At 64.5% G+C, this 99754-nt stretch carries 97 protein-coding genes, 2 tRNA genes, 1 rRNA gene and 1 riboswitch (1 of these 101 running past the window's edge); of the genes, 44 read left to right on the top strand and 56 right to left on the bottom strand.

From position 1 onward, the window contains the following. Positions 1 to 12 precede the first annotated feature (12 nt). Both IVA75_RS06660 and IVA75_RS06655 read right to left on the bottom strand, forming a co-directional pair. Positions 13 to 89, bottom strand: a tRNA-Ile gene (locus IVA75_RS06660). A gap of 188 nt (positions 90 to 277) precedes the next feature. Beyond that, a 16S ribosomal RNA gene (locus IVA75_RS06655) occupies positions 278 to 1766 on the bottom strand. Between the two features lie 1029 nt (positions 1767 to 2795). On the opposite strand from IVA75_RS06655, the gene IVA75_RS06650 reads away from it, so the two are divergent. Beyond that, positions 2796 to 4859, top strand: coding sequence for a M23 family metallopeptidase (locus tag IVA75_RS06650; protein WP_027565592.1), 2064 nt, complete (start codon positions 2796 to 2798; stop codon positions 4857 to 4859). A 156-nt stretch (positions 4860 to 5015) separates the two neighbouring features. Beyond that, positions 5016 to 6635, top strand: a complete 1620-nt coding sequence (locus IVA75_RS06645) for an SMP-30/gluconolactonase/LRE family protein (protein WP_027565593.1) — start codon at positions 5016 to 5018, stop codon at positions 6633 to 6635. Between the two features lie 185 nt (positions 6636 to 6820). Here the strand turns inward: IVA75_RS06645 and clpB are convergent, their stop codons facing one another. Then, positions 6821 to 9460, bottom strand: a complete 2640-nt coding sequence (gene clpB / locus IVA75_RS06640) for an ATP-dependent chaperone ClpB (protein ID WP_247285844.1) — start codon at positions 9458 to 9460, stop codon at positions 6821 to 6823. 257 nt (positions 9461 to 9717) lie between these two features. Between clpB and IVA75_RS06635 the strand changes: the two genes are divergently transcribed. Continuing rightward, positions 9718 to 10506, top strand: a complete 789-nt coding sequence (locus tag IVA75_RS06635) for an MOSC domain-containing protein (protein WP_247285843.1) — start codon at positions 9718 to 9720, stop codon at positions 10504 to 10506. Positions 10507 to 10620: 114 nt separating this feature from the next. Here IVA75_RS06635 and IVA75_RS06630 read toward each other — a convergent pair whose 3' ends face one another. Next, on the bottom strand, positions 10621 to 11517 hold the full coding sequence (locus IVA75_RS06630) for a TIGR02594 family protein (RefSeq protein WP_247285842.1): 897 nt from the start codon (positions 11515 to 11517) through the stop codon (positions 10621 to 10623). Between the two features lie 200 nt (positions 11518 to 11717). On the opposite strand from IVA75_RS06630, the gene IVA75_RS06625 reads away from it, so the two are divergent. After that, positions 11718 to 12581 carry an alpha/beta hydrolase gene (locus IVA75_RS06625; protein WP_247285841.1) on the top strand — a complete coding sequence of 288 codons (864 nt, stop codon included), beginning with the start codon at positions 11718 to 11720 and terminating at the stop codon, positions 12579 to 12581. A 24-nt stretch (positions 12582 to 12605) separates the two neighbouring features. Here IVA75_RS06625 and metW read toward each other — a convergent pair whose 3' ends face one another. Together metW and IVA75_RS06615 are read right to left on the bottom strand one after the other, a co-directional pair. Beyond that, positions 12606 to 13268 (bottom strand): methionine biosynthesis protein MetW, encoded by a 663-nt coding sequence (gene metW / locus IVA75_RS06620; RefSeq protein WP_007597293.1) that lies wholly within the window; start codon positions 13266 to 13268, stop codon positions 12606 to 12608. A gap of 13 nt (positions 13269 to 13281) precedes the next feature. Beyond that, entirely contained in the window at positions 13282 to 14484 is a 1203-nt protein-coding gene (locus tag IVA75_RS06615) for a homoserine O-acetyltransferase (protein WP_027565598.1), read from the bottom strand. A 90-nt stretch (positions 14485 to 14574) separates the two neighbouring features. Beyond that, a riboswitch (SAM riboswitch) is annotated at positions 14575 to 14654 on the bottom strand. A 204-nt stretch (positions 14655 to 14858) separates the two neighbouring features. Between IVA75_RS06615 and IVA75_RS06610 the strand changes: the two genes are divergently transcribed. From IVA75_RS06610 to IVA75_RS06600, 3 genes are read left to right on the top strand one after another with little or no spacing between them, the layout of a single operon-like run. Then, positions 14859 to 15707 (top strand): chorismate mutase, encoded by an 849-nt coding sequence (locus tag IVA75_RS06610; protein ID WP_247285840.1) that lies wholly within the window; start codon positions 14859 to 14861, stop codon positions 15705 to 15707. Between the two features lie 34 nt (positions 15708 to 15741). Beyond that, positions 15742 to 16836 carry a histidinol-phosphate transaminase gene (gene hisC, locus IVA75_RS06605; protein WP_247285839.1) on the top strand — a complete coding sequence of 365 codons (1095 nt, stop codon included), beginning with the start codon at positions 15742 to 15744 and terminating at the stop codon, positions 16834 to 16836. Further along, positions 16833 to 17771: a prephenate/arogenate dehydrogenase family protein gene (locus IVA75_RS06600; protein ID WP_027565601.1), complete on the top strand. Its 939-nt coding sequence runs from the start codon at positions 16833 to 16835 to the stop codon at positions 17769 to 17771. Before hisC ends, IVA75_RS06600 begins: the two co-directional genes overlap by 4 nt. Positions 17772 to 17885: 114 nt before the next feature. Here IVA75_RS06600 and IVA75_RS06595 read toward each other — a convergent pair whose 3' ends face one another. The 4 genes from IVA75_RS06595 to IVA75_RS06580 form a co-directional block, all read right to left on the bottom strand. Next, positions 17886 to 19454 (bottom strand): hypothetical protein, encoded by a 1569-nt coding sequence (locus tag IVA75_RS06595; RefSeq protein WP_247285838.1) that lies wholly within the window; start codon positions 19452 to 19454, stop codon positions 17886 to 17888. A gap of 279 nt (positions 19455 to 19733) precedes the next feature. Continuing rightward, positions 19734 to 19961 carry a hypothetical protein gene (locus IVA75_RS06590; protein WP_027565603.1) on the bottom strand — a complete coding sequence of 76 codons (228 nt, stop codon included), beginning with the start codon at positions 19959 to 19961 and terminating at the stop codon, positions 19734 to 19736. Between the two features lie 192 nt (positions 19962 to 20153). Beyond that, positions 20154 to 21497, bottom strand: a complete 1344-nt coding sequence (locus tag IVA75_RS06585; protein WP_247285837.1) for a GDSL-type esterase/lipase family protein — start codon at positions 21495 to 21497, stop codon at positions 20154 to 20156. A gap of 240 nt (positions 21498 to 21737) precedes the next feature. Next, positions 21738 to 22922, bottom strand: coding sequence for a DUF2125 domain-containing protein (locus IVA75_RS06580; protein WP_247285835.1), 1185 nt, complete (start codon positions 22920 to 22922; stop codon positions 21738 to 21740). Positions 22923 to 23032: 110 nt separating this feature from the next. Between IVA75_RS06580 and IVA75_RS06575 the strand changes: the two genes are divergently transcribed. Then, on the top strand, positions 23033 to 23644 hold the full coding sequence (locus IVA75_RS06575) for a gamma-glutamylcyclotransferase (protein ID WP_247285833.1): 612 nt from the start codon (positions 23033 to 23035) through the stop codon (positions 23642 to 23644). Here the strand turns inward: IVA75_RS06575 and IVA75_RS06570 are convergent. The 4 genes from IVA75_RS06570 to ftsE all read right to left on the bottom strand — a co-directional run bounded on the left by IVA75_RS06570 (position 23641) and on the right by ftsE (position 26846). Next, positions 23641 to 24414 carry a lysophospholipid acyltransferase family protein gene (locus IVA75_RS06570; RefSeq protein WP_027565607.1) on the bottom strand — a complete coding sequence of 258 codons (774 nt, stop codon included), beginning with the start codon at positions 24412 to 24414 and terminating at the stop codon, positions 23641 to 23643. The two genes, IVA75_RS06575 and IVA75_RS06570, sit on opposite strands and share 4 nt — an antisense overlap. Positions 24415 to 24447: 33 nt before the next feature. Further along, the gene (locus IVA75_RS06565; RefSeq protein ID WP_247285831.1) at positions 24448 to 25152 is read right to left on the bottom strand and encodes a YdcF family protein; all 705 of its coding nucleotides are present in this window, start codon (positions 25150 to 25152) and stop codon (positions 24448 to 24450) included. Between the two features lie 73 nt (positions 25153 to 25225). After that, the gene (locus IVA75_RS06560) at positions 25226 to 26194 is read right to left on the bottom strand and encodes an ABC transporter permease (RefSeq protein ID WP_027514144.1); all 969 of its coding nucleotides are present in this window, start codon (positions 26192 to 26194) and stop codon (positions 25226 to 25228) included. Further along, positions 26187 to 26846: a cell division ATP-binding protein FtsE gene (gene ftsE, locus IVA75_RS06555; protein WP_247285829.1), complete on the bottom strand. Its 660-nt coding sequence runs from the start codon at positions 26844 to 26846 to the stop codon at positions 26187 to 26189. Before ftsE ends, IVA75_RS06560 begins: the two co-directional genes overlap by 8 nt. Positions 26847 to 27037: 191 nt before the next feature. On the opposite strand from ftsE, the gene IVA75_RS06550 reads away from it, so the two are divergent. Together IVA75_RS06550 and IVA75_RS06545 are read left to right on the top strand one after the other, a co-directional pair. Beyond that, positions 27038 to 27919 (top strand): MJ0042-type zinc finger domain-containing protein, encoded by an 882-nt coding sequence (locus tag IVA75_RS06550; protein WP_247285854.1) that lies wholly within the window; start codon positions 27038 to 27040, stop codon positions 27917 to 27919. A 59-nt stretch (positions 27920 to 27978) separates the two neighbouring features. Continuing rightward, complete coding sequence (locus tag IVA75_RS06545; RefSeq protein ID WP_027565610.1) at positions 27979 to 28353, top strand: response regulator; 375 nt, start codon at positions 27979 to 27981, stop codon at positions 28351 to 28353. A 135-nt stretch (positions 28354 to 28488) separates the two neighbouring features. Here IVA75_RS06545 and IVA75_RS06540 read toward each other — a convergent pair whose 3' ends face one another. Both IVA75_RS06540 and IVA75_RS06535 read right to left on the bottom strand, forming a co-directional pair. After that, positions 28489 to 29649 (bottom strand): DUF4175 family protein, encoded by a 1161-nt coding sequence (locus IVA75_RS06540; RefSeq protein ID WP_247285827.1) that lies wholly within the window; start codon positions 29647 to 29649, stop codon positions 28489 to 28491. Next, positions 29637 to 31571 (bottom strand): TIGR02302 family protein, encoded by a 1935-nt coding sequence (locus IVA75_RS06535; RefSeq protein WP_247285825.1) that lies wholly within the window; start codon positions 31569 to 31571, stop codon positions 29637 to 29639. Before IVA75_RS06535 ends, IVA75_RS06540 begins: the two co-directional genes overlap by 13 nt. A 166-nt stretch (positions 31572 to 31737) precedes the next feature. On the opposite strand from IVA75_RS06535, the gene IVA75_RS06530 reads away from it, so the two are divergent. Both IVA75_RS06530 and IVA75_RS06525 read left to right on the top strand, forming a co-directional pair. Continuing rightward, on the top strand, positions 31738 to 32121 hold the full coding sequence (locus IVA75_RS06530; protein WP_027514149.1) for a carboxymuconolactone decarboxylase family protein: 384 nt from the start codon (positions 31738 to 31740) through the stop codon (positions 32119 to 32121). Between the two features lie 224 nt (positions 32122 to 32345). Next, entirely contained in the window at positions 32346 to 33242 is an 897-nt protein-coding gene (locus tag IVA75_RS06525; RefSeq protein ID WP_247285822.1) for an NAD(P)-dependent oxidoreductase, read from the top strand. A gap of 401 nt (positions 33243 to 33643) precedes the next feature. On the opposite strand, the gene IVA75_RS06520 is transcribed toward IVA75_RS06525, so the two are convergent. Beyond that, positions 33644 to 33970: a DUF1330 domain-containing protein gene (locus IVA75_RS06520; protein WP_247285820.1), complete on the bottom strand. Its 327-nt coding sequence runs from the start codon at positions 33968 to 33970 to the stop codon at positions 33644 to 33646. A 134-nt stretch (positions 33971 to 34104) separates the two neighbouring features. Continuing rightward, positions 34105 to 34803, bottom strand: coding sequence for a helix-turn-helix domain-containing protein (locus IVA75_RS06515; RefSeq protein WP_027565615.1), 699 nt, complete (start codon positions 34801 to 34803; stop codon positions 34105 to 34107). A 110-nt stretch (positions 34804 to 34913) separates the two neighbouring features. Here IVA75_RS06515 and IVA75_RS06510 point away from each other — a divergent pair, with 110 nt between their 5' ends. Next, positions 34914 to 35504: an SRPBCC family protein gene (locus IVA75_RS06510; RefSeq protein WP_247285818.1), complete on the top strand. Its 591-nt coding sequence runs from the start codon at positions 34914 to 34916 to the stop codon at positions 35502 to 35504. A gap of 57 nt (positions 35505 to 35561) precedes the next feature. On the opposite strand, the gene lysA is transcribed toward IVA75_RS06510, so the two are convergent. From lysA to argH, 3 genes are all read right to left on the bottom strand, one after another. After that, entirely contained in the window at positions 35562 to 36827 is a 1266-nt protein-coding gene (lysA, locus tag IVA75_RS06505) for a diaminopimelate decarboxylase (protein ID WP_247285816.1), read from the bottom strand. A 23-nt stretch (positions 36828 to 36850) separates the two neighbouring features. Continuing rightward, complete coding sequence (locus IVA75_RS06500) at positions 36851 to 37141, bottom strand: lipoprotein (protein ID WP_247285814.1); 291 nt, start codon at positions 37139 to 37141, stop codon at positions 36851 to 36853. A 93-nt stretch (positions 37142 to 37234) separates the two neighbouring features. Continuing rightward, positions 37235 to 38632, bottom strand: a complete 1398-nt coding sequence (gene argH / locus IVA75_RS06495; RefSeq protein ID WP_247285813.1) for an argininosuccinate lyase — start codon at positions 38630 to 38632, stop codon at positions 37235 to 37237. Positions 38633 to 38738: 106 nt separating this feature from the next. Here argH and IVA75_RS06490 point away from each other — a divergent pair, with 106 nt between their 5' ends. Then, positions 38739 to 39428: a TlpA disulfide reductase family protein gene (locus tag IVA75_RS06490; RefSeq protein ID WP_247285812.1), complete on the top strand. Its 690-nt coding sequence runs from the start codon at positions 38739 to 38741 to the stop codon at positions 39426 to 39428. An 11-nt stretch (positions 39429 to 39439) separates the two neighbouring features. Here the strand turns inward: IVA75_RS06490 and IVA75_RS06485 are convergent, their stop codons facing one another. From IVA75_RS06485 to IVA75_RS06460, 6 genes are all read right to left on the bottom strand, one after another. Further along, positions 39440 to 39634 carry a hypothetical protein gene (locus IVA75_RS06485; protein ID WP_247285811.1) on the bottom strand — a complete coding sequence of 65 codons (195 nt, stop codon included), beginning with the start codon at positions 39632 to 39634 and terminating at the stop codon, positions 39440 to 39442. A 148-nt stretch (positions 39635 to 39782) separates the two neighbouring features. Then, positions 39783 to 40664 (bottom strand): 3-hydroxybutyryl-CoA dehydrogenase, encoded by an 882-nt coding sequence (locus IVA75_RS06480; protein WP_007597339.1) that lies wholly within the window; start codon positions 40662 to 40664, stop codon positions 39783 to 39785. Between the two features lie 193 nt (positions 40665 to 40857). Continuing rightward, positions 40858 to 41802: an FAD-binding protein gene (locus IVA75_RS06475; protein ID WP_027514159.1), complete on the bottom strand. Its 945-nt coding sequence runs from the start codon at positions 41800 to 41802 to the stop codon at positions 40858 to 40860. Beyond that, entirely contained in the window at positions 41802 to 42551 is a 750-nt protein-coding gene (locus IVA75_RS06470) for an electron transfer flavoprotein subunit beta/FixA family protein (protein ID WP_018453239.1), read from the bottom strand. Before IVA75_RS06470 ends, IVA75_RS06475 begins: the two co-directional genes overlap by 1 nt. A 125-nt stretch (positions 42552 to 42676) precedes the next feature. Further along, the gene (locus IVA75_RS06465; protein ID WP_247285810.1) at positions 42677 to 43249 is read right to left on the bottom strand and encodes a cob(I)yrinic acid a,c-diamide adenosyltransferase; all 573 of its coding nucleotides are present in this window, start codon (positions 43247 to 43249) and stop codon (positions 42677 to 42679) included. Between the two features lies 1 nt (position 43250). Then, entirely contained in the window at positions 43251 to 43445 is a 195-nt protein-coding gene (locus IVA75_RS06460; RefSeq protein WP_027514161.1) for a twin transmembrane helix small protein, read from the bottom strand. Between the two features lie 204 nt (positions 43446 to 43649). Here IVA75_RS06460 and IVA75_RS06455 point away from each other — a divergent pair, with 204 nt between their 5' ends. Beyond that, the gene (locus tag IVA75_RS06455) at positions 43650 to 44543 is read left to right on the top strand and encodes a YihY/virulence factor BrkB family protein (protein ID WP_027565623.1); all 894 of its coding nucleotides are present in this window, start codon (positions 43650 to 43652) and stop codon (positions 44541 to 44543) included. On the opposite strand, the gene IVA75_RS06450 is transcribed toward IVA75_RS06455, so the two are convergent. Both IVA75_RS06450 and gluQRS read right to left on the bottom strand, forming a co-directional pair. Further along, the gene (locus IVA75_RS06450; RefSeq protein WP_247285809.1) at positions 44470 to 45783 is read right to left on the bottom strand and encodes an ATP-binding protein; all 1314 of its coding nucleotides are present in this window, start codon (positions 45781 to 45783) and stop codon (positions 44470 to 44472) included. The two genes, IVA75_RS06455 and IVA75_RS06450, sit on opposite strands and share 74 nt — an antisense overlap. Before the next feature lie 104 nt (positions 45784 to 45887). After that, positions 45888 to 46760 (bottom strand): tRNA glutamyl-Q(34) synthetase GluQRS, encoded by an 873-nt coding sequence (gene gluQRS / locus IVA75_RS06445; protein WP_247285808.1) that lies wholly within the window; start codon positions 46758 to 46760, stop codon positions 45888 to 45890. 112 nt (positions 46761 to 46872) lie between these two features. On the opposite strand from gluQRS, the gene IVA75_RS06440 reads away from it, so the two are divergent. Further along, positions 46873 to 47526, top strand: a complete 654-nt coding sequence (locus IVA75_RS06440) for a DNA-3-methyladenine glycosylase 2 family protein (protein ID WP_247285807.1) — start codon at positions 46873 to 46875, stop codon at positions 47524 to 47526. On the opposite strand, the gene IVA75_RS06435 is transcribed toward IVA75_RS06440, so the two are convergent. Then, positions 47523 to 48410, bottom strand: coding sequence for a LysR family transcriptional regulator (locus IVA75_RS06435; RefSeq protein WP_247285805.1), 888 nt, complete (start codon positions 48408 to 48410; stop codon positions 47523 to 47525). The two genes, IVA75_RS06440 and IVA75_RS06435, sit on opposite strands and share 4 nt — an antisense overlap. A 176-nt stretch (positions 48411 to 48586) precedes the next feature. Between IVA75_RS06435 and IVA75_RS06430 the strand changes: the two genes are divergently transcribed. The 8 genes from IVA75_RS06430 (at position 48587) to IVA75_RS06395 (ending at position 57346) form a co-directional block, all read left to right on the top strand. Continuing rightward, positions 48587 to 49561 (top strand): nitronate monooxygenase family protein, encoded by a 975-nt coding sequence (locus tag IVA75_RS06430; RefSeq protein WP_247285803.1) that lies wholly within the window; start codon positions 48587 to 48589, stop codon positions 49559 to 49561. Between the two features lie 33 nt (positions 49562 to 49594). Then, positions 49595 to 50779 carry an ABC transporter substrate-binding protein gene (locus tag IVA75_RS06425; protein WP_247285801.1) on the top strand — a complete coding sequence of 395 codons (1185 nt, stop codon included), beginning with the start codon at positions 49595 to 49597 and terminating at the stop codon, positions 50777 to 50779. Positions 50780 to 50802: 23 nt separating this feature from the next. Then, on the top strand, positions 50803 to 52311 hold the full coding sequence (locus IVA75_RS06420) for an acyl-CoA synthetase (protein ID WP_247285799.1): 1509 nt from the start codon (positions 50803 to 50805) through the stop codon (positions 52309 to 52311). A 176-nt stretch (positions 52312 to 52487) separates the two neighbouring features. Then, positions 52488 to 52808 (top strand): hypothetical protein, encoded by a 321-nt coding sequence (locus tag IVA75_RS06415; protein ID WP_247285796.1) that lies wholly within the window; start codon positions 52488 to 52490, stop codon positions 52806 to 52808. Between the two features lie 12 nt (positions 52809 to 52820). Next, complete coding sequence (locus IVA75_RS06410; protein ID WP_027565632.1) at positions 52821 to 53450, top strand: general stress protein; 630 nt, start codon at positions 52821 to 52823, stop codon at positions 53448 to 53450. A gap of 236 nt (positions 53451 to 53686) precedes the next feature. Beyond that, positions 53687 to 55462 carry an NAD(P)/FAD-dependent oxidoreductase gene (locus IVA75_RS06405; RefSeq protein WP_247285794.1) on the top strand — a complete coding sequence of 592 codons (1776 nt, stop codon included), beginning with the start codon at positions 53687 to 53689 and terminating at the stop codon, positions 55460 to 55462. 135 nt (positions 55463 to 55597) lie between these two features. Further along, positions 55598 to 56575 (top strand): peptidyl-alpha-hydroxyglycine alpha-amidating lyase family protein, encoded by a 978-nt coding sequence (locus IVA75_RS06400; RefSeq protein ID WP_247285792.1) that lies wholly within the window; start codon positions 55598 to 55600, stop codon positions 56573 to 56575. A 213-nt stretch (positions 56576 to 56788) separates the two neighbouring features. Next, positions 56789 to 57346, top strand: a complete 558-nt coding sequence (locus IVA75_RS06395; RefSeq protein WP_007597381.1) for an HNH endonuclease — start codon at positions 56789 to 56791, stop codon at positions 57344 to 57346. Between the two features lie 74 nt (positions 57347 to 57420). Here the strand turns inward: IVA75_RS06395 and IVA75_RS06390 are convergent, their stop codons facing one another. After that, on the bottom strand, positions 57421 to 58422 hold the full coding sequence (locus IVA75_RS06390) for a glycoside hydrolase family 16 protein (RefSeq protein ID WP_247285791.1): 1002 nt from the start codon (positions 58420 to 58422) through the stop codon (positions 57421 to 57423). A 296-nt stretch (positions 58423 to 58718) separates the two neighbouring features. Here IVA75_RS06390 and IVA75_RS06385 point away from each other — a divergent pair, with 296 nt between their 5' ends. The 3 genes from IVA75_RS06385 to IVA75_RS06375 all read left to right on the top strand — a co-directional run bounded on the left by IVA75_RS06385 (position 58719) and on the right by IVA75_RS06375 (position 61728). Beyond that, on the top strand, positions 58719 to 58940 hold the full coding sequence (locus tag IVA75_RS06385; RefSeq protein ID WP_018453224.1) for a dodecin: 222 nt from the start codon (positions 58719 to 58721) through the stop codon (positions 58938 to 58940). 169 nt (positions 58941 to 59109) lie between these two features. After that, the gene (locus IVA75_RS06380; protein ID WP_247285789.1) at positions 59110 to 61014 is read left to right on the top strand and encodes a sensor domain-containing diguanylate cyclase; all 1905 of its coding nucleotides are present in this window, start codon (positions 59110 to 59112) and stop codon (positions 61012 to 61014) included. Positions 61015 to 61080: 66 nt separating this feature from the next. Further along, positions 61081 to 61728, top strand: coding sequence for an HAD family phosphatase (locus IVA75_RS06375; protein ID WP_247285787.1), 648 nt, complete (start codon positions 61081 to 61083; stop codon positions 61726 to 61728). Positions 61729 to 61752: 24 nt separating this feature from the next. Here IVA75_RS06375 and IVA75_RS06370 read toward each other — a convergent pair whose 3' ends face one another. The 6 genes from IVA75_RS06370 to IVA75_RS06345 all read right to left on the bottom strand — a co-directional run bounded on the left by IVA75_RS06370 (position 61753) and on the right by IVA75_RS06345 (position 69053). Further along, positions 61753 to 62721, bottom strand: coding sequence for a dipeptide ABC transporter ATP-binding protein (locus IVA75_RS06370; RefSeq protein ID WP_027565638.1), 969 nt, complete (start codon positions 62719 to 62721; stop codon positions 61753 to 61755). Beyond that, the gene (locus IVA75_RS06365) at positions 62718 to 63713 is read right to left on the bottom strand and encodes an ABC transporter ATP-binding protein (protein WP_247285786.1); all 996 of its coding nucleotides are present in this window, start codon (positions 63711 to 63713) and stop codon (positions 62718 to 62720) included. The genes IVA75_RS06370 and IVA75_RS06365 overlap by 4 nt, the downstream gene beginning before the upstream one ends. Continuing rightward, positions 63713 to 64630 carry an ABC transporter permease gene (locus IVA75_RS06360; protein ID WP_007615333.1) on the bottom strand — a complete coding sequence of 306 codons (918 nt, stop codon included), beginning with the start codon at positions 64628 to 64630 and terminating at the stop codon, positions 63713 to 63715. The genes IVA75_RS06365 and IVA75_RS06360 overlap by 1 nt, the downstream gene beginning before the upstream one ends. Continuing rightward, positions 64596 to 65555, bottom strand: a complete 960-nt coding sequence (locus IVA75_RS06355) for an ABC transporter permease (protein WP_007597394.1) — start codon at positions 65553 to 65555, stop codon at positions 64596 to 64598. The genes IVA75_RS06360 and IVA75_RS06355 overlap by 35 nt, the downstream gene beginning before the upstream one ends. Positions 65556 to 65583: 28 nt before the next feature. After that, a complete protein-coding gene (locus IVA75_RS06350) occupies positions 65584 to 67374 on the bottom strand; it encodes a peptide ABC transporter substrate-binding protein (RefSeq protein WP_247285785.1) in 1791 nt (596 codons plus the stop codon). Positions 67375 to 67634: 260 nt separating this feature from the next. Continuing rightward, positions 67635 to 69053: a M20 family metallopeptidase gene (locus tag IVA75_RS06345; protein WP_247285784.1), complete on the bottom strand. Its 1419-nt coding sequence runs from the start codon at positions 69051 to 69053 to the stop codon at positions 67635 to 67637. A gap of 287 nt (positions 69054 to 69340) precedes the next feature. On the opposite strand from IVA75_RS06345, the gene IVA75_RS06340 reads away from it, so the two are divergent. From IVA75_RS06340 to IVA75_RS06330, 3 genes are all read left to right on the top strand, one after another. Beyond that, complete coding sequence (locus IVA75_RS06340; RefSeq protein WP_247285783.1) at positions 69341 to 70312, top strand: S1C family serine protease; 972 nt, start codon at positions 69341 to 69343, stop codon at positions 70310 to 70312. A 29-nt stretch (positions 70313 to 70341) separates the two neighbouring features. Then, complete coding sequence (locus IVA75_RS06335) at positions 70342 to 71412, top strand: phospholipase (protein WP_247285782.1); 1071 nt, start codon at positions 70342 to 70344, stop codon at positions 71410 to 71412. A gap of 82 nt (positions 71413 to 71494) precedes the next feature. Further along, positions 71495 to 71701, top strand: a complete 207-nt coding sequence (locus tag IVA75_RS06330; protein ID WP_027514183.1) for a hypothetical protein — start codon at positions 71495 to 71497, stop codon at positions 71699 to 71701. An 82-nt stretch (positions 71702 to 71783) separates the two neighbouring features. Here the strand turns inward: IVA75_RS06330 and IVA75_RS06325 are convergent, their stop codons facing one another. The 5 genes from IVA75_RS06325 to IVA75_RS06305 form a co-directional block, all read right to left on the bottom strand. Further along, the gene (locus IVA75_RS06325; protein ID WP_247285781.1) at positions 71784 to 72443 is read right to left on the bottom strand and encodes a DsbA family protein; all 660 of its coding nucleotides are present in this window, start codon (positions 72441 to 72443) and stop codon (positions 71784 to 71786) included. 87 nt (positions 72444 to 72530) lie between these two features. Then, on the bottom strand, positions 72531 to 73253 hold the full coding sequence (locus IVA75_RS06320) for an LrgB family protein (RefSeq protein WP_247285780.1): 723 nt from the start codon (positions 73251 to 73253) through the stop codon (positions 72531 to 72533). Continuing rightward, the gene (locus tag IVA75_RS06315) at positions 73250 to 73633 is read right to left on the bottom strand and encodes a CidA/LrgA family protein (RefSeq protein ID WP_247285779.1); all 384 of its coding nucleotides are present in this window, start codon (positions 73631 to 73633) and stop codon (positions 73250 to 73252) included. Before IVA75_RS06315 ends, IVA75_RS06320 begins: the two co-directional genes overlap by 4 nt. A gap of 44 nt (positions 73634 to 73677) precedes the next feature. After that, a complete protein-coding gene (locus tag IVA75_RS06310) occupies positions 73678 to 74154 on the bottom strand; it encodes a PaaI family thioesterase (RefSeq protein WP_247285778.1) in 477 nt (158 codons plus the stop codon). Positions 74155 to 74157: 3 nt separating this feature from the next. After that, positions 74158 to 74586, bottom strand: a complete 429-nt coding sequence (locus tag IVA75_RS06305; RefSeq protein ID WP_247285776.1) for an acyl-CoA thioesterase — start codon at positions 74584 to 74586, stop codon at positions 74158 to 74160. 109 nt (positions 74587 to 74695) lie between these two features. Between IVA75_RS06305 and IVA75_RS06300 the strand changes: the two genes are divergently transcribed. Further along, complete coding sequence (locus IVA75_RS06300; protein ID WP_247285775.1) at positions 74696 to 75244, top strand: TetR/AcrR family transcriptional regulator; 549 nt, start codon at positions 74696 to 74698, stop codon at positions 75242 to 75244. Between the two features lie 47 nt (positions 75245 to 75291). Here IVA75_RS06300 and IVA75_RS06295 read toward each other — a convergent pair whose 3' ends face one another. Beyond that, on the bottom strand, positions 75292 to 75783 hold the full coding sequence (locus tag IVA75_RS06295; RefSeq protein ID WP_247285773.1) for a hypothetical protein: 492 nt from the start codon (positions 75781 to 75783) through the stop codon (positions 75292 to 75294). Between the two features lie 202 nt (positions 75784 to 75985). On the opposite strand from IVA75_RS06295, the gene IVA75_RS06290 reads away from it, so the two are divergent. After that, positions 75986 to 76270, top strand: a complete 285-nt coding sequence (locus IVA75_RS06290; RefSeq protein ID WP_247285771.1) for a PsiF family protein — start codon at positions 75986 to 75988, stop codon at positions 76268 to 76270. Positions 76271 to 76366: 96 nt separating this feature from the next. After that, complete coding sequence (locus tag IVA75_RS06285; protein WP_247285769.1) at positions 76367 to 77452, top strand: AbrB family transcriptional regulator; 1086 nt, start codon at positions 76367 to 76369, stop codon at positions 77450 to 77452. A gap of 3 nt (positions 77453 to 77455) precedes the next feature. Here IVA75_RS06285 and IVA75_RS06280 read toward each other — a convergent pair whose 3' ends face one another. After that, positions 77456 to 77995: a disulfide bond formation protein B gene (locus IVA75_RS06280; protein ID WP_247285767.1), complete on the bottom strand. Its 540-nt coding sequence runs from the start codon at positions 77993 to 77995 to the stop codon at positions 77456 to 77458. A 155-nt stretch (positions 77996 to 78150) separates the two neighbouring features. Here IVA75_RS06280 and IVA75_RS06275 point away from each other — a divergent pair. The 5 genes from IVA75_RS06275 (at position 78151) to IVA75_RS06255 (ending at position 81973) form a co-directional block, all read left to right on the top strand. Further along, positions 78151 to 78235: transfer RNA gene (locus tag IVA75_RS06275), tRNA-Leu, on the top strand. Between the two features lie 174 nt (positions 78236 to 78409). Further along, a complete protein-coding gene (locus IVA75_RS06270; protein WP_247285765.1) occupies positions 78410 to 78712 on the top strand; it encodes a hypothetical protein in 303 nt (100 codons plus the stop codon). A gap of 158 nt (positions 78713 to 78870) precedes the next feature. Continuing rightward, positions 78871 to 79104, top strand: coding sequence for a hypothetical protein (locus IVA75_RS06265; protein WP_247285764.1), 234 nt, complete (start codon positions 78871 to 78873; stop codon positions 79102 to 79104). 251 nt (positions 79105 to 79355) lie between these two features. After that, on the top strand, positions 79356 to 80039 hold the full coding sequence (locus IVA75_RS06260) for a response regulator transcription factor (RefSeq protein ID WP_247285763.1): 684 nt from the start codon (positions 79356 to 79358) through the stop codon (positions 80037 to 80039). After that, the gene (locus tag IVA75_RS06255) at positions 80036 to 81973 is read left to right on the top strand and encodes an ATP-binding protein (protein WP_247285762.1); all 1938 of its coding nucleotides are present in this window, start codon (positions 80036 to 80038) and stop codon (positions 81971 to 81973) included. Before IVA75_RS06260 ends, IVA75_RS06255 begins: the two co-directional genes overlap by 4 nt. 117 nt (positions 81974 to 82090) lie before the next feature. Here IVA75_RS06255 and IVA75_RS06250 read toward each other — a convergent pair whose 3' ends face one another. Continuing rightward, the gene (locus IVA75_RS06250) at positions 82091 to 82372 is read right to left on the bottom strand and encodes a hypothetical protein (protein ID WP_247285761.1); all 282 of its coding nucleotides are present in this window, start codon (positions 82370 to 82372) and stop codon (positions 82091 to 82093) included. A gap of 235 nt (positions 82373 to 82607) precedes the next feature. On the opposite strand from IVA75_RS06250, the gene IVA75_RS06245 reads away from it, so the two are divergent. Beyond that, entirely contained in the window at positions 82608 to 82832 is a 225-nt protein-coding gene (locus tag IVA75_RS06245; RefSeq protein ID WP_007597470.1) for a cysteine rich repeat-containing protein, read from the top strand. 97 nt (positions 82833 to 82929) lie between these two features. Here IVA75_RS06245 and IVA75_RS06240 read toward each other — a convergent pair whose 3' ends face one another. The 4 genes from IVA75_RS06240 to IVA75_RS06225 all read right to left on the bottom strand — a co-directional run bounded on the left by IVA75_RS06240 (position 82930) and on the right by IVA75_RS06225 (position 85952). Further along, positions 82930 to 83643 (bottom strand): hypothetical protein, encoded by a 714-nt coding sequence (locus IVA75_RS06240; RefSeq protein WP_247285760.1) that lies wholly within the window; start codon positions 83641 to 83643, stop codon positions 82930 to 82932. A gap of 103 nt (positions 83644 to 83746) precedes the next feature. Continuing rightward, positions 83747 to 84457 (bottom strand): hypothetical protein, encoded by a 711-nt coding sequence (locus IVA75_RS06235; RefSeq protein WP_027514200.1) that lies wholly within the window; start codon positions 84455 to 84457, stop codon positions 83747 to 83749. Positions 84458 to 84589: 132 nt separating this feature from the next. Continuing rightward, positions 84590 to 84838: a hypothetical protein gene (locus IVA75_RS06230; protein WP_247285759.1), complete on the bottom strand. Its 249-nt coding sequence runs from the start codon at positions 84836 to 84838 to the stop codon at positions 84590 to 84592. A 139-nt stretch (positions 84839 to 84977) separates the two neighbouring features. Beyond that, positions 84978 to 85952 (bottom strand): nitronate monooxygenase, encoded by a 975-nt coding sequence (locus IVA75_RS06225; RefSeq protein ID WP_247285758.1) that lies wholly within the window; start codon positions 85950 to 85952, stop codon positions 84978 to 84980. Positions 85953 to 86060: 108 nt separating this feature from the next. On the opposite strand from IVA75_RS06225, the gene IVA75_RS06220 reads away from it, so the two are divergent. Then, positions 86061 to 87623, top strand: a complete 1563-nt coding sequence (locus IVA75_RS06220; RefSeq protein WP_247285757.1) for an AMP-binding protein — start codon at positions 86061 to 86063, stop codon at positions 87621 to 87623. 27 nt (positions 87624 to 87650) lie between these two features. Here the strand turns inward: IVA75_RS06220 and IVA75_RS06215 are convergent, their stop codons facing one another. From IVA75_RS06215 to IVA75_RS06185, 7 genes are all read right to left on the bottom strand, one after another. Beyond that, positions 87651 to 88424 (bottom strand): thioesterase family protein, encoded by a 774-nt coding sequence (locus tag IVA75_RS06215; RefSeq protein ID WP_027565663.1) that lies wholly within the window; start codon positions 88422 to 88424, stop codon positions 87651 to 87653. Positions 88425 to 88513: 89 nt separating this feature from the next. Beyond that, on the bottom strand, positions 88514 to 89482 hold the full coding sequence (locus tag IVA75_RS06210; RefSeq protein WP_027565664.1) for a nitronate monooxygenase family protein: 969 nt from the start codon (positions 89480 to 89482) through the stop codon (positions 88514 to 88516). Between the two features lie 148 nt (positions 89483 to 89630). Next, positions 89631 to 91031: an aspartate ammonia-lyase gene (locus IVA75_RS06205; protein WP_027565665.1), complete on the bottom strand. Its 1401-nt coding sequence runs from the start codon at positions 91029 to 91031 to the stop codon at positions 89631 to 89633. Positions 91032 to 91061: 30 nt separating this feature from the next. Next, positions 91062 to 91598 (bottom strand): hypothetical protein, encoded by a 537-nt coding sequence (locus tag IVA75_RS06200; protein ID WP_027565666.1) that lies wholly within the window; start codon positions 91596 to 91598, stop codon positions 91062 to 91064. A gap of 48 nt (positions 91599 to 91646) precedes the next feature. Beyond that, entirely contained in the window at positions 91647 to 92249 is a 603-nt protein-coding gene (locus tag IVA75_RS06195; protein WP_081747784.1) for a YqaA family protein, read from the bottom strand. Between the two features lie 45 nt (positions 92250 to 92294). Then, positions 92295 to 92699, bottom strand: a complete 405-nt coding sequence (gene hisE / locus IVA75_RS06190; RefSeq protein ID WP_027565667.1) for a phosphoribosyl-ATP diphosphatase — start codon at positions 92697 to 92699, stop codon at positions 92295 to 92297. 112 nt (positions 92700 to 92811) lie between these two features. Beyond that, a complete protein-coding gene (locus IVA75_RS06185) occupies positions 92812 to 93183 on the bottom strand; it encodes a hypothetical protein (RefSeq protein ID WP_027565668.1) in 372 nt (123 codons plus the stop codon). A gap of 224 nt (positions 93184 to 93407) precedes the next feature. Here IVA75_RS06185 and IVA75_RS06180 point away from each other — a divergent pair, with 224 nt between their 5' ends. The 4 genes from IVA75_RS06180 to IVA75_RS06165 all read left to right on the top strand — a co-directional run. Then, the gene (locus tag IVA75_RS06180; protein ID WP_247285755.1) at positions 93408 to 94454 is read left to right on the top strand and encodes an ABC transporter substrate-binding protein; all 1047 of its coding nucleotides are present in this window, start codon (positions 93408 to 93410) and stop codon (positions 94452 to 94454) included. A gap of 89 nt (positions 94455 to 94543) precedes the next feature. Further along, positions 94544 to 96340 carry a glucan ABC transporter ATP-binding protein/ permease gene (locus tag IVA75_RS06175; RefSeq protein ID WP_247285754.1) on the top strand — a complete coding sequence of 599 codons (1797 nt, stop codon included), beginning with the start codon at positions 94544 to 94546 and terminating at the stop codon, positions 96338 to 96340. A 202-nt stretch (positions 96341 to 96542) separates the two neighbouring features. Next, positions 96543 to 97991, top strand: a complete 1449-nt coding sequence (locus IVA75_RS06170) for a D-alanyl-D-alanine carboxypeptidase family protein (protein ID WP_027565671.1) — start codon at positions 96543 to 96545, stop codon at positions 97989 to 97991. Positions 97992 to 98180: 189 nt separating this feature from the next. Beyond that, positions 98181 to 99754, top strand: partial view of a long-chain fatty acid--CoA ligase gene (locus IVA75_RS06165; protein ID WP_027514214.1) — the 5' portion only. 112 nt of this gene lie beyond the right edge of the window; the window shows 1574 of its 1686 coding nt (coding positions 1–1574); the start codon lies at positions 98181 to 98183; its stop codon lies beyond the right edge, outside the window.

Genomic DNA, 99754 nt, shown 5'->3' with positions numbered 1-99754 from the left:
ACTCGATGAGTGTGGTGGGCCTGGGAAGACTTGAACTTCCGACCTCACGCTTATCAAGCGCGCGCTCTAACCAACTGAGCTACAAGCCCCTAACGCATATCCAGTCAAGGACCAGGGATTCTGCAAGGTTGCAGCCCCAGCGCGTGTTCGTCCGCGAAGAAAGAGAAACGAAGACGGCGAAATCCCGCCAATGCAGCTCAACGATCCTGACGACCGTTGGCCACTGATGTTTCTAAAACGGTTCGATAGAAGCAAGCTTCTGAAGAACCATCCTTAGAAAGGAGGTGATCCAGCCGCAGGTTCCCCTACGGCTACCTTGTTACGACTTCACCCCAGTCGCTGACCCTACCGTGGCCGGCTGCCTCCATTGCTGGTTAGCGCACCGTCTTCAGGTAAAACCAACTCCCATGGTGTGACGGGCGGTGTGTACAAGGCCCGGGAACGTATTCACCGTGGCGTGCTGATCCACGATTACTAGCGATTCCAACTTCATGGGCTCGAGTTGCAGAGCCCAATCCGAACTGAGACGGCTTTTTGAGATTTGCGAAGGGTTGCCCCTTAGCGTCCCATTGTCACCGCCATTGTAGCACGTGTGTAGCCCAGCCCGTAAGGGCCATGAGGACTTGACGTCATCCCCACCTTCCTCGCGGCTTATCACCGGCAGTCTCCTTAGAGTGCTCAACTAAATGGTAGCAACTAAGGACGGGGGTTGCGCTCGTTGCGGGACTTAACCCAACATCTCACGACACGAGCTGACGACAGCCATGCAGCACCTGTGTTCCAGGCTCCGAAGAGAAGGTCACATCTCTGCGACCGGTCCTGGACATGTCAAGGGCTGGTAAGGTTCTGCGCGTTGCGTCGAATTAAACCACATGCTCCACCGCTTGTGCGGGCCCCCGTCAATTCCTTTGAGTTTTAATCTTGCGACCGTACTCCCCAGGCGGAATGCTTAAAGCGTTAGCTGCGCCACTAGTGAGTAAACCCACTAACGGCTGGCATTCATCGTTTACGGCGTGGACTACCAGGGTATCTAATCCTGTTTGCTCCCCACGCTTTCGTGCCTCAGCGTCAGTATCGGGCCAGTGAGCCGCCTTCGCCACTGGTGTTCTTGCGAATATCTACGAATTTCACCTCTACACTCGCAGTTCCACTCACCTCTCCCGAACTCAAGATCCTCAGTATCAAAGGCAGTTCTGGAGTTGAGCTCCAGGATTTCACCCCTGACTTAAAGACCCGCCTACGCACCCTTTACGCCCAGTGATTCCGAGCAACGCTAGCCCCCTTCGTATTACCGCGGCTGCTGGCACGAAGTTAGCCGGGGCTTATTCTTGCGGTACCGTCATTATCTTCCCGCACAAAAGAGCTTTACAACCCTAGGGCCTTCATCACTCACGCGGCATGGCTGGATCAGGCTTGCGCCCATTGTCCAATATTCCCCACTGCTGCCTCCCGTAGGAGTTTGGGCCGTGTCTCAGTCCCAATGTGGCTGATCATCCTCTCAGACCAGCTACTGATCGTCGCCTTGGTGAGCCATTACCTCACCAACTAGCTAATCAGACGCGGGCCAATCTTTCGGCGATAAATCTTTCCCCGTAAGGGCTTATCCGGTATTAGCACAAGTTTCCCTGTGTTGTTCCGAACCAAAAGGTATGTTCCCACGCGTTACTCACCCGTCTGCCGCTGACGTATTGCTACGCCCGCTCGACTTGCATGTGTTAAGCCTGCCGCCAGCGTTCGCTCTGAGCCAGGATCAAACTCTCAAGTTGGACTTGAACTTTGAACCGGCTGATCACAACGTTTTGACGAGGTCCCACCATTTTTCATCGACCGAAGTCGATGAGCTGCCCGCGATTCACATCGCTGGCAACGATGGTGTAACCTTAAAACGTGTACCGCCGAAGTCTTTCGTCCGGTCCCGATCCAAAAAGCCGAAGCTCTTTAAATGCGAGACCCGCAAGGACTCCGCCGTCCACGTTTCTCTTTCTTCATCTTCACTTGTCAAACAGCCCGGGACCAGGAGGCCCCAACCTTCCAGAGAGGAAGGGTTCCGACACCCTTACCGACGATGGATGAACTCCAATCGACTTACGTCGACTGTTGTGTCACTCAACAAGGTGAGGAGCATCAGTGGCGCGTTCGCTCGCCTTGGTCAGTGACCCGGCGGCGCCGCGCTCAGTGGTCGGGTTATAGGCCCCACCCATCGGGGTTGTCAACGACCATTGTCAGAAAATCGTCGCACGGTGGATTGTAGAAAAAATCTGCGCGATTACAGCGGGTTAGAAGGACGCCGAGCGGCTGGATCGCGCCAGCGCGGAGAAAAAACTCAAAAAAAGTTTGGGCCCGAGGGGGGTCCGGAGGCGGCATGGAGGCGCCTTGAACGCGGCTGGGAGCCCCCGCCCCTGGAAGGCCCCTGGCGCCCAGTCGTTCGGGAAACTTTTCCATATTAGGCGCCGTACTTGAGCCACAATCCCCCGGCGTTCTGATACAGACAAAGCTTGAATCGCAGGGATGCCAGTGGGGGCTGCCGGCGGTTTGTGTGGGGTCAGAGGGAGGCGATCATCCGATGAAGCAGCCTTCTTCAGACATTCGAGACACATCGAGAGATCTTTTTCCGCTTAGCTGTTCGTAATTTCGGCCGGTCCGTCATCTGGGCCTTCTGACCGCGGACGCCTATGCGGCTTGCCTTTTCCGGAGACGCCCCGAAGAGGGCGGCGTAAGGAGGGGCTCGAAACAGGGCTGCTCAGAACGGGGATGCTCGAAATCGGGCTCTCGGGTCGTTGATTGGGGGACTTGGGTTGAACCACAGGACGTCACGCGGCGCTTACGGGCGTGAGACCGGGATCATCGATCTCGGCCACGAGCCGCCGCTGTCCGTCGATGGTTCCGAAGCTGCGGTCATCGATCGCCGCCGCGTCTCGGTGCAATGGTTCAGCGGGACAATTCTAACCGGACTTTGCGGCGCAGCCCTGATCGGCGGCGCCGTTTTCGCTTCGCTCGACGGCGAGATGACCTTCGCCAAGGTGCCGGAGCGCGTCGAAGGCGCGCTGCGCGGCGCATTCGGCGCAGCCGACCGCGCCGCCACGCTGCACAAGAGCGACCGCCTGCCGCCGCCGAACGAATCCACGGCCTCGCGCAACATCGTGCGCGTCTCGACCGTCGCCCGCGTCGGCAACCGCGACGTGATGCGGGTACGTCCCTTCATCCGGATCGCCGGCAATCTGTCGATGACGACGAGCGACCTGTCGGCGAAGATCCCGCCGTTCAACGCCCAGCGCCTTCTCACCGATGTCGGCTCCGATCCGAAGGCGGCATCCGAGGATCCCAACAATCCGGAAGCCGTCGAACCCGACGCCGAGGTCTCCTTCGTCACCAAGGACCTCTCCCAGGTGCTGCCGAAAGCCAAGATTTCCGCAGTGGTGGCGCTCGACGACATCCTGATGCGGGTCCGCGATGCCGCCAATTGGCGCGGCAATGGCGGAGTGCGCTACGCCGCGCTCTCCAATGCTGCGGCCGACGTCTCCGGCGCGACCGGCCCGTCCGACATTAGAAGCGCCTACGCCACCGAAGTGTCGCCGTCCGATCCCTATGCCGGCTTCGAGACGCGCGTGGTGCCGGAAAATGTCACGCTGCTGCCGAAGACCAAGGAACAGATCACCGGCGGCAATCCCAACGGCGAACGCGTCCACGTGGTCAAGAAGGGCGACAGCGTCGCCGGCGTGCTGCGCGATCTCGGCGCCACGGCCGAGGAGATCAAGGCGATCACCGCGACGCTCGGTCCGCGCGGCCGCGACGGCGGCCTGAAGGAAGGCGAGAAGCTGCGCATCCTGATGGCGCCCGCAAGCCCCGGCGCCCGTCTGCAGCCCTACCGCGTCGTCATCGCCAACGAGACCATGGTCGAGGCGATCGCGGCGCTGTCCGATCTCGGCAAATACGTCGCGGTCGACGTTTCCAGCATGAATACCGTCGCCGACGCGGCGGCGAACGCCAACAGCGACGACGATGACGACGATGACGGCACGGGCGTGCGGCTCTACCAGAGCATCTACGAGACCGCGATGCGCAACAAAGTGCCGATGCCCGTCATCGACGACATGATCAAGATCTACTCCTACGACGTCGATTTCCAGCGCAAGGTGGCGCCGGGCGATTCATTCGACGTGTTCTACGCCGGCGAAGACGAAGGCGTGACGGCGAGCGAAAAGAACGACGTGCTGTTCGCTTCGCTCACGCTCGGCGGCGAGACCAAGAAATACTACCGCTACCAGAGCCCCGACGACGGCGTCGTCGACTACTATGACGAGACCGGCAAGAGCGCGAAGAAGTTCCTGGTGCGCAAGCCCGTCAACAACGCCATCATGCGCTCCGGCTTCGGCGGCCGCCGTCACCCCATCCTCGGCTACGTGAAGATGCATACCGGCGTCGACTGGGCGACCTCCTATGGCACGCCGATCTTCGCCTCCGGCAACGGCGTGATCGAGAAGGCCGGCCCCGAAGGCGGCTACGGTAAATACATCCGCATCAAGCATAACAACGGCTACGAGACCGCCTATGGCCATATGTCGGCCTTCGCCAAGGGCATGGAGCCCGGCAAGAAGGTGCGGCAGGGCCAGGTGATTGGCTTCGTCGGTTCGACCGGCGCGTCGACCGGCCCGCACGTCCACTACGAAATCCTAGTCAACGGCCGCTTCGTCGATCCGCTCCGTGTGAAACTGCCGCGCGGCCGCTCGCTGGAAGGCCCGATGCTGGCCGGCTTCGAGAAGGAGCGCGACCGGCTCGACGGCATGATGAGCGGCCGCGCCGGCGCCATCGCCCGGATGTCGGACGCAACCGGCGGTCCGTTGCAGGTCACCAACAGGTAAAAGCCGGCGACCGGCCGAGATCGGCCGATCATCTTCAAACACGATCCGGTTTTGACGTTGTCGCGCGGAGCTCGCCTGGCGGCATCACAACGTCAAGTTTCGTTTGCCAAAGCGGCATGAGGAGCGAATACTTTCCAAAAAACGGGAGGTCTCGCCATGAAGAACAGGCTCGCCTGCGCAGCCTTCGTTGCTGCGATTGTCTCCGCCACCAGTGTTTCGGCCGAAAACTGGGAGGTCACCAAGCTCGTCCCCGGCTCGGCGTTCCACGGCGTGCACGGGCTTGCGATCGACAAGGCCGGCCATCTGTTTGCCGGCAGCGTCGCGGGCGCGGCGCTCTACGAGGTCGACATCGCCGGCGGTACCGCCAAGGTTGCAATCCCCGCTCCGGTCGGAATGGCCGACGACATCGCATTCGCGCCCGACGGCACCATGGCCTGGACCGGCTTCCTGGCCGGCGATCTCTACTCGCGCAAGGGCGACGGCCCGATCAAGAAGCTCGCTTCCGGCCTTCCCGGCATCAATTCGCTCGCCTTCCGCAAGGATGGCAGGCTGTACGCCACCACCGTCTTCCTCGGCGACACGCTCTATGAGATCGACGTCGAGGGCGTCAAACCACCGCGCCAGATCATGGAGAAGATGGGCGGCCTCAACGGCTTCGAGTTCGGTCCCGACGACAAGCTCTACGGTCCGCTCTGGTTCAAGGGGCAGGTCGCAAGGGTCGACGTCGACAAGGCCGAGCTGACCGTCGTCGCCGACGGCTTCAAGGTCCCGGCCGCGGTGAACTTCGATTCCAAGGGCAATCTCTGGGTGGTCGACACCGCCCTCGGCCAGCTCGTCCGCCTCGATCCGAACTCGGGCGCCAAGACCATGATGGCGCAATTGAAGCCGTCGCTGGACAATCTCGCAATCGACGACAAGGACCGGATCTACGTCTCCAACATGGCCGACAACGGCATCCAGGAGGTCGATCCCGCGACCGGCCAGGCGCGGCAGGTCATCATCGGCAAGCTCGCTTTGCCCGGCGGCATCGGCGTCACGTCGGAGAACGGCAAGGATACGATCCACGTCGCCGACGTGTTCGCCTATCGCACGGTGGACGGCGCGACCGGCGAGGTCACCGAGAAGGCCCGCATGCACGCCGCCGGCGTCACGCTCGAATATCCGATGAGCGCGACGGCGAAGGGCAACGATGTGGTCCTGTCGAGCTGGTTCACCGGCACGGTGCAGGTGATCGACGGTAAGACCGGCGCCACGCGCGACATGCTGCACGGCTTCAAGGCGCCGCATGACGCGCTCGTGCTCGCGGACGGCAGCATCCTGGTGGCCGAGCTCGGCACCAAATCGCTGGTCCGCGTCAGCGGCGAGCACGGCAAGGACCGCACCACGCTGATCGGCGGACTCGAGGGTCCGGTCGGGCTGGTCGCCGGATCGCGCGGCGAGGTCTATGCCACCGAAGCCTTTTCCGGCGTCGTCTCGATGATCGAAAGCAACGGCGAGAAGACGGTCATCGCCAAGGACCTGAAAATGCCCGAAGGCATCGCACGCGCCAGCGACGGCAAGCTGATCGTGGCGGAGGTCGGCGCGAAGCGGTTGATCGAGATCGCACCGGAGAGCGGCACGATCACCGAGATCGCGGCCAATCTCCCGATCGGCCTGAGCGGTGCGCCCGGAGGGCTGCCGACGCATATCCCGACGGGCGTTGGCATCGGGGAATCCGGCACGATCTATTTCTCTTCTGACATCGAGAACGCGATCTACAAGGTCACGAAGAAATAAGTCCCCGCGCGTCGAAATTGTAGGTGGATTGCATATGCCGGCAGGGCCGCACCGCAAAGATTGCACGTCCTAGCCAGACCACACTCCGGCTGCAGCAACATCGTCAACAACCCGCAAAACAAACCGCCCCGGAGAGATTGACCTCTCCGGGGCGGCTTTTTGCTTCAGGCTTGGATTGCCGGCGCTCAGTTCAGCTTCCGCTTCGACACCGGCGCCTCGAACTGGGCGATCTCCGCGGTCTGCGGCGCCTTGCCGTTGAAGGTCAGCACGTTGCCTTCGGACGAGATCGCAACGGTATCGCCGTCCTTGACGTCGCCGGCCAGGATCATCTCGGCGAGCGGATCCTGGACGTGACGCTGGATCACGCGCTTGAGCGGCCGTGCGCCGTACGCGGGATCCCAGCCCTTGGCGGCGAGCCAGTCGCGGCCCGCAGCGTCGAGCGTCAGCACGATCTTGCGATCGGTCAAGAGCTTCTGCAGCCGCGCGAACTGGATCTCGACGATCCGGCCCATCTCGCTCCTCTGCAAGCGATGGAACAGGATGATCTCGTCGACGCGGTTCAAGAACTCTGGCCTGAAGTGCGACCGCACCATTCCCATCACCTGCTCGCGCACAGCCGAGGTGTCCTCGCCCTCCGGCTGGTTCACCAGAAACTCCGAACCGAGGTTCGAGGTCATGATGATCAGCGTGTTGCGGAAGTCGACGGTGCGGCCCTGGCCGTCGGTGAGGCGGCCGTCGTCGAGCACCTGCAACAGCACGTTGAACACGTCAGGATGCGCCTTCTCGATCTCGTCGAACAGCACGACCTGGTAGGGCCGGCGCCGCACCGCTTCGGTGAGCGCACCGCCCTCGTCATAACCGACATAGCCCGGAGGCGCGCCGATCAGCCGCGAGACCGAGTGCTTCTCCATGTACTCGGACATGTCGAGCCGGACCATCGCGGTTTCGTCGTTGAACAGATACTCGGCGAGTGCTTTCGTCAGCTCGGTCTTGCCGACGCCGGTGGGCCCCAGGAACATGAACGAGCCGGTCGGCCGGTTCGGGTCCTGCAGCCCCGCGCGCGAACGGCGCACGGCGGTCGCGACCGCACGTACGGCTTCGGCCTGGCCGACGACGCGCTTGCCGAGCGAGTCCTCCATCCGCAGGAGCTTGTCTTTCTCGCCTTCCAGCATCTTGTCGACGGGCACGCCGGTCCAGCGCGAGACCACCTGCGCGATGTGGTTGGCGGTGACCGCCTCCTCCATCATCTCGCCGGAGTTCTCCTTGGCCTCGATGTCTGCAAGCTGCTTTTCGAGTTCGGGGATCCGGCCATAGGCCAGCTCGCCGGCCTTCTGGAATTCACCGCGCCGCTGCGCGTTGGCGAGTTCGACCCGTAAGCCGTCGAGCTCGGCCTTCAGCTTCTGGGCGTCGGAGAGCTTGTTCTTCTCCGCGCTCCAGCGTGCGGTGAACGCCGCGGACTTCTCCTCGAGATCGGCCAGCTCCTTCTCCAGGGTCTGCAGGCGGCTCTTCGAACCGGCATCGCTCTCTTTCTTCAATGCTTCCTGCTCGATCTTCAGCCGGATGATTTCCCGATCCATCGAATCCAGCTCTTCCGGCTTGGAATCGACCTGCATCTTGAGCCGCGCGGCCGCCTCGTCCATGAGGTCGATGGCCTTGTCCGGCAGGAAGCGGTCGGTGATGTAGCGGTTGGACAGCGTCGTGGCGGCGACCAGCGCGGAATCGGTGATCCGCACGCCATGGTGCTGCTCGTACTTGTCCTTCAGCCCGCGCAGGATCGAGATCGTGTCCTCGACCGAGGGCTCGCTGACGAAGATCGGCTGGAAACGCCGCGCCAGCGCCGCGTCCTTTTCGACGTGCTTCTGGTACTCGTCGAGCGTGGTGGCGCCGATGCAGTGCAACTCGCCGCGGGCGAGCGCAGGCTTGAGCAGGTTGGACGCGTCCATTGCGCCATCGCCCTTGCCGGCGCCGATCAGCGTGTGCATCTCGTCGATGAACAAGACGAAATTGCCCTCGCTCCCGGTCACCTCCTGCAGCACGGCCTTCAGCCGCTCCTCGAACTCCCCGCGATATTTTGCACCTGCAATCAGCGAGCCAAGGTCGAGCGACAGCAGCTTCTTGTCCTTCAGGCTCTCGGGCACGTCGCCGTTGACGATGCGCAGCGCCAGGCCCTCGGCGATGGCGGTCTTGCCGACACCGGGCTCGCCGATCAGGACGGGATTGTTCTTGGTCCGGCGCGACAGCACCTGGATCGTGCGGCGGATCTCCTCGTCACGGCCGATGACCGGATCGAGCTTGCCGTCGCGCGCCGCCTGGGTGAGGTCGCGGGCATATTTCTTCAGCGCGTCATACGCGTTCTCGGCCGTGGCGGAGTCCGCGGTCCTGCCCTTGCGCAGCGCCTCGATCGCCGCGTTGAGGTTTTGCGGGGTGACGCCGCCCTTGGCCAGGATCGCGCCCGCCTCGCTGGTCTTCTCCAGCGCGAGGCCGAGCAGCAGCCGCTCGACCGTGACAAAGCTGTCGCCGGCCTTCTCGCCGGCCTTTTCGGCGGCGTCGAAGGTGCGGGCGAGCTCAGGCGCCAGATAGATCTGGCCGGCGCCGCCGCCGGAGACCTTCGGTACCTTGTTCAGGGCGTCCTCGGTCGCTTTCAGGATTGCGCGGGAATTGCCGCCGGCACGGTCGATCAGGCCGGCAGCGAGGCCTTCATTGTCGTCCAGCAGCACTTTCAGGACGTGCAGGGTCGAAAACTGCTGGTGCCCTTCGCGCACCGCAAGCGACTGTGCGGACTGGACGAAGCCCCTGGAGCGTTCGGTATATTTTTCGATGTTCATATCGTGGTCTTTCCCTCGGCCTGCCCCTGGAGCCCTCAAAGGCACTCCAAACGGCATCTTCATTGGGTTTCCGATAACCGCATTGACGTTTCTCAACCGGCAACGGTCGTTATTAGCCGGCGCTGGCGCCGGCCTGACCCAGATGTGGGAAGCGAGGCCTCGGACCGGAAGAGGCGAGTTCACAATTTCGTGCGCAGATCCGCCCGCTTGGCGCCGATGGGCCGAATCCCCTAAGTAGCGGCATGACCCCTAGCGCAATGACAGCCAGCCAGACCGCCGAGATCACCGGCCTCTACCGTTATCCGATCAAGGGCCTGACGCCGGAGCCCCTGCCCCGCGTCTCCCTGCGAGCCGGCCAGACCCTGCCCGCCGACCGCCGCTACGCCATTGAGAACGGCCCAAGCGGCTTCGATCCGGAACAGCCGCAGTGGAAGCCGAAGATCCAGTTCCTGATGCTGGCGCGCAATGAGCGGCTGGCTTCGCTCGACAGCCGGTTCGAGGACGCGATCAACCGCCTGACCATCCGCAAGGACGGCCAGATCGTCGCCAGCGGCGATCTCGAGACCGCCGCCGGGCGCGCCGCCATCGAGGACTACTTCGGCCAGAACTTTCAGCCGGAGCTGAAAGGTCCGCCCAAGATCCTGTCCGGCCGCAACCACAGCTTTTCCGACGTCGCCCGCAAGGTCGTGTCCATCATCAATCTCGACAGCGTCCGCGCGCTCGAGACCATGCTCGGCGGCGCCGCCGTCCACCCGCTGCGCTTCCGCGCCAATCTCTACGTGAAGGGCTGGCCGGCCTGGTCCGAGCTCGACCTCGTCGGCCAGACGCTCGCGATCGGACAGGCCCGGCTGCAAGTGGTCAAGCGCATCAAGCGCTGCCCGGCCACCAATGTCGACCCCGAGACCGCCAGGCGCGATCTCGAAATCCCGACCACGCTCTCGAGCAATCTCGGCCACATGGACTGCGGCATCTATGCCGAGGTGATCGCCGACGGCGACATCGGCGTGGGCGACGCGGTTGCGTTGGAAGAGCCGAAGCTGGTGTGACGCGGCGCCGGCGCCACGTACTCCGTCATTGCGAGCGCAGCGAGGCAATCCAGATATCTATCTGCCGAGACGGTCTGGATTGCTTCGTCGCTTCGCTCCTCGCAATGACGGCCGTCAGTTCGGCATCACATACGCATAGATCCGGCCGCGCGAGACTGGTGCTTCGCGAACGCGGTTGCCGTTGTTGCCGGAGATCATGATCGGATTACCCTGCGCGTCGACGCCGGTGATGATGCCGACATGGCCGCCCCGGCCGCCGCGCGACATCACTGCGATGGCGCCGACCTGCGGACCGGAGACGCGCGTCCCGTAATGCGCGAACGAATTCGCCATATCGGAGCCGGTGCCACGGTGACCGGTCTTCTCAAGCACCATGTTCATGAACCGCGCGCACCACAGGCTGCCGCGGCCGGTCGGATTACCGCCGACATAGCGGCGTGCCTCGGATACGAGGCCCGATCCGCCACCGAAGCCGCCGCTGCCCGTGGCGCTATGGGCCACGCCGCCGTCATTCGCGTTAGTGGCCATCCCACCGCCACGCCTCGTGGCGATTCGACGGCTGGCGCTCGTGATCATCCCACCGCTATCGCTGGTAACCATTCCTGCGTTGCCCCTCATGGCCATTCCACCGCTGCCGCTCATAGCCATTCCACCGCTGCCGCTCATAGCCATTCCACCGCTGCCGCTCATAGCCATTCCACCGCTGCCGCTCATAGCCATTCCACCGCTGCCGCTCATGGCGATGCCGCCGCTATTGGCGTTCGGGTCATAGCTGGCGAAGGTGTTGCTGAAGCCGCTCGCCTGCAATTGCGCCGCGCCGCGATCGAAGCGCGAGCTGCGTGCATGCCGGTAATGATGATGTCTGCTGGCGTGATGCGCGTAAGCGTGGCGCTCTGCGCTATGACGATGAGGTCGTGCTGACGCCGGAGAAGTGAAGGCGGCGACCGCCGCGAAAAAAACAGCCAGCGCGACGACACAGCGCGACAGGCGAGACGCAAACAACTCGAACATTCTTCATCCTTCGTTGACACCCCCACTTCCCAATCGGCCCGTGCGGTGGCCGACATCCGCGGGCTGTATCAGTATCCTGATGTGGCGAGAACAAGACGCGGTCGCGGAGATTTTCGACGATGATTAATAAGTGTTAGGGTCGTATGCGCCCACCGCAGGACGGCATTCCAATGCCGCAGCCACCTCAGGGAGAAAACCGGATGCCTCACGCCCTCACGAAGGACAATTGTCGCCTCTATTTCGAAGAAGCAGGCACCGGCACGCCGATTATTTTTCTGCACGAATTCGCGGCCGACTACACCAATTGGGAGCCGCAGATGCGCTACTTTTCGCGCGGCCATCGCTGCATCACCTATTCGGCGCGCGGCTACACGCCATCGGACGTGCCTGATGGCGACGTCTACGGCTACACGCATTTCTATACCGATGCGCTCGCGGTGCTCGATCATCTGAAGATCGATCGCGCGCACTTCGTCGGTCTCTCGATGGGCGCCTATTCGTCGCTCCAGATCGGGCTCAACGCGCCCCAACGTGCGCTGTCGATGACGCTCGCCGGCGTCGGCTCAGGCTCGGAGATCGAGAACCTCGACGCCTGGCGCAAGCAGTGCCGCGCCAACGCGGAGCAATTCGAGATGCTCGGCTCAGCCGAAGTCGCAAAAGTCACGCGCGAGGCGCCGAGCCGGATTCCCTTCCTGGTGAAGGACCCGCGCGGCCACGCCGATTTCTATGCCGCCCTGGCGCGGCACGACGCCAAGGGATCGGCGCGGACGATGCGCGGCTTCCAGGCCGGCCGTCCCTCGATCTTTACGATGACGGACGCGATCAGAGCGGCCACGACGCCGGCACTCATCATCTGCGGCGACGAGGACGATCCGTGCGTGGGCGCAAGCCTGTTCCTGAAGAAGCATCTGCCGGCGGCAGGGCTCGCCATGTTTCCGAAGTCCGGCCACGTCCTCAATCTCGAAGAGCCAGCGCTGTTCAACGAAACGGTGGAACGGTTCGTCACGCTGGTGGAAGCGGGAAGATGGCCGGTGCGCGACCCGAGGTCACTGGCGGCGCATTAGCGCTGCGCTCGCAATGACGAAGAACTACTTCCTGCCGCCGCGCGTCAGCAGAAACACGCCCTGCTCGCCGAACAGATTCCACACCCACCAGGGCATCCGCAGCCGCAGCGGACGGCCGTAGAGGTCGAGCGCCTCGGCACGTTCCATCTTGACGTCGATCGCATCGCAGAGCTCGACGAAATCCTTGATGGTGCAGAAATGGATGTTGGCGGTGTCATACCAGCTTGCCGGCAGGTTCTCCGTGCGCGGCATGTGGCCGCCGATCAGGAGCTGGAGCCGCATCTTCCAGAAGCCGAAATTCGGGAACGACACGATGGCGCGGCGGCCGATGCGCAAGAGATTCTCGAGCACGACCTTGGGCTGCCGCGTCGCCTGCAAGGTTTGCGACAGGATCACGTAGTCAAAGGCGTCATCCGGATAATTCACGAGGTCGGTGTCGGCATCGCCCTGCACCACCGCAAGACCCTTGGCGACGCAGCGGTTGACGCCCTCGCGCGACAGCTCGATGCCGCGGCCGTCGATGCCGCGGGTTTCCAGCAGCTGGAGCAGGTCGCCTTCGCCACACCCGACGTCGAGCACCTTCGAGCCCGGCTTGACCATCTCGGCCACCAGCACATGGTCGGCGCGAAAATCACCGGGCTGCCCGGTCGCAAGGCCGCCCAGCGGCAGCGCTTCCTGTACAGACATGACTAGCCGTCCTTTAAGCTTTCTTGGCGGTGAGCCCGCGCGCCTTGCCTGCCGACTGCAGGAACGCACGGCCGATGTCGAAGAACTCGGGCACGTCGAGGAGGAACGCGTCGTGACCGCGATCGGTCTCGATCTCGGCGAACGACACCCGCGCGCTCGACGCATTCAACGCGTGCACCAGTGCGCGCGATTCCGAGGTCGGGAACAGCCAGTCGCTGGTGAAGGAGACCACGCAGAACCGGGTCTGGATTCCCGCGAACGCCTTCGCCAGCACGCCGCCATGGTCGCCGGCGATGTCGAAATAATCCATCGCGCGGGTCAGATAGAGATAGGAGTTGGCATCGAAGCGTTCGACAAAGGACGAGCCCTGGTAGCGCAGGTAGGACTCGACCTGGAAGTCGGCGTCGAACGAGAAAGTCGGCAGCTCGCGGTCCTGCATCCGCCGTCCGAATTTGCGATGCAGCGCGGCGTCGGAGAGATAGGTGATGTGCGCCGCCATCCGGGCGACAGCGAGCCCACGATGCGGATGGATACCTTGATCGGCATAGCCGCCATGGTGCCAATCGGGATCGGCCATCACCGCCTGGCGGCCAAGCTCGTGGAACGCGATGTTCTGCGCCGAATGTCGTGTCGAGCAGGCGATCGCCAGCGCGGAGAACACCCGGCTCGGATACGCCGCCGTCCATTGCAGCACTTGCATGCCGCCCATCGAGCCGCCGACGACTGCGAACAGCGTGTCGATGCCGAGCCGGTCGATCAGCATCGCCTGCGCGCGCACCATGTCGGGGATGGTGATGACGGGGAAATCGAGGCCCCAAACCTTGCCGGTCGCCGGATTGATCGAAGCCGGACCGGTCGAGCCCATGCAGCCGCCGATCACGTTGGAGCAGATGATAAAATACTCGCTGGGATCGAGCGGTCGGCCCGAGCCGACCAAAGTCTCCCACCAGCCGGGCTTGCCGGTGACAGGGTGCACATTGGCGACGTGCTGGTCGCCGGTCAACGCATGGCAGATCAGGATCGCGTTGGAGCGATCGGCATTCAGCTCGCCATAGGTCTGGTAGGCGATCTGGAACGGGCTGAGATCGACACCGCAATCGAGCCGCAGCGGCTGTTCCAAGCCAAACTGCGCGACGTGCGAACTCGGATGATCCACCTCGTGCGACCGCTCGTCGGCGGTGATCGCGGGACTCGGAATTGACTGGACGCCAACCATCTGACCATCGACCTCGTTTGCGGTCGTCGTGGTGACCGCATTGACATCAGGCCATGAAAAACCCGGCCTGAACGATAGGTTCGGCCGGGATCGAAAGCGTCCCCGGCCTGTTTAGCGAGTTTTTTAACGTGGCTGCAAGCCGGCCGGCTCAAATGACCACGGAACGGGTAAAAACTACCGTCTTGGACGGTTTTCGTCAAGTCACGGCCCGGATCAGCCAAATTCGCCTGTCGCGCCACGGGCGGAAAGGGCCCGATTTCCCTTTGCATTTCTCTTTGCTTTCGCAGCCCCGACTGCCTAATCAGGATATCCATCACAGCGGTGACGGCTCGACTGATCCGCATTGGAACGCCTCTCAACAGCACCTGTCAGACATGTCCCAACGTCCGCCCGCGCCACCATCACTCCAGGAATTGCGCAAGGAGATCGACGCGATCGACGAGGGCATGCATCGCCTGCTGATGCAACGCGGCGACATCATCGACCGCCTGATCCATGTGAAGCAGACCCAGGAGGTCGGCTCGGCGTTCCGCCCGGCACGTGAGGCCTCCATGATGCGCGACCTCGTGCAGCGTCATCGCGGCATCCTGCCGCTCGATACGGTCGAGAGCATCTGGCGCGTCATCATCGCGACCTTCACCTATGTCCAGGCCCCGTTCTCGGTGCACGCCGACATCTCGGCGAGCGAGCCGGCCATGCGCGATTCCGCGCGATTCCATTTCGGCTTCACGGTGCCTTACGTCGCGCATTTCAGCGCGCAGGCGGCGGTCGAGGCCGTCGCGAAGTCCAAGGGCGATCTGGCGCTGGTCTCGGCGACTTCGAGCCGCACGCCGTGGTGGCTGTCGCTGGAAGAAGCCGGCGCACCAAAGATCATCGCGCGGCTGCCCTTTGTCGAGCGCGCCGACCATCCGGCGGCGTTGCCCGTGTTCGCGGTCTCGCGCGTCGCCGACAGCGCCCTGGTGACGGAGGTCGAGACCTTCAGCGTCCGCGTCTCTGGGTGGAATGCGGAGGTCGCGCGCGCCCTGTCGCCGCTCGCCGAGATCGTGGCGGTGCCCGACACCGCCTTCGACGGTGCCGCGCTGCTGGTCTCGGTCACCGCGACAAGCAACATCGACAAGATCAAGGCTGCCCTGATCGAAGCGGGGGCCTCGGTGCGCTCCACGGCCCTCGTCGGCAGCCACGCAACGCGCTATACGGTGCCCCCGACCGGGTCGAAATCGTAAGTCGCGAAACGCTTAAGCCAGTCCGGAGTTGAAGATGTCCCGCCCCGTGCCGAATCCCGGCATTCTCGATATTGCACCCTACACGCCCGGCAAGACTCCAGTGGCAGAGCCCGGCCGCAAGGTGTTCAAGCTTTCGGCCAACGAGACGCCGTTCGGGCCCTCGCCGAAGGCGATCGAGGCGTTCAAGAACGTGGCGGATCATCTGGAAGACTATCCGGAAGGGACCTCGCGCGTGCTGCGCGAAGCGATCGGGCGCACCTTCGGGCTCGATCCCAACCGCATCATCTGCGGCGCCGGCTCGGACGAGATCCTCAACCTGCTCGCCCACACCTATCTCAGCCACGGTGACGAGGCGATCTCGACCACGCATGGCTTCCTGGTCTACCCGATCGCGACCATGGCGGTCGGCGCGAAGAATGTCATCGCGGCCGAGAAGAACCTCACCTGCGATGTCGACGCCATCCTCAAGGCGGTGACGCCGAAGACAAAGCTGGTCTGGCTCGCCAACCCCAACAACCCGACCGGCACCTATGTGCCGTTCGACGAGGTCAAGCGCCTGCGCGCCGGCCTGCCCTCGCACGTGCTGCTGGTGCTGGACGCAGCCTATTGCGACTACGTCTCGCGCAACGATTACGAGATGGGGATCGAGCTGGTCGCGACCACCGAAAACACGGTGGTGACCCACACCTTCTCCAAGATCCATGGTCTTGCGGCACTGCGCATCGGCTGGATGTTCGGCCCCGAGCACATCATCGATGCGGTCAACCGCATCCGAGGTCCCTTCAACGTATCGACGCCGGCCATGTACGCCGCCGTTGCCGCGATCGAGGACACCGCGCACCAGGCCATGTCGAAGCAGTTCACCGAGACCTGGCGCAACTGGCTGACCGAGGAGATCGGCAAGCTCGGGCTGAAGGTGACGCCGAGCGTCGCCAATTTCGTGCTGATCCACTTCCCGACCGAGGGCAAGACCTCGGACGCAGCCGACGCCTTCCTCACCAGGCGCGGGCTGGTGCTGCGCGGCTTGAAGAACTACGGCCTGCCGCATTCGCTGCGCATGACCATCGGCACCGAGGAGGCCAACCGCCTCGTCGTCGAGGGCCTGCGCGACTTCATGGCCGGACGATGAGCGCGACCCCGCACTTCCAGCGCGTCGCGCTGATCGGCTTCGGCCTGATCGGCGGCTCGATCGCGCGCGCCGCGAAGCTCCAGGGCCTGGCTTCCGAGATCGTCACCACCGCGCGCTCGGAGAAGACGCGCGCACGCGTGATGGAGCTCGGCATCGTCGATCAGGTCGTGGCGACCAATGCAGAAGCCGTGAAGGACGCCGATCTCGTTATCCTCTGCATTCCCGTCGGCGCCTGCGGCCCGGTGGCGCAGGAGATCGCCCCGCATCTCAAGCCCGGCGCGATCATCTCCGACGTCGGCTCGGTCAAGGGCGCCATCGTCAGGGATATGGCGCCGCATCTGCCGAAAGGTATCCATTTCGTGCCGGCGCATCCCGTCGCAGGCACCGAGCATTCGGGCCCCGATTCCGGCTTCGCCGAGCTCTTCATCAACCGCTGGTGCATCCTCACCCCGCCGGAGGGCGTTGATGCGGCTGCCACCGATCGCCTGCGTGCGTTCTGGGCGGCGATGGGCGCCAAGGTCGAAATCATGACGCCGGATCATCATGATCTCGTGCTCGCGATCACCAGCCATCTGCCGCATCTGATCGCCTACACCATCGTCGGCACCGCCGACGAGCTGGCGCAGGTGACGGAGTCCGAGGTCATCAAGTTCTCCGCCGGCGGCTTTCGCGACTTCACGCGCATCGCGGCATCCGATCCGACGATGTGGCGCGACGTCTTCCTCGCCAACAAGGAAGCCGTGCTGGAGATGCTCGGCACCTTCACCGAGGATCTGGCAAAGCTCACCCGCGCGATCCGCCGCGGCGACGGCGAGGCACTGTTCGACCACTTCACCCGCACCCGCGCCATCCGCCGCGGCATCGTCGAAATCGGCCAGGACTCGGCCGCGCCCGACTTCGGCCGGCCGCACGCGCAGCTCGGCAACAAGCCGTAGCACTGAAGTAGCCCGGATGGAGCGCAAGCGTAATCCGGGACCGCCGTCGCTTGAGACAGGATTCCCGGATTGCGCTTCGCTCCATCCAGGCTACGAGCCCGCGTGGCTCCGTGATTAGAACGGATAGTACCGGATCTGCGTCATGACGACGTTGTCGTCTGTCTTCGGCGCACCGCCGACGCCCGCGAACGCGAACCGCTGCGTGTAGGAATATTGCAGGCCGGCTTTGAGCGTGCCGTAACTGCCCTGGTAGATTGTGTCGTAGACTCCCGCCGTGATCTGCCGGACCTCCCTGGTGTTGCCGTTGCAGGTCGCGGCCGGCGAGTTCTCGGTCAAGCAGCCGGTGTTGTTGTAGAGCGGATTGCCGTAGCCGAAGGGCACCGTTCCAACATTGGCGAAATTCGCCTTGGCCTTTTCGAGGCCTGCATAGGAGTAGACATCGAGGCTGGGCGTCGCGTGCCAGATCAGGCCGACGGCGGCCGCCGTGATCGTCAGCGGGAGGATGGTGCCGTCCTGCGCCACCGCCGCGTCGGGGAACGGCGTTGCCGTGAAGCGGCCGAGCACGCCGTGCGAGCCATAGAGCTGAAGATCGAGGGTTTTCGGAATCAGCTCGGCGAAGATGTGTCCACCGAAGCTTCCGGTGTCGTAGGTGTGGTTGGCGTTGTTGAAGCGATCGAACAGCTGGCGGTAGAGCGCCCACGCCTCGACATGCAGCTTGGTGGGCCCGAGCCGTGGGTCCCACGCTGCCTTGACGGTGATGTCGGGCACCTGATTCAGACTGACATTGTTGAGGTTGTTGAAGAAGCTGCCGCCGGGACCGGTCAGATTGACCTGAAGGTTCGGGTTCAGCACGCCCTGTGGTCCGATGGCGGGTGTGCCGACGGCCGGGACGTTGCCGCCGAAGAACGCTGTCTGGGCATTCTCGACCGAGGCAGCCAGCTTGAACTCCGGTCCGATGTCCTGCCAGACGCGCAGCCCGGGCTGGCGTGCCGCAAGAAATCCCGGAACGGATTCGAAGTCGATCACGCCGGGCGCATCGACGCCACGAGGATCGATGCCGGACTTGGTCGGCGCGTTGAGCGACCAGGATTGCCCGGCGAGGAAGTGAAGACCGAGATCGCTGCGGTCCAGTTCCAGACTGAGCTGCCGCATGCGCGGATTGAACGAGTTGGTCGCAACCGAGCTCGCCGTCTGAGCCGCACCTTCGAAATCGATCTCGCCATAGCCCGCGAGGTGCGTGTCGGCATCGGCATTGCCCTCGGCCAGCACCGAGAACCTGCTCTGCCGCGCGGAGAAGCGCGTTTCCGGAATGTTGAAGTTGCGGCTCTGCTGATAGGGGATGAAGTTGTAGACCGAGCCGGTATCGGAGGCGAGATTGCGCGAGCGGTAGATACCGGTGAGATCGACCCAGCCACCGAAGGTCAAAGTCACGCCCTTGTAGCAGACCTTGCCGGCCGCACATGGATCGGCGGCGAGCGCCTTGTAACTTGCCGGCAACTGAACGGCCTTCGCCTGCGCTTCAGCCTGCCGCGTCTTGCGCGCCTCCGAGTCCACGCGTTGCTGCAGCTCCTTCAGCTTGGCCTTCAGCGACTGGATTTCGGTTGTGACATTGTCGTCGGCACGCGCCTGCCCGGAACAGGCAGCGAGAATACCCAGCATCAGTCCGCAATTGATGATCCGCACTTGAAGCTTCCTCCATTTGGGAAGTGGATTGGATTCCGCGCGCCGTCTCCGGCGCATGCATGCTTCCCTGGTGTGGAGTGATTTGAATGCGGCTGCGGTTATTCGCGGCGCCGTGCATCTTCTGCATCACGTTTTCCTGACGATCCTGTTCGGAATACTTTTCGTTGGCTGCCGATCCGCACGCGCGATTGTCCAAAGCCACGTTCAAGGCAACGCGCATTGGGCCCGGCCGGGACATGACCGGGCCCAGTTCGCGACGGGCAAGTGGTGGGACGGCGGCTATTTGCCCTTGGTCGCGCGCATCACCGTTGGGCGCGGTGATTTCGGCGAGGGGACGAATGCCATCGTCTCCCGCGTCGTGGGATTCGAGATGTTGCGATCACCATTCGGATACATCGAGGCGTAGGCGGCCGGCTCCTGCGACTGCCATTGCCACTGCGCGAAGGCGGGCGTCGCGATCGCGGCCGAGATGGCGACGACGGCAACGAACAGTTTGGACTTGATCATGATTATCTCTCCTGCCTGGGGCGACCGCATCATCGTGCGGCCGACATGGAGAGAGAGCGGAGTTTGCGGCTCCGCATTCCCGGCGGGTCATCACGATCCGGCGAAGCGGCCGTGAGTTCAGCTCGTAACCCGCATGGAGGGAGTTACGACAACTGAGGGCAGCGAATGGAGAGAGGCGACTCTGAATTCATCCTACTGCTTCGCGCTGCGACCAAACTTTCCCGGCTTGAACAGATCGAGGTCGATGGCCTGTCCCATCGCCAGATATCCGGTGCGGTTGGGATGAAGCTTGTCGCCGGCGCCGCCTGTCGTACTTTCGGGAACGAACTCCGGCTTGAGGCCACCCGAAGCCGGGTCGAGCGTCGCGCGATCAAAATCTATCACACCGTCGAATGTCCCCGAGCTACGGATAAATGCGTTGAGCGCCTTGCGCTTGTCATCCTGCTCGGGAAAACCATGTGCCGCGCTGGTGCTGCCCAATGCCGAAACGACGGTGGCGCCGATGATCCGGGCTTGCGGCCATTTTGCACGTAACCTCGCGACGCCGTCCTTCATCGCGGCAATGACCTGATCGGCGGTAAAATTGCCGTTCTTGCTGAAATCGTTGATGCCTTCCAGCCAGATCAGGCTCGATATGCCGGACAGCGACAGCACGTCGCGATCGAGCCGCTGACCCGAAGCGGGGCCACCCGCGTACGGTTTGTCGGGACCATATTCGGCGGGGCCTGCGATTTGGTTGCCACCGATGCCGCCATTCACGACGGCGACCTTGTTGCCGTAGACCGCCTTCAGGCGACGCGACAGCACGTTGGGCCAGCGATCGTCGCCGTTCATGGTTGAGGCGGTCCCGTCGGTAATCGAATCCCCAAACGCCATGATGGCGAAGGCATCGGCAGGCGCAGTCATCTCGATCGCATCGAGAAAGAACCACGACGCAGTCGCATAGGGGAAGGAAGCCTCGTCTTCGAGGGCGCCCTTCGCGCCGGCGCCCGGCGCACTGACATAGGAAGTAGTCAGCGCTTTGGCGTGCCAGGTCATCGGACCGCTCTGGCCGGCGACATGAAAACTGACCGCAAGCCGGCGGCCGGCGAGATCATCGGGCCGCTTTGCAAACGGCAGCGTGATCGCATCGCTCCAGACCGAATTCCCCGGCGACACCGTAACGGAAGCCGTGCCGGCGAACGTAATGGGAGTGTTGGAGCCGCGGATCAACGCGGCACTACCCGACTGCAGGCCGACGTAAACGCCGTCAAACGTGACGGGTTTGGTGCCGAAGACGTTGCTGAGCCGGATGCGGGCCTGACGGCCCCAGATATCCGGCCGCACGATCAGGCGAAAAGTCTGGTCCCGCGCACCGGCCGCAGGCTCGGGAAACGCGAATTTCTGTTCGGGCTGGGCAGACGGATTGCCGACGGGGTATGGGCCCTGAACCGCGCCCGTCCAGGACACCACCCAATGTTCGCTATCCCTGGCGGTTGCGGTCTGAAGGGAGGCGACGAGCAGCGATGCTGCCACGAGACAATTCAACGCGCGCATTGTTTCCCCCGAACCCCAGATAATCTGGGCGCGACTTTAGAGCCGGCAGTTGGTCTTCAATAGGGCGGCAGAACGCTACCTGTCGAGCCGCAACTGATACACTCCTCGCCCGACGCCGGAGAGGACCTCGCGGGTTGCATCATTGACGCTAACAAGACGCTCCTCGGAAGCCATCTGTTCACAGCTTCAAACGCGTCAGGCGGACCAAGCTGTCCGCCCGGCGATTTATGAATTCACGACCTAATACAGCGGCGGGATCTGGCCGACCTTGACCGGGCCGAGCAGCACGGCGCCGTCGGCGAACTTCAGCGGGAAGCTGCGAGCTTTCTTGCCTTCCAGCGTGCTCTCGGTGCCGATCGAATTGATGCCGGCGGCCACGCCGGCATTGGCGTTCTGCTTGATGACCTTGCCGAGGCCGGGAACGGCGCGGTCGAGCGCACCGAACAGATTGTTGAGGTCCTGCGACTTCACGCCCGGCGCGACGCGATCGAGGGTCGCCTGCGGCACCCCCTCCTCCAGCATCTTCTCGATGCCGAGCGCGGGGATCACGCGCTCGAGGCCCGTCACCGTCATCTGCAATTCGCCATCGAGACGGCCGTTGGCCGAGAGCCCGAGCGTGCCGGCCGCAACCGCGATCATCTCGCCCTGCTGGATCCGGGACTGCACGATCTCGATATGGCCGCCGGCGGCCTGGATCTCGCGGAAGCGCTGCGGCCACGGCTTTGGCGTGAGGTCGGACAGTCCGGTGATCTTCGCCCGCGTGTCGGCCTCGAACGGCTCGGCGAGCAGCGGATGAACGCCCTGGATACTGCCCTGCGCGATCTGGAGCACGGTCTCGATCACGGGATGATCGGACGGCGATCCATCCGCGAGGCGTCCATGCAGCTCGACCTGTTTCGCGCGCGCGAGCGGCACCTGCACGCTGCCGTCGACACGATTGACCGTCGGCTCCTCGAATACGATGGAGGCGCGCTCCGGCACGGCGGGCAGGCCGACCACGCTGCTGCGACCCTTGCTCCAGTTCACCACGAAGGTGCTCTGCGTGACGCCGTCAGTGAGCGTCGCGGGCGCGGTGAATTCCGCGATGACGCGCTTGGGGTCGTAGACCTGCGCGACGACCAGGATGTTGTCGAGCTTCGCCGTGAACGGCGTCTTGCTGGCGTTCTGCGACACCAGGGCGACGCTGGCGCCCGAACACTGGACCTCGAAGCGGAAGGGGAAGCCCGCGATCGAGCGCTTGGCGCAATCATAGACGCGGCCGGATTTGGCCTCCTGCGCGCGCCAGGCATCGGCGGCGATTTCGGCCTGCGACGCCGCATAGAACCAGAAGCCGCTCCACGCCACCGCGAGGATCAGGAGGATGACAGGGGCGATGAAAAGGCCCCAGCGGGAGCGCCGGCGTGCGGCAATGGTCATATCGGACATGCGGCGACCCTTTGACCCCTGATTTTGTCAAATGTAAGCGAGGTTGGCGTGCTCCGAAAGGCGGAGAATTCGCTTCGCTTGGGGGCGCGGTTCTGGTAGCCGTGCCCGAAATGTCGGAAATCACCATCCCCTCCGTCACCACTGCCAAAGGCGACCTCTGGGTGTTCGGCTACGGCTCGCTGATGTGGCGGCCGGGCTTCGAATTCGAGGAGCGCGTCCCCGCGCGGCTGGTCGGCGAGCACCGCGCGCTCTGCGTCTATTCCTTCGTCCACCGTGGCACGCCGGAGAAGCCGGGTCTGGTGCTCGGCCTCGACCGCGGCGGCGCCTGCCGCGGCATCGCCTTCCGCGTCGCCGAAAAGAACCGCGCCGACGTCGTCGCCTATTTGCGCGCGCGCGAGCAGGTGACGTCGGTCTATCGCGAAGTCATGCGCTCGGTGTGGCTGGAGAACGATGCGCGGCAGCGCGTCTCCGCGCTCGCCTATGTCGTCGATCGCGGCCATGTGCAATATGCCGGCCGGCTGTCGCTCACCGACCAGCATCGCCACGTGCTCCAGGGCCACGGCCAGTCCGGCGCCAACCGCGACTACGTGACCGCGACGGTGAAGGCGATCGAGGCCGAAGGCTTTCGCGACGCGCAGCTGCATCAGCTTGCCATGATGCTGCATGGGGATGCGCATTCTCCGCACGCCCCGGCTCCGGTGGACAATCGGGAAAACCGCTAGTTCTCCAACGGCGCATAGCTCGGCGCCGAGCCGATCAGCTGCTCCTGCTCCTTGCGACCCGCTTCGACCAGGCGGCCGGTCGCGTCTTCGATCGCCGTTTGCACGCGGGAGAGAAACTCGTCCTTGGGCAAGCCCGGCGGCAGCGGATCGAGGAACTCCACCACCAGCGTGCCGGGATAGCGCATGAAGGTGCGGCGCGGCCAGAACAGGCCGGAATTGAGCGCGATCGGCAGGCACGGCGCGCCGCAGGACGAATAGATCTGCGCGAAGCCGCTTTTGTAGTCCGGTGGCGCGCCCGGAGCGCGGCGCGTGCCTTCGGGAAAGATCACGAGCTGCCCGCCGCTGCGCACCGCCTCGCGCGCCCGCCGCGTCATGTCCAAAAGCGCCTTGACGCCGGCATTGCGGTCGATCGCGATCATACCGGTCTTGACCAGGAACTGACCGAACACCGGGATCTGCATGAGCTGACGCTTGAGGATGAAAATCGGACGGTCGAAGAAGCCCGGCAAGACGAACGTCTCCCAGAACGACTGATGCTTCGCCACGACGACCAATGGTCCCGTCGGAATCTTGTCGAGGCCGCGGAATTCCACCTTGATGTTGCAGACCGCCCGCATCAGGAACAGCGTCGCCTTCGCCCACCATTGCGCGACCGTGAGCATGGCGCGCGGCGGCAACGCGAAGGTCGGCAGCGCCACGATCGCGAGGCACACCAGCACGGTGTAGAACAGCACGTTGAAGACGAGCGATCGCAGGAAAATCAAGAACATCGAGGATCCGATCAATTGCCGATCAGTTGCCGATCAATTGGCCTGTGCGGTGGCGGGCCGCTTCGGCTGCAGCCCGGAAGGCTGCTCCGACATCTCGGGCGAAAGGTCAATCCCGAAATCCTCCAGCCGCACCCTGAGCTCGGCCGCGATGTACTTGACATATTCCGACAGCAGCAGCCGCAAGGTGGACGACGAGGTCCACCACGGCTCCTCGCGCCATTTGTCGCCGACCACAACGAACGGGATCAGTGTCGTCTCCGGCATCGCATGCGAGAATTCCACCAGCGCGCGCGGCATGTGATAGTTCGAGGTGACCACGATCAGTGATTTGAAGCCGCGTCCCGCGGCCCAGCGCCGCGCCTCCGCGGCATTGCCGCGGGTCGAGACCGCGGTGCGGTCGAGATCGACGCAGCAACGCATGAAGGACTGGTTCTCCGGCAACGTCCGGGAGATGTCGCTCGCCGTCGAGGTCGGGTGCACGCCGGAGATCAGGAGCCTCCTGCCGTAGCCGGCAGCGAGCAGCTCCATCGCATCCGACACCCGCGAGGAGCCGCCGGTCAGCACCACGATGCCGTCCGCCTTGCGGTCCGGCGCGATCTCGGCGCCGCGCAATTGCGACAGAAACGCGATGAAGCCCACCGCCACGCCGACGAAGGCGAGCGCAATCGTCGACATCACGGCCGCGCGCAGCCAGCCGCGCGGCAGTTTCGGCGATCGATCGTCGGTCGGCGCGGTCATGTGATGTCGGTGATCCCTTCCCAGAGATGATTTTAGGACGTTTTGAGGCGAAGTGGAGTCCGGTTTGTCGGCCTCAATCGACATCATTCAGCGTCGCGAACAGCGTCTGGCGCGAGGCGACCGCGGTGATGGCGCCGATCAGCACGGCCTGCACCGCGAGCACGATGTAGCCGGACGGCCGCAGCGAGAAGGTGCCGAGCAGCGCGGCGAACTGGTCACCGACGGGGGTGCCGGAAAACCAGCCTGCAATCGACTCCGAGAAGCCGAACACCAGCATGGCGGCGCCGCCGCCGATCACGCCGCCCTCCAGCCCCAGCCTGAGAAAATGACGCAGGAAGCGGTTTGCGATATAGCGGTCGCCGGCGCCCACGAAATGCAGCACCTCGACGATCGGACGGTTCGCCGCCATGGCGCCCCGGGTCGCGAACGACACCGAGATGATGGTGGCGACGATGACGAGCGCGAGGATGCCGAGGCCGGCGAGCACGGTGGCGTTGGTCATCGAGCGCATGCGCTCGATCCAGGCGCGGTGATCGTCGACGCTGGCGCTTGGTGCCACCTGGGTCACGCGGGCGCGCAGAGCGCCGAGATCGAGCGCCGTGCCGGGCTGCACGCGCGCGATGATCATGCGCGGCACCGGCAGATCGTCCATCGACAGCCCGGTGCCGAGCCAGGGCTCGAGCAGCTTGCCGCTCTCGTCCTTCGTGAACGGCTTGACCTCGACGATGCCGGCTTGCGCGCGCATGGCCTCGGTCACCGCCGCGGTGTCGCGTTCGAGATCGCGGCCCGTCTGCGGGCGGACCTGGATGGTGATCTCGCTCGCGACATCCGACTGCCATTCGGCGGCGGAGGCGCTCACCAGCAGCACCGTGCCGGTCGTCATCGAGGCCAGGAAGGTCATGATGGCGACGACGGCGACGAGCGCGCGGCCGTGGATCGAGGCGCGCGGCACGATCGGCGACATGTTGCGCGCCCGGGCCGGAAGCGGCGGCCCCTCCTGCCCGAGATCGACCAGCACGCCGCGCTCGTCGGGCCTACTCATAGACGTGCAGCCGTCCCTGGTGCAGCACGAAGCGTCGCGCCTCGTACTGGTCCATCAGGGCGATATCGTGGGTGGCGATGATGACGGCGGTGCCTGACTTGTTGAGCTCGATGAACAGCCGCAGCAGGCGGCGGCCAAGCGTCGGATCGACGCTGCCGGTCGGCTCGTCGGCCAGTAGCAGCTGCGGCCGCGAGATCACCGCGCGCGCGATTGCCGCGCGCTGCTTCTCGCCGCCGGACAGGATCGGCGGCAGCGCGTCCATGCGTTCGCCGAGCCCGACCCATTTCAGCAGATCGATGACCTCCTTGCGGTAGCTCGATTCGCTGCGGCCCATGACGCGGAACGGCAGCGCGACGTTCTCATAGGTGGTCATGTGGTCAAGCAGGCGGAAATCCTGGAGCACGATGCCGATGCGCTTGCGCACGTCTGCGATCTCGTCCTTGCCCAGTTGCGAGATGTCGTGACCGAACAAATTGACGAGGCCGCGCGTCGGGCGATGCGACAGGAACAACAGGCGCAGCAATGAGGTCTTACCGGCGCCGGACGGGCCGGTGAGAAATTGGAAGGAATGCGCCGGAATCTGGAAGTTGAGGTCGCGCAGGACCTCGGGCCCCAGGCCGTAACGCAATCCGACATTTTCGAACCGAACCAAGCTCAGCTCCGTTCGAGAGAGGCCGCGGGCCGCACGGCTGTGCTCCGCCCCACGCGATCAGCGGGTTTTGCGGCCGTTATGGTTTCCGGTTCGTTAACGGTCGTCCTGTAGCATAATTGGTAGCATCTTTCCCGCTCGGTTCTCCGCGACCGTGTCACCGTCACGACTTGGCCATGCATCAAGGCTCGTCCATGCATATCGTCTGCCCTCATTGTACGACATCCTACGCCATCAAGCCCGCGAGCCTTGGGGCGAATGGCCGGACCGTGCGCTGTTCCCGTTGCAAGGAAACCTGGGTCGCCCATGCCGAGGATGCCATCGAGGAGGCATCTGTCCCGGCCATGGCCGCGGCCAGCCGGGCCGACGACCAGTCCGATCTCGCCGAGCAGTGGAACTCCTATGCCCAGGACGACGGCGCCGATGACGCGCCTGTCGTTGACAGCCCCTCGATCGCCAGCGACTGGCCGGACCAGGAAGCCACCGACGCCGAGGACGAATGGTCCGCAGCCGCCCGGTCCGTCGAGGAGGAAGTCGTCGGCGAGCAGCACCAGTCCTGGTTCCGTGGCCTGTTCGGCAGTCGCCGCGGCGCGCGAGTGCGCCGCCCGGTTGCCACGGCGGCCCCGCGAAAATCCCATTTCGGCCTGCCGACCGCCTGCGCCGCCATGGGCGCGCTGGTGCTGGCGCTGGTGATCTGGCGCGGCGATATGGTGCGGCTGCTGCCGCAGACGGCCGCCTTCTACAGGATGGTCGGCCTTGAAGTTAATCTGCGCGCACTGGCCTTCAAGGACGTCAAGCTCTCCAGCGAGACCGTGGACGGTAAGCAGGTGCTGGTGATCGAGGGCGTGATCGTGGGCCAGGGCAAGAAGCCGCTCGACATTCCCCGGTTGCGCTTCGCGGTGCGCGACGCGCAAGGCGCGGAAATCTACGCCTGGAACGCGGTTCTGGAACAGACCGTGCTACAGCCCGGCGAGCGCGCTTTCTTCCGCTCGCGTTTGGCCTCGCCGCCGCCGGAGGGCCGCAATATCGACGTTCGCTTCTTCAATCGGCGCGACATCGCCGGTGGCAGCGTATAATCGATTTCGCAGGTCTCGCAGGCAAAGTTGGTCGCGAGATTGATCCCAAGGTTGGTCTCATGTCCAAAATCCTGATTGCCGACGACGAGGATTCGATGCGCCAGCTGGTGGCGCGCGCCATCGCCATGGACGGCCACGAGACCGTCACTGCGCAAGACGGCGCCGAGGCGCTGGAAATCCTAACGCGCGCGGACGGCGGGTTCGACCTGCTGCTCACCGACATCCAGATGCCGGTGATGGACGGCATCGCGCTGGCGCTTTCCGTCGCACGCGATTTCCCCGATTTGACCATTTTGCTGATGACCGGCTTTGCCGACCAGCGCGAGCGCGCCTCGAACCTCAATGCGCTGGTGCATGACGTCGTAACCAAGCCGTTCTCGGTCGCCGACATCCGCACGGCAGTGGCGGATGCGCTGGCGGCGAAGAAGGGATAGCGGCGTCGGGGCGCCGCGTATTCCGCTGTCATGCCCCGGCTTGACCGGGGCATCCAGCACGCCGCGGCCTCTCGATTGAATCACAACCGTCTCCGAGTACTGGATCGCCCGGTAAGCCGGGCGATGACAGAGAACTCAAAAATCCTTCAGCAGCCGCTCGATGTAGTCGAGCTCGATCTGCGGGCGCGAGCTATCCCCCAAGCGGCGCCGGAGCTCCTCGAGGATGCGGCGGACGCGCTGGGCGTCGATCTCGCCGGGGATCTTGACCGTGTAGTCGTCGCTCAGATCGCGGCCGTGAAGGGGGCGACCGAGCGGATCGGTCTGATTGCCGCCGCTCTGCTGACGGCCGGGCCGGTTGCCGGGACCATCGCCCTGCCCGTCGCCATCGCCCTGCTGCATCGCCTCGGCCATCTTCTGCGCGCCCTTGCGCAAGGCCTCGAGCGCTTTCCCTTGCGCGTCCACGGCACCGTCCGAATTGCCTTCGCCGAGCTGCGAGCCGGCATCGCCCATGGCCCCGTCGGCGGCGTCCAGACTGCCGTCGTCATCGCCCTGGTCACCGTCCTGATCGCCGTCCTGGCCCGGCTGTCCCTGCTCGCCCTGCTGACCCTTTTGCCCTTTCTGGCCCTGGCTCTTCTGGCCCTTTTGCCCCTTCTGCGCGAGGCCGCGCTTGGCGAGCTCGTCCTGCAGCTTCTTCAGCCGGTCGCGCAGCGACTGCTGATCCTGCTGGAGATCCGACATCGACTGGTCGCCCTGCTGCTTGCCGCGCGAGCGCTCACGCCGGGAATCCTGCCCCTGCTTGAAAGTCTTGTCGCGCAATTGCTGCTGCTTGCGGATCATGTCGCTGAGCTCATTGAGCGCCTGCTCCATGTCGCTGTCGCCGGATTGCCCGGGCTGCGCCATCTGGAGATTTTCCATGATCTGCGCGAGCTGCTCGAGCATGCGCTGGGCCGCTTCTTTATTGCCTTCGCGCGCCGCCTTCTCGATTTGCTTCAGCAATTCGTCCAGGTCGCGCTGCGTGATGACGGAACGATCGCGATTGGAGGATTGGCTCTTTTCCGTCGCGCGCTTGTAGTCCTCGAGCTTCTGAATCGCATCGGATTGATTGTTCAGGCTCTTACCGGATTCCTTCTGTCTGAGGCTGTCGCCGGAATCCTGCATCGCCTTTTCAGCGCCATCGAGCAGGGCATCAACATCCTGATCCTGCTGGGCAGCCACGGGCGAGACGCCTCCCAACAGGAAGGCGAGACAAGCGATCGAGATCGCCTTCAAGACTGGCACGCGTGCTAGCTTCCGCATTTACGGTCTCGCGTCGACTGGTTGGCCCCGTCGTTGCCCGCCTTCGCCCGGTTGTTCGCCGACTTGCGATAGGCCTGAAGCTGCTCGCGCAATGCGTCCTGCTGCTTCGCCAGCTCTTCGAGCTGCTCGGGCGTGGCGTTCTGGGTCTTTTGTTTCAGCTCGACGGACTTGTCGAGGATGAGCTGAACCTCTGCCGGGAAAGGCTGCCGGGGTCCAAGCGGATTCTGCTCGGCGCGCCGGGCGAGATCGCGCACCTTGCCGGCCATCGCCTCGCGAAGCTTTTGCGTCAGCGCCTTGATCTCGTCCTCGCTGGCGCCGCGTTCCAGCGCCCGCTTGAGCGCGTCCTGGGCCGAACGCAGCGCGGCGTTGACGCTGCCGGCGACACCGTCGTCCTCGACGGTGACCGCGAACGCCCACATGCTTTTCACCACATCGCGCATCGCGTCGTCGGTGCGGGCGGCTTCCAGCTGCAGCGCCAGGCTGCGCAGGCCGAGATAGCAGCCCGCATCCGGCGTGAACAATTCGGGTGCGATCATCAGCGCGTCGAGCGCGGCGTAGACATCCGAGTTCTTGTTGGCGTCGAGCGCGAGGATGCGGCGCTGCTCGACCAGCGCGCGCGCGAGCGAGTTGGTGAACAGTCGCTCGGGCAGGCGCATGTTGAAGGGCTCGCTCCTGGCCTCGTTGCCCGCCTCGTCCTTGGCGGTGAGGGTCAGCGTGACGTCGGCGCCGGCATAGGGATCCTCGCTGAGGTCCTTCACCGTCTGACCGACGCCGTTTCGGGTGCGCGCATTCGGCAGCACGAGTGGGAATTGCGGAGGCTGGAATAGCGGCCGCGTGGCGGCCTCCTTGACGCCATCCTTGACGCCATCCTTGGCATCGACGGGACGCAGGCCGATTTGCGCGTCGGCTCCAGTGACGCCGTAATCGTCCTCGACCTTGTAAGTGAGCTGGAGTCCGCCACGGGCCTGGCGCTCGGGATCCTTGGCCAGCGCGATCGTCGGCGCGCGGTCCGGCGTTGCCGCAAACACCCATTGCGGCTGGCCGGAGGGAGCGCGGACATGCGCGGTGCCGTCGCCGCTGATGGCAAAATGCTTCTCGTTGGTACCCTTGGGCGCGGCTTCTGTGGGCGCGACTTCCTTGAGGCCGCCGGAGACGACAACATCAAGGCTGCCGCCGGAGGAGCGAACGATCAGGGTCGAGCCTGCGGGAACGGCAAGCGGCCCGCTGGCCGGCAGCGCCGCGGCCTCCTTGTTCGCCGCCGACAGGATGATTGGCGGCTTGCCGGTGTAGAGCGGTGGCGTGACCCAGGCATCGACGCGAACATTCGTCGGCGCCAGTACGCCGTTCCAGTGGAAGGCGGCCCCGAGCCGCATCGCACGCTCGTCGCCGGCGGCGAAGAAGGTCGCAACCAGCATCACCATGACCAGCGCGCGCAACGCCCAGGGGTCATGCAGAGCGAGCCGGGGCTGCGGCAGACCGGCGCGGATGCGCTTGATGGAAGCCAGCGTGCGCTCGCGCTGCGCCCGCCACAAGGCCTGCGCAACCGGGTCCTGTGAGCTCAGCGTGTCCGTCAGCGTGGTGGCCGGCCGATGACGGATGCCAGAGCCGCGGTCGAGCCGAGCCAGAGCCTCCTCGCGGCTCGGCCAGCGGAAGCGACTCAATGGGAACAGGACGGCAATCGCAACGCCGGCGAAAACGACAAGACCGGTGGCGCGGGCAATGGACGGCAGCGCCAGCCAGAGGCCGGCCCAGGACACCACCAGGAACAGACCGACGACGGTAAGAAGCCGCGCCAAATTTGGCCAGGCACGCTCCCACGCGATGGCATAAGTGGCCCGTTGCAGGGCTTGCGCCAGCTTCAGCCGCGACAGAGCGTCGCCATCGCGGATCGGGTCTGACGGGTCGGGGGTGACGCCGTTCAATCAACTCTCCAGGTTGCCCGGTAGAGAAGCGTACCACAACGGCAGCACTGAGGCATCCGTTCCTGTACGGGAGACACCCCTTTTCCCGCATAACACGAGGACGTGACTGGCCCGCCGCAACCCCGTAATTTCCGCGCCGCCATCCAAGGAAAAAGAAGGAAACGCCATGGACAAGAAGATGCACGACAAGGGCCTGGAAGTCCGCAAAGCGGTGCTCGGCGAGGCCTATGTCAACAACGCTCTGAAGAGCGTCGACGATTTCAACCGTCCGTTCCAGGAGATGCTCAACGAATATTGCTGGGGCACGGTGTGGGGCCGCGAGGAGCTGCCGCGCAAGACCCGCAGCATGCTCAACATCGCGATGATCGCGATCCTCAATCGTCAGCACGAATTCCGCGCGCATCTGAAGGGCGCACTCACCAACGGCGTCAGCCGCGACGAGATCCGCGAGATCCTGATGCAGGTCGCAATCTATGGTGGCATGCCGGCCGCGGTCGACAGTTTTCGGATCGCGCGCGAGGTGTTCGCGGAGATCGACGGCAAGGCGTGAGGGGGCGGCATCGAAGTGAGGAGGGCGCATCGTCCCTCCCCACCGTCGTCCTGGCGAAAGCCAGGACCCATAGCCACCGTTGGATGTGATGCAAAGGTTAGTAGCTGCGACCACGCGTAGCGACCGCAGCCGGGGTAATGGGTCCGGGCCTTCGCCAGGACGACAGCGAGTGTGTGGCCCGTGGGTCGCGGTACAACGACGAATAACAAACACAAGGAAACACCATGGACATCGGATTCATCGGCCTCGGAAACATGGGTTTCCCGATGGCGCGGCGGCTGATCGAGGCCGGCAACCGGCTCGTCGTGTTCGACACGCGCCGGGAGGTCGTCGACAAGCTGGTGGCGCGCGGCGCCACTGCAGCGACGTCGCCGAAGGAGGTCGCCGACCAGGTCGAGACGGTCATGGCGAGCCTGCCCTCGCTGCAGGCTTCGCTCGCGGTTGCGACGGGGCCGAACGGCGTGATCGAGGGGAGCCGCGTCAAGCGCTTCATCGACCTCTCCACGGTCGGCTCCGCGATGGCGGTTAAGATTCACGGCCTGCTCGCCAAGCATGACATCGTGCAGATCGACTGCCCCGTCTCCGGCGGCGTCGGCGGCGCGGAGAAGGGCACGCTGGCGGTGATGGTCTCGGGGCCGAAGACCGAGTTCGAGCTGCTCAAGCCCGCGCTCGACATCATCGGAAAAGTGTTCTTCATCGGCGAGAAGCCCGGCGCGGCGCAGACCATGAAGCTCGCAAACAACTTCTTGTCGGCCACCGCGATCGTGGCGACCTCGGAAGCGGTGGTGATGGGCGTCAAGGCCGGGCTCGATCCCGCCGTGATGATCGACGTCATCAATGCCGGCTCCGGCATGAACACCGCGAGCCGCGACAAGTTTCCGCGCTCGGTGCTGCCGCGCAGCTTCGACTTCGGCTTCGCCACGGGACTGATGGTGAAGGACGTGCGGCTGGCGCTGGAGGAGATGAAGCAGCTCGGCCTGTCGATGGAGGTCGCGGATGCGGTCGGGCGGTTGTGGGAGACGGTCATCAGCGCGGAAGGCGCCGAGTCCGATTTCACCGCGGCGATCAAGCCGATCGAGAAGAAGGCGGGCGTTGTGGTTGGCGGCAGGCCACCCAGCTAGCGCCAACACGAAAGCGCAGCGCCGGCGACCGGCGCTGCGCTGTCCTCCTTGGATCGATCTGCTACGAGCGGCGTCTGCTAAGTTCCAGAAGGTCGATCGGCTGCTCCAGTTGCAAGGAGGCCGAGCCCCCGCTGCATTTGATATACTTCTCGTCGCACCTGCGCATGCACCGTCTCTCGCTCGAGCATTTCGCAGAGGTGTTGTTGCAGCTGACCCACGTAATGTCGCACCGTGTGACCCGGGCCGACGCGACGCCGGAAAGTGCGAGCAGCCAGGCCACGCTGCAAGCTACGAAAAGCATGCGAAGCAGGCCTGCGCCCGCGAGTGAATCGTTCATTCCAATCTCCTGTGTTGGCCGGGCAGGTCTGCGCCTGCGCGCCGAGTTTTTGACGAAACGCAGTTCAAGCCTTGGCGAGATAGGGGATCGTGCCGGCCAAGTCGGTATCGTCGATCAACTGGAAGCGACTCTCGCTGCCGCCCCTGCGCGCTGCCGCGAAGCGGCTGTAGGCGGGATCAGTGACGAAGGACTCTGCTGCCTTCGCCGTCGGAAACGACATGATCGCGATCAGCGAGGTGTCGAGAGGGGCACCTTCCAGCGTCTTCACATTGCCGCTGCGCGAGAGGTACTTGCCGCCGTGCTTGTGCACGAGGTCGTGAACGGAGGCCGCATAGTCCGGCACCCATTTTCCGTCGGTCACTTTGATGTCTGCGATCAGATAGGCTGTCATGCCGCGTCTCCTGGCTCGAGTTCAGCTCCGCGTTGATAGGGGCGGGCATCACTTGGGTGCCAGAACACGGGCGGGGCTCGCCAGTACGGGAACTGTAGCGGGGCGATACAAATACTGAATTGCGCCGCCCTGGATCAGCTCGCCAGCTTGCGTTCCTTGGCGAACGGGCTGAGGCCCAGCCAGCTTTGCATGGCCGCGGCAAGCTGCCGGTCGCCGGTGAGCAGCATCCGCCGGCTTGCGACGGCCGCGCGCACGGTATCGAGTCCCATCCAGATCGCCGTCATGGTGCGCAGATCAACCGACACGTAAAGGTCAACATCGAAACCGGGATCAATCGAGCAGAGGTCGACACTGTCGTCGGGATCGACGATCAGCCACCACAATCGCTGCGTCGAAGGCAATTCCGGATACGCGAACTGCAGCACACTGCGGCGGGTCGGCATCGGCGTCGTGTTCAAATTCCGCCGCATGTCCCACATCAACAGCTGGACATCGAGATGCTGAAGCGACAGATCCGACTCGATACGGCGCTGGCCCCAGATGCCGAACGCCTCCACGATTGGGCCGAGTTCGCGTCCGGCTGTGGTCAGCAGATATTCGGTGATACCGCGCTCGGAAGCCGATGCCCGCCGCGTAACGATGCCGGCGGCTTCGAGCTCCTTGAGACGTTGCGAGAGCAAGGCAGGCGACATCCGCGGAACGCCGCGGCGCAGCTCGTTGAAGCGCGTCGAGCCGGCAATGAGTTCGCGAAGGAGCACGACGGTCCAGCGCGTGCATAATATCTCGGCCGCCATCGCGACCGGACAGAACTGCCTGTAGCTGCCAATGGTCATGCGGGTCTCCGTGACAAGCGAAGGCGCAACCTTAGGGCCGCCGCGCACGGCTTCCTAGTTCAGTTTCTGTATCAGCAGCGATTCATTCTCTGAACTGGCCGCGGACGGTGGTGAGCGTCTATTCGACCGGCATTGGCAAGCCGGCCGCCGCCATCACGGCCCGCCTGACACAGGAGATTACCATGAAGAAATACGATTCAGCGGCTTCCAGATTGCTCGTTTCGGTTCGCAGCGCCGCGATTTGCACCCTCGGCCTGGGCGTCGGCGTCATGCCGGCGTCCGCAGCCAATCTGACGAGGAGCATCGAGGTCAGCAGTGCTGCGGCCGAGGTGTGGTCCGTCATCGGGCCGTTCTGCGCGATCAAGAATTGGCTGCCGCCGGTGGGGCAGTGCATCGTGGACGGCAAGTCGCCCCCAACCCGGACGCTCGTCACCAGGGACGGCAAGGCTTCGTTCGTGGAGACGCAGACTGCGCGGAACGACAAAGACTACAGCTATTCCTACGTGTTCCTGTCGAGCCCACTGCCGGTGAGCCAGTATAAGTCGACCATCAAGGTCACGGCAAAGGGTGAAGGCGCGTCGGTGGTGACATGGACCGGCATCTACACGCCCGACCCGGGGCGAGAGAAGGAAGCGGTCGATGCCCTCGGCGGCGTCTATGATTCCGGCCTCGCCGCGATCAAGGACCGGTTCAAGAAGTAGGGGTCAATGCAGCGATGGGCGCAGCGGTAGCTGCGCTCATCGTGGACAATCACAGCCTCACAGCCACGGCGCCGGCGTATCCATCGCGATCAATTGCTCGACCTCGATGCGCGGACGCACGACGGCGTACTGGTCGCCCTTCACCAGCACTTCGGGCACCAGCGGCCTCGTATTGTAGGTGCCGGCCTGCACTGCGCCATAGGCGCCGGCGGTCATGATGGCGATGAGGTCGCCGGGCTTTGGCGTCAGCAGCGTGCGATCCAGCGCGAGGTAGTCGCCGGTCTCGCAGACCGGGCCGACGACGTCGGCCATCATGGTCGCGGCCCCCTTCGCAGGCTGCGTCACCGGCAGAATGTCGTGATGGGCCTCGTACAGCGTCGGACGGATCAAATCGTTCATGGCGGCGTCGATGATGACGAAATTCTTGCCGTCACCGCGCTTCACATAGATCACCTTGGCGACCAGGATGCCGGCATTGCCGACGATCATGCGCCCCGGCTCGAACATCAGCGTGCAACCGAGATTGTGGCTGACGCGCTTGACCATCGCGGCATAGGCGTCGGGCGCAGGCGGCGCCTCGCGGTCCATGTAATAGGGAATGCCGAGGCCGCCGCCGAAATCGACATGCGAGATGTTGTGGCCGTCGGCACGCAGCGTCTGCACGAATTCGGAGAGGATGCGGAACGCGATCTCCATCTTGGACAGGTCGGTGATCTGGCTGCCGATATGCACGTCGGTGCCTGTGACCTCGATGCCCGGCAGCTTCGCGGCGCGGGCATAGACCTCGCGGGCATGCGCGATCGGGATGCCGAACTTGTTCTCGGACTTGCCGGTCGAGATCTTTGCGTGCGTGCCGGCATCGACGTCAGGATTGACACGGATCGAGATCCGCGCGGTCTTGCCCGTCTCGGTCGCAAGGCGCGACAGCAGCTCGAGTTCGGGCTCGGATTCGACGTTGAGGCAGAGGATGTCGGCGGCCAGTGCGGCGCGCAGCTCGTCTTCCGTCTTGCCGACGCCGGAGAACAGGATCTTGCTTGCCGGAATGCCGGCGGCCAGCGCGCGCTTCAATTCGCCGCCGGAGACCACGTCCGCGCCGGCCCCGAGCCTGGCCAGCGTGCGCAGCACCGACTGGTTGGAATTCGCCTTCATGGCGTAGCAGACCAGCACCTTCTCGCCCGCGAAAGCGTCGGTGAAAACGCGATAGTGCCGCTCGAGCGTCGCGGTCGAATAGCAATAGAACGGCGTGCCGACGGTTGCAGCCAGCTCGGACAGGTTCACTGCCTCGGCGTGCAGCACGCCGTTGCGATAGTCAAAATGGTTCATGGCGTTGGCTCAGTTGCCCCAGCCTATCGGCTGGGTCTTTCGTCCAGCAGCGGGTCGAGGATAAAGGGTTTCTTCCTGCCCTTGGTCGCCGCCGGTGCGGCGTCCGCGCCATAGGTGGGATTGAACACGCTCGGCGTCCTCTGGGCTTCGGCCTCGGTGTCGGTCGGCGGAGCGACGTTGGCTGTGGACGCGCTCGAAGCGGTCGGCGGCAGATCCAGCGGGCCCTTGCGGCCACAGCCGGCAAGCGCGAGCGCCGTCAGGCTCAAGACAATGATGGCCCACCCCGAGCCGGCCGGGCGAAACTTTGACGTCACGACGAAATCCCCACTACGCGCGGCGCACCATACAGAGATTGGCGCGCTCTGGCGAGACCCGGATGATCATGAAACATAAGCGAAATTTTGCCCTCAGCCCAATTTTCGCTCTTTTTCCAGCCGCCTCAGCCAGGCCTTGGCCTGCGCCGCCACGTTCTTCGGCGCGGTGCCGCCGAAGCTGGTCCGGCTCTTGACCGACGATTCGACCGAGAGCACGCCAAGCACGTCTTTCGTAACCTTCGGCTCGATCGCCTGCATCTCCTTGAGCGGGAGCTCGTGCAGCGCCACGCCGCCCTCGGCGGCTTTCGCGACGATGCGGCCGGTGACGTGATGGGCCTCGCGGAACGGCATCTTTAACGTCCGCACCAGCCAGTCGGCAAGATCGGTCGCGGTGGCGTAGCCCTCGCCTGCAGCAAGCTTCATCTTCGCTTCATCAGGCACGAGATCCCGGACCATGCCGGTCATGGCGCGGATCGCGAGCGACAGCGCGGCGAAGCCTTCCATCGCGCCCTGCTTGTCTTCCTGCATGTCCTTTTGATAGGCGAGCGGCAGGCCCTTCATCACGATCAGCAACCCATTGAGCGCGCCGATCACGCGGCCGGTCTTGGCGCGCACCAGCTCGGCGGCGTCAGGATTGCGCTTCTGCGGCATGATCGAGGATCCCGTGGTGAACTTGTCGCTGAGGCGGATCATGCCGACCAGTGGGGAGGTCCAGATCACGATCTCCTCGGCGAAGCGCGACATGTGCACGGCGCAGATCGAGGCCGCCGACAGCGTCTCCAGCACGAAGTCGCGATCGGAAACCGCATCGAGCGAGTTGGCCATCGGACGATCAAAACCGAGCGCCTTCGCCGTGGCGTGACGATCGATCGGGAACGAGGTACCGGCGAGCGCTGCAGCTCCGAGCGGGGATTCGTTCAGCCGCTTGCGCGCGTCCTGGAAACGGCCGCGATCGCGCGCGGCCATCTCGACATAGGCGAGCAGATGGTGGCCGAAGGTCACCGGCTGCGCGGTCTGCAGGTGCGTGAAGCCGGGCATGACCGTCCCGGCATGCTCCAGCGCGCGCTCGACCAGCGCCCGCTGGAATGCGGCGAGCGCGGCGTCGGTCTCATCGAGGACATCGCGGACGTAGAGACGAAAATCGGTCGCGACCTGGTCGTTGCGCGAGCGCGCGGTGTGCAAGCGGCCGGCGGCAGGGCCGATCAGCTCGGACAGGCGGCTCTCGACATTCATGTGAATGTCCTCGAGCGCGCGCTTGAATTCGAAGCCGCCCTTGCCGATCTCTGACAAAATCGTGTCTAGACCCCTGCCGATATTTTTCGCATCAGAGGCCGTGATGATGCCCTGTGCGGCCAGCATCGCGGCGTGGGCCTTGGACGCGGCAATGTCCTGGGCAAAGAGGTGACGATCGACGTCGATGGAGACGTTGATCTCTTCCATGATCTCGTCGGGGCGTTCCGAGAACCGGCCGCCCCACATCTTGTTGCTCATGATCCCCTGCTCACGCCTTGCCTGTCGCCGCCGCACGTTTGCTGACGGCTGCCAGCCGTATTAAGAGGCCTCTGATAGCCATATCTGCGCCCGGATGACAAACGATATGCTCGACCCCAACGACAGGCTCGACCAAACGAAAGCACGGTCGGCCACGCGCCGCATCCCCGTCGTCATCGCTACCGTCGTGGTCGGGGGCCTGGCTGGCTTTGCCGCGCTGTACGGGCTCGGCCTGGGCCGGTCCCCATCCGGCGATCCCGCCTGCCGGGCGGCGGTGAACACGGCACAGAAGATCGCCCCGCTCGCCCATGGCGAGGTGGCGGCGCTGACCATGGCGACCGCACCGCTGAAGCTGCCGGACCTGGCCTTCGAGGACGCCGACGGCAGGCCGAAGAAGCTGTCGGATTTCCGCGGCAAGACGCTGCTGGTGAATCTCTGGGCCACTTGGTGCGTGCCCTGCCGCAAGGAAATGCCGGCGCTGGACGAGCTCCAGGGCAAGCTTTCGGGCCCGAATTTCGAGGTGGTGGCGATCAATATCGACACCCGCGACCCCGAGAAGCCCAAGACGTTCCTGAAAGAGGCCAATCTTATCAGGCTCGGCTATTTCAACGATCAGAAAGCCAAAGTTTTTCAAGATCTTAAGGCGATAGGCCGGGCTTTGGGCATGCCCACCTCGGTGCTGGTCGATCCCCAAGGCTGCGAGATCGCGACGATCGCGGGGCCGGCGGAATGGGCGAGCGAAGATGCGCTCAAGCTGATCCGGGCTGCGACGGGCAAAGCCGCCGCGTCGTTCTAGGCGACGATGTTTTAGGCGGTGACGTTGAGGTTGCTGCCGAGGCCGGCGCCGACATTGGCGAGCGAGGGCTGTCCGGCGCCGAGCAGCGTCAGGACGGTGGATTTCTCCGCGTCCGCGTTCTGCTTCATCAGCGTCGCCGAGATATTCGACTGCAGCGCGCCTTGCTGAGAGGCCAGCATGCTGCTGACCATCGCCATCATGTCCATTACCAAACCCTCGTACCGGCCGTAACCTAGACGCGAGCGGTTAACGGGACATGAATTGCCACGAAACGCCCTAGGTGGGGCTTTGTCCGTGTTCCGGACGCGGCGCGCCATGCAATGACGCGACGCAGAGCCGGGGCGCGAGACCGGCTTATCTCGTCGGAACCGGCTTGGCGCCGCGGTAGTCGTAAAAACCGCGCTGGGTCTTGCGACCGAGCCAGCCCGCCTCGACGTATTTCACCAGCAGCGGGCACGGGCGGTACTTGGAGTCGGCGAGGCCCTCATGCAGCACTTGCATGATCGACAGGCAGGTATCGAGGCCGATGAAATCGGCGAGTTCCAGCGGGCCCATCGGATGGTGCGCCCCGAGCTTCATCGCCGCGTCGATCGCCTCGACATTGCCCACGCCTTCATACAGCGTGTAAATCGCCTCGTTGATCATCGGCAGCAGGATGCGGTTGACGATGAAGGCCGGGAAATCCTCGGAGACCGCGACCTGCTTGCCGAGCTTGCCGACGAATTCCTTTGACGCCTCGAAGGTCTGGTCGTCGGTGGCGATGCCGCGGATCAGCTCCACCAGTTCCATCAACGGCACCGGATTCATGAAGTGAATGCCGATGAAGCGTTCGGGCCGGTCGGTGGCGGCGGCGAGCCGCGTGATCGAGATCGAGGATGTATCGGAGGCAACGATCGCCTCCGGCTTTAACACCGCGCAGAGATCGTGGAAAATCTTGCGCTTGACCTCTTCCTTCTCGACCGCGGTCTCGATCACGAGATCGCAGTCCGCGAGGTCGTCCAGCTTCTCGCCGGCCACGATACGCGCCATTGCCTTGGCTTTGTCGTCCTCGCTAACGGCCTTCTTGGAGACCTGGCGCGTCAGGTTGCCGTTGATCGTAGCCATGCCTGACTTGAGGCGGTCGGTCGAAATGTCGTTGAGCACCACGTCGAAGCCGGCCAGCGCAGCGACATGTGCGATGCCATTGCCCATCTGCCCCGCGCCGATCACGCCGACCTTCTTGATTACTGCCGCCATAATGTCATCCACCGGAACGGCGCGCTATCAACCGCGCCTGCCTATCCCCCTGAGCCGGGAGGTCTGATTTAATCAGAACCCGGCCTCGAAACCTAGATTGGATCGCTTCGAAGGCGTGTCCCGCGCCAAAGAAAACGCCTCAAAAAGCAACACCGGCCGGAGTTTATAGCTCCAGCCGGTGTTTTAGCGCGTTTTACTTGCCGAGCTTGCCGAGTTCGGCCGTCAGCTCCGGAACCGCCTGGTAGAGGTCAGCGACCAGGCCGTAATCGGCGACCTGGAAGATCGGCGCGTCCTCGTCCTTGTTGATCGCGACGATCACCTTGGAGTCCTTCATGCCGGCCAGATGCTGGATCGCGCCGGAAATGCCGACTGCGACATAGAGCTCGGGGGCCACGACCTTGCCGGTCTGGCCGACCTGCCAGTCGTTCGGCGCATAGCCCGCATCCACCGCCGCACGCGAAGCGCCGACGCCGGCGCCAAGCTTGTCGGCGAGCGGCTCGATGTACTTTGCGAAATTCTCGCGGCTCTGCATGGCGCGGCCACCAGACACGATGATCTTGGCCGAGGTCAGTTCGGGACGGTCGCTCTTTGCGACTTCCTCGCCGACAAAGGACGACAGGCCCGGATCGGCCGCCGCCGCGACGCTCTCGACCGACGCGCTGCCGCCTTCACCTGCTGCGGCGAAGGTGGAGGTGCGCACCGTGATGACCTTCTTGGCGTCCTTCGACTTCACCGTCTGGATGGCGTTGCCGGCGTAGATCGGACGCTCATAGGTGTCGGGAGCGACCACCTTGGTGATTTCCGAGACCTGCATGACGTCGAGCAGGGCCGCGACGCGCGGCATCACGTTCTTGAAGCGCGAGGTCGCGGGCGCGACGATGGCGTCATAGGACGGTGCCAGCGAGACGATCAGCGCGGCCAGCGGCTCGGCCAGATCGTGCGCGTAGAGCGCGCCGTCGGCGAGCAGCACCTTCTTCACACCGGCAAGCTTTGCGGCCGCGTCCGCTGCAGCCTTGGCGTTCTCGCCGGCCACCAGAACCTCGACGTCCGCGCCGAGCGCGGCCGCCGCGGTCAGGGCCTTGTTGGTCGCATCCTTGAGCGACGCATTGTCGTGTTCGGCAATCAGAAGCGTCGTCATCAGAGCACCCCGGCTTCGTTCTTGAGTTTCGACACCAGCTCGGCGACGTCCTTGACCTTGACGCCCGCCTTGCGGCCCGCCGGCTCGGTCGTCTTGAGAACCTCGAGGCGCGCGGTGAGATCGACGCCGTAATCGGCAGCGGTCTTGTCCGCGATCGGCTTCTTTTTGGCCTTCATGATGTTGGGCAGCGAGGCATAGCGCGGCTCGTTGAGACGGAGATCGGTGGTGACGATCGCCGGTCCCTTCAGCTTCACGGTCTGCAAGCCGCCGTCGACTTCGCGGGTGACCTTGAAGTCGCTGCCTTCGACCTCGAGCTTCGAGGCGAAGGTCGCCTGCGACCACCCGAGCAGCGCGGCCAGCATCTGGCCGGTCTGATTGCTGTCGTCGTCGATCGCCTGCTTGCCGAGAATGATCAGGCCCGGCTGCTCTTCGTCGGCAATCTTCTTCAGGATCTTGGCGACGGCGAGCGGCTCGACCGCGCCCTCGGCCTTCACCAGGATGCCGCGATCGGCGCCCATGGCGAGACCGGTGCGGATCGTTTCCGACGCCTGCGCCGGTCCGATGGAGACCACCACGACTTCGGTCGCCTTGCCGGCTTCCTTCAAGCGCAGCGCTTCTTCGACCGCAATTTCGTCGAACGGGTTCATCGACATTTTGACGTTGGCGAGTTCAACACCCGATCCATCGCTCTTGACGCGGACCTTGACGTTGTAATCGACCACCCGCTTTACCGGCACCAAGACCTTCATCGATCCTCTTTCACTCAATCTGGGAGGGGATTTATCAACTGGCGCGGAACCTAAAGGCCTGATCCGGCCCGGTCAACGCGCGAAGGGGTCTAATTTTAGCGCCCAGAAATGCGCCGCCTGATGGGTCAGCGATTCTGGCCCGGAACCCAGAGCACGTCGCCGGCGCCGTCGTCGTTACTGGCGCGGCTCGCGACGAACAGGAAGTCCGACAGGCGATTCATATACTGGATGCCAGCGGCACCAACGGGCTCTTCCGGCCGGGCCGCCAGTTCCACCATCACGCGTTCCGCCCTGCGGCAAATCGTACGGGCGACATGGAGGTAGGCGGCGGCCGGCGTGCCGCCCGGCAGCACGAAGGAGGTCAGGGGTGCCAGCTTGTCGTTGAGCGCGTCGATGTCGCGCTCGAGCCGCTCGACCTGGCTCGCCACCACCCGTAGCCGCTCCGCCTTGCCCTCACGTTCGGGCACCGCGAGGTCCGCGCCGAGGTCGAATAGATCGTTCTGGATGCGGCCAAGCATCGCGTCGAGCTCGGGCGCATCCCTGGTGTGAAGCCGGACCACGCCGATCGCGGCATTGGTCTCGTCGACCGTGCCATAGGCCTCGATGCGCAGATCATATTTCGGCCGGCGTTCGCCCGAGCCGAGCGCTGTCGTGCCGTCGTCACCGGTTTTCGTATAGATGCGATTGAGCACGACCATGTTAACGCCCCATCGCCCACACGGCGACCATCGCGATGACGATCGCCACGAACTGAAGCAGCACGCGCCAGCGCATCAGCTTCTGCGAGGTGTTGGGCGAGCCGCCGCGCATCATGTTGATGAGACCGAGCAGCAGCACCAACGCCACGGCGCCGACCGCGATCGGCAGGATGAAAGTACTCAGAAGAGATGCCATTCGAGGGTAAATAACACCCTCCGCGCCGGTCCGCCATGGCGTTCCCGATCTGGCTTTTAAGCCAATAATATCAGAAGCTAGCTGGATGAATCTGGATTTGCGCGAATTACCCGTCCTCTTCGCCTCTCCCCGCCTGCGGCGAGAGGTCGGAATGCGTTTCCCCCGCGCGGGAAGAGGAAACGACAACAGCAGTGCAGGTGGTGCGTGAAGGCAATCCGTGCCATCTACGTCGTCGCGATGGACGCGTTCTACACGTTCCTGGCCGACGATGGCTGGGCGATCGCGAGCCACATTGCACTGTCGACACTGATGGCGCTGTTCCCGTTCCTGATCGTGCTGACCTCGCTCGCCGGCTTCTTCGGCTCCAAGGAACTCGCGGACCAGGCCGCAAGCCTGATGCTCCAGGTCTGGCCCAAGCAGGTCGCGGATTCGATCTCGGGGGAAGTCCACGACGTGCTGACCACGACCCGCACCGGCCTATTCACCATCGGCGCGGTGCTGTCGGTCTACTTCGCCTCCAACGGCGTCGAGGCGCTGCGGGTCGCACTGAACCGCGCCTATGCGGTCGTGGAGATGCGGCCCTGGTACTGGCTACGGCTGGAATCGATTGCCTACACGCTGATTGCGGCCATCACCGCGCTCGCCATGGCATTCCTGATCGTGCTCGGGCCGCTCCTCATCGAGGCCGCGCGCGCCCACATTCCGCTGTTCGTCGAGTCCAACGAGAGGATCCTCACCTGGCTGCGCTACGGCATCACCGTCGGCGCGCTGGTCGTGGCGCTGATCATCCTGCATACTTGGTTGCCGGCGGGACGGCGCCGGTTCCTCCAGATCCTGCCCGGCATCGTCTTCACCATCGTGGCGTCGCTGATCTCGGGCATCGTGTTCGGGCAGTATCTGGCGCGCTTCGCCAACAATTACGTGACGATGTATGCGGGGCTCGCCTCGGTGATCATCGCGCTGGTGTTCCTGTACTTCATCGCGGCGATCTTCGTTTTCGGCGGCGAGCTCAACGCCGCGATCATCAAGTCGCGGCTTCCTCACGGCGTGTCGCTGCAAGCAGCGCAGTCGCTAGCGCCCGCGGAGACACAGGCTTGACCAAAAAGGCGTCGGCGCCGGCCTCGCGTGAGGCGACTTCGTCCTCGCCGCGGCCGGACACCCCGATGATGGGGATCTGAGCCAGCGGCGTCGCCATGGTGCGGATCCGCCTGATCGCCTCGACGCCATTGATGCCCGGCAGCACCATATCCATCAGCACCGCGTCGAAGGCGCCCTGCGCGAGCCGGTTCACCGCGTCCTCGCCCCGCCCGATGAACTCGGCATGATGACCAAGCTCGGTCAGGATGGTGTTGAGCACGACGCGGCCGAACGGATTGTCCTCGACGCTGAGCAAGCGCAGCGCCGGGACCGCATCCATCTCGGCTTCACCCTTCGACTTGCGGGACTTGCCCGATCCCGTGGCATCCACCGACACCGTCAACGTGAAGGTGGCGCCGCCGCCGGGCCGAGGGGCGACCGTGATGTCGCCGCCCATCGCGCGCGCCAGTTGCTTTACCGACGACAGGCCCAGGCCGGCGCCGCCGAAGCGCGAGGCAATGGTCACATTGGCCTGGGTAAACGGCCGGAACAGCCGCTTGATCTCGGCCATGGTGAGGCCGATGCCGCTGTCGGACACGGCAAAGGCGACACCGACGCTGCCTTTGTTCTTTGCTTTGCCTTTGCTCTTGGTGCTGCCCTTGCTGTTGCTCTTGCTCTTGGCGGAACGCCAAGGCGCGACCGTGAGCGCCACGCCGCCGTGCTCGGTGAACTTCACGGCATTGTCGATCAGGTTCTCGAGCGCGGCGCGCAGGCGAACGGGATCACCGACCACCAGCCCCGGCAGCTTCTCCGAGATATCGACCTCGGCCTGGAGACCCTTGGCCGCGGCGCGACCGGCCAGCGAATCGCCGGCGTTGCGTGCGAGCGTCCGCAGGTCGAACAAATCCTGCCGCAGCGAGCTTCCACCCCCGACCGTCTTCCCGGTCCCCTTGCCACTTCGGGCGGCATCGACGAACAGGGTGGCAAGGTTCGCCAGATGCTCGGCCCCGGCCTTGATCGTGTCGGCCCAGCGTCTTTCCCGTTCCCCGAGATCCGAAGTCGCGAGCAGGTCGCTGATCGCGAGAATGCCGGTCAGGGGGGTGCGGACCTCATGGGCAAAGGCGGCAAGCGCGGCCTGGACGACGTCCGGCTCGACCCGCTTGGTGCTGCGCTTGCGCAACCGGGCAGTCGGCCCGGAGCGCTTCCGAGCCACTCGCTTGGACGTCCCCGTAGTGCGCGCTGCGCGCGTTTTCGCCGCCATAACTCCCCTTCGAAGTATCCCCTTCGAACCCCGGGCCGTCAGGTGAGCATGGCACGGCGGAACACCCGGAGTCACGGCGGCGTTTGGCTAACCCCCAGAGAAACTTAATCTAATCCCACCAACTGGCGGATACCGGCCGGCGTGGCGCCGGCAGCGCGCAGTTCACGAAGGCCGGTCGAGCTGGTTGATTTCGACAGTTTCCGGCCACCCTGGTCGCGAACTAGCCCATGGTGGCGGTAGACGGGTTCCGGCAGGCGGAGCAGAACCTGGAGCAAACGGTGGACCGAAGTGGCGTGGAACAGGTCTTGGCCCCGCACGATCTCGCTGATGTCCTGGAGCGCATCGTCGACAACGACGGACAGATGGTAACTGGTCGGCGTCTCCTTGCGGGCCACAATGACATCGCCCCAGGCTTCTGGCCGCGCCGGAACTACACCACGCTCACCATCGGGCCCCTCGCCCAGTTCGTTCCAGCTCAGGCCGGCGGCGCGGCGGCAGGCAGCCGCCATATCGAGCCGAAGCGCATAAGGCGCACCGGTGTCGATGAGGCGGTCGCGCTCGTCGGCGGGCAGCGATCTGGCGTCGCCGGGATAGAGCGGCGCGCCGTCAGGATCGCGCGGCCAAGGCCCATCCGCTTCACGCGCCGCAACCAGCCTTGCGATCTCGGCGCGGCTTTCGAAGGCGGGATAGACCAGGCCCAGCGCCGAGAGCCTGTCCAGCGCTGCGCGATAAGCGTCGAGATGCTCCGACTGCCGCCGCACCGGCGTCTCCCAGGCGATGCCGAGCCAGGCGAGGTCTTCGTAGATCGCTGTCTCATATTCCGGCCGGCAACGCGTCGCGTCGATGTCCTCGATCCGCAGCAAGAGCCGCCCACCGGTCTCGCGCGCGCGGTCGGAATTCAACAGCGCTGAATAGGCGTGGCCGAGGTGCAGAAAACCGTTCGGACTGGGGGCAAATCGGAAAACGGGTGGCGACATATGCACAAATCTCGTCATGGCCGGGCTTACCCGATCATCCATCTTCCAACACTCTGTTACGATAGGAGATGGATGCGCGGGTCAAGTCCGCGCACAACGAGTTCAGCAAGCGATGACCATCCACCTCGAAACCCAATCCGATCTCGAAGAGGCCGTCTATGCGCTGGTCAAGCACGACCCGCGCCTGAAGCCCGTGCTGGCGACTGCCGGCATGCCGGCATTGCGCCGGCGCGAGCCGGGCTTTACGGGGCTTGCCCACATCGTCTGCGGACAGCAGCTCTCGACCGCGAGCGCCGCGGCGATCTGGGGACGGCTGTCCGCAGCGTTCGATCCGTTCGATCACGAGGCGGTCCGCCGCGCCCGCACTGACCGGCTGGGGCGGCTCGGCCTGTCCGCCGCCAAGATCAAGACGCTGAAACATCTCGCGCGCGAGATCACCGCACAGCGGCTGAACCTCGACGTGCTCGCAGAAGAAGACGCCGATGCCGCGCACCACACGCTGATCGCACTGCCCGGCATCGGGCCGTGGACCGCAGACGTCTATCTGCTGTTCTGCCTGGGCCATGGCGACGCTTGGCCGGCCGGCGACCTCGCGGTGCAGGAAGGCATCCGCATCGGGCTCGGCTTGCAGGCGCGGCCGACGGAGAAGCAGATGGCGCCGCTCGCCGAACCCTGGCGCCCCCTGCGCGGCGCGGCGGCGCATCTGTGGTGGAGCTATTATCGCGCGGTAAAAAAACGCGAAGGCGTCATCGCGGGATCGGCTTAGCCCCGCAGCCTAACGCGATCGGTCCGGGCGCAATCGGCGACGAAGTCGATGACGGCCCGCACCGCCGGCAGTTCGACGAGGTCGGGATGGGCGAGTAGCCACAGGTCCGCGATGCTGGCGAGCTTCTGGGGCGCGACACGCACGAGATCGGGATAGCTTTCGGCGACGAAGCACGACAGGGCGGAGATTCCGAGTCCGGCGCGGACCGCCGCCAGCATGTCGCCCTGCGACGAGCAGCGCATCACCACCCTGGCCTGACGCGTGACGACGTCGCTCCAGCGCGCAAGCTGGGCATTGGAGGCCTGATCGGCGAAACCGATTACGCTGTGCCCCTTCCACTCGCCGCGCCGTTCCGGCAGGGACCGCCCGCCGGCGTACTCGCGCGAGGCGTAGAATCCGGTGCCGAGACGGCCGACCTTGCGGCCGACCAGATTTTCCTCGCCGCTGTCGAAAGGCCGCAGCACCACGTCCGCCTCGCGCCGGCGTACGCTGGCCGGAAACGGATGGGTGATGATCTCGAGCTGGACGTGATCATGCGCGCGCAGGAAAGCAGGCAGGCGCGGCATCAGCCAATGCGATGCCAGCGTCGCGCCGATCGACAGCTTGACGGTACCACGCGCCTTGTGCCCTCCGGCCGAGACTGCCGTCTCTGCCCGCAGCGCGGCCGCCGCCATCACCTCGGCGTGCTCGCGCAGCGTCCGTCCCTCCGCCGTCAGCGCCAGGCCGTCGGCGGCGCGCGCCACCAGCCTGGTACCGAGCTGGGCTTCCAGCGCCGCGATCTTGCGGCTGACGGTGGGATGGCTGCTGTGCAGCCGGCGTGCCGCGCCGGTGAAGCTGCCGGTATCAGCGACCGCGACGAAGGTCTTGCAAAGGTCCCAGTCCATGAGCGGCCTCTGTTCAAATCTGAATAGCCATCCGTTCAATATTGAACGATGGGAGGCCGCACTCCAACCCCTATAATGGCGTGAAATGAAACATGGGCGGCAACTCGCCCACGACGATCAACAGGGAAACGCCTCGTCATCCGCCTGCCAGCGGACTGCGTTTCCGGGAGGACATCATGGCGCTGCCCGCTCTCTTGAAGGATTCGCTCGAGCTGCCCGTGGTCGGCTCGCCGCTCTTCCTCGTCTCGGGCCCTGAGCTGGTGATCGCCCAGTGCAAGGCCGGCATCGTCGGCTCGTTTCCGGCGCTCAATGCCCGTCCGGTGGAAAAGCTCGACGAGTGGCTGAGCCGCATCGAGGACGAACTCGGCGAATACAAATCGCTCAATCCCGGCAAGAAGGTCGCACCCTACGCCGTCAACCAGATCTGCCACGCCTCCAACGACCGGCTGATGAAGGACATGGAGACCTGTGTGAAGCACAGGGCGCCCATCATCATCACCTCGCTGCGACCGCCCGCCGAGCTCGTCGAGGCCGCGCATTCCTACGGCGGCCTCGTGTTCCACGACGTCATCAACGTCAAGCACGCGCGCAAGGCGGCCGAGCAAGGCGTCGACGGGCTGATCCTGGTCTGCGCCGGCGCTGGAGGACATGCAGGAACGCTCTCGCCTTTCGCGCTGGTACGTGAGGTCAAGCAATGGTTCGACGGCGCGATCCTGCTGTCGGGCGCAATCAGCGATGGCTTCGCAATCGCCTCCGCGCTGACGCTGGGCGCCGACCTCGCTTATATGGGCACGCGCTTCATCGCGACGAAGGAAGCCAATGCTGACGAAGCCTACAAATCCGCCCTGACGCAGCACGCCGCCCACGACATCGTCTACACCAACCTCTTCACCGGCGTGCACGGCAACTATCTCGGCCCTTCGATCGCCGCGGCCGGGCTCGATCCGGACAACCTGCCGGCCGCGGACAAGACGAAGATGAACTTCGGCTCCGGCGGCAACATGAAATCCAAGGCGTGGCGCGACATCTGGGGCTCGGGCCAGGGTATCGGCCAGATCGCAGACGCGCCGCCGGTCGCCGAGCTCGTCGACCGGATGAAACGGGAATTCGACCAGGCCCGACAGGATTTCCTGATGCGCGCCAGCGCCTGACGACTCGGAACGACAATAAAACGGGAGGACACCATGAAGCTGGCAGCCGCACTGATCGGCATGTCGTTGCTGACGCTCGCCGGCGGCAGTGCCCATGCCGAAGGCAGCGACGAGATTCGCATCGGGCAGACCCTGCCCTACAGCGGTCCGGCCTCTGGCTTCGGCGCGATCGGACGAACGCAGGAAGCGTTCTTCGAGAAGGTCAATGCCGAAGGCGGCATCAACGGCCGCAAGGTCAAGTTCATCACGCTGGACGACGCCTATTCGCCACCAAAGACCGTTGAGCAGACCCGCAAGCTAGTGGAGCAAGAGGAGGTGCTGATGATGTTCGGTTCGCTCGGCACCGCCACCAACAGCGCCGTGCAGCGCTATCTCAACGCCAAGAAAGTGCCGCAGCTGTTCGTGCTCTCCGGCGCCACCAAATGGGCCGATCCGCAGAAGAACCCGTGGACCATGCCGGGCATGGCGGCCTACGAATCCGAGGGCGTGGTCTATGCCAAATACATTTTGCAGGCCAAGCCCGACGCCAGGATCGCGATCCTCTCGCAGAACGACGATTTCGGCCGCGACTATGTCGCGGGGTTCAAGCGCGCGCTCGGGACCAAGGCGGCCGGCATGATCGTCGCGGAAGCAAGCTACGAGACCAGCGCGCCGACGATCAGCTCGCAGCTCTCGACCTTGAAGGCCTCCGGCGCCAACGTGCTGTTCGGCGTCGTGCTCGGCAAGTTCACCTCGCAGATGGTCAAGGGCGTGGCCGAAATCGGCTGGAAGCCGGAGCTGTTTTTCGTGCCGACCTCGGCGTCGTCGATCTCTTTCCTGGAACCGGCAGGGCTCGACAACGCGGTCGGTCTGATCTCGTCGAGCAACCAGAAGGACACGATGGACCCGCAATGGGCCGACGATCCCGGCGTAAAGGAATACTTCGCCTTCATGAAGCGCTACATGCCGACCGCGGACCTCTCCAACTCCAACTACGCCGCAGGCTATCACTATGCCACGCTGCTGATGACGGTGCTGAAAGCGTGCAAGGATGATGTCAGCCGCGACAACATCATGCGCCAGGCGGCCTCGTTGAATGATGTGAAGCTGCCGCTGCTGCTGCCGGGAATGGCTGTTACGACCGGCCCCGACGACTATCTGCCGTTCCAGCAGCTTCAGCTCCGGCGGTTCAACGGCAAGAGCTGGGTCGGCTTCGGCGATGTGCTGGATGATCGCTAGACGAGCCGGATAAGGAGGGCGCCATGATCATCAGCGGCGAACGCCAGATCAGCTATGACGACATCCGGGCCCGGATCAAGCGGGCGATGAGTGGCTTCCGCGCCCTGGGCCTTGCGGAGGCAGCGCCGGTCGCGATGATGCTGCGCAACGATTTCGCCCTGTTCGAGGTGGTTGCCGCTTCCGCCGCGCTGGGCAGTCCGGTGGTGCCGATCAACTGGCATCTAAAAGCCGAGGAGGTCCGTTACATCCTGGCCGACAGCGGGGCGAAGATCCTCGTCTGTCATGCCGATTTGCTGCCGCAGATCCGCGACGGCATACCGGCGGATGTCCTTCTCCTGGTCGTCGCGACGCCGCCCGAACTCGCGGCGACCTTCTCGATTCCTCGGGAGCTGACCGAGATCCCTGTGGGACTGACCGATTGGGACCGCTGGCGCGACGACCATCCGCAAGCGCAGGAGCCACCGCGCCGGGCGGCAGCGATGATCTATACATCGGGCACCACCGGCATGCCGAAGGGCGTGCGGCGCATGCCGATGCAGCCTGAACAGGCAGCCGCCTCGGAACGCGTGGGCGGGATCGCCTATGGCGTCAAGCCGCGGGAAAACCAAATCGTGCTGATCAACGGCCCGATGTATCACTCGGCGCCGCATTCCTACGGCATGCTGGCGTTCCGCAGCGCTTGCACCATCATCCTCCAGGCGCGGTTCGATGCCGAGGAACTGCTTGCGCTGATCGAGCGCCACCGCGTCACGCACATTCACATGGTTCCGACCATGTTCGTCCGGCTGCTGCGGTTGCCCGAAGCGGTCAGGCAGCGTTACGACCTGTCGTCGCTGCGTTTCGTCGTGCACGGCGCCGCGCCCTGCCCGCCAGACGTCAAGCGCGCCATGATCGACTGGTGGGGACCGGTCATCAACGAGTATTTCGGCTCCACGGAGACCGGGATCCCGGTCTGGCACTCGGCCGAGGAAGCCCTGAAGAAGCCCGGCACGGTCGGCCGCGCCATCGAAGGCGGCATCGTCAGGATCTTCCGCGATGACGGCAGCCCGTGCGGTGCTAACGAAATCGGCGAGATCTACATGCGCCAGACGGCGGTGCCCGATTTCGACTATCACGGCAGGACGCAGGCAAGGGCCGAGGCCGGCCGCGACGGCCTCGTCAGCGTCGGCGACGTCGGTTACCTCGACGAGGACGGCTATCTGTTCCTGTGCGACCGCAAACGCGACATGGTGATCTCCGGCGGCGTGAACATCTATCCCGCCGAGATCGAGAACGTTCTGATCGGAATGCCCGGCGTGCGCGACTGTGCCGTGTTCGGCATCCCGGACGCGGAATTCGGCGAAAGGCTGTGCGCCTTTGTCGAGCCTGAATCGGATGCCGGGCTCTCGGCCGACGCTGTCCGATCGTTCCTGCGCGAGCGGCTTGCCAATTTCAAGGTGCCGAAGGACGTCGAATTCCGCGACGCGCTGCCGCGCGAGGCCACGGGAAAGATTTTCAAGCGCAAGCTGCGGGATCGCTATTGGGCGACGTGAAAACAGGCGACGCGCCCGAGAGTGCGAGACCGTATAAACGGGAACGAGTGGCAATCGTTCCTGGGCCTCTTCAATATCGAGCAGTTTGAAGACGCGCGTTCCGTCGCAAATGGAAGAGCAACCAATTCGAATCTCGTCTGTTGTAGATCGGCACAATCACTGCCGGAGGATAAACTATGTCACGTCTAATTTCGTTCGCTGCGGCTCTACTGCTGCTCGGATCGGTACCCGTAAGCGCGCAGTCGCAAAAGGCACAAAGCGGCCCGGGCAACAACGCCGTCAACAGCTCTGATCACAACAACTCCAACGCACCGGTCGCAGGCCGCAACAGCTTCACCGAAGGACAGGCGAAGTCGAAGATCGAGGGCGCGGGCTATTCCAATGTTTCCGGCCTGCAAAAGGACGACAACGGCGTCTGGCGCGGCAAGGCCGACAAGGCCGGGACCAAGGCGGACGTGAGCGTCGATTTCCAAGGGAACGTGAACCCCGCCAAGTAAGGAGGATAAAACATGACCACCACCATTTCTCGACTCTATGACACCTATTCGGATGCGGAACGTGCGGTCAGCCGCCTGGAGGCCGCGGGCGTACCGCACTCCGACATCAGCATCGTCGCGAACAATTCCGATAACTGGTACGGCTCATCCACCGGCAAGGTCGACCGCGATCGCGACGGCGTCGACGATCGCGCCGAAGGCGCCGGCACGGGTGCCGGCATCGGCGCAGGCCTCGGAAGCGCGGCGGGTCTGCTTGCAGGACTCGGCTTGCTGGCCATTCCGGGACTCGGACCGGTGGTTGCCGCCGGCTGGCTAGCTTCGACCGCAGTTGGTGCCGCGGCCGGCGCCGCGACGGGCGGCATCGTTGGCGCGCTGACCGAAGCCGGCGTCTCCAAGGATGATGCGTCGCGCTACGCGGAGGGCGTCCGTCGTGGCGGAACGCTGGTATCGGCGCGGGTACCCGACCAGGACCGCTCACGTCTCGATGCTCTTCTGCACGAAAAGGCCGTGAACCTGCAGGAACGGAGCACCGCCTGGCAAAAATCCGGCTGGAACGGCTTCGATGCCGCAAGCCCGCCGCTGTCGCCTGACGATGTCGGCCGTGAGCGCGAGTTGTACGGCAATGGGATGCGGGGCAGATAAGGATCCGCGAACCAAAACGACAGCACGAGGAGGCTCCACTCAGGTGGAGCCTTTTTCGTCATACACCTCTCTCGTTCCGCGAGCGTGCGGCGGGCATCTCGCAGCGCTCACCGGCGTATTCCGCCTGAGCAGGGCCACATGCTTTCGCTGCTCGGGTAAAGCGCTTTCGATACCCCTCCTTCCAGTATAGCTTTCGACCCTAGAGGAAACGCCGCGAAGACGGCACGAGGTCGCGCATGCTGGACAGGACCAAGGATATTGCCGCATCCGCGCAGGCTTGGCTCGACGAATTTGAGCGCACGCTTGGCGCACCTGATGGCGCTGGGCTGGATAGTCTTTTCCTCGCCGACAGCTATTGGCGCGACGCGCTGGCACTCAGCTGGAACCTGCAAACGATCGCAGGCGGCGATTCGATCAAGCGGGAGCTGACAACGCTCGCCGCACGGGTCGCGCCGGGCAGCTTCAAGATCGCGCCGAACCGGGCGCCGCCGCGCTGGGTCACGCGTGCCGGGACCAAGACGATCGAGGCGATCTTCAATTTCGAAACCGCATTGGGACGCGGCAGCGGCATCGTCAGGCTTGTGCCCGACGCCGCCGACGGCGACCGCCTGAAAGCGTGGACGCTCCTCACCGCGCTCGACGAGCTCAAAGGCTTCGAGGAACAGCTCGGCACCTCGCGGCCCCGCGGCCGGGCCTATTCGCGCGACTTCCGTGGACCGAATTGGCTCGACCTGCGCAACGCCTCGCGCGACTACGCCAATCGCGATCCCGCCGTGCTGGTGGTCGGCGGCGGCCAGGCGGGGCTCGCGATTGCCGCGCGGTTGAAGCAGTTGAAGATCGACAGCCTGATCGTCGATCGCGAGGCACGGATCGGGGACAATTGGCGCAAGCGCTACCACGCGCTGACCCTGCACAACCAGGTGCAGGTCAATCATTTGCCCTACATGCCGTTTCCTCCGAGCTGGCCGACCTACATCCCGAAGGACAAGCTCGCCAACTGGTTCGAAGCTTACGTCGACGCGATGGAGCTGAACTTCTGGACCGGCACCGAATTCGAAGGCGGCGCCTACGACGATGCGAAAGGGCACTGGACCGTCACACTGCGGCGCGCCGACGGTGGCAAGCGCATTATGCAACCGCGCCATGTGGTGATGGCGACCGGCGTCAGCGGCATCGCCAATGTGCCTTTCATTCCGACCCTCGACAACTTCAACGGCACGCTGCTGCATTCGAGCCGCTACGAGGACGGCGAGAACTGGACCGGCAGGCGCGCCATCGTCATCGGCACCGGTAATAGCGGCCACGATATCGCGCAGGATCTCCACTCCAGCGGCGCCGAAGTGACGCTGGTGCAGCGTTCACCTACGCTCGTCACCAATATCGAGCCGTCGGCCCAACTCGCTTATGCGACCTACAATGAGGGCACGCTCGAGGACAACGATCTGATCGCGACCTCGATGCCGACACCGCTTGCGAAGAAGACCCATGTGATGCTGACGGAGCAGTCGAAGCAGCTCGACAAGGAGCTGCTCGACGGCTTGCGGCGCGTCGGCTTCAAGCTCGATTTCGGCGAGGCCGGCACCGGCTGGCAGTTCAAATATCTCACCCGTGGGGGCGGCTATTATTTCAACGTCGGCTGCTCCAACCTCATCGTCGAGGGCGCGATCGAGCTCAGGCAGTTTTCCGAGATCGAGGGCTTCGTCACCGAGGGCGCCCGGATGAAGGACGGCGCGACTATTGCCGCCGATCTGATCGTGCTCTCGACCGGTTACAAGACGCAGGAATATCTGGTGCGGAAACTGTTCGGCGACGGCGTCGTCGACCGGGTCGGCCCTATCTGGGGCTTTGGCGACGGCCTCGAGCTGCGCAACATGTATGCACGCACCAGGCAGCCCGGCCTCTGGTTCATCGCCGGCAGCCTCGCGCAATGCCGGATCAACTCGAAATATCTAGCGCTCCAGATCAAGGCGATCGAGGAAGGGATTTTGGGGCGTGAGGCGGGCGCAATTTGAGCCTCCTCGTCATTGCGAGCGCAGCGAAGCAATCCAGTGTCTTTCCGCGGACACAGTCTGGATTGCTTCGCTGCGCTCGCAATGACAGTGTGGAAACGATCGCGCATCGCCGACACCAATAAGAGGAGAACACCCATGCCAGCCATTCTCGGCACCGGCGAGCACCGCTACCGCGTCGTTGAAAATTTCGCAAAGCTGCCGGACGGATGGCAGCTCACCGACGTCGCTTCGGTCGCCGTCGACGGCAAGGACCGCGTCTACGTCTTCAACCGCGGGGCCCATCCGATGGTGGTGCTGGACCGCGAGGGCAATTTCTTGCGCAGTTGGGGCGAAGGCCTGTTCTCGCGCGCCCATGGCCTGCACATCGATGCCGACGACAATCTCTATTGCACTGATGACGGCGACCACACCGTGCGCAAGTGCAGCACAGACGGCAAGGTGCTGCTGACGATCGGCATTCCCGAGAAACCGTCGCCGTTCATGAGCGGCGATCCCTTTCACCGCTGTACCCACACCGCGCTGTCGCCGAAGGGCGAAATCTACGTCTCCGACGGTTATGGCAATGCGCGCGTGCACAAATTCACGCCCGACGGCAAGCTGATGACAAGCTGGGGCGAGCCCGGCACCGACCCCGGCCAGTTCAACATCGTGCACAACATCGCTACCGATGCCGACGGCTTTGTCTATGTCGCCGACCGCGAGAACCATCGCGTTCAGGTGTTCGACGGCAACGGCAAGTACGAGACGCAGTGGAACAATCTGCACCGCCCTTGTGCGCTATGCTGCTGCGGTGGGGCTAAGAGCCCGACCTTCGTCATCGGGGAACTCGGGCCCGGCCTCGCGGTCAACCGCAAGGTGCCCAATCTCGGCCCGCGGCTGTCGATCGTGGACGCCAAAGGCAACCGCATCGCGCGGCTCGGCGGCGAGGCAGGCCCGGGCGTTGCGGGCGGAAAATTCCTGGCACCGCACGGCATTGCACTGGATTCCAGGGGCGACATCTATGTCGGCGAGGTCGGCGTCACCGACTGGAAGACCAGCTTTCCGGATGAGGAGATGCCGGCCGTGGTGCGCGCGACGCGATGTTTGCAGAAGCTGGAGCGGGTGCGGGAGTAGCTGCCTCGGCACATCCACATCGCGTTGTCAGGACGACGCTGCCTCCGCGGCCTCGGACCTGGAAATCACGGCGTTTTTCGCGCTTTGCCACCCCCGGCCGCATTGCTTGCGCCCGAATAAGTCGCTCAACGGGCTTCACAATCCCGTCACGCTGCATGTAGTATGTCAGTTACGTGCTGCTTCGCAGCGTACATTGGAGGCCAGGAGCGTTACTTGAACGCACATGTCTCGCAAGGCCATTGGCCGGTGTTGGTGCTGAATGCGGACTTCCGGCCGCTGAGTTACTACCCACTGTCTTTGTGGTCGTGGCAGGACGCGATCAAGGCGGTATTCCTCGACCGCGTCAACATCGTCGCGCATTACGATCAGGCGGTCCATAGCCCCACGCTGCAAATGCAGCTACCGAGCGTGGTCTCGCTCAAATCCTTCGTCAAGCCGACCACCCACCCTGCCTTCACCCGATTCAACGTCTTCCTGCGCGATCGTTTCGCCTGCCAATATTGCGGCTCGCCCGAAGACCTCACCTTCGACCACATCATCCCGCGCAGCAAAGGCGGCCAGACCACCTGGGAGAACGTGGTCGCGGCGTGCTCGCCCTGTAATTTGCGCAAGGGCAATCTGACGCCGGTGCAGGCCAAGATGTTTCCACGCCAGCACGCGTTCGCGCCGACCGTGCACCAGCTCCACCGCAACGGCCGGCTGTTCCCGCCGAACTATCTGCACGACAGCTGGCTGGATTATCTCTACTGGGATACGGAGCTGGATCCGTAGCGTCGGCGTGCAGGCCCTCGGCAGTCCATCGTTGACTCGCGCCGCTCAACGCCGGGAGAGATCAGCGAGCTTCGCTATCTGCGCGCCTGCTCCAGATCGATCTGATAGACGGAAATCCGGTCGATCTCGAATGCGACGGTAGGCGGCGACTCCGCATCGACCGGACCGACGCCGAGAAAGAATTTCGATCCGATCGCGAGATTGACGATCATGTACATGGGATCGTCGAAACCGATCGGCACCTTGATGTCGGACACCGGCCTGCGGTCGATGAAATAGACCAGGCGATCCTCCTCCCACAGCACGCCGTAAGTGTGGAATGCGCTCGACGCGTCGCCGACCGCGAAGTCGAAGCCGCAGGACTGGATCTTCTGGGTCGAGGAAATCCGCCAATGCGTCGTCATCACGAGATCACCCGGCTTTTCGCCGCGGCCTTCCAGCACGTCGACCTCCGGCGGCCAGCCGCCGTCATCCGCCAGCATCCAGAACGCCGGCCACACCGCGTGCCCGACCGGCACCTTGGCGCGGATCTCGAAATAGCCGTGCTTCTGCGCGAACGTGCCTTGGGTCGTCAGTATCCCGGAGATGTACTCGTTGTCGAACAGCACCGGTTTCAATTCCGGCGGCGTGCGGCTGGCGACGATCGACAGCACGCCGTCCTTGACCTTGAAGGGATCGAGCCCGAGCGGCGCCGCCGCGCGCCCGGCGTAGCGCGGATCGACATAGATCTGTTGCTCGCCATTGGCGCTGGTCTTGCGCTTGAAGTCGGAGCCGTCGCCACCCCAGTAGCGCGCCTCCGGCCAGGCCGCACCGCCGGCGTAATGCGGCACCCAGCGTCCGTTCGCCAGCGGATGCTCGTCAAAATCCTCGTTGAAGGTCCGGCGTAGCGGCAAGAAGACCAGCGAGGCCGGATTGACCTCCTCCAGCCGGCGGCACTCGATGGTGGAGGGATCGGTCGTGACCTGCAGCGACATGCTCACCGGGGCAGCATTGAGATCGTCCTGCGCGATGGCCGGCGCAGGCACTACGCAGAGACCGATCGCAGCCAGAGCGCCCCTCGTCCAACGCGCGATCATCACCGCTCTTCGAAGATGCCAGAGGAAGGGCGGAAGTTAGCTCGCCCATATCGGGACGGGCAAGAGCGGGCCCGCGACCGCGCGCCAATTCGGGAGCGCCACCCGACCACGCCATCCGGATTTTCGTGCACTTATAAAAATGGAGCACCGCGCGCGGCAGGCGACCGGCGGGTCTCCCTCGGGGACGGAACTCGAAGCGCCGGCATCCGTTCAGAGTCGAGGCCGGATGTCGCGCGGACGCCAGTTGTCCGCGACAGACATATCCGGCCCCGCCACAGCACAAGGGGAGAATAGTGATGGCCACAAGCGAGACGGATCACGTCTACAAGATCCTGGAACTGGTCGGATCGTCCGAGACTTCGATCGAGGATGCGATCAAGAACGCGGTCAGCCGGGCCGCAAAGACCGTTCGCGAGATGAAATGGTTCGAGGTTGTGCAAACGCGCGGCCATATCGAGAATGGTGCCGTGCGCCACTACCAGGTGACGCTGCGGGTCGGCTTCACGCTGGATGAGTAAGGCAGAAAACGCCGGGCGAAGCCGACGCCCGACGCCAGCCTGGTTAGCTCGACAATAGCTCCGTCCATTGCCGAGGATTGTTCCAACCGGAAGCGCACAATCCGCGCGGATGTTGCAACAGGCCGTTAAGGCCAAAGTGAGAGGTTTGCGCCGAAATGGAGCAAGCCTGATGACCACGGGTCGCGAACTCGGAAAGACTCGCCTTCCGCTCTGGGCAGCGGGTTTCGTCATCTTGACCTGCTTCGCCATCCTCGGCTTGAGCGCCTGGCGTGAATGGGAAACACGCGATGCAGATCTCAAGAACGCCGAGATCGACGTCGCCAATCTGGCGCATTCGCTGATCCAGCACGCGGACGACACCTTCGAACTCGTTGATACGATCCTCGTCGGGCTGGTCCATCGGCTCGAAATCGACGGCACGGGTCCGGACACGATTACCAAGCTTCAGGCCTATCTGCCGACACGGAAATCGTCGGACCGCATCCGCGGCATCTTCGTTTATGACGCGACCGGGCAGTGGCTTGCCACGACCGAGCGGCTCGACTTCTCCAAGCTCAACAACAGCGACCGCGGATACTTCCAGCGTCATCGCGACTCGCCCGAGATGGGCACGTTGATCGGAGCGCCCGTGAAGAGTCGAGCCGGCGGCCAATGGGTCGTCACCGCGTCCCGCCGGATCAACGATGCCGACGGCGGCTTCGCCGGCGTTGCCCTGCTCACGATCGACGTCAGCTATTTCGTCAAGTTCTACGAGCGGTTTGACATCGGTCCGAACGGCTCGACGTCGCTGCTCAACGATAGCGGCATCATGCTGGCGCGCAGCCGCGACGACAGCGGCGCCTTTGTCGGTCGCGACCTGTCCAACGCGCCCTTGTTCAAGGGATGGGAAAGTCGTCCCGCCGCAGCAGTCTACTATTTCAAGTCGCCGCTCGATGGCGTCCAGCGGCTTAGCTATTACCAACGCAGCAGCCGCTATCCCCTGATGGTGCTGGCGAGCAAGTCGCGGGACGACGTGCTGGCGCCCTGGCGGCAAGCCGCGGCAGCGCGCACCACCTTCGTCCTCGGCCTCGTGCTGCTGATCGCGGTGATCGGCTTCTACCTGGTCCGTCAGCTCGTACAGCGGCAGCGCATGGCCCAGGCCCTCGTCGTCAACGAAGCAAACTTCCGCCTGTTAGCCGAGCAATCCAGCGACATGGTGACCCGGATCGGGCTGGACAACCGGCTGCTCTACGTTTCCCCCTCGTGCGTACGCATCACGGGCTGGTCGTCCGACGAACTGCTGTCCACTTCGGCCCTGGCCGGCATTCACGCCGACGACATGGAGCGGGTCGAGCAGGCTATCGCCGCGCTGAGGAATGGCGAGGCCGAGGAGGCGCGGTTCGTCTATCGCCAGCGTCACCGCGACAAGGGCGAGATCTGGGCGGAGGCGGCGTTGCACGTGACCCTGGCGTCGGACAGCGGCGAAATCGACGGCGTCGTCGCGGTGGTGCGCGACATGACGGAGCAGAAGGATCTTCAGGACAAGCTCGCCTCACTCGCAACGACCGACGGCCTTACCGGCCTCGCCAACCGGCGCACATTCGACGAGCGTCTCGCGGACGAATGGGCGCGCGCCAGGCGCGACGGCACGCAGCTCTCGCTCCTGCTGATCGATGTCGATTATTTCAAGAGGTTCAACGATCATTACGGACATCTGGCGGGCGACGGATGCCTGCGCGCGCTGGGCCGGATCCTGTCAGCGCACACCAAGCGCCCGGCCGACCTCGCGGCGCGCTACGGTGGCGAAGAATTCGCCGTGCTGTTGCCGAACACCGGTCCCGAGGGCTGCGCCGAGGTCGGCGATGGGATTCGCAAGGCGCTGCACGATCTCGCCATGCTGCATGCGCAAAGTCCCCCCTCGCGCCTGGTGACCGCAAGCGTTGGCGGCGCGACGAGTCTGCCATCCCAAACCACGGCGGACTGCAGCACGCTGGTCGCCGCCGCCGACCGCGCGCTCTACGCCGCCAAGGACAACGGCCGTGACCGGCTGGTGATGTCGGGACAGGTCGTTCCCTGGCCCGCCAGGAGCGCGTGACGGATCGACCGTTGCGCCGGATTTGTCGCCTGCGCCCCAGCGCGTTATGACTTGGATCACGGCCGGATGTTCGGCCAATCCGAGAGTGCCGCTGTGATTGGTAGAATCAAACTCGTCCTCTTCGACATGGACAATGTCCTCTGCGACTACGACAGGGCAAAGCGTGTCGCATGGCTGGCGAAGCTTGCGGGGACCACGAACGAATCCGTCCACAAAGCGATCTGGGACAGCGGCTTCGAGCTGCTCGGCGATTCCGGCACTCTCGACGCCGCGGACTATTTGCGGGGATTCGGCGAGCGCATCGGCTATCCGCTGTCACTGGACGAGTGGATCGAGGCGCGACGCCGTTCAATGCAGGCCGATCTTGCGATGCTGGAGATTGCCGGCAGCTTGCGTCAAACTGTCGACATTGCCGTCCTGACCAACAACACCACGCTGGTCGCCGACCATGTCGCTGCGCTGCTGCCGGAATTGCCGCCGCTGTTCGGCAAGCGAATCTACGCCTCGGCCCGGTTCAAGACGGCGAAGCCGGACCCGCGCTGCTTCCGCCTCTGTCTGTCGGAGCTCGACGTCAAACCGGAGAGCGTCCTGTTCGTCGACGATCTCATGGCCAATGTCGCCGGCGCGCGAGAGGCGGGCCTGTTCGCGCATCACCACACCTCGGTTGAGGCTTTCAGCCGAGCCCTTTCGGAGTACGGCCTGCTTTACGCATGAATGCGCGCTTCGCTTTTCCCGGCGTCATGCGAGATGGCACGCCACAAAGTGCCCGCCCGCTCCCTCCTTCAGCTCCGGTGCGCTTTCCGCGCAACGCGGCTGGGCGATAGGACAGCGGGTGTGGAAATGGCAGCCCGACGGTGGCTTCATCGGGCTCGGAACGTCGCCCTTGAGGCGGATGCGCTCGCGCTTGAGCTTGGGATCGGGCACCGGCACCGCTGATAACAGCGCCCTCGTGTATGGATGCTGCGGATTGCGATAGAGGTCGCTGGCCTTGGCGAGCTCGACGATACGGCCAAGATACATCACCGCGACCCGGTCGGAGATGTGCTCGACCACCGACAAATCGTGCGCGACGAAGAGATAGGTGAGGTTCAGCTCGGCCTGGAGATCTTCCAGCAAGTTGATGACCTGCGCCTGGATCGAGACGTCGAGCGCGGACACCGGTTCGTCGCAGACGATCAGTTTCGGCTCGACCGCGAGCGCGCGCGCGATCACGATGCGCTGGCGCTGGCCGCCGGAAAACTCATGCGGATAGCGGCGCATGTGCTCGGCCTTGAGACCGACCTTCACCAGCAGGCTCGCAACGCGATCCTCGCGCTCCTTGGCCGATGAGCCGAGCTTGTGGATGACGAGCGCCTCGCCGAGGATGGCGCCGACCGTCATGCGCGGATTGAGGGAGGCGAACGGATCCTGGAACACGAGCTGCATGTTCCGCCGCATCGCGCGCAAATCGGTGCCGCCGAGCTGGCCGACATCCTGGCCGTCGAACACGACCTCGCCGTCGGTCGGCTCGATCAGGCGCAGCACGCAGCGTCCCGTCGTCGACTTCCCGCAGCCGGATTCGCCGACGAGGCCGAGCGTCTCGCCGCGATTGACCGAGAACGAGACCCCGTCGACCGCATAAACGCTGCCGACCTGACGCGACAACAGGCCGCCATGCACGGGAAAATATTTCTTCAGGCCGCTGACGCGGAGCAAGGGCTCGGTCATGCGGCGCCTCCCAACTGCGTATCTCCCAGATGACAGGCCATGCGGTGGCCGGGCGCGATCTCGCGCAGCAGCGGCTCCCTCTGGGTGCAGACGCTCATGGCGTGGCGGCAGCGCGGCGCGAAGCGGCAGCCGACCGGCGGATTGATCAGGATCGGCACCGAGCCGCCGATCGCCTCCAGCCGCACCTTGTGCTCGCTGGCGAGATCGATGCGCGGGATCGAGCGGATCAGTCCCTGGGTATAGGGATGGCCGGGATTGCCGAAGAGCTCGTCGACAGACGCCTCCTCCACCACCTTGCCGGCATACATCACGACGACGCGCTGCGCGGTCTCGGCGACGACGCCCATGGCATGGGTGATCAGCATCACCGCCATGCCGAAACGTTCCTTCATGTCCTGGAGCAGGTCGAGGATCTGCGCCTGAATGGTGACGTCGAGGGCCGTGGTGGGCTCGTCGGCGATGATCAGCTTCGGCTTGCAGGCGAGCGCCATCGCGATCATCACGCGCTGGCGCATGCCGCCGGAGAACTGATGCGGATAGTTGTGCACCCGGCCTTCGGCATTGGGAATCTGCACCAGCTTGAGCATCTCGATGGTGCGCTCGAGCGCCTGTTTCCTGGTGACGTTCTCATGGCGGCGCAGGCTTTCGGCGATCTGCTCGCCGATGGTCAGCACCGGATTGAGCGAGGTCATCGGCTCCTGGAAGATGAAGCCGATCTCCTTGGCGCGGATCTCGTCGAGCTGACTGCTCGTCAGCGGCACGAGATCGCGGCCTTCGAAGATGATCTCGCCCGCCGCGATGCGGCCCGGCGGCATCGCGATCAGCTTGAGGATCGACATCGCGGTGACGGTCTTGCCGCAGCCGGATTCGCCGACGACGCAGAGCGTCTCGCCGCGATTGATGGAGATGTCGACACCGTCGACGGCCTGGAGGATGCCGTCGTCGGTGGAGAAGTGGGTTTTCAGTCCCTTGATCTCGAGCAGCGGCGCCATCAGATCACCCGCCGCGCATCGAGCGCGTCACGCAGGCCGTCGCCGATGAAGTTGATGGCGACCACCGCGATGAAGATCGCGCCGCCCGGAAACAGCGCCCAGTGCGGGCCGATGTCGAGAAAGTCCTTGGCATCATAGAGCAGCCGGCCCCAGGTCGGGGTATCCGGAGGGAAGCCGAGGCCGAGGAAGGACAGCGTCGATTCCGCGATGATGGCGGCCGCCACGTCGATGGTGCCGGCGATGATCACCGGACCCAGCGCATTAGGCAGGATATGGCGCACTACCTGCCGCACCGGGCTTGCCCCGAGCGCGCGCGCGGCTTCGACGAATTCCTTCTCACGGATCGACAGGAACTGCGCCCGAACGAGCCGGGCGACGGGCATCCAGCGCAAGCCACCGATCACGAGCACGATCAGGATGAAAATGCCGCCCTCGGGGCCGAAAGCGGCCTTCAGCCCGTCGCGGAAGAGATAGATCAGCAGCAGCAGCAGGGGCAATTGCGGCAGCGACAGAAAGAGATCGGTGAGCCACATCAGCCCATGACCGAGCGCGCCGCGCGACATGCCAGCGAGCGCGCCGATCAACACGCCGACAAAGACCGAGACCAGCATCGCGGCGAGACCGACCGCGAGCGAGATGCGCCCGCCATAGATCATGCGGGCGAGGATATCCTGCCCGAGATCGTCGGTGCCAAAGGGATGGGCCAGCGACGGCCCTTGCATGCCCGCCACGATGTCGATGTCGTCGATCTTGACCCGCCAGACGAAGGGGCCGACCACCACCGCCAGGATCAGAACGAGGAGCAGGAACGCGCTGACCACGGCAAGCTTGTGCCGGCTATAGCGCCGCCACGTCTCGCGCCAGGGCGAGTAGACGCGCCGCTCAGCGGAGGGAGATGCGAGGGTCAAGCCAGCCATAAAGAACGTCCGCGATGAGATTGAACAGCACGACCAGGCACGCAAAGACGAAGGTGACGGCCATCACCACCGGCGTGTCGTTGGAAAGGATGGAGGAGATCAGCAGCGAGCCGATGCCGGGGATGCGGAAAATCTGCTCGGTGACGATCGCGCCGCCGAACACCGCCGGGATTTGCAACGCAATCAGCGTGACGACCGGGATCATCGCGTTACGCATCACATGCTTGATGATCACCCGCCGCTGACCGATGCCCTTGGCGCGCGCGGTGGTGACATAGTCGAGCCGGATGACGTCGAGCATCGCCGAGCGCACGAAACGTGTCATCGACGCAGCCTGGAACAGGCCGAGCACCGCCACCGGCATGATCGCCTGACGGATCATTTCCAGCACCCAGTGAATACCAGTGCCCTTGATGTCGGTCGTGTAGACGAAAGGCAGCCAGTCCAGCGTGACCGAGAAGATCAGGATGAACAGGATGCCGGTGAAGAAGGTCGGCAGCGAGAAGCCGACAAAGGCGAGCGTGTTGGCGACCTGGTCGAACAGCGAATAAGGTTTCGTCGCGGCATAGACCCCGACCGGGATCGCGATCAGGAGCGCCAGAATCTGCGCCGAGCCGATCACATAGAGCGTCGTGGGCAGTCGCTGGAGAATGAGCGTGTCGACGTTCATCCGGCTGACGAAGGAGAAACCCCAGTCGCCGTGCAGCATGGCGTTGAGCCAATGCAGGTAACGAAGGTAGATCGGATCGTCGAGGCCGAACTTCGCCCGAAGCGCGAGAGCGACTTCGGGCGGCACGTTCGGATTGGTCGCCAGCTCCGAGAAAGGATCGCCCGGGGCGAGTGCGAGCACGACAAACAGCACCAGCGAGATTCCGAGCAGGCTCGGAATCGCGATCAGGAGGCGACGCAGGACATACTGGCTCATGAAGAAGGACCGCTCTAGGCGTGCGTGATCATTCTTCGCGGTACCAGTCGAACAAATTGTCGGTCTCGTTGGCCCAGCCGGAAACGACCGGGCGCAGATTGTTGGCGGCCGCCTCGACCTTCAGGCGGTGCTGTACCGGGATGAAAACGATGTCCTGGTACATCAGATCATTGGCCTTGATGTAGAGCGCCGCGCGCTTGACCGGATCCATCTCGCCGTCCGCGGCTAGGATGGTCGCGTCGTACTCCTTGTTGACCCAGCGCGGGAAGTTGGTGCCCTGCCACTTGTTCTCCTTGGTGGCGACGAGGTTCGAAAGGTAGCGACGCATATGCTGCGACGGATCGGGCTGGCTCAGCGGGATCTGGAACATCTCCATGTCGGCGTAGAACTTGGAATAGGTGTCGGGATTGCCGACGTCGGAGGAGAAGAACACGGAGGCGACGACCGATTTCAGCTCGACGTCGATGCCCGCCTTCTGGCACGCCTGCTTGACGATCGCCTGCGTCTTCTGGCGCGGCCCGTTGATCGCGGTCTGGTAGAGAAGCTTCAGCTTCTTGCCGTCCTTCTCGCGGATGCCGTCGGCGCCCGGCTTCCAGCCGGCGTCGTCGAGGATCTTCGAGGCCTTCTCGACGCTGAACTCCCACGAGGTGTTCTTGGACACGAATTTTTCGGGCCCGTTGAGGAAGTTGGCGGTGGTACGGCCGGCGCGGCCGTAGATCGCCTTCTTGACTGACTCGCGATCGATCAGCAGCGAGAGCGCCTTGCGCACCGCTGGATCGGAAAGCAGCGGGTGCTTGGTCTTCATCGAGGAGCGTTCGCCATCAACCTCCGTGTTGGGGTCGGTGAAGTTCAGTGCGATGAATTCGGTGTCGCCACCCACGGCGTAGACGGTCTTTCCCTTGCCGCCCTTCTCCAGGCGCAGCAGCACGTCGTCCTCGACCTGAATGTTCCAGCCGAAATCATATTCGCCGGTCTGGATCACCGCGCGCGCGGCAGAGACGGCGTCGCCGCCGCCCTTCATCTCGATCGAATCGAAATAGGGCCGGTTCGCCATGTGATAATCGGGATTGATCACGCCGCGGACAAGATCGCCCGGCTTGAACTCGACGAACTTGTAGGGGCCGGTGCCGACCGGCGAGAGGTTGGTCGGCGCCTCCCGCGACTTGGACCCCATATAGTCTTTGAACAGATGTTTCGGGATGATGGTATTGGGAGCCCCGACAAAAGCGTCGGCCCAGAACGGCGTGGGCTTGTTGAAGAGGATGCGGACCGTGAGGTCGTCCACCTTCTCGACCGTGATGTCGCGGAGCGTCGCGATCGTCAGCGCGGAGGTCGCCGGATCCTTGGCATATTCCCAGTTGAAGACGACGTCGTCGGCCGTGAACGGCGTGCCGTCGTGCCATTTGACGCCGGGCTTGAGCTTCCAGGTCACCGACTTGCCGTCGGCGGCGAGGCCACCGTTCTGGATCGAGGGAGTTTCGGCGGCCAGAACCAGCTTCATGTTGCCGTCGGGATCCCAACAGGCGAGCGGCTCGTAGAACAGGCGTGCGCCGTCCTGGTCCTTGGTGCCGGTGGCAAAATGCGGATTGAGCAGGGTGGGCCCCTGCCACCACAGCAGCTTGAGCGCACCACCGCCGCCGCGCTTGGTCGGCTTGTAGGTCGAGGCGCCCTCAGCCATCGCGACACCGCCAAGCGCGAGGATCTGGTTGGCCAAAGGCGCGGTGAGACCCACGGCAGCCAGGCGCTGAATGAAGCCGCGGCGATCCATCCGCCCGTCCATCACGTCACCGATCATCGAACGCAGTTCTTTATCCAGCATGGTTGTCCCCGTCTGGTTCCCGTATGGATGCAGGCGGTCGCGCGGGGCGACCACCAAGTTGGCTGGCGGTAGATGGCACACCGAATGGGCCGCGCGTCAACCGGGACCGTGTGTATGCAAACGGTCTTCTGACTGTCTGTTGGGCAAAATCATATTCCGCAGCCCATCCGTTCGGCAATCCAGCATCAAAACGCGCTGAATTCCGCGCTGCACTGCAGAAAATTTGATCGCCGGATCAGACGAAGTATCGAGGCGAAATTCTACGCCACGGACATGTCGAGCGGCGGCGCGACATGGTCTGGCAGCGGACAGACGTAAGGCGTCTTGGCCGTCCGCTTCTTAAGGTCAGCCTTGGCAGCCTTGATCAGCTCCGGGTCCGTCAGCGCCTTGATGCCGATGCCGGCCATCGCCTTGGCGGCCTGCACCATGGCCTTGTGGGCATGCGCGCTCTTGCCCTGCGCGACCACCTGCCAGGTGTGGAAGGGCGTACCGATTGCAACCGTGGGTGCGTGAACCTGCACGGTCGGCACCACCCAGCTCACGTCGCCGACGTCGGTCGAACCGACCAGCGGATTGCGCTTGGCATCGAGTGGCACCAGGAAGTCAGCCAGCGGCCGGTCGGTCGGCTCCATGCCGATCGCGTAATACACCGACTCGATGTCCTTGTCGCTCAGCGTCGCGCGGATCTCCGTGGCAAAGCCCTTGTCTGCGTCGTCGAAATGCGGCGGTCCGAGCTCTTCCATGACCCGGTGCAGCGCGTGCTCCAGCGGCGTGTTCGGCAGGATGTTGGAGACCGCGGAGATGATCTTCATCTCGACCTTGGTCTCGGTCATCAGCGCCGCGCCGTCCGCGATCTTGCTCACGCGTCCGACTAGCTCGTTCATGCCGGGCAGATCACGGGCGCGGATCGAATAACGCACGCGCGCATGCGCCTGCACCACGTTCGGGGCGATGCCACCGGTGTCGAGCAGCGCGTAGTGCACGCGCGCGTCGCTCGGCATGTGCTCGCGCATATAGTTCACGCCGACATTCATCAGCTCCACGGCGTCGAGCGCGGAGCGGCCGAGATGCGGCGAGGCCGCCGCATGCGAGGTGCGGCCGGTGAAGATGAAGTCGGCGCGGGTGTTGGCGAGTGACGGCGTCACCGCGACTTCCCAGAAGCTGTGCGGATGCCAGGTGATGGCGATGTCGGCGTCTTCGAATGCGCCGGAGCGCACCATGAAGGCTTTTGCCGCGCCGCCCTCCTCCGCGGGGCAGCCGTAATAGCGCACGCGGCCCGGCACCTTGTTCTCGGTAAGCCAGTCCTTCACCGCCGTCGCGGCGAGGAGAGCTGCGGAACCGAGCAGATTGTGACCGCAGCCATGGCCGTGGCCACCGGTCTCGACCGGACGATGCTCCGCGACGCCTGCCTCCTGGCTGAGGCCCGGCAGCGCGTCATATTCCCCCATGAAGGCAATGACCGGTCCGCCCTCGCCCCATTCGCCCATCACCGCGGTCGGAATGCCCGCGACCTGCTCGGTGATGCGAAAGCCCTGATGGCGCAACTCGGCAAGATGCTCGGCGGCGGACCGCGCCTCGGTGTAGCAGACTTCGGGCATGCCCCAGACCTTGTCGCTGAGGTCGATGAAACGTGCCTTGATCGTGTCGATGCCACGCCAGATGTCGCTGCGGTTGTCCATGCTTCGGTCCGTGATCTCTAGGTCAAACGAAGCGGCAATGGTTAGCAGCTTCATTGTACGGCGCCTAGCACCTCGCCGGACAGCAGCCATGCGGTCAATGCCGGAGAGCCGCCCGACCGACCGACCGTGCATAACCGGTCCTGTGCCTTTCAAAGATTTCACACGGCGTTCTCTGGAATAGTTAGGAACGAGGCTTTCAAGACGGCCTCCTCCGGCCTAAATTATGCGTGCTTCGTGCGTCGTTCCGCTAGCCACGGCGGAGCGATGCTCTCAGCCAGGAGAACTCGATGCCCGCCCTGACCGAATGGAGAGTGCCGCCGGCCAATCAACCGCGTGCGAGCGATTACGGTTTCGATCTCGACCGCGCGCTCGCCTCCGTCGTCGGCCTGCATGCCATCATCCCACCGGACGCCTTCAGCGCCGAGACACTGGGGACCGAACGCGCCGGCAACGGCGTCGTGATTGACGATGGGCTGGTGCTCACCATCGGTTATCTCATCACCGAAGCAGAGTCCGTGTGGCTGCATGTCGGAGACGGGCGCGTGGTGGAAGGACATGTGCTCGGCTTCGACGCCGTCACCGGCTTTGGCCTGGTGCAGGCGCTCGGCCAGCTCGACGTCGCCCCCTTGCCGCTCGGTGTCTCGGCCGAGACCCGGCTCGGCGACCGCGTCGTGGTCGGCGGCGCCGGGGGACGCACGCGTTCGGTCGCGAGCCAGATCGTGGCCAAGCAGGAATTCGCCGGCTACTGGGAATATCTGCTGGACGAGGCCATCTTCACCCATCCCGCGCACCCGAACTGGGGCGGCACGGCGCTCCTCAACGAGCGCGGCGAGCTGATCGGCATCGGCTCGCTCCAGCTCGAACGCGAGCGCGACGGCAAGGCCGAGCACGTCAACATGATCGTGCCGATCGACCTGTTGAAGCCGATCCTCGACGATCTACGCAAGTTCGGTCGCGTCAACAAGCCGGCACGGCCATGGCTCGGACTCTTTTCGACCGAGATCGACAACCGCGTGGTGGTGATCGGAATCTCCGCCAATGGTCCCGCCGCCCGCGCCGAGCTCAAGACCGGCGACGTCATCCTCGCGGTCGACGGCGAGAAGGTCACAAGCCAGACCGGCTTCTACAAGAAACTGTGGGGCCTCGGCGCCGCCGGCGTCGACGTGCCGCTGACGGTACATCATGAAGGCGTCACCTTCGACGTCACGGTGACCTCGACCGATCGCTTCAAGCTCTTGAAGGCGCCGAAGCTGCACTGACAAGGCGAACTGACGCAGGGAAAACGACGATGAGCGAGGCCGTCGTTGACGACATCGTGGCCGTGCTGCCGCCGCTGCTCAATGCGCTGGAAGCGCTCGCATTCTTTCAGCGAAACCTGCACCCGCCGGCCTTCGGCTCCGTGATGAACGCGATCAGCGCTCCCGACGAGGCGCTGCAAACGGCGCGCGCGGCAATCGGAGAATGGCCGGGGCAGTTCACCGGACTGCGCGAGCGGCTCGATCGTGCCTGCGACGAAACGCTCGCCGCCTTTGCCAGCCTGCGCGAGGTTGAGCGTGGCAATGGCGACCTCGTCGCGGTGTTCCGCGCGCTGCGCCATGTGCCGCGCGCGCAGGAGGCACTCTATCCGCTGGCCGTGCAGTTTCCGCCGGTCAGCAGCTTCTTCCTCAACGCCGCCATGCGCGAGAATGCCGACCTGTTGTCGCGGCTCGAAGCCGGCGCGGACGCGCACACCGGCATCATCCACGATCACAACGAGCCCGGCAGCCGCGGCGGCTTTTCGGTCTACGTGCCCGAATATTATACGCCCGATCGCGCCATGCCGCTGGTGGTGGCGCTGCATGGCGGCAGCGGCAACGGCCGCGGGTTTCTGTGGAGCTGGCTGCGCGACGCCCGCAGTCTCGGTGCAATCCTGGTGGCGCCGACCGCGACCGGCCCGACCTGGGCCCTGATGGGTGACGATTCCGACACGCCCAACCTCACGCGCATTCTCGAAACGGTGCGCAGCCGCTGGACCATCGACGCCTCGCGCATGCTGCTGACCGGCATGAGCGACGGCGGCACCTTCTGCTACGTCACCGGGCTCGACGGCGCCTCGCCCTTCACGCATCTCGCGCCAGTCTCGGCGACCTTCCACCCGCTGATGGCGGAGATGGCCGACGCCACACGCCTGCAGCGCCTGCCGATCTTCATCACGCACGGCAAGCTCGACTGGATGTTTCCGGTGCAGACCGCGCGGCAGACGCAGGCAGCCCTCGCCGCGGCCGGCGCGAATGTCACCTATCGCGAGATCGACGACCTCAGCCACACCTACCCACGCGAGATCAACGCGGAGTTGGTGCAGTGGCTGAATGGAGAATGAACAACCTCTCCTTACCTGCGCCGCACTGTCGCGGAACAATCGATCCGGGTCGACGTTATCGCCCGTCATTGGAGGTTTCGCGATGCGGATGTTTCTTGGAATGATTTTGGGCGCGCTGCTGCTCGGCTGCGGCGTGTATGTCTATGACTCCATGCAGACGTCGTCGGTTGCTAATGGCGAGGTCGCGACGACCAATCGCACCATCGTGAACTGGGATGTCGCAAAAGCCGACTGGGACGCGCTGCGCGATCGCGCGCACAAGGACTGGGTCCGCATCTCCTCGAAGTAACGACGTGGTATCATGAATGAAATGAGGCGCCGTCGCGGGTCCGCGGCGGCGCCTTCGTCTTGCGCGGTGAATATCGCTCGGCTCAGTTCATCTTGGCCTTGCGGGCGTCGGCGATGACCTGCTCGAACTCGTTCATGCTGAGCACGCCCGGCACGCGGTACTTGCCGACGATGAAGGACGGGGTGCCGCGGAAACCGAAGGCTTCGGCCTGCTCGTTGTTGCGCTTGAGCAGAGCGTCGATGTCCTTGGCGTGGTCGGCGAGATCGCGCTTCAACCGATCCATGTCGACGCCGGCGGACGCGAGCAACTCGTTGATGCGTGGCTCGGTCAGGCGCGAGCTGACGCCCATCATGGCGTCATGGGCCTGGTGGTACTTGTCCTGGAATTTCGCCGCGAGCGCCGCCCGCGCGGCGGTGACCGAGACCGGCCCGAGGATCGGCCAGTCCTTCATCACCAGCCTGACCTTGCCGTCGTCCTGGATGACCTGACACAACTCGGGCTCGAGCTTGCGGCAATAGGGGCAGTTATAGTCGGACCATTCGATAATACTGATATTCCCGTCGGGATTACCGGCGACGGGAACATCCGGGTCGCGCAGCACCTTGGCTTCGGTCAGCACCTCGTCTTCGTCGGTCGCCGCGCGCGCCGAGGTGATTCCACCCGCGACAAGGGCGCCCGCCCCAATCAGCGTCAGCGCCGCGCGCCGCGTCGGCACAAGGGCTTTATTCCTGAATCCAGCCATATCTCGTTCCATTTCGGTCCCATCTCCGTCGATACGGTTCGAGACTGGGAATTGTTACAGCTCATATAGAGTGTCGCGGTGCCGATGTCATCGCACCAGCAGCGTGACCGCCAAAGGTACCAGGAAGGACGTCACCAAGGCGTTCAGGCTCATGGCGATCCCGGAGAAGACGCCGGCGATCTCGTCGACCTGGAACGCTCGCGCGGTACCGATCCCGTGCGCGGCAAGGCCGGCGGCAAAACCGCGGGCGCGGAAATCGCTGATGCCGGTGCGGTTCATCAGCGGCGTCACGATGATCGCGCCCATAATGCCCGTAAGGATAACCGCAACCGCAGCCAGCGAGGGATCGGCGTGCAGGGATTCGGCGATGCCCATGGCAACGCCGGCCGTGACGGATTTCGGCGCGAGCGACAAAACCACTTCGTGCGGCAGACCGGCAAGCTGGGCCAACAACACCACGGACACCACGGCCGTGACCGATCCCGCGACCAGCGCCACCAGCATCGGCACGATCGAGGCGACGACGCGCTTGCGGTTCTCGTAGAGGGGAACAGCCAGCGCGACCGTCGCGGGCCCCAAAAGGAAATGCACGAACTGCGCGCCGGCGAAATAGGTCGTGTAGGAGGTGCCGGTTAGCAGCAGGAACGCGCCGACGATCCACATCGCATGCAGCACGGGATTGGCGAGCGGATGGCGCCGCGTCGCCAGCGACGCCGCGTCCGTACCGGCATAGACCAGCAGCGTCACTGTCAACCAAAGCAGCGGCGACTGCGAGAGATAGACCCAGAGCGAGAACGGATTGTCCTTCATCGCGCGTCCTGTTGCCTCAACAGGCGGCTGACCAGGCGGAAAGTGAGTACGGTTGCGAGCAGGGTGACGACCACCGACAGCGCGAGCACGAGGATGATGGCGATGCCGTGGGACGCGAGCAGATCGAGCTTCTGCACGACGCCGACCCCGGCCGGCACGAACAGCAACGACAGATGCGCGAGCAGACCCTTGCTCGCCGTCTCGACGCCATCATCACGCAGCGGCCCGCGCGCGAGAAGCGCAAAGCGGTCGCGCGCGAGCAGCAGGATGAGAAGCAGCAAGAGGCCAAGTACCGGGCCCGGCATCGGCAGGCTGAGGCTGCGCACGACGGCTTCGCCGATCAACTGGCAGAGAAGAATTAGACCAAGGCTTGCAAGCATGACCGGAGTATCAAGGGATGCGCCGGCGGTCTTGTCAATCGCCGCTATGCAGCGTTCGTGCGCGGCGCTTGCGCGGCCGCAACGCGCGGCAGCATTGCCATCAGCGTCCCGGTCATCATGGCGATCAACGTGACCTTGCCCTCGTGCTCGGCAAATGCCTTTGCCTCGCAAAAGGTCAGCGTGCGGCCGGGCTTGACCACCTCGGCCTTGAAGACGAAACGCTCGCCCCGCGCCGGCGCGAGCAACGTGGTCTTGAACTCGACGGTGAGGATATCGGCCTCGCACGGCATCAGGGTGAAGGCAGCGACACCACAGGCATTGTCTAGTCCTGCGGTAATGATGCCGGCGTGGACAAAGCCGTTCTGCTGTGTGAGGGCCGGCGAATGCAGCATGGCGAGTTCAGCCTCGCCCGGCGCAAGGCGGACGATCGCGATGCCGAGCGTGTGCATTGCCGGCTGGCGATCGAACATGGCGATGGCAGCCGCGCGGTAGCCCGGGTTCTTCGGCTCGTATGCAGCCATGGCTCAGGCCTCCGCCGGCTCGGCGAGATGTCTCAAGGCGATCTCGCGAATGTCGTCCGTGAACGGCACCGATTTGCGCTGGCTGCGGTCCATGTGCACGCCCGTGATCTCGCAGAACGCGGCGATCTCGCCGGTATCGGCATTGATCATGTCGTGCCGGAAGCGGATCGATTTGTCGCGGATCTCGAGCAGGTGACTGCGTATCTCGACGATGTCGCCGGCGAGCAACTCGCGCTTGTAGGTGATGTTCTGCTGCACGGCGGCCATGCCGCGCCCGGAGCCGCGCAGATAGCTCGGCGTCAGCCCGAGCCGGGCGAACAGATTCCAGTTGGCTTCGTCGAACTTGCCGACATACCACATGATGTTCATGTGGCCGACGTGATCGCACTGCCAGGGATAGACCGTGCCGCGATAGGTCGCCTCCTGCTCCATCGCAATTCTCCCTGACCTTTTCTGGCTTTGATTGTTGATACGGTAGCGTATCAACCTCCTCCCGCGTTAGCAATACGGTACCGTATCAAGAATCGGCGAGGCTGCCTGCATGAGTGACGGCAAAGGCGATGTCTGGGTCGAGGCAGGGTTCACTGAACTCGCCCGATCGGGGGTCGAGGGGGTGCGGGTCGAGGTGCTCGCCAAGAATTTGGGCGTCACCAAGGGCGGCTTCTACCGCCGCTTCGCCGACCGTGCCGCGCTGCTCGGTGCCATGCTGGAGCGCTGGCGCGAGGGGCGCTCAACGGCGATCGCGCAGCAGACGAGTCTCGATGGCCAAGAGCCCCGTGAACGGCTGAGGGCAGTGATCCAGCTCTATTCGGAGCGGCTCAATCCGGACGGGATGGCGATCGAGCTTGCGATCCGGCAATGGGCCCGCTCGGACGAGGGCGCCGCGGCAGCGGTGGCGAAAGTGGACGCGGCGCGGCTGAAGCACGTCGCCGAACTCTATCGCGCGACCGGCCTCGAGACCGAGGCAGCTGAAGCGCAGGCTTTCCTGTTCTACTGCTTCATCTTCGGCCAGAGCCTGCTGTTCGTCGAGCGCGGCCCGCGCAAGCGATCGCAGCTCGTGGCGAAATCGGCCGAGAAGCTACTGGATTAAAGCAAGAGGCCGGAGCTTGGCTCCGGCCTCTGCGTCGTCTTGAAGCCTCAGGCGGCGCCCTTCAGCTTCTTGTTGCATTCGCTGTAATAGCCGCCGCCCTTCTCGATCCACTTCATGCCGCCATTGCCGTTGGTGGTCTTGTTGGCGTTGTACTGGTCGACGCAGGTGTGCAGGCGCCCCTTGCCGGGGGTCTCCTTGGCGTATTTCGGATCAACGGCGTTCGGATAGATCGCGGGGCCGGCCGGCAGGGTCGGCGCGGCAGCCGGGGCGGCCTCCTTCTTCGCCTGCTTCGGCTCGGCGGGAGCGGCGGGCGCAGCAGGAGCGGCCGCGGTCGGCGCAGCCGCTGGCGTCGCATCCGCGCCGCACTGGGCCTTGCGGAAGTCATTCCACTTCGTGGTGCCGAGCGAGCCGTCCTTCTTGGCGGCCTGGTATTTCGCGCTGCACTCCTGCGAGGTCAGCGCCTGCGCCGGCGCACTCACCACCAGCGCGGCAAAGCCCGACAGCGCAACTGCACACAGCAACTTTGATTGCATGGTCATCCTTGGTCTCCTCCTTGATCTTCCCCCGAGGGAAGTGAACCGAGGATTGCTATCCTAGCGTGCCGCCAGCTCGCGACAAGGAAGTGATGGCTGCTGCCGCCAAAATATAGTGATCCTCCACGTTCGAATTATTCATGTCGCGTTCAGCAAGGCCAGCCGACTTTCGCGCCCTTCGCAATTCCCGCAAGAAGAGTGCAGCACCATGACCTTCACATCTCGCCTCGCCGTCGTCGCTCTCACCTCCCTGCTCGCCACCGGCACTGCCTTCGCGCAGACCGCCGCGCCGGCAGCAAAGACCGACACCAAGACCACAACCGCCGCCCCCATGGACAAGAAGGCACCGAAGGAGCACTCGGCCGAATCGCTCGAATGCTCCAAGCAGGCCGACGCCAAGGGCCTGCACGGCAAGGAGCGCAAGAAATTCCGCTCCGAATGCATCAAGACCGCCAAAGCCGGTATGGCCGCGCCGGCTGCGGACAAGAAGTAAATCCTTCCCCCTGCTCGCGGCTTCGGGAGAGGCGCGCGCATTGCGGCATGACGTGGCCGCAATTGTGCGCCTCTCGCTGATTTGCGATAAGGCGGTGTGAAGCAAATCACCGTCTCCCTGCCGTTCGAATGGCCGAGCCGTGCCAAGATCTTGAGCACGATGGAAACGCTTGTCATCGGCACCACCGGCGGCCTCGTGTTTTTGCTCGCGGGCCTTCCGGGGGGATTGATCTCGGGCTCCATGATCGCGGTCGGGATCGCCGCGATCGCCGGTCGCCAGCTGACGCTGCCGCCGATCCTGACCCAGACCGTGCTGGTGCTGCTCGGCATTTCGTTAGGATCAGTCGTCTCGCGCCACCTGCTTCAACAGGTCAGTGCCTATCCGCTCACCATCGGGCTGCTCGCGCTCGCGACCTTCTGCTCGACCTTCGGCTCGAGCTATTATCTCCAGCGCATCCACGGCTGGGACCGCACCTCGGCCTTCCTCGCGGGCAGCCCCGGCGCGCTATCGCAGATCACGATTTTGGCGGTCGAGCGCGGCGCCGACTTGCCGGGCATCGCTGTGGTGCAGACCATGCGCGTGATCATCCTCACCGCGGCGCTGCCGATGGTGCTGGCGTTCGCCGGCGTCGCGCCCTCCGTCGCGCCATCGCTGACGACGACCATCGCCTCTCCGCTCGACCTCGTCGAGTTGGTCGCGGCCTCGCTGGCCGCGGCGCTCGTCCTGCGGCTGATCAGGTTTCCGGCGAGCTGGATGTTCGGCGCGATGATCGGCTCGAGCGTGTTGCATGGCGCAGGCTGGGTCGAGGGCGGCCTGCCGGACTGGGTACGCGGCGTGGCGCTGATCGGCATCGGCGCCCTGATCGGCAGCCGCTTCGCGCGGATGCAGATCAAGACGCTCGCCGGCCACATCAACGCGGCGCTGGGCTCGTTTGCCGTCGCCATCGCCGTCTCCGCGATTTTCGTCGGCATCGTGGCGCTCACCACGCAGGTGAAATTCTCCGACGTCGTGGTCGCCTACGCACCGGGCGCGATGGACGCCATGCTGGCGCTGGCCCTGACGCTGCACATCGACCCGATCTTCGTCGGCGCCCATCACCTCTCGCGTTTCGTCTTCGTGACGATCGCGACGCCGGGCATCGTGCACCTGTTCGGCCGGACGCAGGACGATGTGGATGATTGAGCCTTAGCGCTTCGCCGTCGCAACGAATCCCCACGCGGCGATCGCAGCTATCAACAGCGAGATCAGCAAATTGTAGCCGGCAAGCGAGAGGCCGAGGAAGCGCCACTGCACCTCGTCGCAGCGGACCACCTTCACGGTGTCGAGTCGCGACAGCAGGTCGGTGGCGCTGCCGAGATTGACGACGGGACCGGAGCAGTCGGTCGGTCCCTTCCAAAAGCCCCATTCGACGCCGGCGTGATAGGTGCCGAGCCCGACATTGGCGAGGCTGGCCAGCACAAGGATCGCGAGGCCCGCGAACAGCAGCGGCCTCGGCGCACCGCCCCGCGCCGCGAGTGCGATGAGCAGGCCCAGCGGGATCGCGAGGTAATAGGCGTAGCGCTGCTCCAGGCACAGCGGACAGGGCACGATCCCGAGCACCAGCTGGAAGAACCAGGCGCCTGCGATCGTCGCGGCTGCAATCAGCGTGACCGCGAGCGAAGCGACCAGCGCGGGGCTCGTGGCCGCCGGTTTGAATGCAGGTATTGCGGCACTCTGGGTCGTCACGGCAGCCTCTTTTCGATGGGTCGCTTTCCAAGGCTGTAACCCCGGCTCATGCGGCTGTCGAGAACGGCCGGGATCACTTTGGCGCGGGTTGACCCCGCTTGGTCCATGGCTATAGTCCGCCGGCTTCGCGACGCCCTGTTAGGGGCTGACCGAGGGCCCCTGTGGCGGAACTGGTAGACGCGCTCGACTCAAAATCGAGTTCCGCAAGGAGTGCTGGTTCGATTCCGGCCAGGGGCACCACGCTTCGCCCTTTCGGGCTTCGCGTGGCGCAGCCCGCGCCAAGCCCGAAAGGGTGAAGCGTGTCCGGCGAAGCCTCTTGGCGAAGACGGACTGTCTCGGCCTCCCCCTCCCTAGCAATCGTCACATGCCACCTGTATAAACCGGTAGCTTCTTCCGCAATTCGAAGGAGCTCATATGAACGACCTGCACACGTGGCTTTCGCAACAGCACCACGGCCTGCGCACCTTCCGGATCTTTCAGCAAAAGCTCGAGACGCTCGGCCGCGACGACTCCGAACAGCGCGGCCTGTGCCGTCTGTTGAGCGGTCTGGTCGGCAGCTATGTCGAGACGTTCGATGAGGCCCCGCTGCCCGTCGAGGTCGCTGACGGAGCCTATCATCGCCTGCTGGCGCTGGTCGCAAGCCTCGACCTCGCGGGCGACACCAGTCGGCGGCTCGCGGACATCAACCGGGTTGCGACCTGCGAGCTCTGGCAGTGACGAGAGCGGGCCGCCATACGGCCCGCATCCGCATCCCCGGGACACTTCGCCAGGAGAGGGCCGTGCTTCCCTGCACGAGCCTCCCTCGACGGGTTCGACTTCGCAGAGCCAGTCCCTATATCGTGGGGCAACCTATGTTGATGCAGCGAGCAGCTTCGATGGCCAGGAGACGCGCGACCGAAGCGGACGCCGACGACCTCCCCCGCTTCTTCGTCTGGGTCCGGGGCCTCGAAGGCGCCGAACCGCAGAAATGGATGGCGATGGATTTCGGCGTCGGTGACTGGAGGCGGCCGCTCGTGCTCGCCTTTCTGGAGCTGCCGGAGGGCGAGCAACACTTGCCGTTGTCGGCGCTGGCCCGGCGATACCCACCGCCGCGGGGAGAGGCTTCGTAGAGGAGCCATCCTGGACGGAGGCAAGGATCTCGCCAGCCCCTCAACCCAGGGCGAGCAACGCCGCACGGCGCTAATCACGGTGCAGCGTCTGCCAGTGCCGCCGACGCCATCGGCCGCAGCAAAGCGATAGGCGGCGTCCGCAACGGCGGAAGAGTGACAATGCGCCCCCATGATTATGGGTGTCGCGGCGCCCGCACCGCAGCTAAACTTGGCCCTGCGCCGCGGGGGACACGCGGTGCAGGACGATGATCATGACCGAACAGGGCGAGACGGGTGAAGCCATCGCCATCCTCCTCGTCGAGGACGACGCGCCGACCTGCTGGCGGCTCCACGACGCGCTGGTCAAGGCCGGTTACGAGGTGCGCAGCGCCGGCACGCTCGCAGAGGCCCGCGCCGGGCTCGGCGACCGGGCGCCGCGCGTGCTGCTCACCGATCTGCGGCTGCCCGACGGCCACGGCGTCGAGCTGATCCGCGAGACAAGGCAACGCTTTCCCGACACCGAGATCATGGTGATCTCGGCGCTTGGCGACGAAGAGAGTGTGATCTCCGCGATCACGGTGGGCGCCACCGGCTATCTCCTGAAGGATGCGTTCCCCACGGACATCGCCACCACCGTGCGCGATCTAGTCGCCGGCCATTCGCCAATCTCGGCCTCGATCGCCCGTTTCATCGTGCGCAGAACGCAGGGTACCGCGCAGAATGCGGCCGAGCCTCCGCCCGGTCCCGCGCTCAACACCGCAAGGCTCACCCCACGCGAGATCGACATCCTCTGGGGCATCGCCAAGGGCTTCAGCTACGCCGAGATCGCGAGCCATCTCGGCCTGTCCAGGCAGACCGTGCCCGGCCACATCAAGAACATCTATCGCAAGCTCGAAGTGCACACCCGCAGCGAAGCGGTGTTCGAAGCAGTGCAGCAGGGCCTGATCAAGCTGTGAGCGAAATCGCGGCGAAGGCACCGGTCAAACCCGCGCGGCGCCGGCTGCTGGTCTCGCGCCTCGTGCCCTATCTGCTGCTCCAGGCACTGATATTGGTCGCAACTGTCCTCGGGCTGCGGCTGCTCCAGCCCAGCGACCCCGACGACTTTGCCCTGAGCGAATTCTCGCTGCGCGAGGACGGCGTGGCGCGCCCCGTGACGCTGCCGCATTTCACGTCGTCACGCTATTCCCTGGCCGACCCGCCGCTCTACAGCGGCGCCTTCACGTTCCGCCGCGGCGATGTGGCGTCGGGATGGTCGGTATTCCTGCCGCGCTTCAGCAACGCGGTGGAGGTCTCAATCAACGGCGTCATCATCCTGGATTCCCGACGCGATGCCAACGCCAACCGGCCCGACCGCAACACTCCGCAGATCGGGTCGATCCCGTCCTCGCTGCTGCGCGAGGGCGCGAACGAGATCACGGTGCGGCTGTTGGTTTGGGGACCGCTCAAGGGCTTTCTCGACACCGTCTATGTCGGGCCGGATGCGGCCTTGCGGCCGGCCTACGAGACACGCACGCTGATGTTCGTCACGTTGCCCGTGGTGTTCTCCGCCTGGCAATCGATCCTCGCCGTCATCCTGGCGATCATGTGGCTGATGCGCCGCCGCGAGCCGGTTTACGGCGTGCTGGCCGTAGCGATGGTACTCGGCGTGGTGCAGGCCTTCGCGCCACCACCGGTGCCCCCCGTCAACACCTCCCGGCTCGCCGCAGTGTTGCTCGCGTCCGCACCGATCGAGAGCGCCCTGGTCGTCGTATTCGGCGTGCTGTTCTTCGGCTGGCGTTGGCCGCGTTACGGCATGCTGCTGTTCGCGCCGGGGCTCGTCGTGTTCAGTGTCGGGCTGATCGCCGGCCCGCCGTTGCCGCGCATTCTGTTTCTCCTGTTGGGGATTCCGACCGTCGGGATCTGCCTGTTGCTGATGGCCTGCGTCACAGCTGCCGCAGTGGTGCGGCGGCAGGACGCGGCAAGCTTCACGCTCGGCTGCGCGGTGACCATCGTGCTGATCTGCTGGGTCCACGACATGCTGTCGGTGTTCGAGATCGTGACCGACGAGCGCATCTTCCTCTCGCGCCTGTCCTATTCGGCGATGCTGGTCGCGATCGGCGCCGGCTTGACCTGGCGGTTCGCGCGCGCGCTGAACCAGGTCGACAGCTTTGCCGGCCAGCTCGTAACGCGCGTACGCGAGGCCGAGGAGCGGCTGAAGGCGAGCTTTGCCCGCGAGGAGGAGCGTGCGCGGGCCGCCGCGCTTGCCAATGAGCGCACGCGACTGATGCGCGACCTGCATGACGGCCTCGGCGGCCAGCTCATCAGCATCGTGGCACTGTCCGAGCGCGGGCACGAGGGCGCGACCATCACTGACGCCGCCCGTGCGGCGCTGAAAGACCTCCGCCTCGTCATCGACTCCATGGACGACATCGGCGGCGACCTGATGCTCGCACTCGGCTCCTGGCGCGAGCGCGCGACCGCACAATTGCGACCACACGACATCGCACTCGACTGGCACGTGGCGACGCCGCAAGGGCTGCCGCTGCATCCCGAGCTCAGGCCATGGCATGTCATCCAGATCGTGCGCATCCTCGACGAGGCCGTGACCAATGCGGTCAAGCACGCAGAGGCCCGCCGCATCGCGGTCACCATCGAGACGGTCGACGGAGGTCAGGGACCGTACGGTGTGATCAGGGTCGCGGATGACGGCAAGGGCTTTGCGAACGGTTGTGCGCCGGTCGGCAGCGGCGGGGCCACCGACGCGAGCCAGACCGCGCGGGGCCTTCGCAACATGAGGAGCCGTGCCGCGCGCTGCGGGGCGATGCTCGATCTCGGTTCGGATTCCTCAGGCACGCGCGTGCGGCTGCAATTGCCGCAGATTTTCCCCGACAGCGGTGCCGCCGTCGGCTGAAAAGCCCCCTCTCCGAACGTGTGGGACGCGCGGAGAGAGGGACGGGCCGGATGATTTGCCTGCGGAGGACGGGGAGTTCGTCCGCACGGCTCCTTCGCCCGAACTCTTTCGTTGTTCTCAGCGCACGCCCACGCGATTGACCGGACCACCGCGATTCATCGGCGAGCCCGCGCGCACGCCGACACCGGGCGCACCGACCCCGGGTGTCGCCACGGCGACCGCGGCGGCCGGCGCTACCCTCACCGCTGCCGCCGGTCGCACCACGCAGCCTTTGGGTATGCCGACCGTCTTGCAATAGACCACCGCTTGCGCCGGGCTCGTGCCCAGCGACACCATCGCCGAACCTGCCAGCGCCAAAATCGTCAACCCGGCGCTCAGCGCTCCCGCTCTTTTCGACATCTTGCTCTCCTGCTTGCCGTTCGGCGTCCCGATGCAATCACCGGGTCTCGCAGCCGACGTGCAGCCTGAATGACAAAAGACGGCGCGCTGATACATGCCATGAAAATGGGGGTACGGCGGCGGGACGGGCTGGCCGATGCCATGAACATGGCATGGACCTGCGCCCGGCGCTCGCGAGATGGTCCGGCCCGCTTGATCCCAGGCGGGACCAACGACATTCCCAAGGAGGTGCTTTATGAAGATTTCGGTTCTTGCCGTGCTGCTGCTCGCCGCGACCGCCCAGACCGCCGCTGCGCAATCCGGTCCGACCCCGCAGGAGCAGATGACCTGCCGAAGCGACGCGAGCAAATTCTGTGCCGAACACATCGGCAAGCCGCCGCAGATGAATGCCTGCCTGCGCGAGAACAAGTCGAAGCTTTCGGACGGCTGCCGCAAGGTCGTGGAGTCGCACGGCGGGTGAGTGGCTGCCGTCCGCGGCACAAATCCTCGCGGGTGTTGCGTCAGACCATAGCCGTCGATGCGCCCGTCATAGATCGCGCGCGACGGCGAGGACGGACCTAATCGTCGTCGCCGAATAGCCTGATCTGCGGAAAGCCGCCGCGCGGCCGGCTCGGGACCTCGCGCGCATCGGCATCTTCGCGGATGTTGCGCGCGACGTCGTCCCAATCGGTCCGGTCGCGCATCCCACGCGGCTCGCGGGAATCGTAATGACGGCGCTCGGCCCAGCGCTCACGGCGCTCCGTCCGGCGCCGTTCAGACGTGGCCCGCTTGACGTCAGAATCCCTGGCCTTGGCAAAGGCGTTGTCAGGTGGGGATGACGGCTCTGTCGACGCCTGCTGTGCAGCAGGCTTCGCGAGTTGCGGAGGCGATGCCGGCGCTGGCTTGGGCGGCTCTACCGCAGCCGCTTGCGAAGGCTGTTGCGCTGGCTGTTCAGCGTTGGCCTGAGTGGTCTGCGTGCCGGGCTTCGCGGCTTCGGATTTTGCTTCAGGCGTGGATTCGGGTTTAGCGTCGGATTTCGCTTCGGCCTGCGCTGGCGCGGCGACCATGGCGCCAAATGCTTGCGAGCCGGTGAGATATTGCAGGCGCTCGGATGGCGCGTCCGTCGTGGCGGGCTTGGCGTCAGCGCGTTGCGCCATCTTGCTGGTATCAGGCCCCTGCTTGGGCGAGACCGGATTCATGATATTGCCGGCGACAATGCCGCCGCCGAGACCAATGGCTATGGCTGCGACGATGGTTCCTGCACCGACGAAATAGGCTGTCGAGGCGCGCATTGGTCCACTCCCTCTTTGGAGCGGGCAACGCTTGTCGATTGCCGGATGTTCCCGATACAGGCGCAGTTCCGGGAGGAACTTGATTCCGGAAGAAACTTGCGCGTTAGATCTGCTGCGCCACCTTCTCGAGCCCGATGATGCGGGCGAGCTTGCGCACTTCCTCTTTCTGGTCGTCACGCAGCTGGAACAGCAGCGGCATCGCCGCCGACTTCAACTGCTGGACCTCGTCGCAATTGGGATCGATCGGCACGCCCTGCACGTTCGGATTGGACAGCTTGTTTGCCGAGATCTTGCGGACAACATTGCGCAGCGCGGTTTCGACCGAGGGCCAGTAATATTCTTGCGACGACGACAACTTCAGACGGTCCCTGATGCCCGCGATCTGCACGTCGGAGAGCAGCGAATAGGATTTTTGCGGTTGCGGCTTGGCGACGACCTTAGGCTTGGCCGGGACTTCGACGGCAGGAATCTCTGCAGCGGCCGGAGCCTCGTTCACGCTCGCCTTAGGCATCGGGAAATCGGATGGCGTGGCGGCGGCAAACGCCTGGCGCAGCGGCTCGGTCAGCACGGGCATTTGCGATAGCTTGTCGGCAGGAACCTGGACCGGGTCGAACGCGGCCGAGGCCAGTGCCAGCGTCGGAACCAGACGATCGGCCTTGGCGGCCCGATTGGTTGCAAGCGGCTTGGGTGCCGGCGCCTGCGTAATCATTTCGGCGCTGACGCTGGGCACGCTGTCGCGGCCGAGAATGGCGGTGGTGGCGGCGCCGAGGACGAGGAAGCAGGTCAGCACGACGATGGTGATGGCTTTCGACAAACGTCTCTCCGCAACCGGCTTCAAGTCCACGTGATCACTGCCCGGAAACTGGGCGAAAATTAAGGCTTAACCGTGCCATTGCGACGGCAATCGCGCGGACTACGGCGACATTGCCTAGAAAGCTCAACAAAATCAGGCAGCTATCGCCAGATCGTAGGCGTCCTGGATGTCGGCCACGATCTCCGAGGCCTCCCAGACTCCGCGCGGCTCGACCGATTGCAGCGCCACCGTCCAATTGCCGCCCCGGCGGGTGCGGGGGACGCTGACGATGTCGAAGCGCACATTGCGACACAGCGGGTGGCGGGCCAGCGCATGAGCTACGCGAACACGAATCTCGTCCAGCGAAGCCGCCGTCCTGGCGTTCAGAAAGTCGAAATCCATCGCCTGTCCCTCTCGGTCCTGATTGGCGGCCGTGAGAGGGATTCTTGCCGGGCGTTGGTTAATCTGCCGTTAAGTGGGGCCTCTAAGGAGCGCTCGATTAACCGTGAGGGGGGCGACGGCCCTGTCGGTCTCCGCATTTTTACGGGGAGAGGCGGCCACCCGCCTCCCGATACTCCGCGACCGTCCGCGCGACGAGACCGTCGACCGCCATCACTTCGGTCACGCCCGATACCGAATGCCCGCCGCTCCAGATATCGCGCCAGCGCTTGGGACGGCTCTCGCGTGCGTTGACGTCGATGTCCTTGCCGATGTCGATCGCGCCGCGCGCCGGCAGATCGTCGGGGTCGAGACCGGCCGCGACGATCGACGGTTTGAGCATGCTGGTCTGCAGGCCCGTGAACGCGGTGGTCAGCAAAATGTCGTCCGCGCTGCCGTCGACCAGCATGCGCTTGTGACGCTCGTCCGCCATGCTCTCGCGCGTCGCTATGAACTTTGTGCCCATGTAGCCGAGATCGCAGCCGAGCACTTCGGCCGCGCGCAATGCCTGGCCGTCGCTGATACCCCCCGCGAGCACGATGATGCCATCGTAGAAAGCGCGCACCGCGCGGACGAAGGCGAACGGGTTGAGCCAGCCGGTTTGGCCGCCCGCGCCCGCAGTGAGCAGCACGAGCCCGTCGGCACCTGCTTCCGCCGCGCGTTCGGCGTGGCGGATCGAGGCAACATCCGCAAGCACCAATGCGCCGGCGTCATGCAGCGGCTCGAGCACCGGCATGGGCGAGCCGACCGAGGTGATGACGATCTCCGGCCTGTGGTGCAGCAACACGGCGAGATCCTGCTCCAGCCGTGCATTGGAGCGGTGCACGATCAGGTTTGGGCAAAGCGGCGCGGCCTTACGGCCGGTTTGATCTTCATGCCGCAGCAGCCGCGCTTCGATGTTGGTGAGCCATTCATCGAATTGTTCGGCGCTACGGCAATTCGCGCTGGGGAAGCTGCCGATCACGCCGTTGCGACAGACGCCGACCATGAGCTCGACGCCCGACACCAGAAACATCGGCGCGGCGATCAGCGGCAGGGCGAGACGACCGTGGAAACGTTGCAGCCGATCTGACGTCACGCATGCCTCCCTCGCGCGGGCTTAGTCGTTCCCTCCCGCATTCCCTGTGCTAGCGTCGCGGTAAACATTGGCACGCCGGAAGCCGATGACAAAGCAGCGAGGAAACATATGTCCGATCCGCTCCATGCATCGTCTCCGACTTGCGCGCAGGCGCTGCGGGCACTGTCGCGCTACCCGGGCCGAACCGCGTTCGCGTGGCCCGGCGGATCGCTGAGCTATCAGGGCACCATCGACCTGATCGGGCGCATCCAGGGCCTGTTCATGCGGCTTGGATTGCGGCCCGGCGCGCGGGTCGCCTTCCTCACCGCGAACCGCGCCGACACATGGTGCGCCGGCGTCGCCGCGCAATTGTCGCGGCTCTGCGTCACCTGGCTGCATCCTTTGGGATCGCGAGGAGACCAGTTGTTCCAGCTCGAGGATTCCGAGGCCGAGGTGCTGGTGGTCGATGCGGCCGCCTTCCGCGATCGCGGCGGCGAGCTCGCCGCCCAGGCGGGCTGGCTCAAGGCGGTCTTCACCATGGGACCGGCCGACTATGGCGTCGACCTCTTGCAGGCGATCGAGATCGAAGGCCATGCCAGCGCGCATTGCCTCGCCGGCCCCGACGATCTCTCCACCCTGAATTACACCGGTGGCACGACCGGCAAATCCAAGGGCGCGTTGCGCTACCACCGCGAAAATGCCGGAGCCGCGGCCGCGATCCTTGCCGACTTCGAGATCCCCGATGGCGCGCGCTACCTCGCGGTGGCACCGATCAGCCATGTCGCCGGCACGAAAGTGCTGCCGACCTTGATGCGGGGCGGCACCGTGCACATGCTGAAGGGTTTTGATCCCGAGGCGGTACTGGCGACGATCGCACGCGAGCGCATCAACTTCACGCTGTTCGTGCCGACCATGATCTACGTGCTGCTCGATCATCCCGCGCTCGACAAAACCGACTTCTCCTCGCTTGAGCTCGTGCTCTATGGCGCCTCCGCGATGTCACCGAGCCGGCTGATCGAGGGCATCGAGCGGATCGGGCCGGTGTTCTCGCAGCTCTACGGCCAGACCGAATGCTATCCAATCTCGGTGCTGCGCAAGGCGGATCACGATCCCAACAGGCCGGAGCTGTTCCTGTCATGCGGTTTCCCGATCGCGGCGTGCGAGGTCAAGATCCTCGACGACAACGACCAGGAAGTGAAGACGGGCGAAGCCGGCGAAATCTGCGTGCGCGCTCCACACGTCATGGCGGAGTACTGGAAGCGGCCGGACATCACCGCCGAGACGCTGAAGAACGGCTGGGTGCACACCGGCGACATCGCTCGCAAGGACGATCGCGGCTACATGTTCATCCTCGACCGCAAGAAGGACATGATCGTCTCCGGCGGCTTCAACATCTTTCCGCGCGAGGTCGAGGACGTGCTGTCGCAGCATGCGGACGTGGCCATGGTGGCGGTCGTGGGCATCCCCGACGAGAAATGGGGCGAAGCCGTCACGGCTGTCGTCGTCCTGCGCGAAGGCGCAAAACCTGACGCCGATGAACTGATCAATCTGGTGAAGACGCGAAAAGGCTCGGCCCATGCGCCGAAGCAGATCCAGTTCGTCAGGCAATTGCCGATGACCGGCGTCGGCAAGGTTGACAAGAAGATGCTGCGCGCGGAATTCTGGAGCGGGCGGGACCGGATGGTGGGGTAGCTCCTGCCCGGGACGCCACGCCGCCCCTTACCGCTTCTCGATCACAAGGCTTTGCACGGCGCGGCCGAAATAGCCCTGCCGGTCGGCGAGCCGCGACATCGCAAGCCCAGCACCATCGGGACCGATCCAGGAATCGCCGTCGAGCAGGATCCATTCGCCGATCGGCTGGCGCGAAAAGCTCACGGTGAGGTCGGCGTTGATATAGGTCCAGGCGCGGAAATCGAGCGACGAGGCGGTGCCGTTGGAAAAATCGGCCGCGACCACGGCGCGCATCGCCTGCGAGAGCGGTTCGCCTGCGATCAGGGGATGGTCGACGCGAAACCAGATCGCACCGGCGCCGGCCTGGCCGAAGCGGCCGCGCGCGGCACGCATCGACACCGATCGCACGAACGGACTGGTGGCGGCATGACCGTCCTCGAGCAGCGAGTCCTCCGGGGACGGCAGCGTAACCGGCAGCGCCTTGACGTCCTCGGGCAGCGTCAGCGGCTGGCGCTTGATCTTGAGCACGGTGGCGGCGACCACCTGTACGCCGTCGGCGAACAGCTTGACCCCGCAGAGCTGAATCTTGCGGCCCTCGCGCAAGATCTCGGTCGCGATCGTGAGCGGCGCCACCGGCACCGGGCGCATCAGGTCGATGGTGACCCGCGCGATGTCCATCGCGACAGGCGTTGGAATGCGCTCCGCCGCCCACGTCACCAGCGCGGCCGGCGCTGAACCGTGCTGCATACGCCGGTCCCACGGGCCCGCAGCATCCGGGCTGGTGACGACGCTGTCGCCGTCGACGCGGTAGATGGGGGTCATCGGTTCTCCGTGATGCATGTGCGGAGTTCAGCAAAAAGTGTCGTCCCGGCCCCTAGTGCGCAATTGCGCACTAGCCGGGACGACTAAGATCACAACGGCGGATCGACCGCCTCGTCGTATTCCCTCTTGAAGCGCGCGATCATTTCGGCGGCAGGCACGATGCCGTCGATGCTGCCGACGCCCTGGCCCGAACCCCAGATTTCCTTCCAGGCTTTTGGCTTGGCACGTTCGCCGGAGGCGTCGGTGCCGAAGTTCATCTTGGAAGGATCGGACGTCGGCAGGTTTTCCGGATCCATACCGGCGGCAAGAATCGACGGCTTCAGATAGTTACCGTGCACGCCGGTGAAGAGGTTGGAATAGACGATGTCATCGGCCGTCGCGCCCGCGATCATCTCCTTGTACTTCTCGACCGCATTGGCTTCTTTGGTGGCGATGAAGGCCGAGCCGATATAGGCAAAGTCGGCGCCGAGAATGCGCGCGGCGCGGATCGCCTTGCCGTTGCCGATCGCGCCCGACAGCGCGATCGGGCCGTCGAACCATTTTCGAGTTTCGGCGACGAACGCCAACGGCGAGATCGTGCCGGCGTGGCCGCCCGCGCCCGCCGCGACCAGGATCAGGCCGTCGGCACCCTTCTCGATCGCTTTGTGCGCAAATTTCTGGTTGATCACGTCGTGGAAAACGATGCCGCCCCAGCCGTGCACGGCCTGATTGAGCTCCTCGCGCGCGCCCAGCGACGAGATGATCATCGGCACCTTGTACTTGGCGCAGAGCTGCATGTCATGGTCGAGCCGGTTGTTCGACTTGTGCACGATCTGGTTGACCGCAAACGGCGCCGACGGCTTGTCGGGATGCGCGCGGTCATACGCCGCGAGCTCTTCGGTGATGCGCGCCAGCCACTCGTCAAGCAGCTCCGGCGGCCGTGCGTTCAGCGACGGAAACGAGCCGACCACGCCCGCCTTGCACTGCGCGATCACGAGATCGGGCACCGAGATGATGAAGAGCGGCGAACCGATCACCGGGATCGACAGGCGTCCCTTGAACAAGGCAGGCATGGACATTGCGAGACGATCCTCTGTTGGCGTCAAATCGAAGCTGGGAGCCATACCAACAAGGCAATCTTTCCACTGTCAAGTAGTGCGTTTTGGTGCCGTGGAGGACGGCGTTACCGCAATTCCAAGCCGCGGAATTCAGCGCGGGACGACGCCATCACGCAATCAGGTCCGGATTGATCAGCCGCTCGAACGAGAACATCTCGTCCCATTTCTCCTGCGTCAGCAGCTTACGCTCGACCACGACGATCTGGTGCAGTGACTTGCCGCTCTTGTAGCCCTCGCGCGCGATCTCGGCGCATTGCTTGTAGCCGAGCAGCGGCTTCAGCACCGTAACGATACCCAACGAGTTCAGCACCATGTTGCGGGTATGCTCCTCGTTGGCAGTGATGCCCACGACGCAATTCTCGCGCAGGCTGTTGACCGCGCGCTCCATGGTGCGGATGGAGAAGAACAGCGCGAACGAGATCACCGGCTCCATCACATTGAGCTGGAGCTGACCCGCGGACGCCGCGAGCGTCACGGTGGTGTCGAGCCCGATCACGAGGAAGCTGGTCTGGTTGACGACCTCGGGGATGACAGGATTGACCTTGCCCGGCATGATCGAGGAGCCCGGCTGAAGCTGCGGCAGGTTGATCTCGTTGAAGCCGGCACGCGGGCCCGAGGCGAGCAGGCGGATGTCGTTGCAGATCTTGGTCAGCTTGCTCGCGGTGCGCTTGAGGACGCCGGAGAGCTGCACATAGGCGCCGGTATCCGACGTCGCCTCGACGAGGTCGCCTGCAAGGATGAAGTCGACGCCGGTGAGCGCGCTCAGATGCCGGACCGCGAGCTTGGGATAGCCCTGCGCAGCGGTGACGGAGGTGCCGATCGCGGTCGCGCCGAGATTGATCTCGCGCAGCAGCGCGCGGGCCTCGGAGATTCGATCGACCTCCTCGCCCATGGTGGTGCCCCAACCGCGGAATTCGGCGCCGAGTGACATCGGCACCGCGTCCTGTAGATGGGTGCGGCCCATCTTCAGCACGCGATCGAACTCCCTGCCCTTGGCGAAGAACGCCTCCTGGAGTTGACGCAGCGCCGTCATGTAGCTCTCGAGCCGCAGGATCAGCGCCAGCCGAAAGGCCGTCGGATAGGTGTCGTTGGTCGACTGGCCGTAATTGACGTGATCGTTGGGGCTGACGTGCTGGTAATCGCCCTTGGCAAAGCCGAGCGATTCCAGCGCGAGATTGGCGATCACCTCGTTGGCGTTCATGTTGGTGGAGGTGCCGGCCCCGCCCTGGATGAAGTCGGTGACGAACTGGTCCATCATATCGCCGGCAATGACGCGGTCGCAGCCCACGATAATGGCTTCCGCGACTTTGGTGTCCACCGCCCCGAGATCGCGGTTGGCCATGGCGGCGGCCTTCTTGACGTAACCAAGCGCCTTTACGAAGTAAGGCTCCTGGTTCATCGGAATGCCGGTGATGTGGAAGTTCTCCTTCCCGCGGATGGTCTGGACGCCGTAATAGATGTCGTCGGCGATCTCACGCTGTCCGAGGAAGTCCTGCTCCGTGCGACTCATGGGCGCTCCTTGCTTGCTCGCGCGACGTCCTCAGTTCTGGCACAGCGCGCTGGTGACGAAGGTATCGGTGCGGCAGTCATCCGGTTTGCGTTGCCTGCCCGGAATCAGAACCTTGGCCGAGCACTTTTCCGCGGAGTCGGCATTCAGGCTCTTGCCTTCCGTGTAGCCCTTGCTCTGGCAGAGTTTGTCGGCGGCGAGCTTGCAGTCGGGCGCGCCGTTCGACGAGGCCGGACAGGCCACGCGCCCCGACACCATGGTCGACGGCTTCGCCAGGCGCGACAAATCGTTCATGGTCTCGCTCGGGCTTTTGATCGGCGGCAGGATCGAGGGCAGCTTGTCGAACAGCTTGCCCATTTCGTTGATCAGCCCGGGATTTTCCTCATGCACCGGCGGCGACGGAGGGGCTGTCGAGGGCGCCGGTGCGGCCTGCGGTCCTTGCTCCTGCAAGCCGAGCGCCGGCGGTGCGGATTGCGGCCATCCGGTACCGCCGGCAAGGAGCAGGACCGAAAGCGCCGAAAATATCAGCCTGCCCAGTCGCAGGACCGGATTGCCGGATCGAAGCATCATGACGGCAACCGTAGCCGAACGAGACGCAGCGGCAAAGCGCCTTCGGGGTTAGATCAATTTGACTGCGACGACAAAGCCGAGCACGAGCACCGCGGCGCCGATTGCCACCACCAATCCGAGATGCTTCTCGATCTTGACCCGGATCCAATCGCCGTAGCGGTTGAGCAGAATCGCCACGATAAAGAAGCGCCCGCCACGCGCCACGATCGAGCACAGGATGAAGAGCCCGATATTGTAGCCGGCAAAGCCGGACGTGATGGTCACGAGCTTATAGGGGATCGGTGTCAGGCCCTTGAGCAGGATGATCACGGCGCCCCATTCGGCATAGGAGGCGCGGAAGGCGTCGACCTTGCCGCCGAGGCCATAGACCTCGATCAGCCAATGGCCGACCGAGTCGAAGAGCAGCGCACCGATGGCGTAGCCCAACAGGCCACCCAGCACCGACGTCGCAGTGCAGATCGCCGCATAGACCCAGGCGCGTTGCGGGCGCGCCAGTGACATGGGGATCAGCATCACGTCCGGCGGGACGGGAAAGAAGGAGCTTTCAGCGAAAGCCACGGCGCCCATGATCCAGAGCGCGTAAGGCTTGTGAGCGGCGTCGATGCACCAGTCGTAGATACGTTTCAGCATGGCGCCGCGATGAAGCACCATGGGACGGATTTGTCCATGCCGAGATGGGACCGATTCGTGCCAATACTAGTGGCGCTTGCGCGCGGTACGGCCTTCGAGCGCGACGATTGGCCGCCTGGCGGCGACACGCGGTGACGCACCTTTGGGCAGTTTCATCGCCGACTTCGGCAGCTTCTCGGCGATGCCGAGCATGTCTTCACGCCGCGTCATCTCGCGCCAGACGTCCTCAGGGCGCACGCCGGCCGAGGCCCAGAGCACGGTCAGATTGTAGAGCAGGTCGGCGCTTTCCCGGATCACGGCTTCGCTATCGCCGTTGACCGCGTCGATGACGACCTCGATAGCCTCTTCAGCCAGCTTCTTCGCCATTTTTGACGGGCCGCGCTGAAACAGCCGCGCGGTGCGCGATGTTGCCGGATCAAGGTCCCTGGCCGCGAGCACAGCCAGATATAGCCGCTCGAGCGAATCACTCATGTACGCGAAGCTACTCTAAACCCGTGGCGGGGACGTTAACGCACGGCAGCAAAAGCAAAAAAGCCGGCCGTCGCAGCGAGCGCGACGGCCGGCCAACATTTGCTAGCCAAAGCTAGTAGCAAGTCGAAAGGTTGCCTTGGCCGCCCTGCGCGGACTGGTACGGGCCGCCGCAACGGTGATACGGGCGCGGACCGATATACGAGTCGCCGCCGTAATAGACCGGACCGTCGTCGTAGTAGACCGGGCCGCCGCCGTAATAGGCAGGAGCATCATAGGCGTAGGCGTCACGGGTCGCGGCGATTGCGAGGCCGGTGCCGATAGCACCGGCAATGGCCGCGCCGGCAAAGGCCGCACCGCCGCCGCCACCATGCCAATGACGGCCGCCCGCGTACGAAGCGGTCGGGGTCATTGCGGTCAGCGCCAGCACCGCGGCGGTAGCGAGAACGGCCTTACGGCCGGCAAATCCTGAAAATCTGTCAAACATGTCCTGGACCCTCCTTGGGACCTCGAATGGTGCCTGATGACAGGCTCGTGTCTCTCAAACACCCGCATCCCATGTTGGGTTCCCCAACCCCAACACAAGCTGAACGGGGTTGCGTGATCGTGACGCAACCGCCGCTCATCCGCCGTTCATATTGACGCGGACAAGCTTGTCGCCAGCCGGCGCTCCGAGCGTCACCAAATCATAACACCGGACCGGCGCCACTGATGTTCGAATTCGCGACAATCGCTCTTCGCGGCCTGCTGGCCGCTGCAATTTCTCTTGCGGCGCTGACTGCGCGCGATGCTACCGCGGCCGAAACCGCCGCGCCCTCCATTGCAATCCACTTCACCTTCGACCGCCCGATCGATGCGAGCATGGCGCCGTTCTTTCTTGCCGCAAAGGACGGCAGCTTCGGAGCCGAGCGTCTCAACGTCTCCTTTAGCAGCGCCGCCGGATCGCCGGAGGCGCTTGCGCGCGTCGCCAAGGGCGACAGCGAGCTCGCGCTCGTCGACATCAACGAGCTGATCCGCTTCCGCGACAAGGATGCGACACCGGTCAAGGCGGTGTTCGTGCTGTTCAACCGCGCGCCCTACGCGATCGTCGCCCGCAGGAGCCGTGGCATCCACCTCCTGCCCGACCTGGACGGCAAGACCGTCGGCGTTGCCGATAGCGATCTGTCGATGCGGCTGTGGCCGGCGCTGGCGCAGCAGAACGGCATCAACACGGCTCACGTGAAATTCCACAAGATCAGCGCCGCGGTGCGCGAGCCGATCCTCTCCGCGGGACAGGTCGATGCCGTCGCCGGCTTCAGCTATCTCTCGGCAGTGAACCTGCGCGACCGCGGCGTACCAGGCGGCGATCTCGTCGCGCTTCGCTATGCCGACTATGGTTGCGAGGCCTATGGCTTTGCCGTCGTGGTCAACCCGGTTTTCGCCGCGGCCAAGCCGGACACCGTGAAGGGCTTCGTCCGCGCATTGATCGCCGGCATCAACGCGACCGTCAAGGAGCCGGCGCGTGCGGCGGACGAGGCCGCGAGCCGCATTGAGGACGGCGACCGCGATCTTGAGCTGGAGCGCCTGCGCACCGTCCTCGTCGACAACATCCTGACCGACGAGGTCCGTCGCAACGGCCTCGGCGACATCGACCCGGCGCGCATGGATCGCGCGATCGACCAGATCGGGCAGGATTTCAAATTCCGCAAACGGCCGGCGGCGGGCGACATCTTCGACGGCAGGTTCTTGCCGCCCGTTGCAGGGCGGTTGATCAACTGAGCAAAACCGACAGCTTCCGCTATATCTCGCAGCCGATCCCTGATTAGAGTATGGGCTCACTCCGTTCGATCCGCCCGAGCTCCCCGCCCATGCCCATTCTCCGCCTTTACACCCGCGTTCTCGAGCTGCTCGGCAAGGAGGCACGACTGGGCTGGCTGCTCGCGGTCGTCAATCTCCTGCTTGCGGGCTCGCAATTCGCCGAACCGGTGCTGTTCGGCCGGATCGTCGATGTGCTCTCGGGCAAGACGGTCGCAGGCTCCAACTCGGCCTGGCCGTTCCTGGTTGCATGGGTCGCGTTCGGGCTGTTCACCATCGCCTGCAGCGCGGTCGTAGCGTTGCAGGCCGACCGGCTCTCCCACCGCCAGCGGCAGGCGGTCCTGACGGACTATTTCGAGCACATCATGCAGCTGCCGCTGACCTTCCATTCGGGCACCCATTCGGGCCGGTTGATGAAGGTGATGCTGAACGGCACAGATGCGCTGTGGCGATTATGGGTCGGCTTCTTTCGAGAGCATTTTGCCGCGATCCTCTCGGTCGTGGTGCTGCTGCCGCTGTCGCTCTACCTGAACTGGCGGCTTGCAATCCTGCTGTTCGTGCTCTGCATCGTCTTCACCGCGCTGACCACCTTCGTGGTGCGCAGAACTTTCGGCATGCAGATGGAGGTGGAGGAGCACTACAGCGAGCTCTCCGCGCGCGCTTCCGACGCCCTTGGCAATGTTGCGCTGGTGCAGAGTTTCGTGCGCATCGATTCCGAGGTGAAGGGCCTGCGCTCCGTTGCCGACGAGTTGCTAGCGGCGCAAATGCCGGTGCTGTCGTGGTGGGCCCTCGTCACCGTCATCACGCGCGCCTCCACCACGATCACTGTGCTCGCGATCTTCACTTTCGGCATCGCGCTGCACGACCAGGGGCTGACCTCGGTCGGCGAGATCGTGATGTTCGTGAGCTTCGCGACGCTTCTGATCCAGAAGCTGGAGCAGGTCGTGAGCTTCATCAACAACGTGTTCATGGAAGCCCCGCGCCTGCGCGAGTTCTTCAACGTGCTCGATGCGGTGCCTGCGGTGCACGACCGGCACGACGCGATCGATGCGGGTCGGCTCTCCGGCCTCGTCGAATTCAACGACGTCACCTTCTCCTATGACGGCAAGCGGCCGGCGGTCGAGGACCTCTCCTTCACCGCGCTTCCCGGCCAGACCATCGCGCTGGTCGGCGCAACCGGCGCCGGCAAGTCGACGGCGATTGCGCTGCTGCATCGCGCCTTCGATCCACAGTCCGGCTTCATCAGGATCGACGGCATGGACGTGCGCGGGGTGACGCTGACATCGCTGCGGCGGAACATCGGCGTGGTCTTTCAGGAGGCGCTGCTGTTCAACCGCTCGATCGCGGAGAATTTGCGCGTCGGCAAGCCGGACGCCACCGAGGCCGAGATGCGCAAGGCGGCGGAGCGTGCGCAGGCGCTCGAATTCATCGAGCGCAGCGGCGGCTTCGAGACCAATGCCGGCGAGCGCGGTCGGATGCTGTCGGGTGGTGAGCGCCAGCGGCTGTCGATCGCACGTGCACTGCTGAAGGATCCGCCGATCCTGATCCTGGACGAGGCGACCAGCGCACTCGACGCCGTCACCGAGGCGAAGGTGAATACCGCTCTCGACGAAGTGATGAAGGGCCGCACCACCTTCGTGATCGCCCATCGCCTCTCCACCATCCGCAATGCCACGCGCATCCTGGTGTTCGAGAACGGGCGTGTGATCGAAAGTGGAACTTTCGATGAACTCGTGGCCAAAGGCGGCCATTTCGCCGACCTCGCCAGGGCTCAGTTCATGGTTCAGGAGAACGTACGGGCCAGCGTGACAGCGGCTGAGGCTGCCGCGACGGCCGCCAAGTCATCTTAGCAAGTCGCCTTGGCAAGTCCCCATCATATCGTCGAAATTCGGCCCATTTCATTGCGGAATACCCCGCTGATGCCCCTATTCCCGACGCACCAGCCGGTATAGGTTTGCGGCGCCGCAAGCGGCGGCGCTGGATTTCAGAACCGAACATCAGATCACGAGAGCCGACCGGAACCGGCGGGTCTCCAAGGACCGGAATCGGATAGTGCACGCTCTTCGCCCGCTGCTTCGTCAATCCCTGTTCAACCTGTTCGCCGCGACACTCGCCTGCGGCGCATTGCTCGCGCCGCGCGCGGCGGGCGCCGAAGCGCTGCTTCTGATCGAGGCCGATAGCGGCAAGGTGTTGCAGGCGGAAAACGCGACCATTCCCTGGTATCCGGCTTCCGTCACCAAGATCATGACCGCCTATGTGACGCTGAAGGCGGTCAAGGACGGCAAGCTCACACTCGACACCATCCTCACGGTGTCGCCGACCGCAGCCTCGCAGTCGCCCTCGAAGATGGGGTTCCGCCCAGGAACGCAGCTTACCGTCGACAACGCACTCAAGATGATGATGGTGAAGTCGGCGAACGACATGGCCGTCGTGCTCGCCGAAGGCGTCGGCGGTTCGATCGACGGCTTCTCGGCGCTGATGAACGACACTGCACAGAAGCTCGGCATGACGCAGACGAGCTACGTCAATCCGAACGGCCTGCCCGCCGATGGACAGATCACCTCCGCACGGGATCTCGGCATTCTCGCGCGCTCGTTCCTGCGCGACCTGCCCGAGTACGAGTATTTCGTGCATATTCCGGCAATCCGCTTCGGCAAGCGCGTCACTGGCAATTTCAACAAGCTGATCGGCCGCTATCCCGGCGCCGACGGTTTCAAGACCGGCTTCATCTGCGCCTCCGGTTACAACCTCGTCGCATCGGCCACCCGCAACGGCCGCCGGCTGATCGCCGTCGTGCTGGGCGCCAACTCCGGGACCGCGCGCGCGGTGAAGGCGGCGCAGCTGCTGGAGCGCGGCTTCTCGCAAGACAATCTCACCTGGCTCCGGCCCTCGCTCGGCACCGTGGACAAGCTGGTGCCGGTCGACGCCTCGCCGCCGAACCTGCGTGACGACATGTGCGGCGGCCATCGCAAGCGGCCGGCCAGCGACGATGACGACGCACTGATCGCGACCAATGGCGGCACGTCCGGGTCCGCCTCGGCCACGGGCGGCGAAGCTCAGGTCACCTTCTTCACGGCCGGGCTTCAGCCGCCGCTGATGAAGGCCTCCGAGCTGATGGCCTCGGCCCCGGCGGCGGCCGAGCCCGTGCTGGTGTATACCGGTCCGACCCGCACCGGGACCGCCCTGATCGCGGCGGTCGCGGCCGATGCCGACCAGCAAGCCACGCCAAAGCCGCGTGGCAAGAAGTCGCGCGTCGCCAAAAAGCCCGACGCGGCAGACAAGCCGAAGGATGCCAAGACGGCGGCGGCAAAGCCCGACAGCAAGCCGGTGGCGGCCGCCAAGCCGGCCGACGGCAAATCCGCAACCAAGCCGGCCGGTACCAAGCATGCCGCAGCCAAGCCCGATGCGGCGGCAAAGCCTGCGGCAAGCGGCGAGCAGGCGGCCAAGCCCGCCAAACCCAAGGCCGCGACCAAGCCCGCCAAGCCGGCCAACAACAGTTAACGGCCGACGCGAGCCGAGACCGCGCCGCACTTCGCAGTTGCGGCAGCGCCATTGCGAGGATTCCGGTAGCCACTCCCTGACGTTTGTCCTAAGGCTCGACCGCTTGCCACCCGTTCCGGCAGGCTCGATACTGACGGCAATGAGGCAAGCCCGAGACACAACGGGCTCTGGTCAATGAGGGGAGTTTCCATGGAGCGCATCTGGCTTAAGCAATATCCGCCCGGCGTCCCCGCCGATATCGAGCCGACGCAATATTCATCGCTGGTCGACCTTCTGGAGGAGAGCTTCGCCAAGTTCGCCGACCGCAAGGCGTTCATCTGCATGGACAAGTCGATCAGCTATCGCGATCTCGACCAGATGTCGCTGGCGATGGCGTCCTACCTGCAAGGGCGAGGCCTGCAACGCGGCGCCCGCGTCGCGATCATGATGCCGAACGTGCTGCAATATCCGGTCGCGACCGCGGCCGTGCTGCGCGCCGGTTTCGCCGTGGTCAATGTCAATCCGCTCTACACGCCACGCGAACTCGAGCACCAGCTCAAGGATTCCGGCGCCGAAGCCATCATCGTGCTGGAGAATTTCGCCCACACCGTCGAGCAGGTGATCGCGAAGACACAAGTCAAGCACGTCATCGTCGGCAGCATGGGCGACCTGCTCGGCTTCAAGGGCGTGATCGTCAATCTGGTCGTTCGCCGCGTCAAGAAGATGGTGCCGGCCTGGTCGCTGCCAGGCGCGGTGTCCTTCAACGACGCGATCTCCGCCGGCCGCTCTCTGGCCTTCAACAAGCCGAAGCTGTCGCCCGGCGACGTCGCCTTCCTGCAATATACCGGCGGCACCACCGGCGTGTCCAAGGGTGCCACCCTGCTTCATCGCAACATCGTCGCCAACGTCCTGCAGAACGACGCCTGGCTGCAGCCAGCGATGGCCGCGCCGCCACATGTCGATCAACTGATGGTCGTCTGCGCGCTGCCGCTCTATCACATCTTCGCGCTGACGGCCTGCTACCTGCTCGCGGTGCGCGCCGGCGGCTGCAATCTCCTGATCCCCAATCCGCGCGACATCCCGGGCTTCATCAAGGAATTGGCGAAGTACCAGGTCAACAACTTCCCGGCCGTGAACACGCTCTACAACGGCCTGATGCACCATCCCGACTTCAAGAAGCTCGACTTCTCCAAGCTGAAGATCTCGAACGGTGGCGGCATGGCGGTGCAGCGTCCGGTCGCCGAGCAGTGGAAGGCGATCACGGGCTGCTCCATCGCCGAAGGCTACGGCCTGTCGGAGACATCTCCGACGCTGACCTGCAACACCACGACCGATCCCGAGTTCAATGGCACCATCGGCATCCCCGTGCCCTCGACCTGGATCTCGATCCGCGACGACGACGGCAACGAGATGCCGCTCGGCCAGCCCGGCGAGATCTGCGCCAAAGGCCCGCAGGTGATGTCGGGCTACTGGAACAGGCCGGAGGAGACCGCCAAGGTGATGACTGCGGACGGCTATTTCCGCACCGGCGACATCGGCATCATGGACGAGAGGGGCTACACCAAGATCGTCGACCGCAAGAAGGACATGATCCTGGTCTCCGGCTTCAACGTCTATCCGAACGAGATCGAGGAAGTGATCGCGAGCAACCCCGGGGTGCTCGAATGCGCCGTCATCGGCATTCCCGATTCCAAGTCGGGAGAGGCGGTGAAGGCGTTCGTGGTCAAGAAGGACCCGAACCTCACGGCGGAGGCCTTGGTCAAGTTCTGCCAGGAGCAGCTGAC

The sequence above is a fragment of the Bradyrhizobium sp. 134 genome (assembly GCF_023074155.1).
In the GTDB taxonomy this organism is placed as follows: Bacteria; Pseudomonadota; Alphaproteobacteria; order Rhizobiales; family Xanthobacteraceae; genus Bradyrhizobium.
Note: the sequence above shows the minus strand (reverse complement) of the source record. Positions and strands in the feature narration are given on the sequence as shown.

Excerpts from the sequence above, each read along its gene's own strand:
- IVA75_RS06600 (WP_027565601.1), top strand. The coding sequence starts at position 16,833 with ATGAGCGCGACCCCGCACTTCCAGCGCGTCGCGCTGATCGGCTTCGGC.
- IVA75_RS06410 (WP_027565632.1), top strand. The coding sequence starts at position 52,821 with ATGACCACCACCATTTCTCGACTCTATGACACCTATTCGGATGCGGAA.
- IVA75_RS06475 (WP_027514159.1), bottom strand. The coding sequence starts at position 41,802 with ATGACGACGCTTCTGATTGCCGAACACGACAATGCGTCGCTCAAGGAT.
- IVA75_RS06405 (WP_247285794.1), top strand. The coding sequence starts at position 53,687 with ATGCTGGACAGGACCAAGGATATTGCCGCATCCGCGCAGGCTTGGCTC.
- IVA75_RS06400 (WP_247285792.1), top strand. The coding sequence starts at position 55,598 with ATGCCAGCCATTCTCGGCACCGGCGAGCACCGCTACCGCGTCGTTGAA.
- IVA75_RS06420 (WP_247285799.1), top strand. The coding sequence starts at position 50,803 with ATGATCATCAGCGGCGAACGCCAGATCAGCTATGACGACATCCGGGCC.
- IVA75_RS06210 (WP_027565664.1), bottom strand. The coding sequence starts at position 89,482 with ATGTCCATGCCTGCCTTGTTCAAGGGACGCCTGTCGATCCCGGTGATC.
- IVA75_RS06645 (WP_027565593.1), top strand. The coding sequence starts at position 5,016 with ATGAAGAACAGGCTCGCCTGCGCAGCCTTCGTTGCTGCGATTGTCTCC.
- IVA75_RS06380 (WP_247285789.1), top strand. The coding sequence starts at position 59,110 with ATGACCACGGGTCGCGAACTCGGAAAGACTCGCCTTCCGCTCTGGGCA.
- IVA75_RS06550 (WP_247285854.1), top strand. The coding sequence starts at position 27,038 with ATGCATATCGTCTGCCCTCATTGTACGACATCCTACGCCATCAAGCCC.
- IVA75_RS06310 (WP_247285778.1), bottom strand. The coding sequence starts at position 74,154 with ATGGCTGCATACGAGCCGAAGAACCCGGGCTACCGCGCGGCTGCCATC.
- IVA75_RS06575 (WP_247285833.1), top strand. The coding sequence starts at position 23,033 with ATGTCGGAAATCACCATCCCCTCCGTCACCACTGCCAAAGGCGACCTC.
- clpB (WP_247285844.1), bottom strand. The coding sequence starts at position 9,460 with ATGAACATCGAAAAATATACCGAACGCTCCAGGGGCTTCGTCCAGTCC.
- hisC (WP_247285839.1), top strand. The coding sequence starts at position 15,742 with ATGTCCCGCCCCGTGCCGAATCCCGGCATTCTCGATATTGCACCCTAC.
- IVA75_RS06245 (WP_007597470.1), top strand. The coding sequence starts at position 82,608 with ATGAAGATTTCGGTTCTTGCCGTGCTGCTGCTCGCCGCGACCGCCCAG.
- IVA75_RS06540 (WP_247285827.1), bottom strand. The coding sequence starts at position 29,649 with ATGCGGAAGCTAGCACGCGTGCCAGTCTTGAAGGCGATCTCGATCGCT.
- IVA75_RS06200 (WP_027565666.1), bottom strand. The coding sequence starts at position 91,598 with ATGATGCTTCGATCCGGCAATCCGGTCCTGCGACTGGGCAGGCTGATA.
- IVA75_RS06585 (WP_247285837.1), bottom strand. The coding sequence starts at position 21,497 with ATGCGCGCGTTGAATTGTCTCGTGGCAGCATCGCTGCTCGTCGCCTCC.
- metW (WP_007597293.1), bottom strand. The coding sequence starts at position 13,268 with ATGTCTGTACAGGAAGCGCTGCCGCTGGGCGGCCTTGCGACCGGGCAG.
- IVA75_RS06205 (WP_027565665.1), bottom strand. The coding sequence starts at position 91,031 with ATGAGTCGCACGGAGCAGGACTTCCTCGGACAGCGTGAGATCGCCGAC.
- IVA75_RS06215 (WP_027565663.1), bottom strand. The coding sequence starts at position 88,424 with ATGACCCCCATCTACCGCGTCGACGGCGACAGCGTCGTCACCAGCCCG.
- IVA75_RS06435 (WP_247285805.1), bottom strand. The coding sequence starts at position 48,410 with ATGGACTGGGACCTTTGCAAGACCTTCGTCGCGGTCGCTGATACCGGC.
- IVA75_RS06270 (WP_247285765.1), top strand. The coding sequence starts at position 78,410 with ATGAACGACCTGCACACGTGGCTTTCGCAACAGCACCACGGCCTGCGC.
- IVA75_RS06460 (WP_027514161.1), bottom strand. The coding sequence starts at position 43,445 with ATGGCATCTCTTCTGAGTACTTTCATCCTGCCGATCGCGGTCGGCGCC.
- IVA75_RS06175 (WP_247285754.1), top strand. The coding sequence starts at position 94,544 with ATGCCCATTCTCCGCCTTTACACCCGCGTTCTCGAGCTGCTCGGCAAG.
- IVA75_RS06290 (WP_247285771.1), top strand. The coding sequence starts at position 75,986 with ATGACCTTCACATCTCGCCTCGCCGTCGTCGCTCTCACCTCCCTGCTC.
- IVA75_RS06565 (WP_247285831.1), bottom strand. The coding sequence starts at position 25,152 with ATGACCGCGCCGACCGACGATCGATCGCCGAAACTGCCGCGCGGCTGG.
- lysA (WP_247285816.1), bottom strand. The coding sequence starts at position 36,827 with ATGAACCATTTTGACTATCGCAACGGCGTGCTGCACGCCGAGGCAGTG.
- IVA75_RS06470 (WP_018453239.1), bottom strand. The coding sequence starts at position 42,551 with ATGAAGGTCTTGGTGCCGGTAAAGCGGGTGGTCGATTACAACGTCAAG.
- IVA75_RS06260 (WP_247285763.1), top strand. The coding sequence starts at position 79,356 with ATGACCGAACAGGGCGAGACGGGTGAAGCCATCGCCATCCTCCTCGTC.
- IVA75_RS06625 (WP_247285841.1), top strand. The coding sequence starts at position 11,718 with ATGCCTCACGCCCTCACGAAGGACAATTGTCGCCTCTATTTCGAAGAA.
- IVA75_RS06220 (WP_247285757.1), top strand. The coding sequence starts at position 86,061 with ATGTCCGATCCGCTCCATGCATCGTCTCCGACTTGCGCGCAGGCGCTG.
- IVA75_RS06295 (WP_247285773.1), bottom strand. The coding sequence starts at position 75,783 with ATGACCATGCAATCAAAGTTGCTGTGTGCAGTTGCGCTGTCGGGCTTT.
- IVA75_RS06340 (WP_247285783.1), top strand. The coding sequence starts at position 69,341 with ATGCCCGCCCTGACCGAATGGAGAGTGCCGCCGGCCAATCAACCGCGT.
- IVA75_RS06180 (WP_247285755.1), top strand. The coding sequence starts at position 93,408 with ATGTTCGAATTCGCGACAATCGCTCTTCGCGGCCTGCTGGCCGCTGCA.
- IVA75_RS06490 (WP_247285812.1), top strand. The coding sequence starts at position 38,739 with ATGCTCGACCCCAACGACAGGCTCGACCAAACGAAAGCACGGTCGGCC.
- IVA75_RS06325 (WP_247285781.1), bottom strand. The coding sequence starts at position 72,443 with ATGGCTGGATTCAGGAATAAAGCCCTTGTGCCGACGCGGCGCGCGGCG.
- IVA75_RS06185 (WP_027565668.1), bottom strand. The coding sequence starts at position 93,183 with ATGTTTGACAGATTTTCAGGATTTGCCGGCCGTAAGGCCGTTCTCGCT.
- IVA75_RS06365 (WP_247285786.1), bottom strand. The coding sequence starts at position 63,713 with ATGGCGCCGCTGCTCGAGATCAAGGGACTGAAAACCCACTTCTCCACC.
- IVA75_RS06440 (WP_247285807.1), top strand. The coding sequence starts at position 46,873 with ATGACCATCCACCTCGAAACCCAATCCGATCTCGAAGAGGCCGTCTAT.
- IVA75_RS06425 (WP_247285801.1), top strand. The coding sequence starts at position 49,595 with ATGAAGCTGGCAGCCGCACTGATCGGCATGTCGTTGCTGACGCTCGCC.
- IVA75_RS06230 (WP_247285759.1), bottom strand. The coding sequence starts at position 84,838 with ATGGATTTCGACTTTCTGAACGCCAGGACGGCGGCTTCGCTGGACGAG.
- IVA75_RS06300 (WP_247285775.1), top strand. The coding sequence starts at position 74,696 with ATGAGTGACGGCAAAGGCGATGTCTGGGTCGAGGCAGGGTTCACTGAA.
- IVA75_RS06610 (WP_247285840.1), top strand. The coding sequence starts at position 14,859 with ATGTCCCAACGTCCGCCCGCGCCACCATCACTCCAGGAATTGCGCAAG.
- IVA75_RS06465 (WP_247285810.1), bottom strand. The coding sequence starts at position 43,249 with ATGGTCGTGCTCAATCGCATCTATACGAAAACCGGTGACGACGGCACG.
- IVA75_RS06375 (WP_247285787.1), top strand. The coding sequence starts at position 61,081 with ATGTTCGGCCAATCCGAGAGTGCCGCTGTGATTGGTAGAATCAAACTC.
- IVA75_RS06240 (WP_247285760.1), bottom strand. The coding sequence starts at position 83,643 with ATGCGCGCCTCGACAGCCTATTTCGTCGGTGCAGGAACCATCGTCGCA.
- IVA75_RS06415 (WP_247285796.1), top strand. The coding sequence starts at position 52,488 with ATGTCACGTCTAATTTCGTTCGCTGCGGCTCTACTGCTGCTCGGATCG.
- IVA75_RS06520 (WP_247285820.1), bottom strand. The coding sequence starts at position 33,970 with ATGACAGCCTATCTGATCGCAGACATCAAAGTGACCGACGGAAAATGG.
- IVA75_RS06530 (WP_027514149.1), top strand. The coding sequence starts at position 31,738 with ATGGACAAGAAGATGCACGACAAGGGCCTGGAAGTCCGCAAAGCGGTG.
- IVA75_RS06315 (WP_247285779.1), bottom strand. The coding sequence starts at position 73,633 with ATGCTTGCAAGCCTTGGTCTAATTCTTCTCTGCCAGTTGATCGGCGAA.
- IVA75_RS06635 (WP_247285843.1), top strand. The coding sequence starts at position 9,718 with ATGACAGCCAGCCAGACCGCCGAGATCACCGGCCTCTACCGTTATCCG.
- IVA75_RS06545 (WP_027565610.1), top strand. The coding sequence starts at position 27,979 with ATGTCCAAAATCCTGATTGCCGACGACGAGGATTCGATGCGCCAGCTG.
- IVA75_RS06630 (WP_247285842.1), bottom strand. The coding sequence starts at position 11,517 with ATGTTCGAGTTGTTTGCGTCTCGCCTGTCGCGCTGTGTCGTCGCGCTG.
- IVA75_RS06330 (WP_027514183.1), top strand. The coding sequence starts at position 71,495 with ATGCGGATGTTTCTTGGAATGATTTTGGGCGCGCTGCTGCTCGGCTGC.
- IVA75_RS06320 (WP_247285780.1), bottom strand. The coding sequence starts at position 73,253 with ATGAAGGACAATCCGTTCTCGCTCTGGGTCTATCTCTCGCAGTCGCCG.
- IVA75_RS06360 (WP_007615333.1), bottom strand. The coding sequence starts at position 64,630 with ATGGCTGGCTTGACCCTCGCATCTCCCTCCGCTGAGCGGCGCGTCTAC.
- IVA75_RS06385 (WP_018453224.1), top strand. The coding sequence starts at position 58,719 with ATGGCCACAAGCGAGACGGATCACGTCTACAAGATCCTGGAACTGGTC.
- IVA75_RS06525 (WP_247285822.1), top strand. The coding sequence starts at position 32,346 with ATGGACATCGGATTCATCGGCCTCGGAAACATGGGTTTCCCGATGGCG.
- IVA75_RS06430 (WP_247285803.1), top strand. The coding sequence starts at position 48,587 with ATGGCGCTGCCCGCTCTCTTGAAGGATTCGCTCGAGCTGCCCGTGGTC.
- IVA75_RS06345 (WP_247285784.1), bottom strand. The coding sequence starts at position 69,053 with ATGGACAACCGCAGCGACATCTGGCGTGGCATCGACACGATCAAGGCA.
- IVA75_RS06450 (WP_247285809.1), bottom strand. The coding sequence starts at position 45,783 with ATGGCGGCGAAAACGCGCGCAGCGCGCACTACGGGGACGTCCAAGCGA.
- IVA75_RS06355 (WP_007597394.1), bottom strand. The coding sequence starts at position 65,555 with ATGAGCCAGTATGTCCTGCGTCGCCTCCTGATCGCGATTCCGAGCCTG.
- IVA75_RS06390 (WP_247285791.1), bottom strand. The coding sequence starts at position 58,422 with ATGATCGCGCGTTGGACGAGGGGCGCTCTGGCTGCGATCGGTCTCTGC.
- IVA75_RS06615 (WP_027565598.1), bottom strand. The coding sequence starts at position 14,484 with ATGGTTGGCGTCCAGTCAATTCCGAGTCCCGCGATCACCGCCGACGAG.
- IVA75_RS06370 (WP_027565638.1), bottom strand. The coding sequence starts at position 62,721 with ATGACCGAGCCCTTGCTCCGCGTCAGCGGCCTGAAGAAATATTTTCCC.
- IVA75_RS06480 (WP_007597339.1), bottom strand. The coding sequence starts at position 40,664 with ATGGCGGCAGTAATCAAGAAGGTCGGCGTGATCGGCGCGGGGCAGATG.
- IVA75_RS06350 (WP_247285785.1), bottom strand. The coding sequence starts at position 67,374 with ATGCTGGATAAAGAACTGCGTTCGATGATCGGTGACGTGATGGACGGG.
- IVA75_RS06580 (WP_247285835.1), bottom strand. The coding sequence starts at position 22,922 with ATGTCCGATATGACCATTGCCGCACGCCGGCGCTCCCGCTGGGGCCTT.
- IVA75_RS06265 (WP_247285764.1), top strand. The coding sequence starts at position 78,871 with ATGGCCAGGAGACGCGCGACCGAAGCGGACGCCGACGACCTCCCCCGC.
- hisE (WP_027565667.1), bottom strand. The coding sequence starts at position 92,699 with ATGAGTGATTCGCTCGAGCGGCTATATCTGGCTGTGCTCGCGGCCAGG.
- IVA75_RS06335 (WP_247285782.1), top strand. The coding sequence starts at position 70,342 with ATGAGCGAGGCCGTCGTTGACGACATCGTGGCCGTGCTGCCGCCGCTG.
- IVA75_RS06250 (WP_247285761.1), bottom strand. The coding sequence starts at position 82,372 with ATGTCGAAAAGAGCGGGAGCGCTGAGCGCCGGGTTGACGATTTTGGCG.
- IVA75_RS06515 (WP_027565615.1), bottom strand. The coding sequence starts at position 34,803 with ATGACCATTGGCAGCTACAGGCAGTTCTGTCCGGTCGCGATGGCGGCC.
- IVA75_RS06305 (WP_247285776.1), bottom strand. The coding sequence starts at position 74,586 with ATGGAGCAGGAGGCGACCTATCGCGGCACGGTCTATCCCTGGCAGTGC.
- argH (WP_247285813.1), bottom strand. The coding sequence starts at position 38,632 with ATGAGCAACAAGATGTGGGGCGGCCGGTTCTCGGAACGCCCCGACGAG.
- gluQRS (WP_247285808.1), bottom strand. The coding sequence starts at position 46,760 with ATGTCGCCACCCGTTTTCCGATTTGCCCCCAGTCCGAACGGTTTTCTG.
- IVA75_RS06560 (WP_027514144.1), bottom strand. The coding sequence starts at position 26,194 with ATGAGTAGGCCCGACGAGCGCGGCGTGCTGGTCGATCTCGGGCAGGAG.
- IVA75_RS06590 (WP_027565603.1), bottom strand. The coding sequence starts at position 19,961 with ATGATCAAGTCCAAACTGTTCGTTGCCGTCGTCGCCATCTCGGCCGCG.
- IVA75_RS06485 (WP_247285811.1), bottom strand. The coding sequence starts at position 39,634 with ATGGACATGATGGCGATGGTCAGCAGCATGCTGGCCTCTCAGCAAGGC.
- IVA75_RS06195 (WP_081747784.1), bottom strand. The coding sequence starts at position 92,249 with ATGGTGCTTCATCGCGGCGCCATGCTGAAACGTATCTACGACTGGTGC.
- IVA75_RS06570 (WP_027565607.1), bottom strand. The coding sequence starts at position 24,414 with ATGTTCTTGATTTTCCTGCGATCGCTCGTCTTCAACGTGCTGTTCTAC.